General features: G+C 59.9%; 78 protein-coding genes and 3 tRNA genes (1 of these 81 cut by a window edge). 44 read left to right on the top strand and 37 right to left on the bottom strand.

Annotation, left to right across the window (positions count from 1 at the left end; translation table 11 throughout):
• The first annotated feature begins 408 nt into the window (after window positions 1–408).
• Entirely contained in the window at window positions 409–1,011 is a 603-nt protein-coding gene (locus CUR21_RS04850; protein ID WP_100195878.1) for an NTP transferase domain-containing protein, read from the top strand.
• On the opposite strand, the gene CUR21_RS04845 is transcribed toward CUR21_RS04850, so the two are convergent.
• The 4 genes from CUR21_RS04845 to CUR21_RS04830 all read right to left on the bottom strand — a co-directional run bounded on the left by CUR21_RS04845 (window position 997) and on the right by CUR21_RS04830 (window position 9,897).
• On the bottom strand, window positions 997–3,480 hold the full coding sequence (locus tag CUR21_RS04845) for a Hint domain-containing protein (RefSeq protein ID WP_100195877.1): 2,484 nt from the start codon (window positions 3,478–3,480) through the stop codon (window positions 997–999). The two genes, CUR21_RS04850 and CUR21_RS04845, sit on opposite strands and share 15 nt — an antisense overlap.
• Before the next feature lie 203 nt (window positions 3,481–3,683).
• Entirely contained in the window at window positions 3,684–8,162 is a 4,479-nt protein-coding gene (locus CUR21_RS19005; RefSeq protein ID WP_198431618.1) for a Hint domain-containing protein, read from the bottom strand.
• Window positions 8,163–8,915: 753 nt separating this feature from the next.
• Window positions 8,916–9,000 (bottom strand) — tRNA-Leu (locus CUR21_RS04835).
• A gap of 54 nt (window positions 9,001–9,054) precedes the next feature.
• Window positions 9,055–9,897, bottom strand: coding sequence for a neutral zinc metallopeptidase (locus CUR21_RS04830; protein ID WP_100195875.1), 843 nt, complete (start codon window positions 9,895–9,897; stop codon window positions 9,055–9,057).
• Between the two features lie 121 nt (window positions 9,898–10,018).
• Here CUR21_RS04830 and CUR21_RS04825 point away from each other — a divergent pair, with 121 nt between their 5' ends.
• Window positions 10,019–10,597 carry a YqaA family protein gene (locus tag CUR21_RS04825; protein WP_100195874.1) on the top strand — a complete coding sequence of 193 codons (579 nt, stop codon included), beginning with the start codon at window positions 10,019–10,021 and terminating at the stop codon, window positions 10,595–10,597.
• Entirely contained in the window at window positions 10,597–11,070 is a 474-nt protein-coding gene (locus CUR21_RS04820; protein ID WP_100195873.1) for a disulfide bond formation protein B, read from the top strand. Before CUR21_RS04825 ends, CUR21_RS04820 begins: the two co-directional genes overlap by 1 nt.
• Window positions 11,071–11,081: 11 nt before the next feature.
• Here the strand turns inward: CUR21_RS04820 and CUR21_RS04815 are convergent, their stop codons facing one another.
• Window positions 11,082–12,287 carry a deoxyguanosinetriphosphate triphosphohydrolase gene (locus CUR21_RS04815; RefSeq protein WP_100195872.1) on the bottom strand — a complete coding sequence of 402 codons (1,206 nt, stop codon included), beginning with the start codon at window positions 12,285–12,287 and terminating at the stop codon, window positions 11,082–11,084.
• Between the two features lie 75 nt (window positions 12,288–12,362).
• Between CUR21_RS04815 and CUR21_RS04810 the strand changes: the two genes are divergently transcribed.
• On the top strand, window positions 12,363–12,695 hold the full coding sequence (locus CUR21_RS04810) for an iron-sulfur cluster assembly accessory protein (protein WP_198431617.1): 333 nt from the start codon (window positions 12,363–12,365) through the stop codon (window positions 12,693–12,695).
• A gap of 42 nt (window positions 12,696–12,737) precedes the next feature.
• On the opposite strand, the gene CUR21_RS04805 is transcribed toward CUR21_RS04810, so the two are convergent.
• The 3 genes from CUR21_RS04805 to CUR21_RS04795 all read right to left on the bottom strand — a co-directional run bounded on the left by CUR21_RS04805 (window position 12,738) and on the right by CUR21_RS04795 (window position 15,063).
• Window positions 12,738–13,682 carry a DMT family transporter gene (locus tag CUR21_RS04805; RefSeq protein WP_100195871.1) on the bottom strand — a complete coding sequence of 315 codons (945 nt, stop codon included), beginning with the start codon at window positions 13,680–13,682 and terminating at the stop codon, window positions 12,738–12,740.
• Complete coding sequence (locus CUR21_RS04800) at window positions 13,679–14,560, bottom strand: hypothetical protein (protein ID WP_157791934.1); 882 nt, start codon at window positions 14,558–14,560, stop codon at window positions 13,679–13,681. Before CUR21_RS04800 ends, CUR21_RS04805 begins: the two co-directional genes overlap by 4 nt.
• A gap of 272 nt (window positions 14,561–14,832) precedes the next feature.
• Window positions 14,833–15,063, bottom strand: a complete 231-nt coding sequence (locus CUR21_RS04795; RefSeq protein WP_100195869.1) for a hypothetical protein — start codon at window positions 15,061–15,063, stop codon at window positions 14,833–14,835.
• A 201-nt stretch (window positions 15,064–15,264) separates the two neighbouring features.
• On the opposite strand from CUR21_RS04795, the gene xth reads away from it, so the two are divergent.
• Complete coding sequence (gene xth / locus CUR21_RS04790) at window positions 15,265–16,044, top strand: exodeoxyribonuclease III (protein WP_100195868.1); 780 nt, start codon at window positions 15,265–15,267, stop codon at window positions 16,042–16,044.
• Here the strand turns inward: xth and rarD are convergent.
• The 5 genes from rarD to CUR21_RS04765 form a co-directional block, all read right to left on the bottom strand.
• Window positions 16,011–16,946 (bottom strand): EamA family transporter RarD, encoded by a 936-nt coding sequence (gene rarD / locus CUR21_RS04785; protein ID WP_100195910.1) that lies wholly within the window; start codon window positions 16,944–16,946, stop codon window positions 16,011–16,013. The two genes, xth and rarD, sit on opposite strands and share 34 nt — an antisense overlap.
• Window positions 16,947–17,004: 58 nt before the next feature.
• Window positions 17,005–17,421 carry a cupin domain-containing protein gene (locus CUR21_RS04780; protein ID WP_100195867.1) on the bottom strand — a complete coding sequence of 139 codons (417 nt, stop codon included), beginning with the start codon at window positions 17,419–17,421 and terminating at the stop codon, window positions 17,005–17,007.
• Between the two features lie 88 nt (window positions 17,422–17,509).
• Window positions 17,510–18,787: a phosphopyruvate hydratase gene (gene eno, locus CUR21_RS04775; RefSeq protein ID WP_100195866.1), complete on the bottom strand. Its 1,278-nt coding sequence runs from the start codon at window positions 18,785–18,787 to the stop codon at window positions 17,510–17,512.
• 39 nt (window positions 18,788–18,826) lie between these two features.
• Complete coding sequence (locus tag CUR21_RS04770) at window positions 18,827–19,690, bottom strand: DMT family transporter (protein ID WP_100195909.1); 864 nt, start codon at window positions 19,688–19,690, stop codon at window positions 18,827–18,829.
• Between the two features lie 32 nt (window positions 19,691–19,722).
• On the bottom strand, window positions 19,723–20,142 hold the full coding sequence (locus CUR21_RS04765; protein ID WP_100195865.1) for a Fur family transcriptional regulator: 420 nt from the start codon (window positions 20,140–20,142) through the stop codon (window positions 19,723–19,725).
• A 752-nt stretch (window positions 20,143–20,894) separates the two neighbouring features.
• Between CUR21_RS04765 and CUR21_RS04760 the strand changes: the two genes are divergently transcribed.
• Window positions 20,895–24,584: a vitamin B12-dependent ribonucleotide reductase gene (locus CUR21_RS04760; protein WP_100195864.1), complete on the top strand. Its 3,690-nt coding sequence runs from the start codon at window positions 20,895–20,897 to the stop codon at window positions 24,582–24,584.
• Between the two features lie 319 nt (window positions 24,585–24,903).
• Window positions 24,904–25,578, top strand: a complete 675-nt coding sequence (locus tag CUR21_RS04755; RefSeq protein WP_100195863.1) for a type 1 glutamine amidotransferase domain-containing protein — start codon at window positions 24,904–24,906, stop codon at window positions 25,576–25,578.
• Between the two features lie 111 nt (window positions 25,579–25,689).
• On the opposite strand, the gene CUR21_RS04750 is transcribed toward CUR21_RS04755, so the two are convergent.
• Window positions 25,690–25,779, bottom strand: a tRNA-Ser gene (locus tag CUR21_RS04750).
• Window positions 25,780–26,040: 261 nt separating this feature from the next.
• On the opposite strand from CUR21_RS04750, the gene CUR21_RS04745 reads away from it, so the two are divergent.
• The 7 genes from CUR21_RS04745 to CUR21_RS04715 are packed head-to-tail and all read left to right on the top strand — an operon-like array spanning window position 26,041 to window position 32,381.
• Window positions 26,041–26,868 carry an SPOR domain-containing protein gene (locus tag CUR21_RS04745; protein WP_232622684.1) on the top strand — a complete coding sequence of 276 codons (828 nt, stop codon included), beginning with the start codon at window positions 26,041–26,043 and terminating at the stop codon, window positions 26,866–26,868.
• 14 nt (window positions 26,869–26,882) lie between these two features.
• Complete coding sequence (locus CUR21_RS04740; protein WP_100195861.1) at window positions 26,883–28,049, top strand: D-alanyl-D-alanine carboxypeptidase family protein; 1,167 nt, start codon at window positions 26,883–26,885, stop codon at window positions 28,047–28,049.
• Between the two features lie 12 nt (window positions 28,050–28,061).
• Complete coding sequence (gene tmk / locus CUR21_RS04735) at window positions 28,062–28,685, top strand: dTMP kinase (protein ID WP_100195860.1); 624 nt, start codon at window positions 28,062–28,064, stop codon at window positions 28,683–28,685.
• Complete coding sequence (locus CUR21_RS04730; RefSeq protein ID WP_100195859.1) at window positions 28,685–29,812, top strand: DNA polymerase III subunit delta'; 1,128 nt, start codon at window positions 28,685–28,687, stop codon at window positions 29,810–29,812. The genes tmk and CUR21_RS04730 overlap by 1 nt, the downstream gene beginning before the upstream one ends.
• Window positions 29,813–29,821: 9 nt before the next feature.
• A complete protein-coding gene (locus CUR21_RS04725; protein WP_100195858.1) occupies window positions 29,822–30,634 on the top strand; it encodes a TatD family hydrolase in 813 nt (270 codons plus the stop codon).
• Complete coding sequence (locus CUR21_RS04720; protein ID WP_100195857.1) at window positions 30,631–31,446, top strand: MBL fold metallo-hydrolase; 816 nt, start codon at window positions 30,631–30,633, stop codon at window positions 31,444–31,446. The genes CUR21_RS04725 and CUR21_RS04720 overlap by 4 nt, the downstream gene beginning before the upstream one ends.
• Window positions 31,443–32,381 carry an AEC family transporter gene (locus CUR21_RS04715; RefSeq protein WP_100195856.1) on the top strand — a complete coding sequence of 313 codons (939 nt, stop codon included), beginning with the start codon at window positions 31,443–31,445 and terminating at the stop codon, window positions 32,379–32,381. The genes CUR21_RS04720 and CUR21_RS04715 overlap by 4 nt, the downstream gene beginning before the upstream one ends.
• 16 nt (window positions 32,382–32,397) lie before the next feature.
• Here CUR21_RS04715 and lipB read toward each other — a convergent pair whose 3' ends face one another.
• A complete protein-coding gene (gene lipB, locus CUR21_RS04710; RefSeq protein ID WP_100195855.1) occupies window positions 32,398–33,090 on the bottom strand; it encodes a lipoyl(octanoyl) transferase LipB in 693 nt (230 codons plus the stop codon).
• A 98-nt stretch (window positions 33,091–33,188) separates the two neighbouring features.
• Here lipB and CUR21_RS04705 point away from each other — a divergent pair, with 98 nt between their 5' ends.
• From CUR21_RS04705 to CUR21_RS04675, 6 genes are all read left to right on the top strand, one after another.
• Window positions 33,189–34,535 carry a peptidoglycan-binding domain-containing protein gene (locus tag CUR21_RS04705; protein WP_100195854.1) on the top strand — a complete coding sequence of 449 codons (1,347 nt, stop codon included), beginning with the start codon at window positions 33,189–33,191 and terminating at the stop codon, window positions 34,533–34,535.
• Between the two features lie 132 nt (window positions 34,536–34,667).
• Window positions 34,668–34,754, top strand: a tRNA-Leu gene (locus CUR21_RS04700).
• A 417-nt stretch (window positions 34,755–35,171) separates the two neighbouring features.
• Window positions 35,172–36,272, top strand: coding sequence for an ABC transporter ATP-binding protein (locus CUR21_RS04690; protein ID WP_232622683.1), 1,101 nt, complete (start codon window positions 35,172–35,174; stop codon window positions 36,270–36,272).
• An 82-nt stretch (window positions 36,273–36,354) separates the two neighbouring features.
• Entirely contained in the window at window positions 36,355–37,431 is a 1,077-nt protein-coding gene (locus tag CUR21_RS04685; protein WP_100195908.1) for an ABC transporter substrate-binding protein, read from the top strand.
• 71 nt (window positions 37,432–37,502) lie between these two features.
• Window positions 37,503–38,765: an ABC transporter permease gene (locus CUR21_RS04680; protein ID WP_100195851.1), complete on the top strand. Its 1,263-nt coding sequence runs from the start codon at window positions 37,503–37,505 to the stop codon at window positions 38,763–38,765.
• 6 nt (window positions 38,766–38,771) lie between these two features.
• The gene (locus CUR21_RS04675; RefSeq protein WP_100195850.1) at window positions 38,772–39,725 is read left to right on the top strand and encodes an ABC transporter permease; all 954 of its coding nucleotides are present in this window, start codon (window positions 38,772–38,774) and stop codon (window positions 39,723–39,725) included.
• 53 nt (window positions 39,726–39,778) lie between these two features.
• Here CUR21_RS04675 and CUR21_RS04670 read toward each other — a convergent pair whose 3' ends face one another.
• Entirely contained in the window at window positions 39,779–40,993 is a 1,215-nt protein-coding gene (locus CUR21_RS04670) for a PLP-dependent aminotransferase family protein (RefSeq protein ID WP_100195849.1), read from the bottom strand.
• Between the two features lie 323 nt (window positions 40,994–41,316).
• On the opposite strand from CUR21_RS04670, the gene ctaD reads away from it, so the two are divergent.
• The 3 genes from ctaD (at window position 41,317) to CUR21_RS04655 (ending at window position 43,990) form a co-directional block, all read left to right on the top strand.
• Entirely contained in the window at window positions 41,317–42,987 is a 1,671-nt protein-coding gene (ctaD, locus tag CUR21_RS04665) for a cytochrome c oxidase subunit I (RefSeq protein ID WP_100195848.1), read from the top strand.
• A gap of 128 nt (window positions 42,988–43,115) precedes the next feature.
• Window positions 43,116–43,424, top strand: coding sequence for a hypothetical protein (locus CUR21_RS04660; protein WP_100195847.1), 309 nt, complete (start codon window positions 43,116–43,118; stop codon window positions 43,422–43,424).
• Window positions 43,425–43,492: 68 nt separating this feature from the next.
• Window positions 43,493–43,990 carry a DUF2244 domain-containing protein gene (locus tag CUR21_RS04655; protein WP_100195846.1) on the top strand — a complete coding sequence of 166 codons (498 nt, stop codon included), beginning with the start codon at window positions 43,493–43,495 and terminating at the stop codon, window positions 43,988–43,990.
• A gap of 66 nt (window positions 43,991–44,056) precedes the next feature.
• Here CUR21_RS04655 and CUR21_RS04650 read toward each other — a convergent pair whose 3' ends face one another.
• Window positions 44,057–44,515 carry a GatB/YqeY domain-containing protein gene (locus CUR21_RS04650; RefSeq protein ID WP_100195907.1) on the bottom strand — a complete coding sequence of 153 codons (459 nt, stop codon included), beginning with the start codon at window positions 44,513–44,515 and terminating at the stop codon, window positions 44,057–44,059.
• A gap of 180 nt (window positions 44,516–44,695) precedes the next feature.
• Between CUR21_RS04650 and carA the strand changes: the two genes are divergently transcribed.
• Together carA and CUR21_RS04640 are read left to right on the top strand one after the other, a co-directional pair.
• Entirely contained in the window at window positions 44,696–45,850 is a 1,155-nt protein-coding gene (carA, locus tag CUR21_RS04645) for a glutamine-hydrolyzing carbamoyl-phosphate synthase small subunit (protein ID WP_100195845.1), read from the top strand.
• Between the two features lie 86 nt (window positions 45,851–45,936).
• Window positions 45,937–47,814, top strand: a complete 1,878-nt coding sequence (locus CUR21_RS04640) for a glycosyltransferase (protein WP_100195844.1) — start codon at window positions 45,937–45,939, stop codon at window positions 47,812–47,814.
• 14 nt (window positions 47,815–47,828) lie between these two features.
• Here CUR21_RS04640 and CUR21_RS04635 read toward each other — a convergent pair whose 3' ends face one another.
• Window positions 47,829–48,467 carry a GntR family transcriptional regulator gene (locus CUR21_RS04635; protein ID WP_100195843.1) on the bottom strand — a complete coding sequence of 213 codons (639 nt, stop codon included), beginning with the start codon at window positions 48,465–48,467 and terminating at the stop codon, window positions 47,829–47,831.
• Between the two features lie 189 nt (window positions 48,468–48,656).
• Between CUR21_RS04635 and CUR21_RS04630 the strand changes: the two genes are divergently transcribed.
• The 3 genes from CUR21_RS04630 to CUR21_RS04625 all read left to right on the top strand — a co-directional run bounded on the left by CUR21_RS04630 (window position 48,657) and on the right by CUR21_RS04625 (window position 50,925).
• Window positions 48,657–49,307, top strand: coding sequence for a pyrimidine 5'-nucleotidase (locus CUR21_RS04630; RefSeq protein ID WP_100195842.1), 651 nt, complete (start codon window positions 48,657–48,659; stop codon window positions 49,305–49,307).
• Window positions 49,308–49,386: 79 nt separating this feature from the next.
• Window positions 49,387–49,656 carry a hypothetical protein gene (locus CUR21_RS18550; RefSeq protein WP_157791933.1) on the top strand — a complete coding sequence of 90 codons (270 nt, stop codon included), beginning with the start codon at window positions 49,387–49,389 and terminating at the stop codon, window positions 49,654–49,656.
• 69 nt (window positions 49,657–49,725) lie between these two features.
• Window positions 49,726–50,925 (top strand): UbiH/UbiF family hydroxylase, encoded by a 1,200-nt coding sequence (locus tag CUR21_RS04625; protein WP_100195841.1) that lies wholly within the window; start codon window positions 49,726–49,728, stop codon window positions 50,923–50,925.
• Between the two features lie 66 nt (window positions 50,926–50,991).
• Here CUR21_RS04625 and CUR21_RS04620 read toward each other — a convergent pair whose 3' ends face one another.
• Both CUR21_RS04620 and CUR21_RS04615 read right to left on the bottom strand, forming a co-directional pair.
• Window positions 50,992–52,119: an aminotransferase class V-fold PLP-dependent enzyme gene (locus CUR21_RS04620; RefSeq protein ID WP_100195840.1), complete on the bottom strand. Its 1,128-nt coding sequence runs from the start codon at window positions 52,117–52,119 to the stop codon at window positions 50,992–50,994.
• Window positions 52,120–52,502: 383 nt separating this feature from the next.
• Window positions 52,503–52,913 (bottom strand): hypothetical protein, encoded by a 411-nt coding sequence (locus tag CUR21_RS04615; RefSeq protein ID WP_100195839.1) that lies wholly within the window; start codon window positions 52,911–52,913, stop codon window positions 52,503–52,505.
• A 250-nt stretch (window positions 52,914–53,163) separates the two neighbouring features.
• Here CUR21_RS04615 and CUR21_RS04610 point away from each other — a divergent pair, with 250 nt between their 5' ends.
• The 4 genes from CUR21_RS04610 (at window position 53,164) to CUR21_RS04595 (ending at window position 58,475) form a co-directional block, all read left to right on the top strand.
• Complete coding sequence (locus CUR21_RS04610) at window positions 53,164–53,811, top strand: hypothetical protein (protein ID WP_100195838.1); 648 nt, start codon at window positions 53,164–53,166, stop codon at window positions 53,809–53,811.
• Window positions 53,798–55,309 carry an O-antigen ligase gene (locus tag CUR21_RS04605; RefSeq protein WP_157791932.1) on the top strand — a complete coding sequence of 504 codons (1,512 nt, stop codon included), beginning with the start codon at window positions 53,798–53,800 and terminating at the stop codon, window positions 55,307–55,309. The genes CUR21_RS04610 and CUR21_RS04605 overlap by 14 nt, the downstream gene beginning before the upstream one ends.
• Window positions 55,306–56,130 (top strand): metallophosphoesterase, encoded by an 825-nt coding sequence (locus CUR21_RS04600; protein ID WP_100195836.1) that lies wholly within the window; start codon window positions 55,306–55,308, stop codon window positions 56,128–56,130. Before CUR21_RS04605 ends, CUR21_RS04600 begins: the two co-directional genes overlap by 4 nt.
• Before the next feature lie 143 nt (window positions 56,131–56,273).
• Window positions 56,274–58,475, top strand: a complete 2,202-nt coding sequence (locus CUR21_RS04595; RefSeq protein ID WP_198431616.1) for a polysaccharide biosynthesis tyrosine autokinase — start codon at window positions 56,274–56,276, stop codon at window positions 58,473–58,475.
• A 110-nt stretch (window positions 58,476–58,585) separates the two neighbouring features.
• Here CUR21_RS04595 and CUR21_RS04590 read toward each other — a convergent pair whose 3' ends face one another.
• The 7 genes from CUR21_RS04590 to CUR21_RS04560 all read right to left on the bottom strand — a co-directional run bounded on the left by CUR21_RS04590 (window position 58,586) and on the right by CUR21_RS04560 (window position 62,912).
• Complete coding sequence (locus CUR21_RS04590; RefSeq protein ID WP_100195834.1) at window positions 58,586–58,945, bottom strand: iron-sulfur cluster assembly accessory protein; 360 nt, start codon at window positions 58,943–58,945, stop codon at window positions 58,586–58,588.
• Between the two features lie 26 nt (window positions 58,946–58,971).
• On the bottom strand, window positions 58,972–59,715 hold the full coding sequence (locus tag CUR21_RS04585) for a DUF3307 domain-containing protein (protein ID WP_157791931.1): 744 nt from the start codon (window positions 59,713–59,715) through the stop codon (window positions 58,972–58,974).
• Window positions 59,708–60,340, bottom strand: a complete 633-nt coding sequence (locus CUR21_RS04580) for a hypothetical protein (RefSeq protein WP_100195832.1) — start codon at window positions 60,338–60,340, stop codon at window positions 59,708–59,710. The genes CUR21_RS04585 and CUR21_RS04580 overlap by 8 nt, the downstream gene beginning before the upstream one ends.
• A 124-nt stretch (window positions 60,341–60,464) precedes the next feature.
• The gene (locus CUR21_RS04575) at window positions 60,465–60,824 is read right to left on the bottom strand and encodes an SUF system Fe-S cluster assembly protein (RefSeq protein ID WP_100195831.1); all 360 of its coding nucleotides are present in this window, start codon (window positions 60,822–60,824) and stop codon (window positions 60,465–60,467) included.
• 151 nt (window positions 60,825–60,975) lie between these two features.
• Window positions 60,976–61,812, bottom strand: a complete 837-nt coding sequence (locus CUR21_RS04570) for an arginyltransferase (protein ID WP_100195830.1) — start codon at window positions 61,810–61,812, stop codon at window positions 60,976–60,978.
• A gap of 85 nt (window positions 61,813–61,897) precedes the next feature.
• A complete protein-coding gene (locus CUR21_RS04565; protein WP_232622682.1) occupies window positions 61,898–62,362 on the bottom strand; it encodes an RDD family protein in 465 nt (154 codons plus the stop codon).
• 79 nt (window positions 62,363–62,441) lie between these two features.
• A complete protein-coding gene (locus CUR21_RS04560) occupies window positions 62,442–62,912 on the bottom strand; it encodes a DUF2852 domain-containing protein (protein WP_100195828.1) in 471 nt (156 codons plus the stop codon).
• Between the two features lie 446 nt (window positions 62,913–63,358).
• Between CUR21_RS04560 and tpiA the strand changes: the two genes are divergently transcribed.
• Together tpiA and CUR21_RS04550 are read left to right on the top strand one after the other, a co-directional pair.
• The gene (tpiA, locus tag CUR21_RS04555) at window positions 63,359–64,102 is read left to right on the top strand and encodes a triose-phosphate isomerase (RefSeq protein WP_100195827.1); all 744 of its coding nucleotides are present in this window, start codon (window positions 63,359–63,361) and stop codon (window positions 64,100–64,102) included.
• 171 nt (window positions 64,103–64,273) lie between these two features.
• On the top strand, window positions 64,274–65,455 hold the full coding sequence (locus CUR21_RS04550) for a cytochrome P450 (RefSeq protein WP_100195826.1): 1,182 nt from the start codon (window positions 64,274–64,276) through the stop codon (window positions 65,453–65,455).
• 80 nt (window positions 65,456–65,535) lie between these two features.
• On the opposite strand, the gene CUR21_RS04545 is transcribed toward CUR21_RS04550, so the two are convergent.
• Complete coding sequence (locus CUR21_RS04545) at window positions 65,536–65,997, bottom strand: Lrp/AsnC family transcriptional regulator (protein WP_100195825.1); 462 nt, start codon at window positions 65,995–65,997, stop codon at window positions 65,536–65,538.
• 138 nt (window positions 65,998–66,135) lie between these two features.
• On the opposite strand from CUR21_RS04545, the gene cobA reads away from it, so the two are divergent.
• The 6 genes from cobA to CUR21_RS04515 all read left to right on the top strand — a co-directional run bounded on the left by cobA (window position 66,136) and on the right by CUR21_RS04515 (window position 70,946).
• Complete coding sequence (cobA, locus tag CUR21_RS04540; protein ID WP_100195824.1) at window positions 66,136–66,897, top strand: uroporphyrinogen-III C-methyltransferase; 762 nt, start codon at window positions 66,136–66,138, stop codon at window positions 66,895–66,897.
• A 2-nt stretch (window positions 66,898–66,899) separates the two neighbouring features.
• Window positions 66,900–67,217, top strand: a complete 318-nt coding sequence (locus CUR21_RS04535) for a DUF2849 domain-containing protein (protein ID WP_100195823.1) — start codon at window positions 66,900–66,902, stop codon at window positions 67,215–67,217.
• Between the two features lies 1 nt (window position 67,218).
• Window positions 67,219–68,889, top strand: a complete 1,671-nt coding sequence (locus tag CUR21_RS04530; protein WP_100195822.1) for a nitrite/sulfite reductase — start codon at window positions 67,219–67,221, stop codon at window positions 68,887–68,889.
• Entirely contained in the window at window positions 68,879–69,628 is a 750-nt protein-coding gene (locus CUR21_RS04525) for a phosphoadenylyl-sulfate reductase (protein ID WP_100195821.1), read from the top strand. The genes CUR21_RS04530 and CUR21_RS04525 overlap by 11 nt, the downstream gene beginning before the upstream one ends.
• Entirely contained in the window at window positions 69,625–70,029 is a 405-nt protein-coding gene (locus CUR21_RS04520; protein ID WP_100195820.1) for a DUF934 domain-containing protein, read from the top strand. The genes CUR21_RS04525 and CUR21_RS04520 overlap by 4 nt, the downstream gene beginning before the upstream one ends.
• Before the next feature lie 92 nt (window positions 70,030–70,121).
• The gene (locus tag CUR21_RS04515; RefSeq protein WP_232622690.1) at window positions 70,122–70,946 is read left to right on the top strand and encodes a ferredoxin--NADP reductase; all 825 of its coding nucleotides are present in this window, start codon (window positions 70,122–70,124) and stop codon (window positions 70,944–70,946) included.
• Window positions 70,947–71,015: 69 nt separating this feature from the next.
• Here the strand turns inward: CUR21_RS04515 and CUR21_RS04510 are convergent, their stop codons facing one another.
• The gene (locus CUR21_RS04510; protein WP_100195818.1) at window positions 71,016–71,645 is read right to left on the bottom strand and encodes a hypothetical protein; all 630 of its coding nucleotides are present in this window, start codon (window positions 71,643–71,645) and stop codon (window positions 71,016–71,018) included.
• Window positions 71,646–71,877: 232 nt separating this feature from the next.
• Here CUR21_RS04510 and infC point away from each other — a divergent pair, with 232 nt between their 5' ends.
• Window positions 71,878–72,423 (top strand): translation initiation factor IF-3, encoded by a 546-nt coding sequence (infC, locus tag CUR21_RS04505; protein WP_100195817.1) that lies wholly within the window; start codon window positions 71,878–71,880, stop codon window positions 72,421–72,423.
• An 89-nt stretch (window positions 72,424–72,512) separates the two neighbouring features.
• On the opposite strand, the gene CUR21_RS04500 is transcribed toward infC, so the two are convergent.
• The 6 genes from CUR21_RS04500 to CUR21_RS04475 all read right to left on the bottom strand — a co-directional run bounded on the left by CUR21_RS04500 (window position 72,513) and on the right by CUR21_RS04475 (window position 81,545).
• On the bottom strand, window positions 72,513–73,541 hold the full coding sequence (locus CUR21_RS04500; protein WP_100195816.1) for a molybdopterin-binding protein: 1,029 nt from the start codon (window positions 73,539–73,541) through the stop codon (window positions 72,513–72,515).
• Window positions 73,538–74,530, bottom strand: coding sequence for an XdhC family protein (locus CUR21_RS04495; protein WP_369802505.1), 993 nt, complete (start codon window positions 74,528–74,530; stop codon window positions 73,538–73,540). The genes CUR21_RS04500 and CUR21_RS04495 overlap by 4 nt, the downstream gene beginning before the upstream one ends.
• A 168-nt stretch (window positions 74,531–74,698) precedes the next feature.
• Window positions 74,699–76,807: an OmpA family protein gene (locus tag CUR21_RS04490; protein WP_100195815.1), complete on the bottom strand. Its 2,109-nt coding sequence runs from the start codon at window positions 76,805–76,807 to the stop codon at window positions 74,699–74,701.
• A gap of 160 nt (window positions 76,808–76,967) precedes the next feature.
• Window positions 76,968–78,230 (bottom strand): VWA domain-containing protein, encoded by a 1,263-nt coding sequence (locus CUR21_RS04485; protein ID WP_100195905.1) that lies wholly within the window; start codon window positions 78,228–78,230, stop codon window positions 76,968–76,970.
• 84 nt (window positions 78,231–78,314) lie between these two features.
• Window positions 78,315–79,178 carry an AAA family ATPase gene (locus tag CUR21_RS04480; RefSeq protein ID WP_369802506.1) on the bottom strand — a complete coding sequence of 288 codons (864 nt, stop codon included), beginning with the start codon at window positions 79,176–79,178 and terminating at the stop codon, window positions 78,315–78,317.
• A 162-nt stretch (window positions 79,179–79,340) separates the two neighbouring features.
• Complete coding sequence (locus CUR21_RS04475) at window positions 79,341–81,545, bottom strand: hypothetical protein (protein ID WP_100195813.1); 2,205 nt, start codon at window positions 81,543–81,545, stop codon at window positions 79,341–79,343.
• An 869-nt stretch (window positions 81,546–82,414) separates the two neighbouring features.
• On the opposite strand from CUR21_RS04475, the gene CUR21_RS04470 reads away from it, so the two are divergent.
• Together CUR21_RS04470 and CUR21_RS04465 are read left to right on the top strand one after the other, a co-directional pair.
• Window positions 82,415–83,998 carry a glycosyltransferase family 2 protein gene (locus CUR21_RS04470; protein WP_232622681.1) on the top strand — a complete coding sequence of 528 codons (1,584 nt, stop codon included), beginning with the start codon at window positions 82,415–82,417 and terminating at the stop codon, window positions 83,996–83,998.
• Window positions 83,999–84,678: 680 nt separating this feature from the next.
• On the top strand, window positions 84,679–85,656 hold the full coding sequence (locus CUR21_RS04465) for a phosphoadenosine phosphosulfate reductase (RefSeq protein ID WP_100195903.1): 978 nt from the start codon (window positions 84,679–84,681) through the stop codon (window positions 85,654–85,656).
• A gap of 18 nt (window positions 85,657–85,674) precedes the next feature.
• On the opposite strand, the gene CUR21_RS04460 is transcribed toward CUR21_RS04465, so the two are convergent.
• Together CUR21_RS04460 and CUR21_RS04455 are read right to left on the bottom strand one after the other, a co-directional pair.
• Window positions 85,675–86,085, bottom strand: coding sequence for a lysozyme inhibitor LprI family protein (locus CUR21_RS04460; RefSeq protein ID WP_100195812.1), 411 nt, complete (start codon window positions 86,083–86,085; stop codon window positions 85,675–85,677).
• Between the two features lie 64 nt (window positions 86,086–86,149).
• On the bottom strand, window positions 86,150–86,587 hold the full coding sequence (locus CUR21_RS04455) for a hypothetical protein (protein ID WP_100195811.1): 438 nt from the start codon (window positions 86,585–86,587) through the stop codon (window positions 86,150–86,152).
• Window positions 86,588–86,690: 103 nt separating this feature from the next.
• Between CUR21_RS04455 and moaA the strand changes: the two genes are divergently transcribed.
• On the top strand, window positions 86,691–86,905 hold the beginning of the coding sequence (gene moaA, locus CUR21_RS04450; RefSeq protein WP_100195810.1) for a GTP 3',8-cyclase MoaA. 796 nt of this gene lie beyond the right edge of the window; 215 of the gene's 1,011 nt are visible here — the first part of the coding sequence; its start codon is at window positions 86,691–86,693; its stop codon lies beyond the right edge, outside the window.

Here is an 86,905-nt window from a genome sequence, read left to right as displayed (position 1 = left end):
TGGGCTTCCTGCCCGCAGACCAGATCCGCGACGGGGCCGAGGTGGAAATCGAAATCCTCGGCGAACGCCGCCCCGCCCGCGTCCACCTTGCCCCCCTCTGGGACGATGGCGGCCGCATGCGCGCCTGACCCGACGCCCCCCGCCGTAGGGTGGGTGGTTCCGGGGCAAAGCCCCGGGTTCACCCACCCCTCCCCACCCCCGCCCACACGCGCCCCCGGCGCCTCGCCAATCATCACGCCCGCGTCACAGCCCCCCCTGTGACCCAATCTTCCCTTGCGGCGCCCGCCCCACCCGGCCAGACTGCACGATGGAAAGCCGCGGCACTTCTTAACGAAAGATGAATCCCACACGGTCAACCCATTGATTTAAAACTAAACCATGATGTGTAACACAGGGGACGACACACAGATGCCCAAGGCCCCGCCGCTGCAAATCCTGATCCTCGCCGCCGGCAGCGCCCGCCGGATGCGCGGGGCCGACAAGCTCACCGAACCTGTCGATGGCCAGCCCCTGCTGCGCCAGATCGCCGCCCGGGCGGTCGAGACCGGGCTGCCGGTGACCGTTACCCTCTCCCCCGCCCACCCCGCCCGGGCTGCCGCCCTGCAAGGCCTCCCGCTCCGCTGCCAGACCATCGCCGACGCCGCCCAAGGCATGGCCCATTCCCTGCGCGGCGGCCTCGCTGGCCTTCCCGCCGAGGCCGCGCTGCTCCTGCTGCTGGCCGACCTTCCCGAGATCACGACAGCAGACCTGCGCCGCATGGCCGAGGCCCATGCCGCCACCCCCCGGCTGATCCTGCGCGCCACCGACGCCAGCGGCACCCCCGGCCATCCTGTCCTCTTTCCCGCCTGGACGCGCCCCGAACTGATGGCCCTTTCCGGCGATGCGGGGGCGCGTCAGATCCTCCAGCGCCACGCCGCACGCGTCCGCCTGATCGCCCTGCCCGACCGGCACGCCACCACGGACCTCGACACCCCCGAAGCCTGGGACAGCTGGCGGTCAGGCCGAGCGTAGCAGCCGCGCCTCATGCGCGCGCAGACTGGCCCGCGCGGCCGGATAGGCGGCGGCACCGTCGTCGCAAAGCTCGGGAAACAGCGCGAGCACCTCCTCCCGCTGGGCACGCGCCATCCCGCCCAGCATGCCTGCGCCGGGCTGAAAGCTCTCGGTCCAGCAGCCCTCGGCCTGCACGATCTCGTGCTGGCTGCACATCAGGTGAATATAGCTGACCCCACGCGGGATCCCCTGTGTGATCCCCGGCTGCCCCACCAGATGCAGCGCCGCCACCAGCACCTCCCTCTCTCCAAAGAGCAACTCGGCGCGCGCCGCCTCGACCAACATACGGTGCTGCGGCGAGACCAGCATATCCTGCCGCGGCAGCCCGTCACCAAGCGCGCCGCGCGCGATGCACACAGGCCGCAAGGCCGGGGCCACGACCAGATCGGCCCATCCAAGATCGCGGCGGCCCACCCAGCAAATCTCTTGAAATCCATCGTCCCGCGTCAGAACCTGATCGCCCGGCTGCAACCGGTCAACGGGCCGCAGCCCTTTCGATGTGGTCAGCAAGGTGCCCGGGGTAAAGCAGGGTACGACGGTCTCGATCCCCGAGAAAGCAAGCGTGCCGATGACCTGCCCGCTTGAATCGAGGAACTCCACCTCTCCACGCGACTTGTCACGCGACGCGAACCGGATGTTGGTGGACTCTTTTCCCCACGCCTGCAGATCCAGCGTGTCGAAATTGTCGCCGTCGTCCCCACCAAAGATGGTGTCGCCGGGGCCTCCGAAAAACAGATCGCGCCCGCCGCCGCCGTAAAGCACATCGCCGTCTTCGTCGCCGTGCAACGTATCGCTGCCGTCACCGCCGTAAACGGTGTCGGTGCCGGTGCCGCCAAAAAGCAGGTCGGCCTCACCTTCGCCCCAAAGGACATCGTCGCCAGCCCCACCATAAAGCGTGTCGTCGCCGCCACCGGACCAGATGGTATCGTTGCCGTCACCGCCGTCGATGACATTTGCTCCGGTGAGCTGGCTGCCAGTGATGTCGTCAATCCGGTCATCCCCGGCGCCGCCGTAAACCGTGTCCTGACCTGACCCAAAGAAGATCGTGTCATTGCCACTGCCACCAAAGCTGACGTCATCGCCCGCAGCCGCCTCCAGCAGATCGTCGCCATCACCTCCGGTGAGCCTGTCATTCCCGTTGCCGCCGAAGAGCTGGTCGTCGCCTGTGCCGCCGTCCAGCGCGTCATCCCCCTCGTCTCCGTGCAGCGTGTCATGGCCGCTCCCGCCTGCGATGTAGTCGGCCCCGTCGCCCCCGTAGAGCAAGTCAGCATCCGCTGTGCCAAAGTAAGGCGTGTCCACACGGTTTGCGTAAAGATTGGTGTCGGGTGTCACGAGCCGCGTGAGGGTGATCGAGGTGATCGGGCCGCTTGCCAACAAGGCCGAGTCTGCATTGATCTCATACTCTGGCGCGAGAAAAACACGACCATCGGTCAGCTGTATGACGACTGCGCTCAACTGGCCGCTCGCCCCATCGGCGAAGGTGACCGTCGCATCGTAGACTTGCGTCGAGTCTAAGTAGGCGGGCACACCGTCGATCAGGAAGTATTCGGTGGTGGCCGATGAATTATCATTGTCGGACAGAACGCCATCACCGTTCAGATCCACCGCCGTGGCACGGACAATGTTGCTCGACAACGGGGCCGTTGCGCTGCCAAACGTCAGGCGCAGACTGTCTGCTGTTTCGGAACTGCCGTTGCTTTCATTGGGATCGATGTCTGGAAACGTCCCGAAATACAAAAGATTGTACGTCTGCGATGAGATGCCGGAGCCGTAGACAACCCCGTCGTCGCGTCCGCCGATGAGCGTGTCATTGCCTGCATCACCGTAGACGGTGTCGTTCCCGGCGCCGGAATCGACGAAATCGCTTCCACCGCCTGCGTCGATCTGATTTGCGTCATTATTGCCGGTGATGGTGTCGGCGAAGCTGGTTCCGACAACGTTCTCAATCGAACTTAGGCTGTCATTGCCCGAAGACGCTCCCGAAGCCGTGCCGGTATTCAGGTTCGTATTCACCGGGGCGGTTTCCGTCGCGTAGGTGAGCGTATCGGTGCCGCCGCCGCCGTTCAAAGTGTCATTGCCTGCACCGCCTGAGACGGTGTCGTCGCCGATCCCCCCCAGCAGCCGGTCACCGCCACCCCCGCCGAACAATTGGTCGTTGCCATCCCCGCCATCGAGAAAGTCTGAATCAGCCCCGCCAAACAGCGTGTCATTGCCATTGCCGCCCAAAAGCCGGTCTGCCCCAGTGTCACCAAACAGGCTGTCATTGCCGTCCTGCCCATTCAGGCTGTCGGTGCCGGTTCCCCCATAAACAGTGTCATTGCCTGCATTGGCATTGACCACATCATTTCCGCCACGCGCCTCGATGTAATCGCCGGAGTCGTCCGAGCCAGTGATGATGTTGTCCTGATTGTTGCCGGTAAACGTTCCCATATGACCCGTTCCAGAAACTTTTAGTTAAATTGTGAATAATTGGGGAACGGGGCGGCACTTTGGCGGAGTGTGTCAACACTGTGTCTCTGGGCTGTGCTGCCACTGTGCGACCTGCCAACTGACTGCAAAAAAGGGGGCTCCTTTCGGAGCCCCCGCCTTCGAACCAAGTGGCTTTCGCCACCTGATCCGTACTGCATCACCATTTACCGCACCAAAAGACGCGCCTCGTGTTTCTTAAGGGTCTTGCGCGCCGCCTGATAGGCGTCGACGCCTGCCGGCGCCTTCAGTTCAGGAAACAACTCAAACAACTCGTTACGCTGTGCGTTTCCAAGCCCTTTGAGCGTGTAATCGCCCGGCTGGAAGCTTTCCGTCCACGCGCCGTTGGACAAGACCACTTCATGTTGGTCGAACATGAAATGATGGTAGGTCGTGCCAACGGATTCCACTTGATGCACGCCCGCGCCGCCGATCAGATGTTTGGCGGCAACCAAAACCTCATGCTCGTCAAAATACAGCGCGGTGCGGTCATTGGCCACCAGAAGACGGTGGTTGGGCGAGAGCATCATGTCGCGTTCGGGCAGACCATTTCCAAGGCTGCCCGCCTTGACGATGATCGGGCGCAAATGCGGATTGGCGGCAAAGTCGCGCCAGCTCATCTCTTTGCGACCCATCCAGCGGATTTCCTGAATGCCATTGTCGCGGGTGATCACCTTGTCGCCCATACGAAGATGCTCGACCGCGACCTCGCCGCGCGGTGTGGCAATCAGCGTTCCCGGAGTGAAGCAGACAATGTTCTCGATGTTGTAGAATTCCGAGCGACCCGTGACATTGCCTTCGGCATCGAGGTATTCGACAAACCCGTCAAATCCGTTGCCGTCGCTGTCGACATTGGTGCGCACCACATTGCGCAGGCCAGTGCCGCGCAAATCGAGCGTATCAAAATCGTCCCCCTCTGATCCGCCGAAGACAGTGTCATTTGCCCCGACCCCCGTGAAGGTGTCGCGGTCTGCCCCACCGAAGGCCTGATCCGCGAAGGCGTCAGGTGCGCCGGTTGCGGGATCGCCCAAATGGATCAGGTCATCGCTCAACCCACCGAACAGCGTGTCAGCGCCATCTCCGCCGATCAGCGTGTCCGCGCCGGCGTCACCAACCAGCAGATCATCGCCGGCCCCGCCATCAAGCAGGTCATCTTCAAACCCGCCTTCCAGCGTGTCATTCCCGGCACCGCCGCGCAGAGTGTCATTGCCATCGCTGCCTTGGAGGACGTCGTCTCCGTCACCGCCATCGAGGAGATCGTCGCCCAGCCCCCCTTCCAGCAGATCGTTACCGATCCCGCCGAACATCACGTCATCATCAGCGCCCCCATAAAGGGTATCATCGCCGTGATCGCCATAGAGCGTGTCTGCGCCGTCGCCACCGAAAATCAGGTCATTGTCGACACCGCCGTAGATCAGGTCATTGCCTTCGTCTCCGAAAATGCTGTCGTCATCATCCATGCCGTAAATGGTGTCATTGCCAAACCCGCCGGTGATGAGATCGGCGTTGTTGGCCGGACGGAGGTCGCCCGCATCGTTAGGAATGTTGATCACGTCAGGGAAGGACAGGTCGAGCCCCCCGAAGATCAGGTCATTCCCCCGACCGCCGTCGATGCTGTCATTGCCTTCCGAGCCGATGATGGTGTCGTCGCCCGCCCCGCCATAAAGCGAGTCGTCATCCACACCGCCATCGAGATAATCATTGCCATCCCGGCCGAAAACACGGTCGGCGTCGTCCCCGGAAAAGATGGTGTCGTTGCCGTTGCCGCCGTAGATCGTATCACGGTTATTTTCCGGATCGCTGTCCGCCGGGTAAAGACCCGGATAATCGACGTCGGGCGCCGGGCGGCCAGTGCGGGTGTCGATGAAATCATCGCCCTCACCGCCATAAATCACATCACGGCCACCGCCGCCGAAGATCGTGTCATCCGCATCGTCGCCATAGACAACGTCGTCGCCCCTGCCGCTGTGGACCTGATCGTTACCGTCGCCGCCGAAGATGGTATCATTGCCTTCCCCGGCAAGGATCGTGTCATTGCCTGCGCCTGCCACAATCCGGTCGTCATTGGGGCCATCGCCCGGAATGATGGCATCATTCCCGTCGACAACATCAGCGTCGAACGGATCTGCATAGGCACCGTCAATGAGATCATCGCCCGGGGTGCCGCGCACCACGCCATCGCGCCCATCTCCTCCGCCCACCTGTACCACGACCAGCGCATCGTCGGTGCCACCGTTGCCGTCGGTCACAGTATAGCTGATGACCGCAGCACCGGTGAAGCCGGGGTTCGGGGTGAAGGTCAAGGTTCCATCCGGGTTCACATCCACCGCGCCATCGGGTGAGTTTGGCGTCCCAAGGAAGCTGAGCACGTCACCGTCCGGATCACTGTCATTCGCCAAGACGTTGATCACCACCGGCGTGGCCGCAGGCGTGGACGCGAAATCGTTCTCGGCCGATGGCGCATCATTCACATTGGTGATTGTCACCGACACCGTCGATGTGGCCGTGTTCCCGTCGGGATCGCGGATCGTGTAAGTGATGGTGTCCGTCGGGCCGTTGTCATCGCGCGGCGCGGAATAGGTGATGGTGCCGTCGGGATTCAGCGTGACATCGCCTCGTTCGGCACTTGCTGAGATCACAGTCAGCGGTTGCCCGGTTGGGTCGGTATCGTTTGCCAGAACCTCAATGGTGATGTCAGTGAACTGAGGTGTGGTGACCGCATCAGGATTGGCAACGGGCGCGCCGTCCGTGGGCGCAATCACGTTTTCTATATTCACAAAACGCAAGGTGCCGGTGCTGGCACCGTCTTCACCGAAAAAGGTGACCGTGCCGTTCTCGGCGTTGTCTGCGTCATAGCTCACGGTCAAAGGACCCAAGCCGCGCAGATCAAGGGTGTCAAAGTCATCGCCGTCTTCACCGCCGTCCACGAAGGCGCCGGGTCCGACATTGACGAAGCTATCACGATCCGCACCACCGAACAGGGTGCCGGCCTCGCCGCCGCCATCGATGCTGTCATTGCCAGCACCGCCATAGATCAGGTCGTTGTCAATACCCCCGAAGAGAACGTCATCACCTTGACCGCCATAAATCGTATCGTTGTCATCCCCGCCATAAATGGTGTCATGACCCAAACCGCCAAAGAGCGCGTCGCGGTTGTTGTCAGGATCAGGGTCGACGTCATCGGCAAGCTGCGTCGGATCGCTCGCATCATCCGGTGTGCCACCATAAATCAGGTCGTTGCCGAGATCACCGGTCAGCGTATCATTGCCTTCGCCGCCGATCAGAGTGTCATCGCCATCATTGCCTTGAACGCTGTCGTCGTCATCGCCCGCGTCGACAAGATCATTGCCCGCGCCGGCCGCAATGACATCACGGTCATCGCCGGAAAAAATGGTGTCATTGCCTGCGCCACCATAGAGGGTATCGCGATTGTCGACCGGATCGCCATCGGCGGGGTAAAGCCCGGGAAAGGCGCGGTCAGGCGAGGAAGAGCCTGTTCGGGTGTCAATGAAATCATTGCCTTGCCCGCCGTCGCCCAAGGTGTTTCCACCTCCGCCGATCAGGACATCGTCGCCTTCCCCACCGTCGAGGGTATCATCGCCTGTCCCGCCATCGAGCACGTCATTGTCACCGCCACCCACAAGCGAGTCATTGCCTGAACCGCCAAACAGAGTGTCCTGCCCCGTTCCACCGCCAAGGACGTCATCGCCTTGACCGCCAAAGAGGACATCTTGGCCGCTGTCGCCATTCAGCGTGTCATCGCCCGCCCCGCCGGAGAGGGAGTCATTTCCTGCGCCACCGAAAACCTTGTCATTGCCGTCGCCCGCCAACACCGTGTCATCACCAGCGTAGGCGTAGACGATGTCATCTTGCGGCCCTTGGCCAAGGAGAATGGCATCGTTGTTGTCGATGAAATCGCCGTCCGGATCGCCAGAATAGGCGCTGTCGATGAGGTCCCCACCTGTTGTGCCCTCTACGATGCCGTCACGTTCAGAGGACACGGGCGCGTTGTCCACTGTGTCAGAGATCGAGAAGAATTCGACAGCGCCGCGATAGTGCGCATCGATATGTTGCAAGGTGCCGGGTGTGGAGGTGTCTTGGCCCGCACCGATCAGCCAATTCTGGTTGATCGCGCCCATGTCCATCGTCAGCCCGCCCGGAACGACGTCGCGGAACGCGTCTCCGGTGGTCAGGTTGGAAATCTGGACAAAACCGCCGGGGCCTGAAGCGTCCCATGAATAGGAGACAAGAATGTCATCCCCAGCGTTCTGAAAACCCGGTTCGGTTTCGTAGAGGGTGGTGCCATTGAGGGATTCATGGCTGATCCGAATGGCTCCGTTGGGAAGTGTCTCGATGCGAAAGCCACCTTCCGTCACCCCCGCGCTGTCGCGCGACAGGATGGTGCGCGGCTCTGTTAGGGTGGTGCCCTCTTCCAGACTGAACTGGATTTCCAGCGTCCCTTGGGCGAGTTGAAACACGGAAGCATTATCGATTTTCACGATGTCATCGATGCCGTCAAAGCGCGCGCGCGCGCCGTCCGACGCGGCACCGTTGAAATAGGCTCCGTTCTGGGCGCCGTCACCGACGGCACTGTCGACAGCAGTCGTCGAAGGGTCGTTGAGGTTGTAGTACGCGATCACCGGCATCGCCCAGATCCTTAAAGCAACTGGGCAGAGATACGCCCGTCGAGAAGTGTCCTTCGACCGGAGTCCCGGTCGAAACATCGGTGTAAGATCTGTGGCAAACCGCCCGAGACCCTCCACCACGAAAACCACCGTCTCAGACAGCAAAAAACCGGTCAGCGTGGGCTACGCCTGTCAGACCATGCGCATATCGTACCCGATCAGGCGATTGACCAGATCGGAAGACAGCGTTTGTTTTAAGGTGCTTGGCAGCACAATGTCAGTCGACGGCCGCCCCCACGACCAATTGTCTCCCCCAGCGAGACGCTTCATGATTACCGTTCATTAAGACTTACGGGAAGCAAAAAAGGCAGCGGATCGGGTCGGCGCAGACATCCCCCACTGACCGCAAGCACCCAAAAACACGCAAAAATTGCAGAGACACACGCATAGCGTGCAAAAGGCGCCGAAGCCTGTTTCTCTTTAAGAAACCCTGAAACCTGTCGCCGGGTCCAAGTGCCTCGGTTTTCTTCGGTTTCGCGGGTTTGGTGGGGTAAAGTGCGCCACGCAGTGGGATGGCCGCAGAAACAATCAGGCACGCCCCTTTGCTCTGCGACACCGCCCTATCGCGTTCAGAGATTTTCGGTCGGATGGAAGGCCATCAGTTGCCAGTCTGGCATCAATCGCCGCTTTCGATCATGTTTGGTTTCTTGCAGGACCAACGCAACTGAGACGTCCTGCGAATCACAGGTGACGGTGACTTCATTTCGGAGAGGATGGTGCCCGAGGTCGGACTCGAACCGACAAGCCTTGCGGCGGCGGATTTTGAATCCGCTGCGTCTACCAATTCCACCACTCGGGCAACTTGAGGCATGCTTTACCTGCCCAAACGCGCGGCGTCAACAGGGTCTGCGCATTACAAGTCGTTGGTTGAAAAGGTATCGCAGGCGGCGATCTGCCCAGACTGCAGGCCGGCCATGAACCAACGCGCGCGTTGATCGGACGTGCCATGGGTAAATGTGTGGGGCATCGGGCGCTGACCCGCCGCACGTTGCAAGGTGTCGTCGCCGATCTGGCGCGCCGCATTGACAGCCTCTTGGAAATCAGCGCGGTCGATGGTGCCGAACTTTTGCGCCGCGGTGCGGGCCCAAACGCCCGAGAGACAATCCGCCTGCAACTCGATACGGACAGAGATCGCATTGCTGTCTGCCCGGCTTGATTGCGCGCGCAGCTGATTGGCCTGCCCAAGGATACCCAATTCGTTTTGCACATGATGCGCGATTTCATGGGCGATCACATAGGCCGCCGCAAAATCTCCTTCTGCGCCAAGGCGGCTTTCGAGAACGCTAAAGAAGGCCGTGTCCAGATAGGCCTTGCGATCCGCAGGGCAGTAGAAGGGCCCGGTCGCACCAGAGGCGCCACCACAGGGGCTTTGCGTCGCATCCTTGAAAAGCACGAGGGTCGCCGGACGATATTCGCGCGCCAACTGGCTGCGGAAAAGCTGTGCCCAGACCTCTTCCGTGTCGGCAAGGGTTACGGAAACAAATTCTCCGGCCTCCCGATCGGCTGCGGTGAGTTCAGTCTGGGGCCGCGTGGAGGGTCCTTGCTCTTGCAGAAGCGGGGTCACATCCACACCGAGGAAATAGCCGATGAGCAGAACGGCGATCATGCCCACCCCACCAATACCGCCCACGCGCGCGCCACTGCTGCTCCGGCGGTCCTCGATATTTCGGCTGCCCCGACGTCCACGCCAATCCATAGCTGCCCCTTAATGCCTGATTTCAGAGCTTCAGGGTAACCTGCTTTGCAGATGCCGGAAAGCATCCTTGACGTTGCCCTTTTGGCATGATGCAAGCGCAGCACCAGCAAAGGGAGACGACATGATCCGTGGCTTATACGACTGGACCATTCGTCTGGCTGAGCACCCAAAGGCCCTTTGGGCTTTGGCATTTGTCGCGTTTCTCGAAAGTTCGGTCTTTCCGATCCCGCCCGACATCCTGATGATCCCGATGATCCTTGCCGCGCCACGCAAAGCCTTTCTGATTGCGACGATCGCCACCGTGTCATCCGTGCTGGGGGGCATGTTTGGCTATTGGATCGGCGCCGTTCTCTATGAATCGGTCGGTCTGCCGGTGTTGGAGTTTTACGGCAAGACGGGCAATTTTGAAGTGTTCAGCGAACGCTACAATGAATGGGGTGCATGGTCTGTCTTGATCGCGGGTGTCACGCCTTTCCCTTACAAGGTGGTGACGATCCTGTCGGGCACGACCGGACTTGATCTGATGGTGTTCACCATTGCCTCTGTATTCGCCCGGGGCCTGCGCTTTTTTGTGGTGGCCGCATTGCTTTGGAAGTTCGGCGCACCCATTCGTGATTTCATCGAACGGCGTTTGGGCCTCATGTTCACCCTGTTTGTTCTGCTGCTTATCGGTGGCTTTGCTGTCTTGAAGGTGCTTTGATGCTGACCAACCTGCCATCGCGGGCCTATGCCGCCATCGCCGGACTGGGCTCTGCAGCCCTCCTGGCTGGCGCTTTTGCCTTTGAGCACCTCGGCGGCTTGGCGCCCTGTGCGCTGTGCATTTGGCAGCGCTGGCCACATGCCGCTGCTGTGGTGATCATGGGCCTCGCACTGCTGATGCCGAGCCGTTGGCTGATGATTCTCGGGGCGCTCGCTGCCTTGACCACCGCCGGAGTCGGCGGGTTTCACATGGGTGTGGAATACGGCTGGTGGGAAGGGTTGCAGTCCTGCTCCGGTGGGTCCATTTCGGGCATCAGCGTGGATGATCTCCTGAATCCCAACGCCGCCGTCGCAGCACCCGTGCGCTGCGATGCGGTGGCATGGTCCCTGTTTGGCCTGTCCATGGCAGGGTGGAACATGGTGATCTCCCTCGGCTTGGCGGCGATCTGGGGATTGGCTGCCAGCCGCAGCTGATCGCTGCGGGCTCAGGTGGGGAAATTGGGGCCGCTGTGAACCTCGATCAAAGCGCCGCCACAGAGGCGTGCGTGTTCCTGGATCGCAAATCTGTCGGTCATCCCTGCAACATAATCTGCCACGGTGCGTGCCAATTCGGTCTGATCGGTGCAGGCTTGAACCGCGTGTTCCCACTCTTCGGGCAACAAGCTTGGATCTGACATGAAGGCTGTGAACAGATCGCGCACCACTTGCGTCACCTTGGAGCGCACCGCCATCACCGAGGGCGCCCGATACATCCGGTGGAACAGAAAGCTGCGGATGGCCTTAAGCTCCTGATAGAGCGGCTTCGAAAACCGGATCACCGTTGTGCCGAGCATGCGGACATCATCCACCGACTGCGGCTGAGCGGCCTCGAGCCGCCCTTGGGCAACGGCGATGACATCTTCGACCATCCGCCCGAACACCCGGCGCAGCGCCTCGTGCCGGCGGCGCATTGGGTCGAGACCGGGGTAAAGCGCATCAACCTCGGCGAAAGCGGGGCCAGTCACGGGCAATTCCATCAAATCGGCTTCATCGAACAAGCCAGAGCGCAAACCATCGTGCAAATCGTGATGGGAATAGGCGACATCGTCGGAAATGGCGGCCACCTGCGCTTCGGCACTGGCATGGGTGTGCAAGGCCAGATCCCATTGACCATTTACCTCTGCCAAGGCGTAGGGCAGCGGGCCCGCATGTTTGGCATCTGCATTGGGGCCAATCACGGGGCCATTGTGCTTGGCAATGCCTTCAAGCGACTCCCACGTCAGGTTCAGCCCATCGAAATCGGCGTAGTGCCGTTCCAGCCTCGTCACGATCCGCAAGGCCTGCGCGTTGTGATCAAAGCCACCATAGGGCGCCATCAACTCTGACAGGGCGTCCTCGCCAGTGTGACCAAAAGGCGTGTGCCCCAGATCATGTGCCAAGGCAATGCATTCGGCCAGATCCGTGTTCAGCCCCAGCACACCCGAGATGGTGCGGGCAACTTGCGCAACTTCAATCGAATGCGTCAGACGGGTCCGGTAGTAGTCGCCCTCATGCTCGACAAAAACCTGGGTCTTGTGCTTCAGTCGCCGAAAGGCTGACGAATGGATGATCCTGTCCCGGTCCCGCTGATAGGGTGAGCGGAATGAGGACATCCGCTCTTGGTGCAGGCGGCCGCGAGAGGCATCGGGAAGGCAAGCAAAAGGCGCAAGCATGGAACTGCCCGTTCTTGTTGATATCTTGTTCTGCCCTTATATTGCACTGTGAACCCCAAGGATATGTGAAAAATCATGGACCTGACGCTCCCTCCGCGCGTGACCGACCGCGCCTTCGCCCGATTGGCTGAAATCGCCGAGTTGACGGGAGAACAGAAGTCTTTGCGTGTCGCCGTTGAAGGTGGCGGATGCTCGGGCTTTCAATATGAGATCAAGCTCGACGATCCCGCCGACGACGATCTGGTGCTGGAAAAGGATGGGCAACGGGTGCTTGTGGACTCCGTGTCATTGCCTTTCTTGCAAAACGCCGTGATCGACTTCACGGAAGAGCTCATCGGAGCGCGTTTCGTGATTGAAAACCCCAATGCCAGCAGCAGTTGTGGCTGCGGAGTTTCGTTTTCAATGTAACGAAACCAGTGGGAAAAGGCCGCCCCGAGGGGCGGCTTTCCCTTATTCTGCGGCAATGGCATCGCTGGATTTGCCTTGCAAGTGGGCCAAGCGTGAGATGCGATCCATCCGCACCTGATCCAACAGCGCAATCCCCCCTGCCCCCATCACCAACCCGGCACCAACGATGGTGGTGATGGCCGGAACCTCGCCGAAAAAGAGGAAACCGACAGCCACCATCCAGACAAACTGCATGTTCATCAACGGCAGCGCCACCGATGCGCGCAGACGCTCCATGACCAAGACCATGGTCCAGCGCGCCACGAACAACAGGCCCGAATAAATCACGATGCGCACGACATCAATCGGTGCCATGGGCTGCCAAAGGGCAGGCAACAAAAGCAACGCGGCTGCCGACAAGGCAAGGTTGGGATAAAAGACCTGCACAAGGCTATTGCTTTCGCGTCGGGCCATGAGCCGCGCCAAGACCAGCGACACCGTCCCGGCAAAGGCCCCGAGAAGGCCCGCAAAATGCCCCGGCTGAACGCCAGCAATGCCCGCCGGGAACAGCATCAAGACGCCTGCAAGCCCGACCCCCAGCCCCGCCCAGGCCATGCGATCCAAGCGCTCATGCAGCAACAGACGCGAGACCACCGCCGACATCAGTGGCATCAAGCCGATAAAGACAAAAACATCGGCCAAGGGGATCAATGCAATGGCGTAAAAGAAGCCCAAGGACGCCGCCACCGTGGCCAAGGACCGGCAGAACAACAGGCCCGGCAGAGACGTCCTCAGGCAACTGCCGGAGAAACGCCCCGTCTGGCGACCTGCGCGGGCCACCAGAATGCTCCAGCCAGCCATCAGCACACCCGACAGAAAAAACACCTGCGGTGCGTCCAGCCGCGCCGAGAGGTCTTTCATCGTGCCATCTGCCAGTGTTGCTGCGACGGTCGAGCCGATCAGCAAAACCACGCCTGTCACCCCAGATCTTTGTTCTGCGGTTTTCATATCCGCCCCCCAACAAACGGGGCCGCGCGGGAGAAACCTGCAAAGAAGCCATCAAATTCGGGAAGGACCTCCACACATTCGAGGCAGTGCCGTGTCGGTTCAGACAGCTTGGGCCAAAGCCGCCATCGCATCGCCCGCCACTCAGGCCGGCGCGCCTGTCCCATGTCCAGCAAGGCCAAAGACAATTCATGCAACGCGGTGTTGCGCTTCGGGCCATAACGCACAATTCGCGCCCGTGCAGGCAGGGGCGTTTGAAATGGCGTGTGTCCGGCCACGCCGTGGGCCCAATTCAGAACCAGGAATTGATGGTAGTCGTCATCAAAACTATCGCCGGGATGCGCTTCGCGAAATGCAACCTGATCAACGGCTTGCGCCACGCGCTCGTCCCAGGACGCAGGCACCGACTCGCCTGAAAAGCGCAAAGCGAGCGTCACCTCGGAGAGCAGATCCAAATTGCTCTCCAACCACGCGACGATGCCGACATGCATCAGGCTCAGCCTTCGCGCTGGATCACAGGGAAGCGACCTGCGCCCGTAATTGGCCGCGTGAAACACCAGATGCGTCAAGTCATAAGCCGCCCGCCGATTGGGCAGGCAGAAAGCCGAGGAACGGCGCGCGAAGTGGAGAAGACGCACTTCGTGGGAAGTGTCCCCTGCCGCGCCCCCTCCACGCTGCAAAAGCAAATGTGCTTCGCCCCGATGCGTGTCAGACAGCTCGATGGCCGGCAAGTCCTGTTCATGAACAAAGGCGGCCATCTCTGAGACCGGCACATCCACCATGCCCAAGTCGCGCAAATCCAACGCAAGCGACAGATACATGCGGTAATACTGCGGAAAAAAACGAAGTTCCTCGGGCAGGCCTTTTGCCAACGCCTCCAAAGGCTCCAAGTCCACACTGGCGCCAATCGCCGCGAGGATTTGCAGAAGTTCGGCGTTTTCCTTGAGCCAGAACGGATCATGCCGGCCACGCCTGCGGCGCGAAAACAGGTCAACAAGCCCGGGAATGGCATCGTCGCAAGATCCGCGGGCCGGGTGACGCAGCGACACGATGTTGCTCATTCCAAGCCCTCTTTCGGGAAGGGGCGCGCAAGAACTGGCAGAATTCTTGCGCGCCGCTTTGAAGATCTGATCGTGCGGTTCGGAAAACCCGCTCAGATCTCTGCGACGCTGGTCATTTGCGCGGTAAATGCCCCGGCCAACTTGGCCGCCATCCCTTCGCAGGCGTCCTGATGGGCAACCGAGGTCATGGCCGCTGATGCCACCGACGTCATCATGGACACGGCAACCGACGTCATCATCGCGCTGTCAGCGCCGGCAAGCATGTCGGCGGCGAGGCGGGTCTCTTCCATCGGATCAAGGCGCACTGCGATATTCGACTTCATCTTTTCCCCCTTGGGTTGCAATAAACTGCACGAATACACGCTAATCCTGCCGCCGTGATTCGGTGTTAATTTTTCAAGCTAAAGTTGTGTTATCCACAGAATTTCAGCCAAAGGTTAATGCTGGTCTTGCTGCCCCTCTCAAGACTTGCGTCTTGCGGGTCATTGATCGATAGCTGGAGACGCAAGAGGAAGGGCGGGACCATGCTGATCGCGACATTCAACATCAACGGCATAAAAGCGCGGCTGGAGGCCCTGCCCCGCTGGCTGTCGGCCGCGAAGCCTGACGTGGTTTGCCTGCAAGAGATCAAGTCGGTTGACGAGGGCTTCCCCCGCGATTTGTTCGAAGACATGGGCTATCGCGTCGAGACGCACGGTCAGAAAGGGTTCAACGGCGTTGCACTCCTGTCGCGGCTGCCGCTGGAAGATGTGACCCGCGGTCTGCCTGGCGATGACTCGGACGAACAGGCCCGCTGGATCGAGGCCACGGTCATGGCGCCGCGCCCGGTGCGGGTCTGTGGGCTGTACCTGCCCAACGGAAACCCCGCCCCCGGCCCGAAGTATGACTACAAGCTTGCTTGGATGGCGCGCATGGAACTGCGGGTGCGCGCGCTGCTTGCTCAGGAGGAAGCCTTTCTTTGCGCAGGCGATTACAACGTCATCCCGCAAGCGCAGGATGCCGCCAAACCGCAAGCGTGGGAGACCGATGCCCTTTATCTGCCGCAAACCCGCGAAGCGTTTCGCAGGCTTCTGCACCTTGGCCTTCTGGACGCTTTCCGCGCGCGCGAGCAAGCGCCGGGGCACTACAGTTTTTGGGACTATCAGGCCAATGCCTGGGAGCGCAACAACGGCATCCGGATTGACCATTTGTTGCTTTCGCCACAAGCCGCCGACAGGCTGAGCGGCGCGGGCATCGATCGCGACGTGCGGGCGGGCGAAAAGCCTTCGGATCACGTGCCGGTCTGGATCACGCTGGACGACTGACGCGCCCGACCGCGGGCGCGAAAGCTTGCCACCGTGTAGATCACAAGCGCGGCCCAGATCATCGGGAAGGCAATCAGGCGTACTGTCCCAAACGGCTCATCGAAAATGAAAACCGCGATCACGAAGATGATCGTGGGCGAGATATATTGCATCATCGCAATGGTCGAAAGCCGCAAGCGCTTGGCGCCATTGGCATAGATCATCAGCGGCACCGCCGTGATCACGCCTGTGCCGATCAGCAAAAGCGTATCAGTGGTGACGCCCTGTGCGAAATGCGGTGCACCTTGTGCGTGCAGCCAGATCAGATAGGCCGCCGCAAAGGGCGCGAGCAACATCACCTCGAGCGTAAAGCCTTGGTTCGGACCGATGGGAAGCGACTTCTTGAGATAAGCATAAATGCCCCAAGACACCGTCAGGCCAAGCGCCACCACCGGCACCTGTCCTGCGTCCACCGTCAACAGCACCACTGCTGCGGCAGCCAGAGCGAGGGCCACCCATTGCGCAGGCGACAGGTGCTCTTTCAAGATGACCCGCCCCAGAAACACACTGAAGAGCGGGTTGATGTAATAGCCTAGTGCGGCCTCCAGCGCATGGCCGGCGCCGATGGCCCAGACGTAGGTGCCCCAATTCACCGAAATCAGCGCCGCGGTTGCGGCCGCCATCATCAAGGTGCGGGGTGTTCGCAAGGCAATGCGCAACTCCTGCGTCCGCCCCAGGATCAGGATGACTCCAAAGCCGATCGGCAAAGACCACAGCACACGGTGGGCGATCACCTCAAAGGGCGACACATGCGCCAAAGCCTTCATGTAAAGCGGCAGGAAGCCCCACATGAGATAGGCGGCAAGCGCGAACAAAAAGCCGGACCGGCTGTCTTCATTTTTGGGGGGCAATGCATCTGTCATGCCGATCGCATAGCGCTTTGCCGGCGCGGCCACCAATGCCAATTTGTGACCCGAACAATCAGCGCGGCAGATCAAACTCTGGTGCGGCCAGCACAAAGCCAGCGAATTCGAAACCGGGACTCACGGTGCAGGAGACAAGACTATACGCTCCGCGCGATCGCGCCGCCTGCCAATGCCCCTTGGGAACCACCACCTGCGGCATCTGACCGTCCAAAACCTCGGGCCCCAGCATATGGTCCACCGCGCGGCTTTGCCCAACCGACAGCACCACAGGCGCTCCGGCATGCCAAAGCCAGATCTCATCGGCGTCGACATGATGCCAATGGCTGCGCTCGCCGGCCTTGAGCAAGAACAAAATCGCGGTTCCACAGGCGCGGCCACCGATTTCTGGCCCGCTCCAAGTCTGGCGATACCACCCCCCCTCGGGGTGTGGTGCCAGATTTAGTTCAGCAATGATGCGATCTGCCTCGGTCACATGCCCTCATGACTTGCAGCTTTTCCAAATACTCCCGCCGGAGGCATCCGACCGATGTCACGATTGCCTCCGGCGAAAGTCAGTAGCCTCAGGCCTTCAGGATTGAGCGCCCGGCATATTCCGCCGTCTCGCCCAGAATTTCCTCGATCCGGATCAGCTGGTTATACTTGGCCAGCCGGTCCGAGCGCGACAGCGATCCCGTCTTGATCTGCCCGCAATTGGTGGCAACCGCGAGATCCGCGATCGTGGCATCTTCGGTCTCGCCAGAGCGGTGGGACATCACATTGGTATAGCGGGCACGGTGCGCCATATCGACGGCTTGCAGAGTTTCGGTCAGCGTGCCGATCTGGTTGACCTTCACAAGCATGGAGTTTGCAACGCCCTTCTTGATCCCTTCGGCCAGACGGCGCGGGTTGGTCACAAACAGATCGTCCCCCACCAGCTGGATCTTGTCGCCGATGGTATCCGTCAAAAGCTTCCAACCTTCCCAGTCGTCTTCAGAACAGCCGTCCTCGATCGAGATGATCGGGTAATCGGCGGCGAGGGAAGCAAGGAAATCGACATTCTCGGCGATGGTCAGCGATTTGCCCTCGCCCTTCATCTCATACTTGCCGCCCTTGAAATATTCGGTGGCGGCACAATCCAGCGCAAGGAACATGTCGACACCCGGCTTAAATCCGGCCTTCTCGATGGATTTCAGAATGAAATCAAGCGCATCACGGGCAGAATTGAGATTGGGTGCAAAGCCGCCTTCATCGCCCACATTGGTGTTGTGGCCCGCTTGCGAAAGTTCCTTCTTCAGGGTGTGGAACACTTCCGAGCCCATGCGGATCGCGTCGCGGATGTTGTCCGCGCCCACCGGCATGATCATGAATTCCTGAATGTCGATCGGGTTGTCGGCATGTTCGCCGCCGTTGATGATGTTCATCATCGGCACGGGCAGCACACGCGCCGATGTGCCGCCCACATAGCGAAACAGCGGTTGGCCGGTGAATTCGGCCGCCGCTTTTGCGACAGCCAGAGAGACGCCCAGAATGGCATTCGCACCCAAGCGGGATTTGTTGGGGGTGCCGTCCATCTCGATCATGGTGCGATCAATGCCCACCTGTTCGGTCGCATCATAACCCACCAATTCTTCGGCGATTTCGCCATTCACCGCCGCAACCGCCTCGAGAACGCCCTTCCCTTTGTAGCGCGCCGCGTCGCCATCGCGCTTTTCGTTGGCTTCATGGGCGCCGGTCGAGGCCCCCGACGGCACGGCCGCGCGCCCCATGGCGCCGCTTTCCAGCGTCACGTCCACTTCAACTGTGGGGTTACCGCGGCTGTCGAGGATTTCGCGGGCGTGAATGTCGATGATCGTGCTCATGGGGGCTCCGTTATGCGGATGATGCTCTCGGCCCCGTCTTTACCTTGGGTCGGCCTTCATGGAAAGGGCGCGCTTCACCCTTGCCTCCCGCGCAAAGGTGTAAAGGCCAGAGCCGATCACCAGCGTCGCCCCTATCAGCATCCAGAAATCGGGCCTTTCGCCCAAGAAAATCACGGCAAGAATCATCGCAAAGACCAGTCGCGCATAGCGGAACGGCGCGACGACCGAGACGTCTCCGACGCGCATTGCCGCCGTCACCGCGTAATACCCCAGAAGCCCGGTGATCAGTGCCCCTGTCAGATCAACCCACTGCGACGGATCCACCGCCTGAGGCGTCTGTCCCTGCACTGCCATCAGAATGACACCGGCAGGCACGAGCGCGAGATAGGCCCATGTTGTCAATTGAAAGGTGCCAATGCTGGCATCCATCACGCGTGTCGACAGATCCCGCGCGGTCAAGATGAAGACACAAGCGACAGTCAGCAACCCTGCCGCCTGAAATCCTTCGGTTCCGGGCCGCAGGATGACCATGACCCCGAGAAAACCAACAGTGATGGCGCTCCATCGGCGCCATCCCACCTTTTCGCCCAGAAACAAGGCCGCAGCCATCGTCACCACCAACGGCGATGCCTGAAGAAGTGCTGCGTTCATGGTCAGCGGGATCAGGGCGAGCGCCGTGATATACAGCATGGTCGCCCCGGCTTCGGAAAGGGTGCGCACCGCCGCCGCGCCGCTCAGGGCGCGGCGCGTGAGGATCGGCTGCCGCAAGCGGGCGGCAAAAAGCCAGAACACAACGGCGCCACCGGCGCCCATCATGGCAACCACTTGACCAGGCGGCAAGGACACCGCGGCACGTTTGAGAAATAGGTCCTCAAAGGCAAAAGCGGCCATGCTGGCCACCATCAACCCCGCAGCACGCGGATTATCGGCGCTGCTCACGGCTTTTTCGAACGTGAGATCGGCACGCCAAGGAGTTCCAAACGATGACCGATCAGACGGAACCCCAACCGGGCAGCAATGCGCTCTTGCAGAGCTTCGATTTCCGGGTCAACGAATTCGATGACCTCGCCGGAATTCACATCGATAAGGTGATCGTGGTGATCGCGTTCGGCATCCTCATAGCGCGCACGGCCATCGCCAAACTCGAGCTTATCAAGAATGCCAGCTTCTTCAAAAAGCTTGACCGTCCGATAGACGGTGGCAAGCGAGATGCGCGGATCAATCTTCGCGGCACGCGCGTAAAGCTCTTCGACATCCGGATGGTCTTCGGCTTCCCCGACCACACGGGCGACAATGCGGCGTTGGTCGGTCATTCGGAGGCCCTTGGCCTCGCAGCGAGAGATGATGTCGGACATGGGAGAGCTTTTCAGGGAAGGTCTGTTTTTCGCTTTAGCCCAGCCCGCCCCAGGTTGCCACCCTTTTGCGTGGATCGGCATTCTGCCGCGCATCCCGGGCCCGGCTTGCTTCGGGGTCCGAGACAACCACAGCGCTGCTTTGCTGAGTCTCTCGCACCTCTCCTGCCGAGCGGCATCTGCCCCTTCGTTCGTGACGCAGACTATGGCAGAGAAGACACGTTTTGCCCGCACCCATGCAGGCCATGTTTCCGCGTCAGGAATCATCCGGGCCATCAACACCCGAGTCATCCCCAGGCTTCGCCAGTTTCATGTGCCTTCTGAGCGCCTTGTTCCAAGTCTTCGGTTTTGTAGGGCAAAACTGGAACACATGTGCCGTGATCCACAGACAACCCCGAAACTTATCCGCAAATTTATCCACATGCCGGGGATGGACCCACCTGAACTCCTCTCGCAGAAGGCGCGGAATTGGCGTTCAGCGGTCAAGAAAAATTTGTAAGCGCGCGCCTCAAAAAGTGGTTGCCGAGCCAATGCGCTTACTCCAGTTTGTCAACCAAATCCGGCGGGACACAAAATGTTGTGGATCGTGGGAGAGCACAAGACGATCGAGCAAGACATCGCTGTGTGGCGAGGCCGTCTTGCCTGCACTTGCAGGCAGGGCTCGACCCTTGTTGGCTCTTACCCAGCGTCGGGGCTTTGGGATCAACAGGCCGCGACCGGGTCAAAACCGGGGCCATGCAGCGAGGACAGGGCAGATGAAGATCGAGCGCAAGTTCACGACCGAGGCGACCGGTGCCTATGGGGCAATGGGCTTCACGACGACCATCTCGGAAATCCGAAACCCGGATGGCAAAGTTGTTTTCCGCAACGACGCGGTCGAAATCCCTGAAGGTTGGAGCCAAGTGGCCTCTGACGTTCTTGCGCAGAAGTATTTCCGGAAAGCCGGGGTCCCCGCACGCCTGAAGCGTGTGAAGGAAAAGGGCGTGCCTGAATTTCTCTGGCGCTCGGTCGCGGACGAAGCAGCCCTCGCGCACTTGGCCGAGCATGAGCGCAGTACGGGCGAAACCAGCGCCAAGCAGGTGTTTGACCGCTTGGCAGGGGCATGGACCTATTGGGGTTGGAAAGGCGGCTATTTCAGCGCCGAGTCCGATGCGCGCGCTTATTATGACGAGATGCGCTTCATGCTGGCCCGGCAGATGGCCGCGCCGAACAGCCCACAGTGGTTCAACACCGGACTGCACTGGGCCTATGGGATCGATGGGCCATCGCAAGGCCACTTTTACGTCGATCATGCCACCGGCATCCTCACCAAATCGACATCCGCCTATGAGCATCCACAACCACATGCCTGCTTCATCCAATCGGTCGCTGACGATCTGGTGGGAGACGGCGGCATCATGGATCTGTGGGTTCGCGAGGCGCGGTTGTTCAAATATGGCTCGGGCACGGGAACCAACTTTTCCTCCTTGCGTGGGGAAGGTGAAAAACTGTCGGGTGGTGGCAAATCCTCGGGCCTGATGGGCTTTTTGAAGATTGGCGACCGCGCGGCAGGCGCGATCAAATCGGGCGGCACCACGCGGCGCGCGGCCAAGATGGTGATCTGCGACATGGACCACCCCGACATTGAAGCCTTCGTGAACTGGAAAGTGATCGAAGAACAGAAGGTTGCCAGTCTTGTGGCCGGGTCAAAGGCGCATGAGCTGAAACTCAACGAGATTTTCTCAGCCATCCGGCAATGGGATGGCTCGGCCGAGGATTCGGTCGATCCCGCCAAGAATGCGGCGTTGAAGGCGGCGATCAGAGCGGCCAAGAAAGCCATGATCCCCGACACTTACACCAACCGGGTCCTGCAATATGCAAAGCAGGGCTTCGACAGCATCGAGTTCCCGACGTATGACGTTGACTGGGATTCCGAAGCCTACATCACCGTTTCAGGCCAGAATTCGAACAATTCTGTGCGTGTGACCGATGCTTTTTTGCAAGCGGTGAAAGAGGATGCCGACTGGGCTCTGATCCGGCGCACCGACGGTAAAGTGGCAAAGACCATCAAGGCACGCGCCTTGTGGGATCAGGTTGGCCACGCGGCATGGGCCTGTGCAGACCCCGGAATCCAGTTTCACGATACTGTCAATGCTTGGCACACCTGCCCTGAAGATGGGCCGATCCGGGGATCGAACCCGTGCTCCGAATATATGTTTCTGGATGACACAGCATGTAACCTTGCATCGCTGAACCTGCTGACGTTCTTCAAGAACGGCGCATTCGACGCCGAGGCCTATATTCACGCGAGCCGCCTTTGGACCATCACTTTGGAAATCTCGGTCATGATGGCGCAGTTTCCCAGCAAGGAAATCGCGCAACGCTCGTATGATTTCCGCACCTTGGGCCTTGGCTACGCCAACATCGGCGGGCTGCTGATGAACATGGGCCTTGGCTACGACAGCAAGGAAGGCCGCGCCCTTTGTGGTGCGCTGACCGCTCTGATGACGGGCGTTGCCTATGCGACCAGCGCAGAGATGGCGGCAGAACTGGGCGCATTTCCGGGCTACGCGCGCAATCGTGCCCACATGCTTCGCGTGATCCGCAACCACCGTGCGGCGGCTCAGGGCAGCGGCAGATATGAGGGCGTCAATGTTGCGCCCATGGCACTGGATCACGTGAACTGTCCTGATCAAAGCCTTGTTTCGCTGGCGAAATCATCTTGGGACGAAGCCCTGAGGCTGGGCGAGGCCCATGGTTTCCGCAACGCGCAAACCACTGTTATTGCGCCGACTGGCACCATCGGACTGGTGATGGATTGTGACACCACAGGCATCGAGCCGGATTTTGCCTTGGTCAAGTTCAAGAAACTGGCAGGCGGCGGCTATTTCAAGATCATCAACCAGTCAGTGCCCGCTGGTCTGGAGGCCTTGGGCTATCCATCTCACCAGATCGCCGAAATCGTGGCTTATGCGGTTGGGCATGGCTCTATAGCGCAGGCCCCTGCGATCAATCACACTTCGCTTCTGGGCCACGGTTTTGGTCTCCGTGAGTTGGAGAAGATCGAGGCGGCGTTGCCTTCGGCTTTCGACATCCGCTTTGTTTTCAACCAGTGGACCTTGGGAGAGGAATTCTGCAAAGGCACGCTGGGTATTCCGGCGGAGCGCTTGGCGGACCCCACATTCGACCTGCTGCGGCATCTTGGTTTTACGAAAGCGCAGATCGATGCCTGCAATGACCATGTATGCGGCACGATGACATTGGAGGGTGCACCTTTCCTGAAGCCGGAACATTACGCGGTTTTTGATTGCGCCAATCCTTGCGGCAAAAAAGGCAAGCGTTACCTTTCCGTCGACAGCCACATTTACATGATGGCCGCCGCGCAATCGTTTATTTCGGGGGCGATCTCGAAAACGATCAATATGCCGAACGCGGCAACCATCGAGGAAACGTTGGCAGCCTATGAATTGTCACACTCACTGGGCATCAAGGCAAATGCGCTCTACCGCGATGGATCGAAGCTGTCGCAACCCCTTGCGAGCGCGCTGATCGAAGATGACGAGGAGGCCGAAGAGGTCCTGACGTCGGGCTCGATGCACGAAAAGGCGATGGTGATCGCCGAGAAGATTGTCGAAAAAGTGGTCGTCAAGGAAATCGTCCGCAGCCACAGGGAAAAGCTGCCCGAAAGGCGCAAGGGCTACACGCAGAAAGCGATTGTTGGCGGGCATAAGGTTTATCTGCGCACCGGTGAGTATCAAGACGGTTCCTTGGGCGAGATTTTCATTGATATGCACAAGGAAGGCGCTGGCTTCCGGGCAATGATGAACAATTTCGCCATCGCCGTTTCGGTCGGTTTACAATACGGCGTCCCGCTGGAAGAATTCGTGGAGGCCTTCACGTTCACGCGTTTTGAACCCGCGGGAATGGTGCAAGGAAACGACAGCATCAAAAATGCGACCTCGATCCTTGACTATATCTTCAGGGAACTGGCGATCTCTTATCTGGATCGGACCGATCTTGCGCATGTCAAACCCACTGGCGCATCTTTTGATGATCTGGGTCGGGGTGATGACGAAGGCAAACCAAATGTGGCTCCGGTCAATGACGCCGCCGCAAGCCGCGGACTGGAGGTCTTGCGCCAAATTTCGTCGACAGGCTATTTGCGCAAGCGGCTGCCGCAAGAACTGGTGGTGCTTCAAGGCGGAGTGGGCGCCACCGCGCGTGCCAACGGCACTGACCCCGTTTCGGTCTTGAACACCTTGGTCCCACATGGGCGCGCTGCGGGCTTGGCTGAATCGACCTCCACTTATGCCATGGGAGCGGCCTCGGGGATGGACGCACGCACCAAGGCAAAAATGCAGGGCTATGAAGGCGATCCCTGCGGCGAATGCGGCAACTACACATTGGTGCGCAATGGCACCTGCATGAAATGCAACACATGCGGTGGCACGAGCGGCTGTAGCTAAGCCAAGAGCATAAAAATCATGTGCAAAGGCTCCCTCGGGGGCCTTTTCGCTTTTTGATGCTTGATGCCCCCCTCCTCACCTCATCACCCTACCTGTGATCACCCAATGCATCAGGTTGGGGTCGGGGCTGCGCTTGTGTTTGTCCGATCGCAGCCTATCTCACCACTCGAAGGGAACGAAGCCGCAGGTGTTACGTTCTTGACGGAAGAGCCTGGCCATGAGGGACCCGGCGCTGCTTTTTTGGCGGTTATCGCACGAGCATTCCGGACGTGGCCGACAAGACAAATCCCGCAACACACTGCAAGTAAGGACTTGAGCGATGAAAATTCTAATGGTTTTGACGTCACACGACCGGTTGGGTGATACCGGAAAGAAGACCGGGTTCTGGCTCGAAGAATTCGCAGCCCCCTATTACGTGTTCAAGGATGCGGGTGCCGAGATCACGCTCGCGTCGCCCAAGGGTGGCCAGCCGCCTCTGGACCCGAAAAGCGATGAAGATGACGCGCAGACCGAAGCGACAGATCGCTTCAAGGCCGATGCCGAAGCCAAGGCCCAGCTGGCGCAGACCAAGGTTCTGTCGACCGTTCAGGCGGATGAATATGACGCCGTTTTCTTTCCGGGCGGCCATGGTCCGCTCTGGGATCTTGCAGAAGATCAAGACAGCGTGCGTCTGATCGAAGCCTTCGCGCGAAATGATCGCCCGATCGGCGCGGTCTGCCACGCCCCTGCGGTCTTCCAGCATCCCAAAAACCCCAATGGCGCGCCGCTGGTCGCAGGGAAGAAGGTCACGGGCTTCACGAATACCGAAGAGGACGGCGTGGGGCTGACCGACGTGGTCCCGTTCTTGGTAGAGGACATGTTGAAGAATAATGGCGGCGCGTATGAAAAGGGTGCCGATTGGGCCTCTTTCGTCGTTGTCGACGGCAAGCTGGTGACGGGTCAGAATCCGGCATCCTCGGAAGACGCCGCGCACAAGCTCTTGTCTTTGCTCTGAAGATAATCAGGAGGGGTGGAGTCCGCCCCTCCTAATCTGCTTTCATCGCGCGTGCCGACTTGCTCAGCCCCGACTGTGACGTGCGCGACACTTTTGCCGATGTGAATATTGTGGCGGAAGCGGTGGGATTCGAACCCACGGTACGGTTCCCCGCACGCTAGTTTTCAAGACTAGAGCCTTAAACCACTCGGCCACACTTCCACTCTGCCCCGATTAACGGGGCTTCCGGGCGAATTCAAGCGCCTGTCGTGCGGATTGGTCAACTGTCCGTGTCGTGCTCTTCCAATTACTTCGGATGCCCTTTCCACGCGCCGTGCAGAACGGTATGCTTTGCGCGCAGATTACACTATGGTTCTGGCACGGACCGCTTTAAAAGGCAGGTCTTGCGAAAACAGCGTGGGCCAAACCTGCGCACATCGGGGGCAAGAAATGGCACAGGCAGGAATCAGGTCGCTTATCCTGATGACAGTTGCAAGCACGGCTTTGGCCGCTTGTGTGAACGGCGAGAATCCCTTCAAACGTGATGGCGCAACGACGGATGGGCAAGCCGCTCCGGCGGCCTCGACATCGACGCGGTTGGTGGATCGCGACGTAGAAGCGCCGGAAGTCTTCCAGACAAAGGACAAGGCCCTGTGGGATGGACGCCCCTCTTTGGGCGGTGTTTGGGTCGCGTCGCCCGATGCCAAGGACCCGGAACGGGTGATCATCCGCAACACATCCAACGGTAAGTTCGTCATCGGCGCCCTCTTCCGCCGTGAGATCGAAAATCCCGGGCCCAAGCTTCAGATCTCTTCAGATGCCGCTGCTGCTCTTGGAATTTTGGCCGGGGCACCCGCGGATGTGAGTGTGATTGCCCTGCGCCGCGAAGAGCCCACCGTGACCACCGATGCCTCCAAGCCGATTCTCGACTCCTCTGAAGCGGTCGAAACGCAGTCACTGGACCCGATCGCGGGCGCGGCTGCAGCACTCGACCGGGCCGACGGCCGGCCTGTGTCGCCCACGGTTGTCGCGCCTGTGGTGAGCGCACCCGCCGCTGCGGCGCCGCAACCTGCTGCGGCGGCATCTCCGGCGGCTGGCACCGGGCGCACCATTCAGGTTGGGATCTTCTCTGTCGAAGGCAATGCCACCCGCGCCGTGGAAACACTGAGCAAGGGGGGCGTCACCGCCACGATGCGCCGCGAGGAAAGCCAAGGCAAGGCGCTGTGGTCAGTGACGGCCAGCGGGGATGCTGCGGTCATGACAAAGGTCAAAGGCCTTGGCTTCCCTGACGCCTACTTCTTGAAACGCTGATTGCCGGAGTTCCGATGCGCCCTAAGTTTTACAATCTGCTGCGCCCCGCTCTGACCTTGACCCTGATGCTCGCCGCGTCGGTGGCGCAGGCGTTCGAGACCCGCGCGACAGCGGCATGGGTATATGATGTCAGCACACAGACCGTGCTGATGGATAAGAACGCAGATCTGGCACTTCCCCCCGCCAGCATGTCCAAGCTTATGACCATCAATATGCTGTTCGAGGCGCTGCGTGACGGCCGCGTGACGATGGATACGGCTTTTCCGGTGTCGGCACGTGCGGCCGCGATGGGGGGCTCCACCATGTTCTTGCAGGAATCCGATCGTCCGACAGTCAACGAACTGATCCATGGCATGATCGTCAACTCCGGCAATGACGCTTGCGTTGCCGTGGCGGAAGGGCTGGCCGGAACCGAAGAGGCCTTTGCCGAGCAGATGACCCAACGTGCCCGTGCCTTGGGGATGCAGAACTCTGTGTTCAAAAACTCATCAGGCTGGCCAGCGATGGGGCATGTGATGTCGATGCGGGATCTGGGCATCCTGTCGAAGCGGCTGATCCTTGATTTCCCCGAATACTATTCAATCTTTGCCGAAACGACGTTTGACTACAAAGGCCGTGCACCTGCCAATGCAAACAACCGTAACCCTCTGCTTGCCTTGGGGGTTGGCGCCGATGGGTTGAAGACCGGGCATACGTCTGAGGCGGGATACGGCCTTGCCGGTTCTGCCGCGCAAGGCAACCGACGCGTGATCTTTGTGATCACCGGTCTGGCGACCGAACGTGAGCGGGCCGAAGAAGCTGAGCGCATCGTGTCTTGGGCCTTTCGCCAGTTTGCTGAAAAGACGCTGATCAAGGCCGGTGAGCGGGTGACACAGGCCCCTGTATGGATGGGCGCCACCGACAGCGTGGGACTTGTGCCCGCCGAAGATGTTCGGCTTTTGGTGCCAGCGCTGGTGCAAGAGGGCGCGACCGCTGAGGTGGTTTACACAGGCCCCCTCAAGGCCCCGCTGACTGCCGGCACGCAGGTTGCCGAAATGGTGATCCATATTCCAGACCTGCCAGATGCGCGGGTGCCCTTGGTTGTGGAAAGCGATGTGGCACGTGGTGGCTTTGGCAAGCGTCTGCTGACAGCCGTCGAGTCTTTGCGCGCCCGCTATCTCGATGAGGCGCCCGCCTCTTGAGAGGTGGAGACTATGGCGGGACTTTTTATCAGCTTCGAAGGCATTGACGGGTCGGGCAAATCCACCCAAGCCCGCCTGCTTGCTCAAGCCTTGCAGGTCGCAGGCCATTCCGTAACCCTGACCCGAGAACCGGGAGGAAGCGCAGGCGCGGAAGAGATCCGGCGGCTGGTGTTGGAAGGTGCCACAGATCGCTGGTCTGCCGAGACCGAAATTCTTCTGTTCACGGCTGCCCGGCGGGACCATCTGGAAAAGACCATCCGCCCTGCGCTTGCGCGCGGCGATGTGGTCATAACCGACCGCTTTGCAGACAGCACCCGCATTTTTCAAGGCATCACGCGGGGCGACTTGGCCTCCACGGTCGACGCCCTGCATGCGCTGATGATTGGCGTCGAGCCCGACCTGACCCTGTTGTTTGATCTTGATCCCGCCGAAGGACTTGCGCGCGCGACGGCCCGTGCCGGCGTCGAAATGCGTTTTGAGGACATGGGGCTTGCCTTTCAGTCGCGCGCACGCGCGGGCTTTCTCGCTTTGGCCCAAGATCGCCCACGGTTTCGCGTGCTGGACGGCGCGCGTGCGCCTGAAAAGGTCGCGGAAGAGGTGTTGGACATTGTTCTGGCCGCGATCGGGGGCCACTGATGGCCACAGCAGATCTGCCGCAGCCCGACAGGATAGAGGGCGCACCGCACCCGCGTGAGACGTCGCGCCTCTATGGGCATGACGCCGCAGAAAGCGCCTTTCTGAATGCCTATACCTCAGGCCGTCTGCACCACGCCTGGCTGATCACCGGGCCCGGCGGGGTTGGCAAAGCCACGCTTGCATGGCGCATTGCCCGCTTTTTGCTGGCCACTCCGACAGATGACGGTGGCATGTTCGCGGCCCCCGCGCCAGAAAGCCTTGACATCCCGGCTGATGCGCCGGTGGCGCGGCGCATGATGCAGTTGGCCGAACCACGCCTCTTCTTGCTGCGCCGCGGGGCGAATGACAAAGAAACCGCGTTGTCAGCCGACATTCGGGTCGATGAAGTGCGCAAGATGAAATCGTTCTTCGCCCTTTCAGCGGCAGATGGCGGGCGGCGTGTGGCGATCATTGACGCGGCAGATGATCTGAACACCGGCGCCGCCAACGCGTTGCTCAAGCTTCTTGAGGAACCGCCTGCCGATGTGACCTTTCTGGTCATCGCACATCAACCGCATCGTCTGCTGCCCACGATCCGGTCACGCTGCCGCGAGTTGCGACTGACCGCTTTGGCGCCGCAAGATCTTGCGAAAGCTTTGGAAATGGCGGGCGGCGCTGTAGATCCCGAGGATGTGCAGGCTTTGGGCGAACTGGCGGGCGGCTCTGTTGGTGAGGCGTTCCGGTTGACCAACCTTGATGGGCTGAAGACCTATACAGGCCTGATCCAGCTTTTGACGACACTGCCTCGGCTAGACCGCGGCCGCGCCTTGGCACTGTCGGAGACGGGCGCAGGAAAAGGCGCCGAAGAGCGTTTTGATCTGATCGTGACGCTGCTGGATTTGTTTCTGGCGCGGTTGGCGCGTGCTGGCACCCTGCGCCAGCTGCCCCCCGAAGCCGCGCGCGGAGAGGCCGAGTTGTTTACCCGCCTGTCCCCTTCAGAAAACGCAGCGCGGGCGTGGGCGGATTTGGCGCAAAGCTTGTCGCTGCGCGCCCGGCGTGGCAAGGCGGTCAACCTTGACCCTGCCGCACTTCTGATGGATAGCTTGCTCAAAATCGAAGAGACGGCGGGTCAGCTCGCCCAGAAATGAGCTGTTTTCATGCCCACTTCCCTTCCCGCAGAACTCGTCGACAGCCATTGTCACCTTGATTTTCCGGATTTCGAGGGCGAGATCAGCGAGATACTCCTTCGGGCGCATGAGGCGGGCGTGCGGCGGATGGTGACGATCTGCACCCGGCTGCGGAATGAGCCGAACGTGCGTGCGATCGCGGAAGCGCATGCTTCGGTGTTCTATGCGGCAGGCACACATCCGATGAGCGCGTCCGAAGAACCGATGGCCAGCGTCGATCAATTGGTGGCCTTGGCGCGGCATCCGAAGTTTGTCGGCATCGGCGAGACCGGACTTGATTACCACTATACCGCAGAGAGCAAAGCGATCCAGCAAGACAGCCTGCGCGTGCACATCATTGCGGCGCAAGAGACTGGTCTGCCCCTGATCATCCATGCGCGCGAGGCCGATGATGACATCGCCGCCATTCTGACGGAAGGTTTCCGCGAGCGGCCCTACACCTGTGTCATGCACTGTTTTTCAAGCGGGGAGGCGCTTGCCAAATCCATGCTTGAGCTGGGGTTTTATCTGTCGATGTCGGGCATTGCCGCCTTTCCCCGTTCGCAGGAATTGCGCGATATCTTCGCGGCAGCCCCGGTTGACCGGATTCTTCTGGAAACGGACAGCCCGTATTTGGCCCCCCCACCCCGGCGCGGGCGCCGAAATGAGCCGGCCTATACGGCTTATACCGCGAAGGCTGGCGCTGCCATATTTGGCATGACAGAAGCTGAGTTTGCAGCGCAGACCACGGCCAATTTCGACCGGCTTTTCACCCGCGCGCGCCTGCCGGACATTGCGGCATGACCGACCGGCTGCGCTTTACAATTCTCGGCTGTGGCTCGTCTGGAGGTGTGCCTCGCCTTGGCACCGACGCCCCCGACTGGGGCGCCTGCGATCCTGCCAACCCGAAGAACCGGCGCACGCGCTGCTCTTTACTGGTCGAGCGGATCGGGCTGGCAGGCATCACGCGGGCGCTGATCGACACGTCCCCTGACATGCACGCGCAGTTGCTGGCGGCACAGGTCGGGGTCTTGGATGCGGTGGTGTATACCCATGCGCATGCTGACCATACCCATGGCGTCGACGATCTTCGGCAGGTGGTTTTCAACATTCACCGCCGCCTACCGGTCTGGGCCGACGGCCCCACACAAAATGCCCTTGTGGCGCGGTTTGGCTATGCCTTTGTGCAACCCACGGGCAGCCCTTACCCTCCGATTCTCGACCTCAACACCATCACGGATGATACCCCCTTTACCGTGACCGGGGCGGGAGGCGATCTGACCTTTATACCCTTCCTGTGCGAGCATGGCAGTGTGGATGCGCAGGGATTTCGCATCGGAAATCTTGCCTATCTGCCTGACGCAGTTGCCATCCCCGAGCAGCACTGGCCGATACTCGATGATTTGGACGTCTGGATCGTAGACGCGCTGCGTCGCAAGCCGCACCCCACGCATGCCCATCTGGCGATGGCGCTGGACTGGATTGCGCGGGCGCGACCCCGGCGCGCAATATTGACCAATATGCACAATGATCTGGATTACGCAGTCCTGTCAGAAGAACTGCCACCGCATATCCGTCCTGCCCATGATGGTATGGTGATCGAGATTGCGGCATGACCGCTCTTTTCGACGTGATTTTCCCGGTGTTTCTTGTCATCGGATTTGGATACGCGGCAGCGCGCTTTGGGCTGTTTTCGGACTCTGCGGTGGATGGACTCATGCGCTTTGCGCAGAACTTTGCCTTGCCCTGCTTGCTGTTCCGCTCGATCGCCACGCTGAATCTGTCAGACGCTTATGACACCGGTTTGCTGGTCTCTTTTTATGCCGGCGCTTTCAGCGGGTTCGGACTGTGCTTTGCGGGCGCATATTATGTCTTCAAACGGCCTTTGATCGATTCTGTCGCGATCGGTTTTGCCGGCATGTTTTCCAATACGCTGCTGCTTGGCCTTCCAATCACGGAACGGGCCTATGGCCCTGATGCATTGCAAGGGAACTTTGCAATCATTTCCGTCCATTCGCCCATGCTCTACGCCTTTGGCATCGGGCTGATGGAATGGTCGCGCGCGCGCGGGCAATCCCTTTCCCCGTCTGCGCTGACGCGTCAGGTGCTTCAGGCCATCTTTTCGCAGCCCTTGGTCATCGGCATCCTCTTGGGCTTTGCTGTCAACTTCTCGGGGGTGCCGTTGCCCGGTGCATTCTGGTCTGGGATCGACCTGATGGCACGGGCGGCGATTCCGGCGGCTTTGTTTGGCTTGGGCGGGGTGCTGCTTCGCTACCGTCCCGAAGGGGATCGCGCGACAATCGCGATGGTCTGTGTGGCTTCCTTGATCGTTCACCCGGGCGTCACATGGCTGATGGCGACGCAGATCTTTGCACTGGAGGCCGCAAGCTTGCGATCTGCTGTTGTGACGGCGGCGATGGCGCCGGGTGTGAATGCCTATCTTTTTGCGCATCTTTACGGGGTTGCAAAGCGCGTCAATGCGTCTGCGGTGCTGATCGCCACAGCGCTTTCGTTTGGTTCAACCTGGATGTGGTTGGCGATCTTACCTTAACGAGACAAACGGGCGATCATCCCGCGCAAAGGGCCGGGTTGGCCCCATCTGGGCGCAAACCACCATCAGGGAAGAAGCGCCCAAAGGTGGATTTCAGGGCCACATCAAGATCGTTCATGGTCACAGGCAGGCCAAGATCGACCAGACTGGTCACACCCCTGTCGCGTATGCCACAGGGCACGATTCCCGAGAAATGCGACAGGTCTGGTTCGACATTGATCGAAATACCATGGAAGCTGACCCAGCGGCGCAATTTGACGCCGATCGCCGCGATCTTGTCTTCTGCTGGCTGACCATCAGGACCTGACCGCTCGGGGCGTGAGACCCAGACACCGACCCGGCCCGGCCGCACCTCGCCGGTGACGTTGAACTCCGCCAAAGCGGCAATGACCCAGTTTTCCATCGCACGAACGAAACACCGCACATCCCGGCCCCGTTCACCAACATTGAGCATGACATAGACCACGCGCTGTCCGGGCCCGTGATAGGTGTATTGCCCTCCCCGCCCCACTTCATGCACCGGAAAACGGTGAGGATCGGTCAGGTCCTGCAGGCGCGCGCTGGTCCCTGCCGTGTAGAGGGGCGGATGTTCCAAAAGCCAAATCGCTTCGGGAGCGTCGCCCCGCGCAATCGCATCGGCGCGCGCTTCCATGGCGGAAAGCGTGTCCAGATAGGGCGCGAGGCCGGGAAGATGGTGCCATTCAAGCATGCAAAGCCTTCGGTTCGGAAAAAACAACTCGTCAGATCGCAAGATCGTGATAGCCTTTTCTTCACCTGTATTGAGTCTGTGGTTTTGGGAGAGTTGGGATGAAGTTGAAAGGAATTGCAACAGCGGGAATCATTCTTGGCCTTGGCCTTTCACCCGCGGACCCGGTGCACGCAGATGCCGGTGATGCAATCGCAGGCGCGCTGCTGGGTGGTATCATCGGTCATGCCATCGCGAAAGATCAGCAAAATCGGCGTGTGACGACGCAAAGGCGGTCGACCAAATCCTCAAATGGGATTTCTGCGGCGCAGCGCGAAAGCAACCGCGAAGTGCAGACGGCGCTGAATCATTTTGGCTATCCCGTGGGCACCCCCGATGGTGCGATCGGTCCCAAAAGCCGGGGTGCCATTTCCAGCTATCAGGCGACACTGGGCTATCCGGCGACCGGCCAATTGACGGAATATGAACGCACGGTGCTTGTGACCGCTTATCACCGCGCGATTGCGGGCGGGCCGATGGTGGCGCAGGCGGTGACGACACATCCGATGGGGATGCGCGGCCTGCTGCTGATACAGCGCGACGAGATGGCGGGCGTCCCGTCCACCCTTGCGGCAAGTCCCCCTGTTTCTGCGCCTCCTGCAACGCCTCCCTCAGCCGCGGTCGGGGTAATGGCGGCCGCACCTGCCTTGCCTGCTCTTTTGCCAGAAAGCGCTCCGGTCGCAACCGCGGCGGAGCCAAGTTTGCCCAGTTTCATGGGCACCGGCACCGCACAGGTTTCTTTGGCGAGCCATTGCAACAAGATCAGCCTGATGACCAATACCAACGGCGGCTATGTGACCGAAGCAAGCATGACGGATCCTGCATTTGCGCTGGCCGAACAGTTTTGTCTGGCCCGCACCTATGCCATGGCTTCGGGCGAAGAAATGGCAAGCAAGGTTGCGGGGTTCACGCCGACGCAAATCACCGAACAATGTGCCGCTTTTGGTCCGGTCCTTGCCGATCACGTGAATGCCCTTTCGGTCAAGACGCGCGACGAGGTTCTGGCTGGCGTGAAGGCGTTCATTCTTGCATCAGGCATGTCGCCCGCGCAGATGACCGGGACCGCAAAGGTCTGCCTTGGGGTTGGATACACAACCGATGCGATGACGGTTGCCGTAGGTTCAGCCTTGTTGCTGACCGCAATGGGCGAGCCAGCCTATGCCGAACTGCTGGGCCATCACCTCTCGCAGGGCTATGGCGCATCTTTGCGCCCGGAACTGGCGTTGGATTGGTATGACATGAGCTTGACGGCCATGGGGCAAGGACAGGCGGTGTTTGCGCCCGGGATCAATGACCGGAGTGCCATCATACGAAAAGCAGCCTACACAGCTGCCGGTCGCGCGGAAACGATGGCTCCGGCGGCACCGGCTGTGTCGGTTGGCATGCCGAAATTTGCGCTTTCCCCCTGACGCAAATTGTGACGCGCACAGGGGCGTTTACATGCCTTTCTGGGCCGCGCACGAAAAGCGAAGGAAGATGTGAAAAACCCTCTTTCCTTCGCCGCGCGGCTTCGCTACAAGCGCCCCATCCAAGTCGTGTCTGCGGATGTGGCGGAATTGGTAGACGCGCAGCGTTGAGGTCGCTGTTCCTTAACCGGAGTGAAAGTTCGAGTCTTTTCATCCGCACCACGACTTGGTTAGCATCGAAAGAGCGCCCCTTTAAAAGGGCGCTCTTTTGCTTTTGCGGCCTGCCTTTTGTCTAACGGCATGCAGGCGCGATCTGTTGTGAAAAACCTGATAGACTTTTGGTCATCAGGGCCCGCTGCGACATGGCCTTACGCTGTCCAATCTGGTCTTCGGCCGCATGGGGATGCGGGGGGGCGATGCGCCATGTGTCGCCCTGCCCTGGCAGATCGGCGGCGCGGCGGAGCGGACCCACAGAGTGCCGCAAGAGTCGGCGAAAGCGGCGCAAAATGACTGATTTTGCCGCATCCCACATGCGATGCCTGTTTCGACGACATGCCAGTTGCAATGCGAAGTGGCTTTGGCTTTAGTCGACATAACAAGTGCAGAAAATCTGCCGGACCACATGGGGAGAACAGCGCGGTGAGCGAAAGCCACACGGACGCCTTCGTTGCCTTTGACCGGGTGCAAAAGAGCTATGACGGCGCGAGCCTTGTTGTCAAAGACCTTAATCTGAACATCGCAAAAGGTGAGTTTCTAACGATGCTTGGGCCATCAGGCTCGGGCAAGACCACCTGCCTGATGATGCTGGCTGGGTTTGAAACAGCAACCAACGGCGAGATCCGACTGGATGGGGTCAACATCAACATGGTCCCCCCCCACAAACGGGGCATCGGCATGGTGTTTCAGAACTATGCCTTGTTTCCGCACATGACTGTGGGAGAAAACCTTTCATTCCCGTTGGAAGTGCGTGGGATGACCAAATCCACGCGCGAGGAAAAAGTCGCGCGCGCGCTCGACATGGTGCAGATGGGGGCTTTCATCAACCGTCGCCCGGCGCAACTTTCCGGGGGCCAACAACAGCGTATCGCCCTTGCCCGTGCCTTGGTCTTCGACCCCAAACTGGTCTTGATGGACGAACCGCTTGGCGCGCTGGACAAACAGTTGCGCGAGCATATGCAGTTCGAGATCAAGCACTTGCATGAAAGTCTGGGGATCACCGTCGTTTATGTGACGCACGACCAAGGCGAAGCCCTCACGATGAGCGACCGGATCGCCGTGTTCAACGACGGGCGCATCCAGCAGTTGGCGCCGCCCGCCGATCTGTATGAACGCCCCGACAACAGCTTTGTCGCCGGGTTCATTGGGGAAAACAACAAGCTGCCCGGCACGATCGAAGCGCTTTCGGACGGCAAGGCGCTTGTGCGGCTGGCTACGGGTGAATTGATTGACGCAACCCCTGTAAACGTCACGCAAAAAGGCCAGAAAACCCTTGTTTCGATCCGGCCCGAGCGTGTGGAATTCAAGCCCGAGATGATGCCAGCTGGCGCGCATATGATTGCGGCGGAAGTGCTTGAGGTGATTTACATGGGCGACATCCTGCGGGCCCGGCTCCGCGTCGCTGGTTCCGATGACTTTGTCATGAAGATGCGGAACACCCTTGGCCAGACGCGTCTGAGCCAAGGAGATCAGCTGAAGGTCGGGTGGCACCCGCAAGATGCGCGCGCGCTCGATCCGCTCTGACCCCATCCTCCTTCAAAAAGAGGACATGCCGCGCAATGCGGCCAACAGAACCACCAAGAAAAGATCAACATGGGAGACTGCAATGAGAAAACTTCTTGTCCTGTCTACAGCGCTTTCGGGTTTTGCCGTCGCGGCATCTGCACAAGAGATCGCGGTCATGTCTTGGGGCGGCGCCTATGCGACGAGCCAGATTGAAGCCTACCACAAACCTTTCACGGCGCAGACAGGGATCACCGTCGTCAACGTCGATGCGGATAACCCCGCCGCCCCGATCAAAGCTCAGGTCGAGGCGGGCAATGTCACGGTCGACGTGGTCGATCTGGAATATGCAGATGCCGTGCGTCTGTGTGATGAAGGGCTTTTGGAGGTGCTGGACCCGTCCATTCTGTCACCTGCGGCCGATGGCACCGCTGCGATGGATGATTTCCTGCCGGGCGCAGTGACCGACTGTTTCGTCGCCACGATCGTTTTCTCAACGCTTTACGCCTATGATGAAAGCAAATACCCCTCTGACCCGCCCACGACCATCGCAGATTTCTTTGACACCGCGAAATATCCCGGGAAACGCGGCATGCGCAAAGGCGCCAAGGTCAATCTGGAAATGGCCCTGATGGCGGACGGTGTCCCGGCCGATGAAGTTTATGCGTTGCTGGAAACACCGGAAGGTGTGGAGCGGGCGTTTGCCAAGCTGGGAACCATCAAGAGCGACGTGATCTGGTGGGAAGCCGGCGCACAACCCCCGCAGTTGCTCGCCGATGGCGAAGTGGCGATGACGACGGGCTATAACGGACGCTTCTTCGCGGCGACGGTGACCGAGGGCAAACCCTTCAAACAGGTGTTTGATGGTCAGGTCTATGAATATGACGGCTATGCTATTCCAAAGGGTGCGCCCAACATGGACTTGGCCAAGCAGTTCATTACCTTTGCCACAACCACGCAGGCCTTGGCAGATCAAGCAAAATGGATCGCTTATGGCCCGGCGCGCCAGTCTTCCGGCCCGCTGGTGGGCATGTTCATGGATGGCAAGACCGAGATGGGCCCTTACATGCCAACGGCTGCCAACAACCTCACCAATGCCCTGCCCTCCTCCTATGAGTTCTGGGTCGACCGGGACACCGAGCTGAACGAGCGCTTCAACGCTTGGCTGGCGTCGAATTGACGTGATGGTGGGGCGGCGGGTTGTCGCCGCCCCACCGTTCAGCTCTTTCGCCAGATCAAGAGGAAATCAGGATGGCTGACAGTTCTGCACCGGCCGGAGGTCTGCTGACAACAAGCGATGGGAGGTCGCTTAAATCGGCTTTGGCCAGCGCTCAGAAACGCGCCAAGCGGCGGGCCTTCTTGCTGGTCCTGCCCTTGTTGGCCTTCATTGTGATCACTTTCATCGTGCCCATCGGGCAGTTGATGCATCAAGCCATCTACAACGACGGTTTTTCCGCCAACATGCCACGCGTGACGGCATGGTTTGCCGAAACCCCGCCCGGCACGCCACCAGACGAAACCGCGTGGGAAGCGCTTGCGCTCGATCTCAAGGATGCGGCAGCGGCCCGCACCGTTGGGGTGGTGGGGACACGGGTCAATTACGAAATGTCAGGAACGAGATCACTCTTCACCTCGACAGCTCGTGCAGCCAGCCGATTTGAGCCGCCTTACCGCGAGGCATTGTTGGAAGAAGACGCAAAGTGGGATGATCCCGTGCTTTGGGGCACCATGCGTCAGGTGTCCGACGCCTACAGCGCCAACTTCTTCCTTGCGGCCCTGGACATGACGCGCGACGTGAATGGCAAGATCGTTCCCATGCCGGAAGACCGACAGATCTATGTCAGTCTGTTTCTCAAGACCTTTCTTCTGGCTGGGCTCATCACCTTCACCTGCTTTGTGCTTGGCTTCCCGATTGCACATCTGCTGGCCACCTTGCCGATGCGCTGGTCCAACTTGTTGATGATCTTGGTTCTGCTGCCGTTCTGGACTTCGCTGCTGGTGCGGACCACCAGTTGGATGGTTCTGCTGCAACAGCAAGGCGTGGTGAACAACAGTCTGGTATCGCTGGGCCTTATCAGCGAGGACGGGCGAATCCAGATGATCTACAATCAAGCGGGGACGATCATCGCAATGACCCACATCCTGCTACCCTTCATGATCCTGCCGCTTTACTCCGTGATGCGGCCGATCCCGCCGTCCTATGTTCGTGCGGCCCGCAGCCTTGGCGCGACAAGCTGGACCGCCTTCCGCAGGGTCTATCTGCCACAAACCCTGCCCGGGGTCGGTGCGGGGTCTTTGTTGGTGTTCATTCTGGCGGTCGGATATTACATCACGCCCGCTTTGGTCGGCGGGGCGTCGGGGCAACTCATTTCCAATCTGATCGCATTTCATATGCAAAGCAGCCTGAACTGGTCGCTGGCCTCGGCGCTTGCCGCGCTTTTGCTGGGCGCGGTTCTGGTACTGTATTGGCTCTATGATCGGCTGGTCGGCATTGACAATCTGAAGCTGGGGTAAGCCAACATGTCTCTTCCCGTCTACGCCTCACCGCTTGAGCGCATCTGGCATTACACCCGGCTGGTCATTTGCGGCTTGATCTTTCTCTTCCTGATCGCGCCGATCCTCATCATCATTCCGTTGTCCTTCAACGCCGAACCGTATTTCACGTTCACCGAAAAGATGCTCGCGTTTGACCCGAGCGGTTATTCGCTTCGGTGGTATGATCTGCTGCTGACACAGCCCGCCATCCCAGCCGATGTGCCGCGCGACAGCGCATGGTGGGCGCAGGTCTGGCGTGAAAGCGCGTGGGTGCGGGCTGCGAAGAATTCGCTGATCATCGGGCTGTTTTCCACCATCGTGGCGACTGTGCTGGGAACCATCGCGGCCTTGGGCCTGTCCCGGCCAGAAATGCCGAACCGCCGGCTGATCATGGCCATTCTCATCTCTCCGATGATCGTGCCCATCATCATCACAGCCACAGGTCTTTTCTTCTTTTATTCAAGCCCTTGCGCGCTGATTGCATGGACGGGGCTCTCGCAATACTGCGGCCGACTGACCAGCAGCTATGTGGGGGTCGTCCTTGCCCATGCCACATTGGGCATCCCATTTGTGATCATCACGGTGACCGCCACCTTAATTGGTTTCGACCAATCCTTGAACCGCGCCGCTGCCAGCTTGGGTGCCCCCCCAACCACGACTTTTTTCAAGGTCACGATGCCGCTCATCCTGCCGGGGGTGATCTCGGGGGCCTTGTTCGCTTTCGTCACGTCCTTTGATGAAGTGGTGGTGGTGCTCTTCGTGGCCGCGCACGACCAACAGACCATTCCCCGGCAGATGTGGAACGGCATCCGTGAACAGATCAGCCCTGCCATCCTTTCCGTCGCGACCATTCTGGTGGTGATCTCGATCGCCATGCTGGCCACGCTGGAGATTCTGCGGCGGCGGTCTGAGCGGATGCGCGGCTTGAGCCCGCAGTGACACAAAACAAAGGGGCGGCGCGCGGCAATCGCCATGCGCCGCAGCCTTGAAAATCAGGCCAACTCACGCGCAATCAAGGCGCCGAGCCGGCGGATCCCTTCGTCAATGGCTGCCGGATCCGCGCGCGAGAAGCTAAGCCGGATCGTGTTGCCGCCGGAACCGTCGGCGAAGAAAGCCCGACCGGGCACAAAGGCAACCCGCTCCGTCTGGAGCGAGCGGGCAAGAAGTTCGGCACCATCCATGTGTTCGGGCAAGGTGATCCAGACGAACATGCCCCCTTCAGGACGTGTCCAGTTCACCCCAGCTGGCATTTCGCGTTCAAGGGCCTTCAGCATATGATCCCGGCGGGATTTGTAGACATCGCGCAAACCCGCCACATGGGTTTCGAACACGGCGGCGGCAACATCGGCGATTGCCATCTGGTTCAGGGTGGACGAGTGCAGATCTGCCGCCTGCTTCATCAAAACCAAGCGGCTGATGACTGTGCTTGCGGCGCAAACCCAACCCACCCGCAAGCCCGGTGCGAGAGTTTTGGAGAAAGAACCACAGTAAACCGTTCGGCAGGCTTCGATATCGCCTTTGCGCGCAATTTCCAGCGCGAGAATCGGCGGCACTGCATCGCCATCGAACCGAAGCGCTTGATAAGCCGCATCTTCGACAATGGCGATCTCCAACTCATCGGCCAGTTGCAGCACGCGTTCTCGATCGGCCCGGGCAATGGTCTCGCCGGTCGGATTGGCGAAATCGACGGAAAGGTAGGCAAATTTAACAGAACCTCCCTTCTCTTCAGCCTTTGCGGCATACTCGGCTGCACCGCGGTTTTCGCGCGGATCCAGACGATCATACTCTGGCTCATAGGCATTGAATGCGCCCAAGGCGCCCATATAGGTCGGCCAGTTCACCAGCACGGTGTCCTTCGGGCCGATCATCAGCTTGCCCAGATAATCCAGCGCTTGCTGCGAGCCAGAGGTGATCAAGATGTTGTCGGCCGCACAGGGGATGCCCAATCCTGTCATATGATCGGCGAGCCACTGACGAAGCGGAAGATAGCCTTCGCTCACCGAATACTGCAATGCGGTGTCGGCTTTGCCCGGAGCAAGCGTCGCGGCCAAGGCCGCTTGAAACGCGGGCACAGGGAAGAGCGCAGGATCAGGAATACCTCCGGCAAAAGAAATGATGTCGGGTTGATCCAGGAGTTTCAGGAGTTCGCGAATTTCAGAGGCCTTCATGCGCCCCATGCGCGGTGCCAGAACCTGTTCCCATTGCATGACGAAAGTCCTCCCAGGGCTGCATGCGGTGCGCAGGAATTGCCCACCCCTCAAGGCCGCACCCTGCCAACCCCGCCGAGGCAAGTCAATAATGCTGACCAATAGCGCCGAACCGAAAGATCGCCCTCCCCGAGCGGTGCAAAGAACATCCGGGCGATGGCTGTGCGGTGCTCGAAAGCGGCGGATTTCAAGGTGGTGCGACATTTGCACTTGATCCAGATCAAATTCCCCCGTTGCCGCGACTGGTTTGGAAAGCTATGACAAAAGATGAATGTCCGACTCCAAGCGTCGGACGATCGCTATAACAAGAACGGGAGACGCCAATGGCGGACGCAGCCATCCATGGCCACGACCAGGATCAGCGTGGGTTCTTCACCCGCTGGTTCATGTCGACCAACCACAAGGACATCGGGATCCTTTATCTCTTCACCGGCGGGCTCGTCGGCCTGATCTCTGTCATCTTCACCGTGTACATGCGGATGGAGTTGATGGAGCCCGGCGTCCAATACATGTGCGCCGAAGGCGCGCGGCTTTTTGCGACGACCACAGACCAATGTACGCCGAACGGTCATCTGTGGAACGTGCTGATCACCGGGCACGGCATCCTGATGATGTTCTTCGTGGTTATCCCGGCGCTGTTTGGCGGTTTTGGTAACTACTTCATGCCGTTGCAGATCGGTGCGCCCGACATGGCGTTTCCGCGACTGAACAACCTGAGCTACTGGTTGTTCGTGGCCGGCACCGCCTTGGCCGTGGCTTCGGTCTTCTCGCCGGGTGGCAACGGGCAGCTCGGCTCGGGCGTGGGCTGGGTGCTTTACCCGCCGCTCTCGACCAATGAAGGCGGCTACTCGATGGATCTTGCGATCTTCGCGGTTCACCTTTCAGGTGCGTCGTCGATCCTGGGGGCCATCAACATCATCACCACCTTCCTGAACATGCGTGCCCCGGGCATGACCATGCACAAGGTGCCGCTGTTCGCCTGGTCGATCTTCGTGACCGCCTGGCTGATCCTGCTGGCGCTTCCGGTTCTGGCGGGTGCGATCACCATGCTGTTGACCGACCGCAACTTCGGAACCACCTTCTTCCAGCCGGAAGGCGGCGGTGACCCGATCCTGTATCAGCACATCCTGTGGTTCTTCGGGCACCCGGAAGTGTATATCATCGTGCTGCCAGCCTTTGGCATCATCAGCCAAGTCATCGCCACCTTCTCCCGCAAGCCGATCTTTGGCTATCTGCCGATGGTCTATGCGATGGTTGCGATCGGTGTTCTGGGCTTCGTCGTCTGGGCGCACCACATGTACACGGTCGGCATGTCGCTGACCCAGCAGTCCTACTTCATGCTGGCCACCATGGTCATCGCGGTGCCCACCGGCATCAAGATCTTCTCGTGGATCGCCACCATGTGGGGCGGCTCCATCGAGTTCAAAACGCCGATGCTCTGGGCCTTCGGCTTCCTCTTCCTCTTCACCGTCGGCGGTGTGACCGGGATCGTCCTGTCGCAGGCGGGTGTGGACCGCGCCTACCATGACACCTACTACGTCGTGGCGCACTTCCACTATGTGATGAGCTTGGGTGCCGTCTTCGGGATCTTCGCGGGGATTTACTACTGGTTCGGCAAGATGTCGGGCCGTGAGTTCCCGGAATGGGCTGGAAAGCTGCATTTCTGGGCGATGTTCATCGGTGCAAACCTGACCTTCTTCCCCCAGCACTTCTTGGGCCGTCAGGGTATGCCGCGCCGTTACATCGACTATCCGGAAGCCTTCGCTTACTGGAACTACATCTCGTCGCTGGGTGCGTTCCTCTCCTTCGCTTCGTTCGTGTTCTTCATCGTCATGTGCTTCTACGCGCTGAAGTTCGGCCGTCGTGTGACCCAGAACAACTACTGGAACGAATACGCAGACACGTTGGAATGGACGCTGACGTCGCCTCCTCCAGAGCACACGTTTGAGCAGCTGCCCAAGCAGTCTGACTGGGACAAAGGTCACGCTCACTAAACGATTGAAAGTCTTGAAGGGCCCCGGAAAAATCCGGGGCCTTTTGCTTTGGTCAGAGGTCGCTTTGACCCGAGCGGCAAAGTCGGGGATACTGCTGTTACAGTTTCCTCAGAAGGACGTGCCCCTGGATGGCCATTCGCCTGCCCCTTGCCCTGATATGCCTGCTTGCCGCCTGCGTTGCCCCTGCTGACCCAGTGCCGGAACACACCGCGCCGCGCGATGTCGTCGTGCACCGCTTCACTGTCGACCGGGCCTATACGCTCACGGACAGCCGCGAATTGGCGTTTCGAGACCAGATTGCGGCTGAAGCTCAGAACATTTGCGGCTTCTCCGGGTTCAGTCTTTTCTCATCACGCCCCGTTGGCGTTGAGGTGGTCGCAGAAGATTTTCTCTATCGCCAGCATGATGTTGAAATCACCTGCGACAACGGGACCTGAGCATCGCTTTGACAATTTTGCGACGCGCCTTATCCTTGGCGTGCAAAGCAAGAGGACAGCGCCGCGCAATGCCCTATCAGTGGCTCCCCTCCGACATCACCCGAGCAGACGTCCGCCAGCTTCGCCTGTGGCCATATCGCTCGCTGCCGCGAAAAGGGTTTGTCTGGTTCATTGGGAGCACCTGCACCCTGATTGCCCTCCCGCTTCTGGCCGTCTTGGGCTCCCCGGTTCTGTGGGGGTTATTGCCGTTTCTGGCACTCGCGATCGGCGGCATCTGGTTTGCGCTGCAACGCAGCTATCGTGACGGCGAGATTGTCGAAGAGCTCACCCTGACAGCCGAGCAAGTAACCCTCACCCGCCATGGTCCACGCGATCAGCATGCCGAGTGGCAAGCGAACCCGCACTGGGTTCGCGTAGAGGTGCACGAGACCGGAGGGCCTGTGCCACAATACGTCACGCTGAAAGGGGGGCCGCGTCCGGTTGAGATCGGAGCATTTCTCTCTGAAGAAGAACGCGTGGCGCTTTCTTCAGAACTGCGCGCCGCATTCGCCGATAACCGAGGCTGAGCCCAGCCTTGGATGCAAGGCGCGAAGCCTTAGCGTCTCGGGCTGGCCTGTCCACCTGCACCGAAATCAGAACAGGCGTGCTTTAACCATCGGCCCCACGGCGCCAAAGTCCATTTGCCCGGTGTACTTGCCCTTCAGCAAGGCCATCACCTTGCCCATGTCACGGATGCTGTCCGCTCCCAATTCCGCAACCGCAGCGGCGACGGCCGCTTCGACCTCAGCGGCAGAGAGCTGTCGAGGCAGAAATTCCTCGATAACCCTGACCTCGGCCAGTTCCTTTTCGGCCAGCTCCAGACGACCGCCCTCTTCATAGGCACGGGCTGATTCTTGCCGCTGCTTCACCATTTTGCCGAGGATCGCCAAAATATCGCCCTCGCCCACCTCAGCGTCACTGCTCTCTCCGCGCGCCGCAATCTCCCGATCCTTGATGGCGGCGTTGATCAGCCGGAGCGTGGAGAGGCGATCTGCCTCTTTCGCCTTCATCGCCTCTTTCAGGGAAATCTGCAGACGTTCGCGCAGCGACATGGAATTGCTTTCCTTTAGGAACAGTTGGAGGACACAATACTCGGTATCGCTGACAAGAACAACCACCGGCAATTTAGACAAGCCATTGTATTTGAAGGACATTCCTTTTGATACTAAGTCTTGACCCCGCGCAGCTTCCCCCGTAGGTTCCGCCCAATTTGCCAATTGGGAGTCGCCACCATGCCTGCTCAGCAGAAAGCTACCGCCTGCCTTGCTCTGGCCGATGGCACGGTGTTCTACGGAATGGGTTTCGGCGCAGTTGGCGAAACCGTCGCAGAGCTTGTGTTCAACACTGCGATGACCGGATATCAAGAGATCATGACGGACCCGAGCTATGCAGGTCAGGTGGTCACGTTCACTTTCCCCCATATCGGCAACACCGGTGTCACCTCCGAGGATGACGAGACTGCCGAGCCTGTCGCTGCAGGGATGGTGGTGAAATGGGACGTGACCGAGCCGTCGAATTGGCGCGCCACTGGCGAGTTGAGCGATTGGCTTGTCAAGAAAGGTCGCATCGGGATCGGTGGGATTGACACGCGGCGGCTTACGCGGGCCATTCGTCAGCAGGGCGCACCTCATGTTGCCCTCGCCCACGATCCGAATGGCAATTTTGACATTGAAGCGCTGGTCGCCCGCGCGCGTGGTTGGAAGGGTCTTGTCGGCCTCGATCTGGCGAAGGGCGTGTCCTGCACACAGTCCTACCGCTGGAACGAACAACGCTGGGCGTGGCCCGAGGGTTACACCCGTCGCGAAGGCGAAGGCCTGCGTGTGGTCGCCATCGACTACGGTGCAAAACGCAATATCCTGCGTTGCCTTGCGTCGGCCGGTTGTGACGTGACCGTTCTGCCCGCCACGGCAACAGCCGAAGACGTTATGGCACTGAACCCGGAAGGCGTGTTCTTGTCCAACGGACCGGGCGATCCGGCCGCGACGGGTGCTTATGCCGTGCCGATGATTCAGGGTGTTCTGGAGAAAGATGTTCCTGTCTTCGGGATCTGCCTCGGACACCAGATGCTGGCCTTGGCGCTTGGCGCAAAGACGGTGAAGATGAACCACGGACATCATGGGGCGAACCATCCGGTGAAAGACCTGACCACCGGAAAGGTGGAGATCACCTCGATGAACCACGGCTTCACGGTCGACAGCCAGACCCTGCCTGCGGGTGTTGATGAAACGCATGTTTCTTTGTTCGACGGGTCGAACTGCGGGATTGCTGTGGCTGGGAAGCCAGTGTTTTCAGTTCAGTATCACCCAGAGGCCAGCCCCGGTCCTCAAGACAGCTATTATCTGTTCGAACGGTTCGCGCGCGAGATGCAGGCCCGTCGGTCGGCCTGAGGCCTGATTGACTGCTGTGGCCCGATCTAATTTAACCGTGCGTTAATCATCATCTTGGATCCTCGGTCGGCGATAGCCGAGGATTCATGGCACAGATTTTCTTGTCCCCCCGTTCTGTCTCTTTGCCCGACGGTGCCATAAAAGGCGCATCGGTCTCTGGCGAACGACAGCAGGATACCTTGGCCCTGACGCTTTTGCGAGGCGGCCTTGTGCAGGGCGACGATATGATCCGCGCCCTCATGTTGCAAACATACCATCGGCGCCCGGTCAGCGATATCTTGCTGGCACGCAAGGCCTTGCCGACCGAAAGGTTCTACACCGCCCTCGCCCAGCGTTGGGGAACACAGGTGATCGATCCGGTTACGGCGCCCCCGGATATCCGCCTGATTGATCAGTTGGGCGCGGTCACGTGCCTTCGCCAATCCGTGCTGCCGTGGCGAAAGGCGGGCGGTGCAACCATCATCGCAGCGTCCGACCCTCAAGATTTCGCCGATCAGCGTGAGCTGCTGACGCGGATTTTTGGCCCGGTTGCCCTAGCCATCACCACACCCTCTGCGCTACGCGACAGTCTTTTCAATCTCCGCGGCCGGCAACTGGCCCATGCAGCGGAAACACGGGTTGCACCTGTTGACAGTTGCCGCACGCTTTCCGGCACTGCCCTGCGGCGCCTGTCGCTGCTCGTGGCCTGTTGCCTCGTGATGCTTTCGTTCGCGTGGCCCGCATTGGTTCTGTGGGTCATGACCGGCTGGACATTTCTGACCCTGCTGCTAACCGCCTTGCTAAAGGCTGCCTGCGGCTTGGCCAGCAAATGGCGCCGTGTTCAAAAGCCGGCTTTTCAAGGGCCGCCCCCTGCCCCCGCAGTCTCGATCATCGTTGCGCTTTATGGAGAGAGCGACATCGCCGGAAGGCTCGTGCGACGGCTTGGAAAGCTCGAGTATCCGCGCGACAGGCTTGACATCGTGTTGGCTGTGGAAGCCGAAGACCAGAAAACGCGCAGCGCTTTGGCCAAGGCGGATCTGCCGCCATGGATGCAGATCGTTGTGGTCCCCAAGGGGCAGATCAAAACGAAGCCACGGGCGCTCAACTTCGCGGTCGACCATTGTCGTGGGTCGATCATCGGTGTTTACGATGCCGAAGACGCGCCAGAACCCGATCAAATCCTCAGGGTGGTCGAGCGTTTCTCGCAGCTTGGGCCAGAGGTCGCCTGCCTGCAAGGCGTGCTGGACTTCTATAATCCCAGCACCAACTGGCTCTCCCGTTGCTTCACCATCGAATATGCGACGTGGTTTCGTCTGATCTTGCCGGGCCTCGCGCGTCTTGGGCTGCCGATCCCCCTGGGCGGCACGACCTTGTTTTTCCGGCGCGAGGCGCTTGAGCGGCTTGGAGGATGGGATGCGCATAATGTGACAGAAGACGCTGATCTTGGCATACGGCTGTATCGTCACGGCTACCGAACAGAGCTGATCGACACGGTCACGGGCGAAGAAGCCAATTGCCACACCCTGCCTTGGATCAAGCAGCGCTCACGCTGGCTGAAGGGATATATGATGACTTGGGCAACCCACATGCGTGATCCGGTTAAACTGTGGCGCGATCTGGGGGCATGGAAGTTTCTGGGCTTTCAGGTGCTCTTGCTTTGCACGCTCTCGCAATTCGTCTTTGCCCCCCTCCTCTGGTCTTTCTGGTTGCCTTGGTTCGGGGTCTCGCACCCGATTGCGGATGCCTTACCCCCTGCGCTGATCTTGTTCCTGTTAGGGCTTCTTCTGATCACCGAAGTGATCAATCTCACCCTCCACCTCTGCGCCCTGCACATCTCAGGCCATCGGTTCAGCCGTTGGTGGGTGCTGATGATGCACGCCTATTTTCCTTTGGGTGCGTTGGCGTCTTACAAGGCGGCATGGGAAATGGTGCGTAACCCATTTTATTGGGACAAAACGATGCATGGAAGGTTTGACCCGATCTGACCCTAAGTCCTGCCTCAGGATTTCAGCCGCAGCTCCCCGGCATCGACACGAAGACGTGTTTCAAAGGCTTTGCTGATATGAATGCGCAATGCCTGATACGCAGCGTCACCGTCGCGCGCCTCGATGGCTGCGACAATGCTGTCATGCTCGGCCAAGGCCACCTCACTGCGGCCCTCGGCGGCCAGCGAGGTGGTCGCCATCAAAGCCATGGAGCGGTGCACAAGATCGAGTTGCTGAACGAGAAAGCGGTTGTGGCTCGCAAGATGGATTTGTCGGTGAAAGCGCTTGTTGGCTCGGCTCATCGCGCGCGGATCACCTTCGAGAAGCGTCCGGTCATCCTCGACCATCCCCCGCAGGACCCGGATTTCTTCGTCTGTCGCATGCCGCGCCGCAAGACGCGCAGCCAACCCCTCAAGTTCGCTACGCACCGCATAAAGCTCTGCCAACTGGTTATGATCGAGACTCGCCACAATCAGGCTTCGCCCGTCACGCGTCAGCATGGCCTGCGTCTCCAGCCGCTGCAAAGCCTCTCGAACCGGTGTCCGGCTGACACCAAGCCGCTCTGCCAGTTCAGACTCCACCAGTCGGTCACCCGGTTTGTACAAACCCGCCTCGATCGCTTCTAGGATCAGCGTATAGGCATCTTTCTGCACCGGGACGTCCTTGTTGTTTCAGGCGTGTTGCCGGGCACGCTACAGCCACGGTGCAAGGCTTGGCAAGTCAGGAGGACAAAGCCACAGGCGCCTTTGCATCGGCTCCCGTCCGCGCCGCGACGGGGCACTGTGAAGCGACCGCATGACCAACCTCTTGCCCGTCGGACGCGCACAGGGTAATCGCCTGATATGGATCGCTCTCGTTTTTCTGATGTCGACACTTGGGTCTTCGACCTCGACAACACGCTTTACCCCCCGCGGATGCGGCTGTTCGACCAGATCGAAGAACGCATGACGGCTTGGGTGATGCGGGAACTTGGCGTTGACCATGCGCAAGCCAACCATCTTCGCGGCCACTATTGGCAGCTTTATGGCACAACCCTCGCGGGGCTGATGCGCGAACATGCCGTGGACCCCAACGGCTATTTGTCCGACGTACACAACATCGACTTCTCGGTGCTGGAGCCTGACCCGCAACTTGCCGATCGGATTGCCGCCCTGCCGGGACGCCGGATCGTCTTTACCAATGGCGATGCCCCATATGCGCGAAATGTGCTGGCGGCCCGGGGGCTGACAGGGGTGTTTGATGCTGTGTATGGCGTCGAACATGCAGGGTTCCGACCCAAGCCCGAGGCCGCGGCCTTCGAGACGGTGTTCGCGCTGGACGGGCTCACCCCAACACGCGCGGCGATGTTCGAGGATGACGCGCGCAATCTGGCGGTGCCACATGCCATGGGCTTGCGCACCATACATATCGCTCCGCTGCATGAACCCGCCCCGCACATTCACTACCATTCGGAAGACCTGTCCGAGTTTCTTGGGCACTTGACCCAAAGCTGAGTGTGATATGCGTCATTATGCGCGTGGCAGCATGCTGCCTGCGCGCCTATCTTTACGCTTCAATGCGGAGACGGCCCGAATGACCCAGACAACCCCTTCAGTGCCCCGACTGCCTCTTGGTCAGCGTATTCTTTTCGGTATTCCCATCGTGGGACGAATTGCACGCGAGATCTCGCAGGATGTGAACAACGTCTTTTATCTGATGATCGTGTTCATCACGCTTGAGGTGCTGGCGTTTCAGATTTGGGGGCCTGTGGTCTTCACCTTGACCGCCTTGGTGCTGGTGCCCTTGATGTTTGCCTTTTTCGTGGCCATCAGCTGGCCCCGACGCGGGCCAAGAAAGGACTGATCGGGCCACTTTGTCGCTTCGATTTCCACCCGTGGCAGCCTATCTTGCGCTCCAGAGAGGAGATCCCCCATGACACGCACCACAACCGACATCCTTATTTCCGGCGGGGGCGTCGCCGGATTAACGGCGGCCGCAGCTTTTGCCTCGGCCGGGTTTGATGTGGTGTGCGTCGATCCGGCTCACCCCGTGACCTCCGAAGAGGCCGAGGGCGCCGACCTGCGGAGCACGGCGTTTTTGCAGCCGTCGGTTGCGGTGCTGGAAGCGGCGGGTCTCTGGTCCCGTCTTGCCCCCCACGCAACCGCGCTGCAGGTGATGCGGATCATCGACGCCGGTGGCGCCGTGCCGGAGCCGCGATTGACCAAGAATTTCGACGCGGCGGACATTGGTGATCAGCCTTTCGGCTGGAACCTGCCGAACTGGCTGCTGCGCCGTGAAATGGTCGCGCGTCTTGAAGAATTGCCGAATGTCGACTTTCGCCCCGGCACTGGCACCGTACGGATGATGACACGGACTGAAGAGGCGCGGATCAGTCTGACAGATGGCTCGAATGTGCGGGCAAGGCTGGTGATCGCAGCAGACGGGCGCAATTCGCTTATGCGGCAAGCAGCCGGGATTGGCGTCAAAACCCTGCGGTATGGCCAAAAAGCACTTGCCTTTGCCGTGACGCATCCGGTGCCGCACGAGAATGTGTCGACAGAGATCCATCGCAGTGGCGGGCCATTTACCTTGGTCCCGCTGCCCGACAAGGATGGCCAGCCGCGTTCGGCAGTGGTGTGGATGGACACCGGCCCCGAGGTGACGCGGCTGAGCGCTTTGCCGACCGAAGCGTTTGAGGCCGAGATGAATCTCCGCTCATGTCAGGTTCTCGGCCCCCTGCGCTTGGCAAGCCGCGTGACGGTTTGGCCGATCATCAGCCAGATTGCCGAGCGTATGGCAGGAGAGCGCTGTGCCCTCATCGCCGAAGCGGCGCATGTGGTGCCGCCGATTGGAGCCCAAGGCTTGAACATGAGCCTAGCCGATCTTGCGGCCCTGCTGTCATTGGCGCAGGCGACACCAGAGGATCTGGGCTCGGCGCGGATGATGGAACGCTATCACCGCATGCGGCATCTTGAGGTGCAGGCCCGCGTGACCGGCATTGATATGTTGAACCGTGCGTCAATGGTGGGCGCGCAAACTCTGCGCGACTTGCGCGCCACTGCGCTCAATGCGCTATACAGCGCGTCGCCAGTGCGAAAAACGCTCATGAAAGCAGGCTTGGGCATGCGGTGAAGGGCAAGCCTCTCGCCCAAGTCTGGGCTGATCTGTTTACCCTCCACCAACACGCCGAGGTCTGTCTTACGCCAAAGCTGCGTCGACCGCGCGCTCCAGCCGCGCCACTGTGCCGGGAACATCCTTCAGCTTGTCCAATCCGAACAAGCCGATCCGGAAGGTTTTAAACGCCTCTCCCTCTCCCACCTGCAGGGGAACACCAGCGGCGATCTGCACCCCCTGCTCGCGGAATTTGGCGCCATTCTGAACCATCGGGTCATCGGTATAACTGACCACGACCCCCGGCGCCTGAAACCCCTCTGCCGCAACCGAGCGCGCCCCCTTGGCGACGAGCAGCGAACGCACCCTGCGCCCCAGATCCCATTGCGCTGCTTTTGCCGCTTCAAATCCCATCTCGCGGGTTTCGACCATCGCATCGCGAAAGCCGAGGATCGCATCGGTCGGCATGGTGGCATGATAAGCATGACCGCCGTTTTCATAAGCGGCCATCATGGCGCGCCATTTCTTCAGGTCGATCGCAAAACTGTTCGACACGGTCGCCGCCAAACGCTGTTCGGCAGCCTCCGACATCACCACAACCCCAGCCGAGGGTGAAGCGGACCAGCCTTTCTGCGGCGCAGAGATCAAAACATCCACGCCAGTGGCCGCCATATCGACCCAGATACAGCCAGAGGCGATGCAATCCAGAACCATCAAAGCACCGACCTCGTGCGCGGCGTGTGCCATCGCTTGAATATACTCATCGGGCAAAATGAGTCCGGCACTGGTCTCGACGTGCGGCGCAAAAACGGCCTCAGGTCTTGTCTCACGGATCTTGGCGCAGACTTCCTCGATCGGCGGGGGCGCATAAGGCGCACGCGCGTCGTTGCCAGTCTGTCGTGCCATCACGACCGTCACATCTTGAGAGAATGCCCCAGCATCGAAAATCTGGCTCCAGCGATAGGAAAACCAGCCGTTGCGCACGACAAGCACTTTTCCTTGGCCGAACTGTCGCGCCACCGCTTCCATGGCATAGGTGCCACCGCCCGGCACCAATGCCACCGCGCTCCCCTTATACACATCGCGCAGCATTCCCGAGATTTCCCGCATCACGGCCTGAAAGCGCGCCGACATGTGGTTGAGGCTGCGGTCAGTAAAGACCACCGAAAATTCTTCCAACCCATCCGGGTCGACAGTCCTGTGCAGTCCAGCCATGGCATTCTCCTGTTTGCGCCAAGCATAAGGGACCGACGGGAAAATGCATCTACTGCCGAAACATTTTTATGCCGCCCAATCTGGCCGCGCAGACAGGCTCATCCCCTCGCAGCAGAGATGCGCCAGACCCCGCGCGCTCTCAAAGGCGCGCGATCCGAAAACAGCACCTCGGACAAGAAATTGGCGCCTGGCGCCGTTAAACCCCTTCGATCCGGCACATCGTTCTGTCGATGCAAGACGCTCACAGAGATTTTGTGCTCGCCCTACACCATAGAAATGACAGGGTGATGGCACGCTAAAGAGCGATCAAGGACGCAAATGCAGGAGCCCCGCCACACAGCACGTGACGAGGCCATTGCGGTAAGTTGTGCAGAAGCGTGCGGTCAGCTTGCGCTGAGAGAGGACGCGGTCGCGGACAATTCTGCGACCGACGCGCCGGACTGCAACTGATTCGCGAGCTGCGCAAGTGTCTGTTGCTGAACCGGATTGGTCGATACCGCGGCAATTTCTGTCAGCACCGACCCAACCGCGACACGCTGCGCCGTAGGCAAGGTGGCGGCTGCCTGCACGGCAACACCCGCGATCACGCCGAGTTGCGCATTTGCAGCAGCCGGAGACAGACCCGCCGCACGAACAGCAGCAATCGCGATGCGAACAGCCGCCTGACACGCCTCGGCCGAGGTCGCGCAGGCTGCGCTGATCGCCGGAAGATCAACGGATTGCGCTGAAGCTGGAGCAGACAGAGTCATGGCAGCAGCAAGAAATGGCGCGGCAAATGAAATACGTTTGAGCATAGAAACCTCTGGTATTGTTAAAGTATGTTCAGGCATCAACATGGCTTCGTGCGAAGGGATGAAACTTGCGCTGCGACAAAGCGGCCTCACCATCATTTTAGAATACATATAACTGGAAAAACGTGTTTCACGCAAGGCCCTTGCAACTATAGGTGGTGTGTGGGTATCTCTTTTGGCTCCAGAGACATTCCGCGCATGTCGACATAGAACAGGCATCTTCGCGCACCAAGAAAGAGCACGCGCCGCAGCTATGAAACTGATTGTGTTCCTCATGTCCTTGTTGGCTGTGTCAGGCGTCGTTGCCACGTTCGGGCGCGAATACAATGCGGCGTTCTGGGCCCGCAGTTCAGAGGCGCGGGCTTTTGAAATCTTGGCGAGCAGATCAGAAGTCCCTGAATTGCCTTTCAGCAACCGCAGCATGCGCGAAGTGTTTGAGACTTGCGCACGTGTCCAGCAGAGCTTGATCCAAGCGTTTCAACCCCCTGAAACGCAGCGCGCCGTCGACGAAAGCTGCGCCGCACTCGCCCGGGACGCCCTAATCAAGAACCCGACCTATTCTGCCGCCCACACAATTCTGATGCTGTCGACAGCTGATGCGGCGCAAGGGGCCCAAGCGCTGATCCAGTCGCAAAAGACGGCTCCGCGCGAATCGTGGAATGCCAAACTGCGCCTTCGTGAAGGACTGTCCCTTCAAAGTGCCACATCACCAGCACTGGATGCGGCGCTTGAATCTGATGTGAATTTCATGGTGCAAACGCCCGCCGGGCGTAACTGGCTTGCTCGCCTCTATCACGCCGATCCAGCGTCCCGAGCAATGCTGGTTCGCGTCATTGATCAGCGACCAAACGCGGAAAAGGCATCATTCTTGCGGGAGGTGCGCGCCCTTGGTCAAGATTAACCGCACCCTAAGGGCGCAAGCGCCGGCCGCTCCGGTTTCAGAAAACCTTGTGTCTCGCAAAAGGCGAAGCGCAGGATCAAGGCGCGCAGGAAGGCTCAAGACCTTTACCGGACGGCTGCTGGTCTTGATGGTTTTCATCAGTGCGATCCCCGTGGCCTCCAATCGCCCGGCTTGGTGGCTGATCTGGACGTTCCTGTTGGGATTGTGCGCCATGGCCTATCTGACCAAGGCGCGCCTTTTGCTTGCACGGGACCACGCCTTTCAGATCAGTCGTTATGGCGCGCTCTTGCCCATTGCCTTGCTTGTCCCCGCCTATGCCGTTCTCCAATCGCTCCCGATTGCCGGGTATCTGCCTGAAGCATTGCAGGCCTTGCCGTCGCTCCTCGGGGCAGACATGCGGCCCGCCAGCCTTTCGGTGATGCCGGATGCCTCATTCCTCGGTGCCATCCGCGCGCTTGGATATCTTGTCTTCCTCGTTTTGGTGATTGAAATTGGCACCCAGCCCGAAAGAAGCCAAACGCTTGTGCTGCTTTTGATGATCGGGATCCTGCTGCATGCCATCTTCGCCCTCATCTCGCTTCGACTTTTAAACGACTACGCCCTTTGGGGAGAGAAGACGGTTTACTTGGGTGTGTTGACGGGCACTTTTGTCAATCGTAACTCGATTGCGACGTTTCTGGGCTTTGGTCTGATTTTAGCCTTGGCCATTGCGCTGGCGCGTGGGCAACGCTCGACCGCCGCTGAAAAAGACCGCGGCCATGCGGCGTTCTTGACGCCGGAGAGACTAGAGATCATCGGGCTTTGGATGGCGATTTTGCTGTTTGCGTTTGCCATTCTGCTCACGCAATCCCGCATGGGCGCAGCCGCCACTGCCTTTGGCGCCCTTGTAACCTTTTTCGCCCTCCGCTTGCACTTTCAAGCAAGCCTCGTGAAAACTTTGCTTCAAGGCGCGCTCGCGCTGGTGGCTGTTTTGATCGTGCTCATTCCCGTGAGCGGCGGCGATGTCGCAGAGCGCGCGCTTTTCACTCTGGTGGAATCCTCAGTTCGCCTTGAGCTCTATCGGCAGACCTGGGGAATGATCTTGGAGCGCCCCTTCACGGGCTATGGGTATGATGCTTTTGCGCCTGCGTTCGAGTTGTATCGCGATGAGCCCTTGGTGACCCAGAGCTATGCAGACCTTGCACATAACACCTATCTGACCCTTTGGGTGGAGCAGGGATTTGTCATTGGCAGCATCCCCATGGTGTTGACGCTCTGGGCCGTGGCAATCATCATTCGACGCCTGAAAGATGGTCAGGGGGACGCGGCAGTGAATGCAGCGGGATTGGGCGTGATCGCTTTGGGTGCCATGCATTCGCTCGCGGATTTCAGCTTGGAGATTCCAGCCAACGTCTATTGCTTCTTGCTTATCGTTGGATTGGCGCTTTCTCCCCCCCGCCAAACCTTGAGCAGTGCTTCTAGCACGGACGCGACACGTGTGGCAGGTGGCAGCACATGACCATTTTTTCGCGCCTGATGGGTCGCCTTGGTGCGGGAAGGTCGGCAGGGCAAACCGCAACCACAGCAGATGTGCCAACATTGGCGCCCTTTGATGGCCCGGTGTATGTGGTCGGCGATGTGCATGGATGCCTGTCCCTTTATCTGGAGGCGGAAGCCCGTATCCTTGAAGATGCGCGCCAATTGCAACGATCACCGACCATCGTCTTGTTGGGAGATGTTGTGGATCGCGGTCCACAAAGTGCCGCGATGATCGATCATCTGTTGCGGCCTTTGCCAAAGCCCGCGCGTCGGTTTTGTCTGACAGGAAACCATGAGGCGATGATGCTTGCCTTCATGGAGGCGCCGCGCGCCAACCTGCGCTGGCTGGAGTTCGGCGGACATGAGACCTTGCTGTCCTATGGCATCACATTGGATCTTCCCACTCTTAGCAGCATGCCGGAACGCAAGGTCACACAGATCCTTGCGGCCCATGTGCCAGAGGCACATGTCGCATTCCTGCGCGCGACGGTGCCAGCCCTTCGGGTCGGGCCGTATCTTCTGGCCCATGCAGGCGCTGACCCGCGCGCCTCTCTGTCCGCCCAACCCTTGCGGAGCTTGGTTTGGGGCAACACAGGGCTCGAGGCGCCGGCCGGCCTGATCTTGATCCACGGGCATTACATCTCTGCCGAACCCGACCTTCGCCCGGGCAGCATCGGGATAGATACCGGCGCCTACGCGACGGGGCGGCTCACGACTTTGCGGTTGTTGAAGGACCAGTTCCCCGCTGTCCGAACCACAGGTGAGGGCGCGTTGTTTAAAAGTTTGGCATTTTCAGATTAGGCAGCGGTCAAATGCCACAAGAAGCGGCGATCTCATGCAGAGATCTTTCAACAAAGGGGGGGCGATGTTAAGAAAGCCGCGAATGCGCCATGCTCTTTTACGGGCTTTGAAACCAGCACACATTTCCCAACAAGGTGATTTCTTTGCAATCTTCCGAAATTGACCTCAAGGAGCTCGTCGGCATACTCCGGCGCCAGAGCCGATTGATATTGATCACTTTTTTTGTTTTTCTGGTTCCTGCCGTTCTGTATATCATGCTTGCCACTCCCATGTACCGGGCAAGCGCGCTGATCTCGATCGATGCAGGCGGGTCGAACATTCTGGACCCGAGCAGCATCGAGAACAGCCAGAGCGCAATCCTCAACTCTCGCGTGGACGGGGAAGTGGAGGTGCTTCGGGCCGAGGCAACTGTCATGGCGGTTGTGCAAAGCGCAAACCTTGTCAGTGATCCAGAGTTTGGACCACGCCTTGGTCTCACAGAAAAGATTACCATCGCGCTTGGCCTTGAATCCGCGGGCGCCAGTCTGCGGCAGGCCATTGGCTTGCGCCCTGCCACGCCGCCATCCAGCGAAAGACTGGTGAGCAATACGATCCGGAAACTGAGCGGCGCGACAGAAATCAGGCGCAGAGGTCTGACCTATCTGATTTCCGTCAGCGTCGAATCTGAAAGTGCGCAACGCGCTGCTGAACTCGCAAATCTGTATGTCGCAACCTATATCGACCGTCAGGTGATGACCAAAAGCGGCTCCATCATCGCCGCGCGCGATGTGCTGCGCAGCCAAACAGAAACGGCGCGTGTCGAACTGGCCCGCCTGGAAGACGCCTTAAACAACTTCATTGACGATAACCTTGCGCGCTTGGAGCAAGAGAGCAACGATGCGAGCATTTCGGCACTGCGCAGACAGTTGGAAGCCGCGCAATCAAGCAAGGTTGAAAGCGTGAGCGTGCTGGCGGCCTCTCGCGAAGCCGCCGCGCGCAATGACTGGGCAGCGGCCGCATCAACTTTGGGCGACGTGGCTTTGGAAGAATTGGCCAATGAGCGTGAAGCGCTTGCACGCCGCTTGAGTGGCGAAACCGCCGGTTCGCAGAGCGCGGTCGACTTGCAGAACGCGCTGGCCGAGCTGGACCAGAGCCTCGGGGCTCGACTTGCCGAGGCACAATCGAGTGTCGAGGGTGAGCTGTCGAACATTACGCAATCCGAAACGCTCGCACGCGAGCAATTGCGTGACGCGCTGTTGCAGTCGAACCTGTCGTCGACCGTCATCGCGGATCTGTTCAATCTACAGCAATCGGCATCCATTGCCCGCAACCAGTATCAGCAACTGTTGTCGCGGGTTCAGGATCTTAACGCGCTCGCGAATGTGCAAATCGCCGACGCGCGGGTGGTGTCTGAAGCATTGCCACCCACATCCGCCGCCTCGCCCAACAAGCGTCTGATCATCATCATGGCGCTGACTGCCGCGCTGGCAATGGGCGTCACGCTTGCGTTTCTCAACGAGTATTACATCGGAGGCGTCACGTCGGCGGCACAATTGGGCAATGTCATTCAGGCCCGCGTGCCCGTTGCCATCCCCGCGATCTCGTGGAGTGGGAGTGAGCGCCTGCCCGCGGATGAGGTGATGACCGCGCCTTTGTCACAATACTCCGAAGGTTTCCGCAAGTTGCGCCTGGCCATAGACACCAACCTTCACCAAAGCCAGTCCGAACGCAATCCTTCCGAAAGCGATCGTCGCAAGGCACGGGTCGTGTTGATTTGCTCGGCCTTGCCGGGCGAAGGCAAGACCACGACCGCGATTGCACTTGCGCGGACCTATGCCGTCTCAGGCCAACGCACCTTGCTGATTGACTGCGATCTGCGCAAACCTTCTGTCGCGAATTACTTCAAGCTTTCACCTCAGGATGGCTTGATCGATTACCTGACCTCCGACAAGAACGATGCCGAACTGGTCGTAACCCCGGTTCTGGACCATCTCTCTAACCTTGAACTGGTGACAGCAGGCTCGCGTAGCACCCAGCCGACGGACCAACTGGTGAACAGCCGACGTTTCGCATCCTTGCTGGATGTGGTGCGCGAGGCATTCGATGTGATCGTGATCGACAGCCCGCCTTTGTTGCCCGTGGTAGACACCCGTTATCTGGCACAGATGGCGGATATTGCCGTGCTGGTGGTGCGCTTTTCAAACACGACCCAAGGGGAAGTGCGGGAAGCAGCCCACCAAATACAGGAAGCTCTGCCCCCGGGCGTGCGCATGATCGGCATCCTCAACCGGGAAACCGAACGGCGTGGAAAGCGTGGGTATTACAACGGCGCTTACTCCGGATACTACGGAGACAGCACAAGCTGAAATGCCGTGTCGCGCCAAAAACAAAGCCTCGGGAAATGCGGATAGCATTTTCCGAGGCGCTTTGTTGGCGGGCTGTGCCGTCGTGGAACACACAGACCCCTGCACGCTCCTTAAAGAGCGGGTGTGTCCTTGAACTTGATCGATTCGCCACAGCCACAGGCCTCGGCAACGTTCGGATTGCGGAACTTAAACCCGGCGTGCAGCAGATCCACCTCGTAATCGATCTCGGTGCCGATCAAGAACATTTGCGCCATTGGCGCGATCATCACGCGCGCGCCATCCTGCTCCACCACTTCGTCCAGCGGGTTGACCTCGGACACATAGTCCATGGTGTATTCCATACCAGCGCAGCCGCCTTTCTTGACGCCGATGCGCAGGCCTTGACGGCCGTCTTTCTCCATCAGCCGTGCAATCTGCCGGGCGGCCATTGGGGTCAGGGTGACGGCCGCTTTGCCGGGGATGCCAAACATGAGGAACTCCTGTCTCTGCGCTTAATCTAAGGTGAAAGGTCCGGAATTCCAAGCGGCGGCAAGGCGGAAAGCAACATCACCGTTCCGGTCGCCAAAAGGATCGCCCAACCGAACGACGCAAGCGTGCCGATGATCACATATTCCGACAACTGCGCCTCCTCTCGGACGGCGCCGAACCGCAGCACAGATTTGGCCGCGATCAGGAAGCCAATGCCGCCGGGTTCACCAGCAAGGATCAGCAAATAGATGATGCCACGCTCCAAGACGCCAATGATGCGGCCGCCTCCCGGCAGGCCTTTAAGCCCAACGTCTCCCCAATCCCGCATGAGCAAACCCAAGGCATAGCCGCCTGCCCTCATCGTCAGAATGCTGCCGGAAAGAACTGTCACGCCCGCCGGGAGCCATTGCGGCGCGATGGGGGCCCAGAAGCCTTGGCTCCAAAGATCTGGCCACAGGATCGCCACCACCGCCAGCGTCATCAGATGGGCAACCTGATCTGCGACAAACGCCTTTATGCCGGATACCCGTGGCCCGATGGCCACTTTCATGGCATCGATACACAGATGCGCCAATGTCAGCCCTGCCACCACGAACAAAGCGGTTTGGGTCTGAGCGCCCGTCGCCAGCAAGGCAAGCACGCCCACAATTCCGGCGTGCATTCCCATCCAACCCGGATGCCCGATACTCTTGGCGCGCACCATTCGGTCGGGCTGGAGCACAAAATCAGCCAAAACATGTGCAAAGATCAGAAAGGCAAGAGTTTCAGCCAAAGGCGACATCCTGTGCAAAATGCATGGAGAAGGCCCGAAGCGCCTGCGTTGTCAGCGAAAACTCCGCAGCGGCCAAGCGCGCGGCGTAAGCTTGACGCGAAATACCAAGGTGATCGGCAAGCGTCTGTTGTGACAGGATGTTATCTGGACCAAGTGACAATGCAACGGCCTGTGCCTGTTGTGGCGACCAGCGCTGAATCTGGGCATCCAGAAATGCCATCAGCGCCTGATGCAGCGGATCAACCCCCTGCCCCGCCAAGGCAAACCATCGCCCGTCGGGCATTGCATCAAGGGCGCGGCCAGACTGAACAAAAGCTGCGCCGCCTGCCGTCCCGAGACTGCCCTGATCATAGCCATACGCATCGCCCACACCCAAGGCGATCCGGCTGCACAGTTTGCCAGAGCCACGCAACTGCGCCGCAAGGAAGACAAGGATCAACAGTCCCTGCGATGCCGAGGTGAGATGCACCTGCCAGCCGTCGCCCCGAAAGCGCTGAAAACGCGCCTCCGCATCCAAAAGGCGAACAGAGGTTTCGATCAGCAGCATCGCCTCATCCACCTCCGCGGGCGCGCTGCGGGTGGAATAGATGAGATCTCCGGTCAAGACCGCGTGCAACTTGGACATATGCAAGCCATAGGGCTTGCATAACCGAAGTGCAAGCAAAACGCTTTGACAGAGCGATGCAAGTCAAAAACCTTGCATCTGAGGCATGCAGGCCAAATGACCTGCGCCCCAGAAAAACGCGCGCCTACATGAAGCCCAGTTCCAAACGCGCTTCGTCGCTCATCATCTCCATGCCCCACGGCGGATCAAAGGTCATCTGCACATCGACCTGTTTCACGCCAGCCAAAGGCTCGACAGCATCAGCCACCCAACCCGGCATTTCTCCTGCCACCGGGCACCCCGGCGCGGTGAGCGTCATGATAACACTGACGGCATTTTCTGCATCGATTTCGATGGTGTAGATCAGCCCCAGATCAAAGATATTGACCGGGATCTCCGGGTCAAAGACCGTTCGGCACGCATCAACCACGCTGTCATACAAAGGATGATCTGTGGTCGAAGGTTTGATGAGCGGGCTGCCCTCGACTTGTGCTTCGCTGTTCATTCCGGCCTCATCAGTGTTTGTTGAGGGATTATATAGGAAATTCTGCAAACCACGTCCAGAGGCCGCGCCTTGATCCTGATCTCTGCCTGTAAGATGTGGGCAAAACCGCAAAATTCCGCGCCACATCTTTCTCTGCAAGGGATGAGAGGGTTCAGTCGCGGTGCGGACGCGCTTCCGGAAGATTGATGCGCGCCACCTGCTCTGCGATCGGATCCATCGACAACGGATGCAGTTCTGCTCGATGCGCCGCCGGATCACCAAGATCCTGCCAGACGCCTTTCTTGTAGATCTCTAAGGCAGAAAACCCGGCCTTATACCCCATCTTGCGGCTGCCCGGCACCCAATAGCCAAGATAGACGTAAGGCAGACCTGCTTCACGCGCGATGTTGATGTGATCAAGAATGATATGGGTGCCCAGCGACAGATCAACCAGATCGGGATCGTAGAAGCTGTAGACCATTGACAGACCATCATCGAAGACATCCGTCAAGCAAACGGCTGCCAGCTCTTGGCCTCTCTCCTCCGGCCCTGCGGGCCTTGAGTATTCAATCACCCGGCTCTTGATCGGAGTTTCTTCGATCATCGCCGCGAATTCGAAGATATCCATGTCTGCCATGCCGCCATCGGCGTGGCGTGCGTCAAGATACCTGCGGAAAAGGCTGAACTGATCTTCAGTCGCCCATGGGCTGGTTGCGCTGCGACGCAAATGCGCCGCACGCCGCATGATCCGTTTCTGCGTCCGGCTGGGACGGAAATCAGCGACACGGATACGCGCGGAAAGACAGGCAGAGCATTCCGAACAAGACGGCCGATACAGCACGTTTTGACTGCGCCGAAAGCCCTGCTTGGACAAGGTGTCATTCAGCCGCTGTGCGTGCTCTCCCTGCAGCGCCGTAAACAGCTTTCTCTCCATCCGCCCTTCCAGATAAGGGCAGGCCTGAGGAGCCGTCACGTAGAATTGGGGCGCAATGGGAAGCGTGTGGCGCATGTCACGTGTCTGATCAAGGATGGCTCACGTTAGCAAGCCCTGCAGCCTGCGCCAAGACGCGATTTTGCAGCAAGGCCTGACCATTTCACCGCGATGACGGGCTGTTGATCGCAACCGAGCCAAGAACCATATCGCTCAGCCCCTGCCCGCGTGAAGACAGCACCATCAGCACGACAGACAAAACCTGCGGCATGACGAAAGCCATAGAAACGGTGTATCCCAAGGTGTGCAATAAAGCCGTGGCACCGTCGAAGCGCTGGCCGTTCCGATCCAGAAATTCGATGCTCATCAACCGCATGCCCCAAGTTGCGGACCGTCCGCTCAAGGTGAGCCAGCGATAAAGAAACCCGACCACAAGGAACAGGAAGGGCAAGAAGAACAGCGCCGTGAAAGCGGTAAACGGCACGATCAAGGCGGTGACGACCCCGATCAGGATCAGGTCCAGCACCCAAGCCAGAAAACGCTTTGGCAGGACGCCTGCATAAAAGGCGGGATGGCGCTCTGGGTCTGGCTGCATACTGGACATCATCATAGGGGAAACTGTGCGCATCGGCATCGTCCTGCAAGAGAAAGTGTTAAAGGCACCAAGGGTCGGGGGTGGCCGAACACTGGCCACCCCATGTCGGTTTTCAATACTCGCCGCGGGGCGCGTCCTGCGCGGGAACAGGCGGACGTGCCGCACCTTTGGCGCGATCTTCCATGAAGCTGTCAAACTCTTGCTTGTCTTTGGCTTCACGCAGACGCTCAAGGAAGGACTCGAAAGCGCCCTGCTCTTCCTCGAGCCGACGCAGCGTTTCCGCCTTGTAGGCATCAAAGGCCGAATTGCCCGACGAACGCCAAGCCGTGTGACGGCTGAAACCATAATCGCGGCCGCTTGCGGACAGTTTGTTCTTGAACATGCGTTTGCTCCATTTGTTGGCGTAGGTCATGTAAACCACAAGCGCGAGGCCGACCGGCCAGACGAAGACAAAGCCCAAAATCATGGCAGCAATCCATGCGCCACGGCCTTTCGCGTCAAGCCAGTCTTCGGCAGCGCGCAGTCGGGTGGTCAAACCGGCGAGCGCTGGCGCTTTGGCGGCGGTGTCGGGGGAATAAGTCATCGGCAAATCTCCATCTCGGCGGCTGAACCCCTCGGGGCTATGTGAATGTCTTTCACATGATGTCAGATGACCCTCCACACCCCGAGGTTCAAGACCCGATGTAAAACATTTTTACATTTTCCGTTTCGCGCGGACCAAAGGGAGGCCGGCGACGCCCCAGCAGAACCCGAGGCTTAGGCAGGAAAGATTTTTCTGAAAAAGACTGCAAAGGCATCAACGGCCTCCCCTCGACGAAAAATCATCACATTGTTATTTTTCCTCAATGCTTTCCCTGAAATATGGCGCGGCTGATTGCAGGCGGCTTTGCTTATGAACTTCACCCGCCGCGCCTGCCTCTGGCACTTTTGGGCCACCAGAACAGAAACCGATAAGGCAGGTTTTGTCGCTTGTTTCGCGCTGGCCCGCCTCTATGATCGCTGCGCAATTGAGCGTTGAGAGGATCACACATGCGTAAGCTGGCCGCTGGAAACTGGAAAATGAACGGCACGGGAGAGAGCCTTTCGGAAGTTGCGGCTCTTCTGTCTTCTCAACCTGCCCCGGCTTGCGAAATGTTGCTCTGCCCTCCTGCAACCTTGATTGCCCGCATGGCCGATCTGGCCAAAGGCAGTGCCTTGCGGGTTGGCGGGCAAGATTGCCATGCAAAGTCAAGCGGCGCACATACCGGCGATCTGTCGGCAGGGATGCTGGCCGACGCGGGCGCCAGCCATGTGATCCTTGGCCATTCAGAGCGGCGCACCGACCACGCGGAAACCGACGCGCAAGTGCTGGCCAAAGCGCAAGCGGCACAGGTCGCGGGTCTTGTCGCAGTTGTCTGTATCGGAGAGACCGAAGCACAGCGCGATGCGGGTGAGACATTGGACGTGATCGGGCGCCAGCTTGTGGGATCGGTCCCGGAAGAGTCGAGCTCCGCCACTTTGGTGGTTGCCTATGAACCCGTCTGGGCGATTGGCACCGGACGCACTCCAACGATTGCGGAAATCGCCGAAGTGCATGCCTTTATCCGCGCCCGGCTGACCGCAAGGATCGGCATGCAGGCGGGAGGCGTGCGTTTGCTTTACGGCGGGTCGGTAAAACCGTCCAACGCGGCTGAGATCTTTGCTGTGCCGCATGTGGACGGTGCGCTTGTCGGCGGCGCGAGCCTGAAGGCGGCCGATTTTGGCGCCATTGTCGCGGCATTGTCTGCCTCTTGAAGAAGGCAGGTTTTCCGCCGCGGGCAAGTATGCCCGTGGCGGCCCCCAAAACAGGCGGTCATAGCACGAGATCATGCTGCGCATGGCGGCCACATGCCCACACTGCCGCAGCCTGAAAGCAACCAAAGCAGGCCCTTGCACCCGCCCCACCCGCGCGGCTAAGCCTTGCGCATGCAAAGCCTCATCCAATCCCCGACCGCACCGGACTTTGTCCAGAATCCCTATCCTTTCTATGAACGCGCCCGGGCCTTGGGTCCGTTTTTTCATTGGCAGGACTATGACCTGATCTGCACCCCGTCGGCAGCAGCGGCGAATGCGATCTTTCGTGATCGCCGCTTTGGCCGGGAAGTGCCGCCCGAAATGGCGAAACCCATCGCGCCACACACAGCGCCCTTCTATGCCGTCGAAGCCCATTCAATGCTGGAGCTGGAACCGCCACGCCATACCCGGTTGCGCTCACTGGTTTTGCGCGCTTTCACGTCGCGCCGCATTGCCAATCTGCATGGTGACATCGAAAGCCTCAGCCATCGCCTGATCGACGCTTTGCCTGACAGCGATTTTGACCTCATCACCGGCTTTGCCCAGCCGCTTCCCGTCATCATCATCGCCCGCTTGCTGGGCGTGCCTGAAGCGATGGCAGGTCAGCTTTTGCACTGGTCGAATGCGATGGTGGGAATGTATCAGGCGCGGCGCACCCATGCGATGGAAGTCGCGGCAAGCGACGCCGCACGCGACTTTTCTGATTTTCTGCGAGGCTATGTTGAAGAGCGCCGCAAAGCCCCGGCCGACGACCTGATCACTCAGCTGATCGCGGCCGAGTCGGAAGGCGAGCGGCTTTCGACCGATGAGCTGATCACAACCTGCATCCTGTTGCTGAACGCGGGGCACGAAGCCACCGTGCACACGCTTGGCAACGGCGTGAAGACTTTGCTGGAAACTGGCACCGTGGCGCAGATCCTGCGCCCCGAAACCGCGCCCAAGGTGGTTGAAGAGATCCTGCGCTTTGATCCGGCTTTGCACATGTTTACCCGCACCGCCTATGAGACGGTCGAGGTCATGGGCCACACCTTTCAGCGGGGCGATCAGGTCGGCCTGCTGTTGGGCGCGACCAACCGCGACCCACAGCTGTGGGAGCGTCCTGACGCGTTTTGGCCCGAACGCACGGACAAACCCAATCTGACCTTCGGCGCGGGGCTGCATTTCTGCGTCGGCGCTCCTCTCGCACGGCTGGAATTGCAGATCGCCCTGCCAATTCTCTTCCGCCGCATGCCAGACTTACGGCTCGCAGAGCCTCCCCGCTACGCAGATGTGTATCACTTTCACGGGTTGGAGCGGTTGCAGCTGACCCGCTAGCCGGAGCGTCTGCTGCCAAAAACATCGCCCTCGGCGGGAGTGAGAAAGGTTCAAACCCTCCTCACCCCCGCCGCGAGCCGTCAAAGAGGCAATACCGTGGTGGACTTGATTTCTTCCATGCTGAGCAAGGCGGTGACGTTGTAGATCTTCACCTCAGAGATAAGAGCCTGATAAAACTGGTCATAAGCGCGGGCGTTCTTCACCCGGACCTTTAGGATGTAGTCAATGTCACCCGCCAAGCGATGCGCTTCCAGCACCTCGGGGCGTTCGCGCAAGGTTTTCAGAAACTTGCGCTGCCATTCTGCCTCATGCTCAGAGGTTCGGATCAACACAAAAAAGCAAGCCTCAAGCCCAAGGGCCTCGGCGTCCAGAATGGCTGTCTGGCGGGTGATGACCCCCTGCTCCCGCATGCGGCGAATACGGTTCCAGACAGGCGTTTTCGAAGACCCCACCTTGCGCGCGATCTCGTCCAGCGACTGGCTCGCATCCAATTGCAATTCGCCAAGGATTTTCCGATCAAGATCGTCCAGTTGGGCCACCATTCGCTTTTTCCCTGCTTTTACGGAACCGATGCCCGGTATTGCTTCAGTATCGGAACAACTTTCCTTATCCGCAAGAGGGTATGGCATATCAGAGGGAAAATATCCTATATACAGCGGGAAAAGCCACAGGATCTCGCTATGACTTCTTCGCTCTCCCGCCCGCACCCTGAGGTGATCTTTGTCGGCGCTGGCCCGGGCGCGGCCGAGCATCTGACGCTTGGCGCTTTGCGCGCGTTGCAAGAGGCTCAGGTGGTGATACATGACCGACTGGTCGGGAAAGAGGTGTTGGCGCTGATTCCGCCCCATGTGCAACTTATCGATGTGGGAAAGGAAGGCTTTGGCCCTTCGACATCACAAGAAAGCATCAACGCAACCTTGGTCGCACAGGCCATGACGGGTGCACGGGTGGTGCGACTGAAGGGGGGCGATTGCGGGATCTTTGGACGCCTTGATGAGGAAATCGATGCCTTGACTGCCGTCGGCCTGTCCTTTCGCATCCTTCCTGGCCTGACCTCTGCAACGGTTGCAGCGGCAGCCGTTGGCCAGAGCCTGACCAAACGCGGCCGCAACGCGGCCTTGCGCATCCTCACGGGCCACGACATGGCCGGATTTGCCGAACAGGACTGGCGCGGGCTTGCCCGCGCGGGCGAGGTGGCGGCCATTTACATGGGCAAGAAGTCCGCCCGTTTCATTCAAGGCCGTCTGATGATGCACGGTGCCTCGGGCGCCACGCCGGTGACCGTGGTCGAAAATGTCAGCCGCGGCGATCAGCGCATCATCGGCACCACATTGGCCCAATTGCCCGAGGCTGTCGCCCTCTGTGATGGGCCTGCCGTGATCCTTTTCGGGCTGGCACCGCGCGCCGCCAGTCAATCTCTTGTCCAACTGAAAGAAGCCTGACGATGAGCCGCCGTTTTACCCCCAAAGTTGTGACAGCCAACCGTCTGCGCGAAGGCGACGTGGTCTATTTGACCGCTGACAATGCATGGTCGCCCTTCCATCATGCCGCCGAACTGATCGAGGATGAAGCGCACGCACAGATGCGCCTGCTGCATGCCATGTCGCAAAAGCTCGAAGTTGTCGGCGCCTATCTGGCAGATGCGAAGCCGGGCCCCAACGGTCCTGAACCGGCACATTTCCGCGAGGCCTTCCGCGCGCGCGGCCCGTCAAACTACGACCACGGCAAGCAAGCCGATTTCCCTACAGATCTGGGGGTGTAAGATGTATTCCTATTCGGATTTCGATGAGTCTTTCGTTCGCGCACGCGTGGCGCAGTTCACCCAACAGGTTGAGCGACGCCTAGACGGCTCTTTGACGGAAGAAGAGTTTCGCCCCCTTCGCCTGATGAACGGGCTGTATCTGCAGTTGCATGCCTATATGCTTCGGGTCGCTATTCCCTATGGCACCATCTCGCCACGCCAAATGCGGCAATTGGCGATGATTGCCGATACGTGGGACAAGGGCTACGGCCATTTCACCACCCGGCAGAACATTCAGTTCAACTGGCCCAAATTGCCAGACGTGCCTGCCATCCTCTCGGCACTGGCCGATGTGGAAATGCATGCCATCCAGACGTCGGGCAACTGTGTCCGCAACGTGACCGCAGATCATTTTGCCGGCGCCGCAGCGGATGAGATCGAAGACCCACGCCCCTATGCCGAGCTGTTGCGGCAATGGTCCACCGACCACCCCGAGTTTCAGTTCCTGCCGCGCAAATTCAAGATCGCGATCACCGGCGCCCCGAATGACCGTGCAGTCACCCGCGCGCATGACATTGGCTTGCGCATGGTCCGCAATGCGTCCGGGGAGCCGGGGTTTGAGGTCATGGTGGGCGGCGGGCTTGGCCGGACCCCGATGATCGCCCATACGGTGCGTGATTTTCTGCCCGTGGCCGATCTGCTGCCCTATGTCGAAGCGGTTTTGTCCGTTTACAATACGCTTGGGCGGCGCGACAACAAGTATAAGGCGCGCATCAAGATTACGGTGCATGAGACTGGGAAAGAAGAAATTTCCCGCATGATCGAAGAGCGCTTCGACGAGCTTCGCCCCTTGTTTGGCGGCAACGACCAGCGTCTGCTGGAAGACATTCGCGCGGCCTTTGCACCGCCGGCCTTCCGCAACGCCCCTGTCGATGCTTATGATGCGTTTTACAAGGCTGATCCGGTGTTTAGGGCATGGGCTGACACCAATCTCGCACCCCATCGCAATGACCAGTATGCCATTGTCACCATCAGCGTAAAGGCGCATGGGCAGACTCCGGGCGATGCCAGCAGCGATCAGATGCGGGTGATGGCCGATCTGGCTGAGCGCTATGGTCATTCGGACCTTCGCATCAGCCACGAGCAGAATGTGATCTTGCCGCATGTCCACAAGTCGGACTTGCCCGCACTGCATGCGGCGCTGGTTCAGGTGGGGCTTGCCACCGCCAACGTGGGGCTGATCTCTGATATCATCGCCTGCCCCGGCATGGATTATTGCGCCTTGGCCACTGCCCGTTCCATTCCGATCGCGACCCAGATTTCAGAACGGTTCAAGGCGCTGGATCTGGAGCATGAAATCGGGCCTTTGAAGATAAAGATCTCGGGCTGCATCAATGCCTGTGGTCATCACCATGTTGGTCATATCGGGATTCTCGGCCTCGACCGCGCGGGGGTGGAAAACTATCAGATCACCCTTGGAGGCGATGGGTCAGAAACGGCAGCTATCGGAGACAAGACAGGTCCGGGTTTCGCCTATGACGAAATCGTTCCTGCGGTGGAGCGCATCGTGCGCGCCTACCTCACCTTGCGCGAAACCTCTGAGGAGACATTCCTGATGGCTTTCCGCCGTCTGGGCATGGAGCCGTTCAAGGCGGCCTTGTATGATACTGAAGGCGCTCAGGATGCCGCGTGATCTGCACTCCGGTCCCGTTGCAGAGCGCGTCGCCGCCCTGAATGCGCGTTACAAACATCATTCGGCGACGGCGGTGCTTGAGCACAGTCTGAAAGACGTGGATCTGGGCCGTGTGGCGCTGGTGTCTTCCTTCGGGGCGGAATCGGTCGTGCTTTTGCATCTGGTCAGCGTGATTGCGCCGGAAACTCCGGTGTTGTTCATCGACACCCGGATGCTCTTTGCAGAAACACTAGAGTATCAGCGTGAACTGGCCGAGAAGCTCGCCTTGTGCGACATTCGCACCATTCGCGCCCATCCGGCCAAGGTCGCCTTTGAAGACCCAGACGGGACCCTGCACCAGTTCAACACCGATGCCTGCTGTGCGGTGCGCAAAGTCGAGCCACTGGAGCGCGCGCTGACACAGTTCGACGGGTGGATCACCGGACGCAAACGCTTTCAGGCCGGCACCCGTAACCAGGTGGAATTCTTCGAGGCAGAGGGCGACACTCGCATCAAGGTCAATCCTCTGGCGCATTGGGGCCGCGAGGATCTTGAGGAATACATCGTCAACAATCGGCTGCCACGCCATCCGCTGGTGGCGAAAGGCTATCCCTCGATTGGCTGCGCGCCGTGCACAAGCCCGGTGAAGCCAGGTGAAGATCCGCGGGCAGGTCGTTGGAGAGGCTCACAAAAAACCGAATGCGGCATCCATTTCATAGACGGAAAGCCGGTTCGCATCGCAAAGGACACTGCCGCATGAGCGTGATTGTCACCGACGCAGGTTTTTCGCCTGCGCCCCCCCTTGCTTCGGTTCCTCTCGCAGAGATCGCCACCCACCAAGGCGTGCTGGATCTTGCACATACGGACGATCCGATCTCGGCCAAGCCCTATCTGCATGACCTGCAGTTGATCCGGATTTCCTTCCCGGCCTTCAGCGACGGACGCGCCTTTACCATTGCGCGTCGTCTGCGGATGTTCGGATACACCGGAGAATTGCGCGCCACCGGTCCCGTCATCGCCGATCAATATGCGATGGCACGCCGGGTTGGCTTTGACTCGGTCGAGATTCCCGATGAGCTGGCCGCACGACAGCCCGCCGAGCAGTGGCAGTTTCGCGCGGACTGGCAGGCCCATCACTATCAGGCACGCTTGCGCGCCTGAGGCAGTCCGCCGCTTTCCACGGAATGAGATCGAAGCTAGAAGAAGAGGCCGGGGTTCTCCCGGACACACCGTTCATGACCGAAGTGACCCTGATGACCGACGCCGCCACCCCAGCCGCCGCTGCGACCCCCAAACCCCATCTGCCTGACGCGGCCAAGGTGACCTCTGTCACCCATTGGACCGACCGTCTGTTCTCTTTTCGCGTCGAACGTCCCCGCAGCCTGCGTTTTCGCTCTGGGGAATTCGTCATGATCGGTCTGTTGGGAGACAATGGGAAGCCGCTCCTCCGCGCCTATTCCATCGCCTCTCCGGCATGGGATGAAGAGTTGGAATTTTACTCGATCAAAGTTCCGGACGGCCCGCTGACCAGCCGCCTGCAACACATCAAGGTTGGCGATGAGATCATCCTGCGCCCCAAACCAGTCGGAACGCTTGTGCACGATGCGCTTTTGCCGGGCAAGCGCCTGTGGTTCTTGGCGACTGGCACCGGGCTCGCACCTTTTGCATCTTTGATGCGCGAACCGGAAACGTACGAGAAATACGACCAGATCATCATGATGCACACCTGCCGCGAGGTGGCAGAGCTGGAGTACGGTCGCCAGCTGGTAGAAAGCCTTAAAGACGATCCGCTGATTGGCGAACTGGTGGGCGACAAACTGATGTATTACCCGACCACCACACGCGAGCCGTTCGCGCGTATGGGGCGGGTCACAGACAATCTGGCATCGGGGAAAGTCTTCGCTGATTTAGGCTTACCCGCGATGAACCGCGATGAAGACCGGGCGATGGTCTGCGGAAGTCTTGCCTTCAATGTCGATGTCAAGAAAATTCTTGAAGGTTTTGGCTTGAGTGAAGGCGCCAATTCAGATCCGCAACAGTTCGTGGTGGAAAAGGCTTTTGTCGGCGACGGCATCTGACCACCTTTGCCAGACCGCATGAAAAAGGCCGCGCTGTCAGCGCGGCCTTTCTTATGAGATAACAGAGCATCAAAGCCCCAGAGCGGCCTTGACCTGCGCAATCACGCCGTCGAGCAGGGCCGGGTTTGACGCAGCCGAGTCCACCGCCGATTTGAGGGTGATCTTTGTGGTGTTGTCCAACGAAGACCCGTCGATCAAAGCCTTCACCCCGTCCGCATTGAAATTGGCGGCATCGAGCGCCGCGGCTCCTGCGGTGGCAGCGCTGGTCGCGGCCTCGGTGGCAGCATCTGCCGCCGTCTCGGCAGCTTCACTCGCCGCGTTGGCCGCGGCAGCGCCTGCGTCAGTTGCGGCATCTGCAGCTTCTTGCACGGATTCTGCGGCGGCATTGGCTGCGCCTTGCGCCGCGTTCGCAGCCGCCTCAGCCGCAGATTCTGCGGCGGCAGCCGCTTCTTCGGCAGCGGCGGTGGCGGCAGCTTCCTCTGCCGCGGCGGCGGCAGCGGCTTCTTCAGCCGCAGCGGCAGCCGCAGCTTCGGCTTCTGCGGCGGCCGCTGCCGCGGCTTCTTCCGCAGCCTGTGCTTCGGCAGCAGCAGCGGCGGCCGCTTCCTCTGCGGCGCGTTGCGCGGGCACATAGCTGAATTGATAATATCCGCCAGCGGCAAGCAAAACGACGACCGCCCCGATGATTACACTCTTGTTCATGTCTGATACTCCCATCGCCGGGCGTCTCACCCGGTTGGGCGTCATATGACATTCGATCCCCCGCTTGAAAAGGTGCGGCGCTGCGACGCAGCGGCCGATCACATGGGAAGCGACCTCGAATTGCCAATTTTTGGCACGTTTCCATGGGCTATGCGTGCTGAATCACATTGAACCCAAAGCCGGGGAGGACTATCTTGCGACCGCTTGAGCAAACCACATAAGGACGCATACCATAGCCCGCAGACCCCACAACGCCCCGCCGCAACGTGACACCGGCCCGCGCATCAACGACCGGATCCGCAGCCCGGAAATCCGCCTGATTGGTGCGGACGGCGAAAATGTCGGCGTCGTGACGCCGGCCCGTGCCTTGGCCATGGCGGAAGAGGCCGGACTTGATCTGGTCGAGATCAGCCCGAACGCCGAACCTCCGGTCTGCAAGATCATGGACTTCGGCAAGTTCAAATATGAAACTCAGAAGCGCGAGGCCGAAGCGCGCAAGAAACAGCACATCATCGAAATCAAGGAAATCAAGTTCCGTCCTGGAACGGATACCCATGACTATGATGTGAAGATGCGCTCGGTGCTGAAATTCTTGGGCGAAGGTGACAAGGTAAAGGTTACCTTGCGTTTCCGGGGCCGCGAGATGGCCCACCAGGAATTGGGACTCGAGCTTTTGAACCGTGTGGCCGCCGATGTCGCCGCTGCGGAAGCAGGCAAGGTCGAGTCCTTCCCGCGCCTTGAGGGACGTCAGATGGTCATGATGATCGGTCCGAAGTAAGCGACCGAATTTTCGCAGAAAATTCGTGGCGATCTGGCCAAGTGGCCGTTGTAGCACCAAAGAAGTCGGGGGCATCGTGGCCCCCGCTTTCATCTCCGGGGTCGCGGTTCGCGGGGTTGGGGCCGCAAGGGGATTTCCTTGAGCAACCCGCCCACCCCCATCTCAGCGATATGATCATCTGTCAGCGGCAGTCCACAGACCAGCCGTTCCAGCACCCAATCTGCTCCGTTCAGTGCGGGACTGCGCGCACAGCCCGGGAGGCCGATCACCGGCCGAGTGGCAAGATTGCCATAAAACAGCAGATTACCGGGATCGACGGGCATGCCGAAGCGTGCCACCTGCCCTCCGGCGCGGCGCAGCGCCTGAGGCGCGGTATCCAGAAGGTCAGAAGTGGCCGATCCGGTCAGGATCAGGATGATGTCTCCCCGAGCCTCGGTTATGGCAGCCGCAAGCGGCGCCTCTTCATGCGGGACAATCTTGCAGGCGGAAAGCTGCATCCCTAACGCAGTCAAGCGCGCCTCGACCGCCTCTCGGGCCTTCAAAGCCAACTTGTCCGGCATCCCCGGCACAGCTGTCAGGATTAAGCTGGCGCGGGTCAAGACCACGGGCCGCACCCGCAGTGCGTTTTGTGCGGCGGTGCAGGCGCGCGTCAGATCCGTTTGCGACACCGCATAGCTGATGATCTTGACCGTGCCGACAAGGGTGCCCGCTTCGACGCGCGTGAAAGGCGCAAGCGTGGCCAGAGTGATCGATGGATGGATGCGGTTCATCGCGTCGATGGCCGCCGTATCCAGATCAAGCACGCCCGGGCCTCGGGCGTTCAGGTTGACCCGCCCGGTAAAAGCCGCCGTCAGCACAACTCCTGCCGCGTCCGGATCTGGCACCAGCGCCTCTGCAAGCTGCGTGGCCGCATCGTCTTCATGCACATCGCCCGCTTCCAGACGGGCCACCATAACCTGGTCAATACCAGCCGCCTGTAACTGGGCCAGTTCCGCCTGCCCCAAGACAACACCTTTGCGCAGCCGCGCCGTGGCGCCTTGGTCAAGGCCGCCACTGGCAACGGAATGCGCCAAGATTGCTCCCTCGGCTTGAGCGAGTGGCACTTCCGCAAAAATCATGCGCCCTTCCTCAGGACTTGGATGATCTGGCCAAGGACCGAGACTGCAATTTCAGCCGGGGTTTGCGCGCCGATATCTAATCCCACGGGCGCATGAATGCGTGCCAGCGCGTCTTCCGCGATCCCGGCGGCCCGCAACCGATCCAGGCGCTTGGCATGCGTGCGGCGTGATCCGAGGCAGCCCAGATAAAAGCAAGGGCTGCTCAGCGCTGCCAGAATGGCAGGATCATCCAGCTTGGCATCATGCGTCAAGGTTACCACGGCCGTGCGGGCGTCTGGCGCAAGGTGCTGGATCGCTTCGTCTGGCCAGTCATCAAGGATCTGCTCACCTGGAAACCGCTCAGCACTGCCAAAGGCAGCACGGGGATCAATCACGCTTGTCGCAAAGCCACAATGCCGGGCCATCGCCACCAAAGGTTGCGCAATATGCACGGCCCCCACCACGATCAAGCGCAAAGCGGGGCTCTGCACAGCCACAAAGCGGCCATTTTCCTCTACGCCCGATCGGTCGGCGCGCAGCCGTGCGTCCACCGCCGGGTCGGCCCCCGGCAACACCACTTTCCGCTCCCATGTGTCCAGCGTCACCACATAGGCACATGCTTCACGCGTCGCATGTGCTTCCGACAGCTTTTCCAGCATCCCCGCGGGAAGCCGGTCACCGCCTTCTCCCACCGGTTCCACCAGCACCTTGATTGTTCCGCCGCACGCCAAGCCAACCGCAAAAGCACTTTCATCGCTGACACCGAAGGTCAGCAAACGTGGCGTTCCATCGGCCATGGCCTCCAAGGCTTCGCTGACGACAGCGCCCTCGACGCAACCGCCAGAGACCGAGCCCATGATCTGGCCGTCTCCAGAAATGGCCAGCTGGCTGCCCGCTTGTCTTGGCGCGCTGCCCCATGTTTCAACCACGGTGGCCAAAGCCGCACCCGAACCTTCCCGATGCCATCTCAGCGCCACGTCAATGATGCGATCATGATCTGCGGTCATCATCCGGTCCTCCTTCAAACGGTTTCCAAGACCCGATGTCGTGACTATGGGCCAGCATGCGGCGCGCTGCCACTGTCAAAAGGTGTCACAGCAACGAAGCCCGACTCTTCATGAAAAGACGCCGCAAGGATGACCCTGCGGCGTCCATATTGCGTTAAACGTCAAGTCGTATCAGCGCAGCGCGGCCGTGTTCATCAGCGGGGTGATAACCCGCACCGCAGCCCGACGATTGCGGCGTTCATCGGCTTGCGTCTCAATCCGCAACTCGCTTTCGCCATACCCCTGTACGATCATGTTTTCCGGAGGAATTCCATAATACTCGGTCAGAGCCAGTGCCACCGACTCGGCACGACGATCGGACAGTGTGAGGTTATAGGACGCAGATCCGACAGCATCGGTGTGACCTTCGATCAAGAAAACCTCGCCCGGATTGTCTCGAAGGATGTCATCCATGATCCGCCCGATCGACGCGAGTTTACGCGCTTCCGTGGGTCGAATGACAGAAGAGGCCGTATCGAAGGTGATGTTGTCGACATCAATGGTCGCCGCAAGCGCGCGCACCTGCGGAATTTCCCGGATCTGACGCAGGCTGAAGGTGCGACCCAAGGCACGCGCTTCTTCCCGCGCCATAGCGGCTTTAAGGGCGGCATCGCTGTCATTGGTGGAAATCGTCACGCGGTCGGGCCGAGGACGCGGCAGGGTCGACACGTCGATGCGTTCTTCGCGTGCGAGGTCGTCGATCAACACCACTTCATTGCCCCTTGAGTCATAGGTCGAGCGGCGCAGCACGCGGCCAGATGCATCCCGAATGGTCACCACTTGCACACCGTCGTCACGCTCAACGATAGAGCGGGTCGAGCCGTCGCTGAACGTTTCCGTGCGCACCGTCGAGCCAGGACGCCGCAGCAAGGTGTCGTCATCTTTGTAGACCACAAAATTGCCTTGCGGATCGCGCACGACAACACGGTCACCTGTGTTTTCAACAACTTCGCGGCCGTCGCTCAGCACCTTGCCCACGACAAGTGCCCCGAGCGCGAGCAGACCAACCTTCTCGAGATTGGAAAGGCCGGACCGCCGATTTTCGCCCACGGCAGTGGGCGCTGCGGCAAACTCTTCCGCAGAAGAGCGCGTGTCCGCCTCGGTCACGGTGGTGACAGTCACATTTTCGGGTTCTGCTTGGGCTGCGGGTGCTGTGCCGTCTGGCGCAGGGGCGGCGCTTTCCGCAGTGGATCCAGGGACCAATCCCAAAGCGGCGGCCGCAGCAGCGACGCTGCCCAGCGCGTCAGAACCCTCTTCTGCACCTTCGACAGCAGACGGCGTTGCGAGGAGGTTTAGCAGCGACTCAGTTTCCTGCTCGCTCACCACTGGTGCCTCTACCGGTTCCTGTGGCTCAGTTTCGGCCTGAGCAGCGGCCTGAGCCGCAGCTTCTGCGGCGGCTTCGGCTGCGGCAGCGGCAGCTTCTGTCTCGGCGTCCAGAACCACCTCGGCCTCTGCGGTCGGCGCGGCTTCCTCTGCGCTCACAGTTGCTTCTGGAGCGGTTTCTTCAAGCGCTTCAGTTTCCGTTGCGGCGTTCGCTTCCGCCGCTGTGTCTGCTTCAGGCAAGGCCGCGCCGTCGTCTACGGCGTCACTTCCTTCTTCAGGAGTCGACTGCGCCGCAATGTCGTTTTCAGGGGCCTCGTCGGTCTCGACCGTCTCGGGCTCCACAATCGCATCGGAGGACTCTGTCTCGGCGGCTACAGCGTCTTCGGCAGCTGCGGCCTCAAGCTCAAGGCGCAAAGCTTCTTCTGCGGCGGCGGCTTCTGCCTCGGCCTGTGCAGCCGCTGCGGCGTCTGCGGCAGCAGCCGCCTCTGCTGCGGCGGCCTCTTCCGCGATCCTTGCGGCCTCTGCCGCTTCAGCCTCGGCGGCGGCTGTTTCCTCTGCGAGCGCAGCCTCGGCGGCAGCAGCCTCTTGGGCAGCCGCGGCTTCTGCCGCGCGGGCCGCTTCTTCCGCGACATCATCTGCCACCGCAGCCTCTGCTGCCGTGCGCGCCGCCTCTTCCGCCGCAGCCGCTTCTGCCTTCAGCTGCTCTTCATTGCCCTCCAGAACCTGCTGCGCGATCGCCTCAGGATCGCACTCTTGGCCTGCGAGGACAGAACACAGAAGTTCACCATCCGCAGAAAGCACCGAGCCGTCCTCGGCGACGGTCAGGTTCACGTCAGCCGTTTGGGCCATCAATGGCCATGGCGTGACTGGAGTAAGTGCAAGCGAGAGTGCTGTCGTGGTGGAAAGTAGGCGTTTCATATTCTTCCTTTCGCGTGAGACAAGCCCGAGTCGCACAAGCGTCCCCGACCGCCGTTAAGCATGGACGGACCCTAGAGCGCAGTGCTTTGTTATGCGATAACAAGCGCCGATCCGGGCCAATGGCTGCTCAACCTACGCACGTAAACGCAGAAGCGCGAACTCAGGTTCCCGTCATCATGCGCAGAAGTCGTTGCTTTTCCCCGCCATCATTTCTGTCCGTGATCGCGGCGGCCAATTCCGCCAATGAGGCGATGGAATGCCCTGCTCGGAAGGCATCACAATGCGGCAGCATGGCGCGAATGCCCTGTGCCTTTGGCGCAAATCCTTCCCATCGCAGCAAAGGGTTCAGCCAGATCAGCCGACGGCAGGAGAGGTGCAAGCGCTCCATGCTTGCGGCGAGCTGAGAAGTGTCGTCACGGTCCAGCCCGTCGGTGATCAGCAGAACCACAGCGCCCTGCCCCAGAACCCGGCGCGACCAGTCCCGGTTGAACGCCGCAAGGCTTGCTCCAATCCGTGTGCCACCTGACCAATCCTGTGCCTCTGCCCCCGCCGCGCGCAATGCAGCATCGACATCGCGGTTCTTCAGGTGACGCGTGACATTCGTCAATCGTGTGCCAAACGTAAACGCATGCACTTTCGCCCAGCCTTGACCTTGGTGATTTGCGACTGCGTGCACAAAGTGCAGAATCACACGGGAATATTGGCTCATGCTTCCCGAAATATCGCACAGCACAACAAGGTTTGGCCAACGCAGGCGCGGCGCTTTCATCGCGAGTTGCGTGATCTCGCCGCCCTGCCGCAAAGACGCTCGCAAACTTCTGCGCAAGTCAATCTGCGGACCGTGGCCAGAGGCTCGGCTGCGCCGGGTTCGCAACGGACGCACGGGCAGGCTCAGTTTTGAAAGCATTCGCTTGGCCTGCGCCACCTCCTCCACGGACATTTGGTCAAAGTCCAGCGTTCTCAGACGCTCGTCACGGCTCGTGGTGCCCGTTGCGTCGATTTCAATTTGGGGGGCGTCTGCGGAGTCATCCTTATGCTGCGGCAGGTCGCGCGTGATGCCATCCAGCAGGGATTCAGCTGCGCGCTTCTCTGCAGCGCCCGCCAAACGTTCCTCTTGCACGCCCCGGATAGAGGGCAGCAAAAGGCTCATCATATGGTCAAGATACTTCGGATCGCGCCAGAACAGGCGGAACACCTGTTCAAAGACAATTCTCTCTTCTGGCCTGTTGACGAAACAGGCTTGCAAGGTCCAGTAGAAATCACTGCGTTCGGAAAATCCCACTACGCTCACGGCACGGATGGCATCGAGCACGCGCCCAGGCCCGATCGGGAGGCCCGCCTTGCGCAAGGCCCGCGCGAAATGGGTGATGTTGTGCGCCAGTTTGCCATCCTCGGGAATGTGAAGCGCATCACTGGCTGACATCACCGCCCCGATGGGCCGCACGACCCGCAGAGGGAGGGGAAACCATCCGCCATCCAAACAGAACTGAACACAAGATGGAGGCTGTCATGCGGCGGTGAGCTCACGACGGACCTCTTCAAGCAATCGCTTGGCCTCGGATCCTTGGATCTTTTGGATATCGTCCTGATACTTCAGGATGGCACCCAATGTATCGGCGATCACGTCAGGTGATAACGCGATCACGTCCAAGGCAAGCAAGCACTTCGCCCAGTCGATCGTTTCAGCGACCCCGGGGCGTTTGAACAGATCCTCCCGCCGCAAACGCTGCACGAATGCGACAATCTCCCGGCTCAGCGCATCCTGTGCCATCGGCGCGCGCGCTTGCAAAATGTCCAACTCGCGAGCGAACGCGGGATAATCGACCCAATGATAGAGACAGCGCCGCTTGAGGGCGTCATGCACCTCGCGGGTGCGGTTTGATGTCAAAATCACGATCGGCGGTTCAGGAGCATGAATGGTGCCAAGTTCAGGAATCGTCACCTGCGCGTCTGACAGCGCCTCGAGCAAAAAGGCCTCAAACGGTTCGTCCGTGCGGTCAATCTCGTCGATCAGCAGAACCGGCGGGCCACCGGGTTGCGGGCGCATGGCCGCAAGAAGGGGACGCTCGATCAGAAATTCCTCTGTGAAAAGATCGGCCTTTGCTGCCCCGGCTCCGCTGGCTTCCGCTGCACGGATCGCAACCATCTGTGCCGCAAAGTTCCACTCTGCCACCGCTGACGCCGCATCCAGCCCCTCATAGCATTGCAAACGGATCAAACGGCGGCCAAGCGCGCTGGCAAGCGTCTTGGCAATCTCCGTCTTTCCCACGCCCGCTTCGCCTTCCAGAAACAAGGGGCGGCCCAGACGCAACGACAAGAACACGACGGTAGCCAAGGCGCGGCTGGCGACATAGCCCTGTTCCGCAAGCATGTTTTCGGTGGCATCGATCGAGGTCGGAACCGCTGTTGCCAAGGTGCTCTCCTTTGTTAAGCCACATGCTGGGTCACAAAACCCCGCTGGGTCAAGCCATCACCTGCGCACCTACGACCAAGGGATGAACAGGACGGCAAGAGAGAGCTGCTGGCACTGCGCCTACAAAGACATCATCTCCCGTCGGATGTAGCGATTGTTCCCACGCGTCAGAACCCAGCGCCCCAGTTTGCGCGCAAGGCCTGGTCTTCCCCTGTCCAGTGCGCGCTTGAACAATTCGCGCTGATAGCGGGGAAAGGACTTTCGCGCCCGCAAGCTGCGATAAAACTCTGTCTCGGTCAGGGTGCCATTCAGTGCTGCAAGTGTGATGGGCGCAAGGATGCCCATCTGCTGTAAGCTGGAGCCCAAACGATGCCCAAGCAGTGGTGCGCGCAATTTCAAAACATTCTGTCCGACAAACCGCTCTGCGTGCGCTCGGTCAAGTGTCTCATATGGGTCATAGAGCAGGAAAACGCGACCCGCAGTGCCGCTTGATTCTGTGGCATCGGCATGGGCCCCCGACCAATCCCGAGACCAAGCGCTGCGATACCGTGTCTCCCATGGCACGAGCGCACGGTTCAAGGTGGACTGAGGTGAAATGGCGACGACGTCAGCCCCCGGACAGGCCGAAACGAAGGCGCTTGCACCATAGCCCCCCATGGACGCGCCGTAAAAGACCACGCGTTTGAATGCTGCAAAAAAGCCAGAGGTGCGCAGGTCTTCGAACTGTTGCCAGACCCAAGGGTCGCGATACCATGTCCAGCCTTTTGCCATGACGCCGAGCATGGACCAGCCTTGCTTTTCGATGAAAGAAAAACCCCAGGGTTTGCGGTCTTGTCGCTTCTCCATCGCCAGATCAAGATTGTCGAAGGTCACCACCAGCGTGTCCGAACGCTTGATGAACAAAAATGAGTGTTCCGCGTTGTCACGATAAAACCCCTCACTCCCCGCAAGCTCCGATGCGATCTGCGCCCAATCGTCTGTACCGGTCTTTTCGGCCGCGGGGGGCGTTGCCCGAAACAGCGCCCGCGTGATGGAAACACCATTCGCATCCCGCGTGCTGATGGTCTCGCATGTGCCATAGGCGTTAAGCAGAGGATAAGCGCCGGACCCCTTGCGGATATCCATCACCATCCGAGACCCAGGATGCAGCATCGCTTCCAGAAGGCCTGCCAAAGGCTTGACTTTGTTCACATCCCCAAAGCCAGTCAAGTTTGCGATCACATCCGTGCGCATCAACGCGCGCGCGTCCGCCACCCGGGTGATCTGCCTGTGCGGCACGCCATGCGCTGTCAGATATTGCTCATAAGGCGCGACCCAAGGTGAAGGGCTGGGGGACCAACGGCCTTTGGGATCGATGTCGACCAGATGAATATCGCACCCCCATTTCTGCCAAGCCGCCAGTGCAAGGCTTTGCGCGTTTCCTCCCAGATCGGCGAAGTGCCGGACCTCGGCCACGTCCAGACGGTCTACCAGTCCCGCGTCAAACACATGCTTCCCTCTTGCTTTGATCGGCGCAGCCTCGGCCTCGATTTCGTGCAGTTTCAAAAGTTTGTGCAGATAACTGCCGACGGGAGGCAGCCCCTGATGGCGCAGCCCGAGTTCGCGTTTGTTTGATGCCCAAAGGTGCAAGGCTGTGGTTTCAGATGTGATCATCCTTTCCGCCACTTCCGCGGCGCGCAAAAACTTGAGCCGCTCCGGGAAAGGAATGGGATAAAACGCCTCGAGCGGCTGGACCTGTTCTTCAAGACCCAGAGCATGCGTAAAATGGGTGACGAGCATCGGCCCCCAAACGCCCCAAGGCTGTTGGCTGACATGCACAGGCTGACCTGCCGCCATGGCGGATCGATAACTGTCCCGCAGCTTCCTTTTCACAAAGGGCGGGATTGCATACACATCTTGGGTGTAGGCCAACAGGGCATGAAGCAATGCGCCATGGGCCGGCAAGCCCAGCACGGCATTGTTGACCCGGTGATTTCCCGGCAATTCAAAGCCAAGCACATGATCGCTTTCATATGTCATGGGGCGCAGGCAGTAGACATCGGTATCCACCCAGATCATGCCCGGATTGCTGGCAATCATGTGCAGCCTGAACAGGTCTGCGAAGAGCGCAAAACTGTCCTTCTTTTCGTATTTGAGAAAGTTGTCGGTGTCCAAAACCTCGCGCCCATCACGCAGGATCACGCCAGCAGGCACGTTCGGGATCGCTTCATAGGAAAACAGGGTGATTTGCTGCCCCCGATCCACAAAGGACTTGAGGCAAAGCTGTTCCATCCACGACAGGCTGCCGCCGATCCAAAGTGTCCCGACTTCCCTGACCCTGACCATAGCCGCGCAAACCCCTGACACGCCGTTCGTGTCGGCGCTAGCGCAGCAGTCTGGCGAAAATAGGACCTTTTTGCAAAGGGCGCTGCGCGAGCCGGAAGAGGTTTGCTTTCATGTCGGGCCATCGCCATGATGCGGCAGACAAGCAAGCGGCAAAAGACCGCGCAAGACAGGGTTTTACGGGCATGGCGCACGGGGCGGAGCCAAAGCAAGCAGCTGTCTTTCACCGAAGTCTGATGGCGCGCGAGCTTGATTTCTCCGGCGTGACACGGATGCTGGATTGTATAGCTTTCCCGGACGGACGCATGCTGACGGTTTTCGGGAAAGGCACACAGCCTAAAGCCTTCGCGCCAGATGGGGCGCCGGGATGCGCGACTCCGACAGAATTGCGCGAGATTTTCGATGCAACCCTTGTTATGACAGCCCAACGCGCGCCGCTTGCCCTCAAAAGCGGTCAGCGCCTTGCTCTCACGCCACATTCCGCTGAACCAGAGCTTTTCGCGGGGCTAAACACAGTTTTCGGCTTTCGCACCGATGAGTCCGCTGCACAGGTGGCCGAGGGTCTGCACTATCATGCGACCCATCATGGCCTTCAGGCCGCGCTGATTGTTACCCGACTCCCGGATGGTGCCGCGTTTGCCGAGGCTTTGCGCCAAGCTCTGGGAACATCGCCCCTGACGGTGGTGGTGCTGGACAGCCCGATACCTTTGGGAAAGCCAGATGAGGGCCCCGCCAATCACCCATGGTTTGCCCCGGACGCCCCGGGGAAAGATCGAATGGCGGTGCCATCGCCTGACCCTTGGCGCTCGGCGCTGTCAGAACACATCGTGATTGAGTCGCTCAAATGGCGGTTTCTGTCGCGGGCAAGGGCCGTGCTGTTTCTGGACGTCAGCGATGTGCTGGCCCCGAGCGGCCCAAATGCCTTTGATCAATGCCATACGGCGCGACAAGGCGTTGTCCTGTTGGCGGGACGGCGCACATATCCTTGGCGAGTGCGATCCAAGGACGCGCCGGGCTTTGGCGACCATATCTGCCGCCAGTTCGATTCGCGGCAAGGCATGGCGCGCTGGGGCGTTGCTCCGGCCAAGGCGGGTTTGGAAAAGACTTGGCGCATGGCACGCGTCGCTTTTGCAAAACCAGACTCTGCACAAGCGATCCCTTTCTATCGTGCCATGGCGATCCGGGTGCCCGCGCATCACGCCGAGCCATTGGCCCCAAAGACCTCGCTTGTCGAAGACCCTGCACTGTTGACTATGGCGGACCAATTCTTCCGCCATGTGCCGGTGAGAGCGCCCACGTCGCGCCCACGGTCAGCCGCGAAGCCCGCGGCAGAGGCGGGACGCACGGCCATCGTGACCACGATGAAAAACGAAGGTCCCTTCATCCTGGAATGGATTGCTTATCATCGGGCGATCGGCGTGAATGATTTTCTGATCTACACCAACGATTGCACAGATGGCACCGACAAGCTGCTGGACCTGCTGCAAGCCCGCGGCCTGTGCCAGCATCGTATGAACCCTTGGGTGCCCGGGGGCGCGTTGAAGCCCCAGCACGCAGCATTGCAGGCAGCCGAGTCGGAACCTGTGATGCAGCAGTGTGACTGGGGCATCTGCATGGACGTGGATGAATTCATCACCATCAAGATTGGCGATGGCACCTTGCGTGCGCTCTACGCCGCCTTGGGTGAAGCCAACATGATCAGCCTGACATGGCGGCTGTTCGGGAATTCGGATGTCTCGCACTACCAGGATCATTTGGTGGTGGAGCAGTTCACCCGTTGCGCGCCTGAAGTGATCCGCAAGCCGCATCAGGCCTGGGGATTCAAGACCCTTTTTCGCAACATCGACCTGTACAAGAAACTTGGGGTTCACCGTCCCAAAGGCCTGAAGCCGGATCTCTGGACACATATCAAGTGGCTGAACGGCTCGGGAAAGCCCATGCCCAAAGAGATGTTCCGGAACGGTTGGCGGTCTACGCTCGACACCTACGGATACGACTGGGTGCAACTCAATCACTATGCGGTGCGCTCTGCCGAGAGCTTTCTTGTCAAGCGTGACCGCGGACGCGTCAACCATGTGGATCGCGATCAAGGGCTCGCCTACTGGTTTCGCATGAACCACAATTTCACGCAGGATACATCGATTCAACGGATGCTCCCGGCGATCAAAGCCGAATATGCGAGGCTTCTGGCCGATCCCGACATTCGCGCGCTTCACGACCACGCGGTTGCCTGCCACCGGGCGAAGATCGCAGAATTGCTGCAAGCCGATCGCCACCGCAGTTTTTTCCGCGAGCTTACCAGCCCGCGCATGCAAAAGCTTTGCCGCCTGCAACATCACTTTGGGTCTGCCGTCTTTGCAGCCGGCCCCAGCGTCATCCCTCCCGACCTTCATGCCAGAGATTTGCCGCCTGATTTCTTCTTTACCGTCGAACCCAGCGATGAGGCCAACACGTGATGGCACGAATTTTCTGCGAAAATTCCTGTCCCCCGCGTCGTGCCATGCACCAAACTGCCGACACGCCTTCGACGCCTTGTGCGGCAGGCGCCGTGTCGGAGCCAGCTTGTGGCAGCGAAGCGGCTTCACCATCAGCACGACAATGAAGAAAGAAGGCGCGTTTCTTCTGGTATGTGGTGCGCACCATCAAAGCCTTGGCTGCCGCCGCCGCGCCCACGACCGAAGTCATCCCTGTGTCATCGTGGATCTTTGGCCTAAAGGATGGCAGATTCGCCGATCAGGCAGCGCCGCGGACCCGCCATTTTCAAAGGCAAGGCTCGGCACATGTTAAATCCCTGTCCCGGGGCCTAAAGAACATTGGGCGGATCGGAACACAGGCACCTGTTGCGCAGCCTGACTCGGGGCACGATCTGCGGGCGGAACAACGGGCGGAGGGCGATGGCCCGCTTAGCCTTACCCCATGTTCGTCACTGGCGAACACGATGACGCGCGGACAGGCCGGCGTGAGTTTCAGTGGGCAGCTTTTTGCCACTTGGGCAGAGACCCTGCGCCCTCATGCACAAGTCTGTTTTGTCCATCGCGGTCTTGCCGTAAAACGGCCACGATCAGATGGTTAGGCTCTTCGCAGAAGGTCATTGTCCGCGCGCGCACCACGGCGATCGCGAGGAATGGAGATTGTGATGTCGGATACATTTTCCCCGCCGCAAACAGCGGCCGCCTCTGCGCAGGCAATCTCTGACGGATCTGCGGCAGAGCTGGACGCACGCGCCGGCTGGTTGGCGATGATGGACGAGATCGGGGAAGAGGCTGGCTATTTTCAGGCCTTGGGCGCGCGGCATTGGGCCTTTTTTGTCGATGAATCTCCCACGATGCTGGTCAGCTTCGAGCAGGCTGGCGACATTCTTTCAAGGCCGGGTCAAATGCCGCTCGGGCATGACATCGCGAAGGACAAAGGATGGTCGCATCTTTGTTTGATCGCGGATGGTGACACATGGTATCGCGACCCCCGGGTCTACGGCTATTTCGACCGGCTGGTGGATGATGCCTTCTTCGAAGATTTCGACTCCGTCCTCTTCATGGGGTCGGGCGTGCAAGGCTACGCCGCCGCTGCCTTCTCTGTCGCCGCGCCCGGCGCTACTGTTCTTGCTCTGTCTCCACGAGCGACCCTGAAGCCAGACATGGCCGGGTGGGACAAGCGTGCCGTCAAGGCGCGAAAACTCGATTTCACAAGCCGATATGGCTATGCGCCCGACATGATCGAGGGGGCAGCCCGGGTTTATATCTTGCATGACCCCGATGTCACGGAAGATGCGATGCATGCCGCGTTGTTCCGCGGCCCTCATGTGACGCAATTGCGCTGTCCAAGATTGGGAGGGCGCCTTGACTGGTCATTTACCCACATGCAGGTCGTCACTCCGCTTGCACAGGCCGCGATGGCGGGCACACTGAACATGCAGAGCTTCGCGCAGATCTGGCGCGGTCGCCGCAACTTCGGCCCCTATTTGCGCGTCTTGCTGACCCAAGCACAGGCACGTGGCCGAGTTGGGCTTGAAAAGAAGATTTGCCAGAATGTCACGTCTCGCCTGAACGCACCCAGATTTCGCAAGAGGCTCGCGGATATCTTGGCTGCGGAAGTCGAGCAATCGCTCAAACAATAAAGGACGGGACAGAGGCCATCAGCCTTCTGGTCCCGCGGCAAGCGTCCACAAGTCTTGCGCTCTTTGTTGCGTAAGTCTGGCTTTGCATCCCAGCACAACCATCGCTTCGGCCGAACCGCCCTTCATCAGGAAGCTTTCGGCAAAACAGGCTTGATCGCGATAGGAAATCCAAGCCCTTTGTGCATCGCGCAAAGCCACTTCAGCCTCGGTCGATTTGGCGGAGTGGGCCGCATCCCTGCGTTGCATAAACGCACGCGCGGAGCGATAGGCAGCGTTCAGATCCGTGTCTGCTGCTTCAAACTCCGTTGCGATGCACGCATTTATCGCCTGTTGTGTCATGGCATCCGCGCAATCCATGGCGTGGACATGACTTGGCGCTGCCAAGATCATGGAAACAACAAACCCCGCCGCCACTTGCCTTCGTGCCATCTGCCTTCCCCTTTTCCGGCGCCCCGCGCCGCCGGAACCGCGTCCGACGACACGCGCAACGTTCTTAATTGGCAAAAACAGTCACTTCTGGCAGCGCGGTCAAAGACAAGCCCAAAGCCACAAAGCCGGGCAAGGCCAGCTGCGCCGCGCCCTGCCCCGGCAAAAGATCCACTGCGACGGATTGACCCGAAGCTGTCACCACCCGGCCTTTGCCCGGAGCCGTGACCAAAGCCGAACGCAACCAGATCCCCGGTTCGGATGGGCTGCCAAGGCTGACAGCGACTTTGCCCAATTGCCGCTCTCCGCTCGCGGCAGGCGCGTCAAGTGCTGCCTGCTTTTGCTCTGCAGAGGTCGTATCAAGAGCTGCCGCGCTTTGCCCTGCGCCCATGGCGGGCGCAGAGGCCGCCGCCGCCGTTTGGCCGGAGGCCGTCGTAGAACCGCCCGAACGTTTCGAACCATCAAGCACCGCGCATCCAGAGGCGGCGACAAGAACGAGACTCATGAGAATGAACTTTTGCATAGAGAAACGATAGTCCTCCGTCTCTCACACCGCAATGCCTCGATCCTGCCTTGCCAGCGCATCGGCGGAGTCTTACCTTCGCGCAATGACCCACACAGCCCCCCTGATCGATCCCTTCGCCCGCGCCATTTCTTACCTGCGCGTATCGGTGACAGATCGTTGCGATTTCCGCTGTGTTTATTGCATGGCAGAGAACATGACTTTTCTGCCAAAGGCAGACCTGTTGAGCTTGGAAGAACTGGATCGGGTGTGCTCTGCCTTCGTCAGGATGGGTGTGGAGAAGCTCCGCATCACAGGCGG

Source organism: Pseudorhodobacter sp. MZDSW-24AT, assembly GCF_002794355.1.
In the GTDB taxonomy this organism is placed as follows: domain Bacteria; phylum Pseudomonadota; class Alphaproteobacteria; order Rhodobacterales; family Rhodobacteraceae; genus Pseudotabrizicola.
This window is presented reverse-complemented; position numbering and strand designations above follow the sequence as displayed.

Bases quoted from the DNA above. Each gene is read 5' to 3' on its own strand.
- CUR21_RS04850 (WP_100195878.1), top strand. From the start codon at position 409: ATGCCCAAGGCCCCGCCGCTGCAAATCCTGATCCTCGCCGCCGGCAGC.
- CUR21_RS04845 (WP_100195877.1), bottom strand. From the start codon at position 3,480: ATGGGAACGTTTACCGGCAACAATCAGGACAACATCATCACTGGCTCG.
- CUR21_RS19005 (WP_198431618.1), bottom strand. From the start codon at position 8,162: ATGCCGGTGATCGCGTACTACAACCTCAACGACCCTTCGACGACTGCT.
- CUR21_RS04830 (WP_100195875.1), bottom strand. From the start codon at position 9,897: ATGGATTGGCGTGGACGTCGGGGCAGCCGAAATATCGAGGACCGCCGG.
- CUR21_RS04825 (WP_100195874.1), top strand. From the start codon at position 10,019: ATGATCCGTGGCTTATACGACTGGACCATTCGTCTGGCTGAGCACCCA.
- CUR21_RS04820 (WP_100195873.1), top strand. From the start codon at position 10,597: ATGCTGACCAACCTGCCATCGCGGGCCTATGCCGCCATCGCCGGACTG.
- CUR21_RS04815 (WP_100195872.1), bottom strand. From the start codon at position 12,287: ATGCTTGCGCCTTTTGCTTGCCTTCCCGATGCCTCTCGCGGCCGCCTG.
- CUR21_RS04810 (WP_198431617.1), top strand. From the start codon at position 12,363: ATGGACCTGACGCTCCCTCCGCGCGTGACCGACCGCGCCTTCGCCCGA.
- CUR21_RS04805 (WP_100195871.1), bottom strand. From the start codon at position 13,682: ATGAAAACCGCAGAACAAAGATCTGGGGTGACAGGCGTGGTTTTGCTG.
- CUR21_RS04795 (WP_100195869.1), bottom strand. From the start codon at position 15,063: ATGAAGTCGAATATCGCAGTGCGCCTTGATCCGATGGAAGAGACCCGC.
- xth (WP_100195868.1), top strand. From the start codon at position 15,265: ATGCTGATCGCGACATTCAACATCAACGGCATAAAAGCGCGGCTGGAG.
- rarD (WP_100195910.1), bottom strand. From the start codon at position 16,946: ATGACAGATGCATTGCCCCCCAAAAATGAAGACAGCCGGTCCGGCTTT.
- eno (WP_100195866.1), bottom strand. From the start codon at position 18,787: ATGAGCACGATCATCGACATTCACGCCCGCGAAATCCTCGACAGCCGC.
- CUR21_RS04770 (WP_100195909.1), bottom strand. From the start codon at position 19,690: ATGGTGGCCAGCATGGCCGCTTTTGCCTTTGAGGACCTATTTCTCAAA.
- CUR21_RS04765 (WP_100195865.1), bottom strand. From the start codon at position 20,142: ATGTCCGACATCATCTCTCGCTGCGAGGCCAAGGGCCTCCGAATGACC.
- CUR21_RS04760 (WP_100195864.1), top strand. From the start codon at position 20,895: ATGAAGATCGAGCGCAAGTTCACGACCGAGGCGACCGGTGCCTATGGG.
- CUR21_RS04755 (WP_100195863.1), top strand. From the start codon at position 24,904: ATGAAAATTCTAATGGTTTTGACGTCACACGACCGGTTGGGTGATACC.
- CUR21_RS04745 (WP_232622684.1), top strand. From the start codon at position 26,041: ATGACAGTTGCAAGCACGGCTTTGGCCGCTTGTGTGAACGGCGAGAAT.
- CUR21_RS04740 (WP_100195861.1), top strand. From the start codon at position 26,883: ATGCGCCCTAAGTTTTACAATCTGCTGCGCCCCGCTCTGACCTTGACC.
- tmk (WP_100195860.1), top strand. From the start codon at position 28,062: ATGGCGGGACTTTTTATCAGCTTCGAAGGCATTGACGGGTCGGGCAAA.
- CUR21_RS04730 (WP_100195859.1), top strand. From the start codon at position 28,685: ATGGCCACAGCAGATCTGCCGCAGCCCGACAGGATAGAGGGCGCACCG.
- CUR21_RS04725 (WP_100195858.1), top strand. From the start codon at position 29,822: ATGCCCACTTCCCTTCCCGCAGAACTCGTCGACAGCCATTGTCACCTT.
- CUR21_RS04720 (WP_100195857.1), top strand. From the start codon at position 30,631: ATGACCGACCGGCTGCGCTTTACAATTCTCGGCTGTGGCTCGTCTGGA.
- CUR21_RS04715 (WP_100195856.1), top strand. From the start codon at position 31,443: ATGACCGCTCTTTTCGACGTGATTTTCCCGGTGTTTCTTGTCATCGGA.
- lipB (WP_100195855.1), bottom strand. From the start codon at position 33,090: ATGCTTGAATGGCACCATCTTCCCGGCCTCGCGCCCTATCTGGACACG.
- CUR21_RS04705 (WP_100195854.1), top strand. From the start codon at position 33,189: ATGAAGTTGAAAGGAATTGCAACAGCGGGAATCATTCTTGGCCTTGGC.
- CUR21_RS04685 (WP_100195908.1), top strand. From the start codon at position 36,355: ATGAGAAAACTTCTTGTCCTGTCTACAGCGCTTTCGGGTTTTGCCGTC.
- CUR21_RS04680 (WP_100195851.1), top strand. From the start codon at position 37,503: ATGGCTGACAGTTCTGCACCGGCCGGAGGTCTGCTGACAACAAGCGAT.
- CUR21_RS04675 (WP_100195850.1), top strand. From the start codon at position 38,772: ATGTCTCTTCCCGTCTACGCCTCACCGCTTGAGCGCATCTGGCATTAC.
- CUR21_RS04670 (WP_100195849.1), bottom strand. From the start codon at position 40,993: ATGCAATGGGAACAGGTTCTGGCACCGCGCATGGGGCGCATGAAGGCC.
- ctaD (WP_100195848.1), top strand. From the start codon at position 41,317: ATGGCGGACGCAGCCATCCATGGCCACGACCAGGATCAGCGTGGGTTC.
- CUR21_RS04660 (WP_100195847.1), top strand. From the start codon at position 43,116: ATGGCCATTCGCCTGCCCCTTGCCCTGATATGCCTGCTTGCCGCCTGC.
- CUR21_RS04655 (WP_100195846.1), top strand. From the start codon at position 43,493: ATGCCCTATCAGTGGCTCCCCTCCGACATCACCCGAGCAGACGTCCGC.
- CUR21_RS04650 (WP_100195907.1), bottom strand. From the start codon at position 44,515: ATGTCGCTGCGCGAACGTCTGCAGATTTCCCTGAAAGAGGCGATGAAG.
- carA (WP_100195845.1), top strand. From the start codon at position 44,696: ATGCCTGCTCAGCAGAAAGCTACCGCCTGCCTTGCTCTGGCCGATGGC.
- CUR21_RS04640 (WP_100195844.1), top strand. From the start codon at position 45,937: ATGGCACAGATTTTCTTGTCCCCCCGTTCTGTCTCTTTGCCCGACGGT.
- CUR21_RS04630 (WP_100195842.1), top strand. From the start codon at position 48,657: ATGGATCGCTCTCGTTTTTCTGATGTCGACACTTGGGTCTTCGACCTC.
- CUR21_RS18550 (WP_157791933.1), top strand. From the start codon at position 49,387: ATGACCCAGACAACCCCTTCAGTGCCCCGACTGCCTCTTGGTCAGCGT.
- CUR21_RS04625 (WP_100195841.1), top strand. From the start codon at position 49,726: ATGACACGCACCACAACCGACATCCTTATTTCCGGCGGGGGCGTCGCC.
- CUR21_RS04620 (WP_100195840.1), bottom strand. From the start codon at position 52,119: ATGGCTGGACTGCACAGGACTGTCGACCCGGATGGGTTGGAAGAATTT.
- CUR21_RS04615 (WP_100195839.1), bottom strand. From the start codon at position 52,913: ATGCTCAAACGTATTTCATTTGCCGCGCCATTTCTTGCTGCTGCCATG.
- CUR21_RS04610 (WP_100195838.1), top strand. From the start codon at position 53,164: ATGAAACTGATTGTGTTCCTCATGTCCTTGTTGGCTGTGTCAGGCGTC.
- CUR21_RS04600 (WP_100195836.1), top strand. From the start codon at position 55,306: ATGACCATTTTTTCGCGCCTGATGGGTCGCCTTGGTGCGGGAAGGTCG.
- CUR21_RS04590 (WP_100195834.1), bottom strand. From the start codon at position 58,945: ATGTTTGGCATCCCCGGCAAAGCGGCCGTCACCCTGACCCCAATGGCC.
- CUR21_RS04580 (WP_100195832.1), bottom strand. From the start codon at position 60,340: ATGTCCAAGTTGCACGCGGTCTTGACCGGAGATCTCATCTATTCCACC.
- CUR21_RS04575 (WP_100195831.1), bottom strand. From the start codon at position 60,824: ATGAACAGCGAAGCACAAGTCGAGGGCAGCCCGCTCATCAAACCTTCG.
- CUR21_RS04570 (WP_100195830.1), bottom strand. From the start codon at position 61,812: ATGCGCCACACGCTTCCCATTGCGCCCCAATTCTACGTGACGGCTCCT.
- CUR21_RS04565 (WP_232622682.1), bottom strand. From the start codon at position 62,362: ATGCGCACAGTTTCCCCTATGATGATGTCCAGTATGCAGCCAGACCCA.
- CUR21_RS04560 (WP_100195828.1), bottom strand. From the start codon at position 62,912: ATGACTTATTCCCCCGACACCGCCGCCAAAGCGCCAGCGCTCGCCGGT.
- tpiA (WP_100195827.1), top strand. From the start codon at position 63,359: ATGCGTAAGCTGGCCGCTGGAAACTGGAAAATGAACGGCACGGGAGAG.
- CUR21_RS04550 (WP_100195826.1), top strand. From the start codon at position 64,274: ATGCAAAGCCTCATCCAATCCCCGACCGCACCGGACTTTGTCCAGAAT.
- CUR21_RS04545 (WP_100195825.1), bottom strand. From the start codon at position 65,997: ATGGTGGCCCAACTGGACGATCTTGATCGGAAAATCCTTGGCGAATTG.
- cobA (WP_100195824.1), top strand. From the start codon at position 66,136: ATGACTTCTTCGCTCTCCCGCCCGCACCCTGAGGTGATCTTTGTCGGC.
- CUR21_RS04535 (WP_100195823.1), top strand. From the start codon at position 66,900: ATGAGCCGCCGTTTTACCCCCAAAGTTGTGACAGCCAACCGTCTGCGC.
- CUR21_RS04530 (WP_100195822.1), top strand. From the start codon at position 67,219: ATGTATTCCTATTCGGATTTCGATGAGTCTTTCGTTCGCGCACGCGTG.
- CUR21_RS04525 (WP_100195821.1), top strand. From the start codon at position 68,879: ATGCCGCGTGATCTGCACTCCGGTCCCGTTGCAGAGCGCGTCGCCGCC.
- CUR21_RS04520 (WP_100195820.1), top strand. From the start codon at position 69,625: ATGAGCGTGATTGTCACCGACGCAGGTTTTTCGCCTGCGCCCCCCCTT.
- CUR21_RS04515 (WP_232622690.1), top strand. From the start codon at position 70,122: ATGACCGACGCCGCCACCCCAGCCGCCGCTGCGACCCCCAAACCCCAT.
- CUR21_RS04510 (WP_100195818.1), bottom strand. From the start codon at position 71,645: ATGAACAAGAGTGTAATCATCGGGGCGGTCGTCGTTTTGCTTGCCGCT.
- CUR21_RS04500 (WP_100195816.1), bottom strand. From the start codon at position 73,541: ATGATTTTTGCGGAAGTGCCACTCGCTCAAGCCGAGGGAGCAATCTTG.
- CUR21_RS04495 (WP_369802505.1), bottom strand. From the start codon at position 74,530: ATGATGACCGCAGATCATGATCGCATCATTGACGTGGCGCTGAGATGG.
- CUR21_RS04490 (WP_100195815.1), bottom strand. From the start codon at position 76,807: ATGAAACGCCTACTTTCCACCACGACAGCACTCTCGCTTGCACTTACT.
- CUR21_RS04485 (WP_100195905.1), bottom strand. From the start codon at position 78,230: ATGTCAGCCAGTGATGCGCTTCACATTCCCGAGGATGGCAAACTGGCG.
- CUR21_RS04480 (WP_369802506.1), bottom strand. From the start codon at position 79,178: ATGCTTGCGGAACAGGGCTATGTCGCCAGCCGCGCCTTGGCTACCGTC.
- CUR21_RS04475 (WP_100195813.1), bottom strand. From the start codon at position 81,545: ATGGTCAGGGTCAGGGAAGTCGGGACACTTTGGATCGGCGGCAGCCTG.
- CUR21_RS04465 (WP_100195903.1), top strand. From the start codon at position 84,679: ATGTCGGATACATTTTCCCCGCCGCAAACAGCGGCCGCCTCTGCGCAG.
- CUR21_RS04460 (WP_100195812.1), bottom strand. From the start codon at position 86,085: ATGGCACGAAGGCAAGTGGCGGCGGGGTTTGTTGTTTCCATGATCTTG.
- CUR21_RS04455 (WP_100195811.1), bottom strand. From the start codon at position 86,587: ATGAGTCTCGTTCTTGTCGCCGCCTCTGGATGCGCGGTGCTTGATGGT.